General features: G+C 63.3%; 112 protein-coding genes and 1 tRNA gene (2 of these 113 cut by a window edge). 68 read left to right on the forward strand and 45 right to left on the reverse strand.

The features are described from left to right. Both LPB04_RS05790 and LPB04_RS05795 read left to right on the forward strand, forming a co-directional pair. On the forward strand, positions 1–535 hold the 3' portion of the coding sequence (locus tag LPB04_RS05790; protein WP_193687783.1) for a DUF808 domain-containing protein. Its footprint begins 413 nt before the window's first position; 535 of the gene's 948 nt are visible here — the last part of the coding sequence; its start codon lies beyond the left edge, outside the window; its stop codon occupies positions 533–535. 145 nt (positions 536–680) lie between these two features. Continuing rightward, positions 681–3,170 (forward strand): TonB-dependent receptor plug domain-containing protein, encoded by a 2,490-nt coding sequence (locus LPB04_RS05795; protein ID WP_193687784.1) that lies wholly within the window; start codon positions 681–683, stop codon positions 3,168–3,170. A gap of 54 nt (positions 3,171–3,224) precedes the next feature. Here the strand turns inward: LPB04_RS05795 and LPB04_RS05800 are convergent, their stop codons facing one another. Then, positions 3,225–3,461: a hypothetical protein gene (locus LPB04_RS05800; RefSeq protein WP_193687785.1), complete on the reverse strand. Its 237-nt coding sequence runs from the start codon at positions 3,459–3,461 to the stop codon at positions 3,225–3,227. Positions 3,462–3,585: 124 nt separating this feature from the next. Here LPB04_RS05800 and LPB04_RS05805 point away from each other — a divergent pair, with 124 nt between their 5' ends. Beyond that, positions 3,586–4,605: a zinc-dependent alcohol dehydrogenase family protein gene (locus LPB04_RS05805; protein ID WP_193687786.1), complete on the forward strand. Its 1,020-nt coding sequence runs from the start codon at positions 3,586–3,588 to the stop codon at positions 4,603–4,605. Between the two features lie 3 nt (positions 4,606–4,608). On the opposite strand, the gene LPB04_RS05810 is transcribed toward LPB04_RS05805, so the two are convergent. From LPB04_RS05810 to LPB04_RS05820, 3 genes are all read right to left on the reverse strand, one after another. Continuing rightward, the gene (locus LPB04_RS05810) at positions 4,609–5,400 is read right to left on the reverse strand and encodes a glutaminyl-peptide cyclotransferase (protein ID WP_193687787.1); all 792 of its coding nucleotides are present in this window, start codon (positions 5,398–5,400) and stop codon (positions 4,609–4,611) included. A gap of 62 nt (positions 5,401–5,462) precedes the next feature. After that, positions 5,463–5,951: a DUF6644 family protein gene (locus LPB04_RS05815; protein WP_193687788.1), complete on the reverse strand. Its 489-nt coding sequence runs from the start codon at positions 5,949–5,951 to the stop codon at positions 5,463–5,465. Continuing rightward, the gene (locus LPB04_RS05820; RefSeq protein WP_193687789.1) at positions 5,951–6,295 is read right to left on the reverse strand and encodes a DUF6152 family protein; all 345 of its coding nucleotides are present in this window, start codon (positions 6,293–6,295) and stop codon (positions 5,951–5,953) included. Before LPB04_RS05820 ends, LPB04_RS05815 begins: the two co-directional genes overlap by 1 nt. A gap of 339 nt (positions 6,296–6,634) precedes the next feature. On the opposite strand from LPB04_RS05820, the gene LPB04_RS24425 reads away from it, so the two are divergent. Continuing rightward, entirely contained in the window at positions 6,635–7,045 is a 411-nt protein-coding gene (locus LPB04_RS24425; RefSeq protein ID WP_407943880.1) for a DUF6624 domain-containing protein, read from the forward strand. A 126-nt stretch (positions 7,046–7,171) separates the two neighbouring features. Here the strand turns inward: LPB04_RS24425 and LPB04_RS05830 are convergent, their stop codons facing one another. Beyond that, entirely contained in the window at positions 7,172–8,191 is a 1,020-nt protein-coding gene (locus LPB04_RS05830; protein WP_193687791.1) for a zinc-binding alcohol dehydrogenase family protein, read from the reverse strand. A gap of 100 nt (positions 8,192–8,291) precedes the next feature. On the opposite strand from LPB04_RS05830, the gene LPB04_RS05835 reads away from it, so the two are divergent. The 5 genes from LPB04_RS05835 (at position 8,292) to LPB04_RS05855 (ending at position 13,941) form a co-directional block, all read left to right on the forward strand. Next, the gene (locus tag LPB04_RS05835) at positions 8,292–9,179 is read left to right on the forward strand and encodes a LysR family transcriptional regulator (RefSeq protein ID WP_193687792.1); all 888 of its coding nucleotides are present in this window, start codon (positions 8,292–8,294) and stop codon (positions 9,177–9,179) included. 164 nt (positions 9,180–9,343) lie between these two features. After that, positions 9,344–9,868, forward strand: a complete 525-nt coding sequence (locus tag LPB04_RS05840) for a (2Fe-2S)-binding protein (protein ID WP_193687793.1) — start codon at positions 9,344–9,346, stop codon at positions 9,866–9,868. Next, on the forward strand, positions 9,865–10,896 hold the full coding sequence (locus LPB04_RS05845) for an FAD binding domain-containing protein (RefSeq protein ID WP_193687794.1): 1,032 nt from the start codon (positions 9,865–9,867) through the stop codon (positions 10,894–10,896). Before LPB04_RS05840 ends, LPB04_RS05845 begins: the two co-directional genes overlap by 4 nt. Continuing rightward, complete coding sequence (locus LPB04_RS05850) at positions 10,889–13,177, forward strand: xanthine dehydrogenase family protein molybdopterin-binding subunit (RefSeq protein ID WP_193687795.1); 2,289 nt, start codon at positions 10,889–10,891, stop codon at positions 13,175–13,177. The genes LPB04_RS05845 and LPB04_RS05850 overlap by 8 nt, the downstream gene beginning before the upstream one ends. Before the next feature lie 17 nt (positions 13,178–13,194). Continuing rightward, complete coding sequence (locus LPB04_RS05855; RefSeq protein ID WP_193687796.1) at positions 13,195–13,941, forward strand: SDR family oxidoreductase; 747 nt, start codon at positions 13,195–13,197, stop codon at positions 13,939–13,941. Position 13,942: 1 nt separating this feature from the next. Here the strand turns inward: LPB04_RS05855 and tssG are convergent, their stop codons facing one another. From tssG to tssE, 3 genes are read right to left on the reverse strand one after another with little or no spacing between them, the layout of a single operon-like run. Next, a complete protein-coding gene (gene tssG, locus LPB04_RS05860; RefSeq protein WP_193687797.1) occupies positions 13,943–15,028 on the reverse strand; it encodes a type VI secretion system baseplate subunit TssG in 1,086 nt (361 codons plus the stop codon). Further along, on the reverse strand, positions 14,992–16,833 hold the full coding sequence (gene tssF, locus LPB04_RS05865) for a type VI secretion system baseplate subunit TssF (RefSeq protein ID WP_193687798.1): 1,842 nt from the start codon (positions 16,831–16,833) through the stop codon (positions 14,992–14,994). Before tssF ends, tssG begins: the two co-directional genes overlap by 37 nt. Before the next feature lie 4 nt (positions 16,834–16,837). Next, positions 16,838–17,338, reverse strand: coding sequence for a type VI secretion system baseplate subunit TssE (gene tssE / locus LPB04_RS05870; RefSeq protein ID WP_193687799.1), 501 nt, complete (start codon positions 17,336–17,338; stop codon positions 16,838–16,840). A 242-nt stretch (positions 17,339–17,580) separates the two neighbouring features. Between tssE and tssK the strand changes: the two genes are divergently transcribed. The 5 genes from tssK (at position 17,581) to LPB04_RS05895 (ending at position 23,907) form a co-directional block, all read left to right on the forward strand. Continuing rightward, the gene (tssK, locus tag LPB04_RS05875; RefSeq protein ID WP_193687800.1) at positions 17,581–18,921 is read left to right on the forward strand and encodes a type VI secretion system baseplate subunit TssK; all 1,341 of its coding nucleotides are present in this window, start codon (positions 17,581–17,583) and stop codon (positions 18,919–18,921) included. A 37-nt stretch (positions 18,922–18,958) separates the two neighbouring features. After that, a complete protein-coding gene (locus LPB04_RS05880; protein WP_193687801.1) occupies positions 18,959–19,222 on the forward strand; it encodes a PAAR domain-containing protein in 264 nt (87 codons plus the stop codon). Positions 19,223–19,230: 8 nt separating this feature from the next. Next, positions 19,231–20,643, forward strand: a complete 1,413-nt coding sequence (locus tag LPB04_RS05885) for a hypothetical protein (protein WP_193687802.1) — start codon at positions 19,231–19,233, stop codon at positions 20,641–20,643. 123 nt (positions 20,644–20,766) lie between these two features. Continuing rightward, entirely contained in the window at positions 20,767–21,207 is a 441-nt protein-coding gene (locus LPB04_RS05890) for a hypothetical protein (protein WP_193687803.1), read from the forward strand. A gap of 219 nt (positions 21,208–21,426) precedes the next feature. Continuing rightward, on the forward strand, positions 21,427–23,907 hold the full coding sequence (locus LPB04_RS05895) for a CehA/McbA family metallohydrolase (RefSeq protein ID WP_227496633.1): 2,481 nt from the start codon (positions 21,427–21,429) through the stop codon (positions 23,905–23,907). Between the two features lie 60 nt (positions 23,908–23,967). On the opposite strand, the gene LPB04_RS05900 is transcribed toward LPB04_RS05895, so the two are convergent. Further along, positions 23,968–25,587: a hypothetical protein gene (locus LPB04_RS05900; protein ID WP_193687804.1), complete on the reverse strand. Its 1,620-nt coding sequence runs from the start codon at positions 25,585–25,587 to the stop codon at positions 23,968–23,970. A 163-nt stretch (positions 25,588–25,750) separates the two neighbouring features. Further along, the gene (gene glmS / locus LPB04_RS05905) at positions 25,751–27,580 is read right to left on the reverse strand and encodes a glutamine--fructose-6-phosphate transaminase (isomerizing) (protein WP_193687805.1); all 1,830 of its coding nucleotides are present in this window, start codon (positions 27,578–27,580) and stop codon (positions 25,751–25,753) included. A 159-nt stretch (positions 27,581–27,739) separates the two neighbouring features. Here glmS and LPB04_RS05910 point away from each other — a divergent pair, with 159 nt between their 5' ends. Next, positions 27,740–28,210: an Lrp/AsnC family transcriptional regulator gene (locus tag LPB04_RS05910; protein ID WP_193687806.1), complete on the forward strand. Its 471-nt coding sequence runs from the start codon at positions 27,740–27,742 to the stop codon at positions 28,208–28,210. 176 nt (positions 28,211–28,386) lie between these two features. On the opposite strand, the gene glmU is transcribed toward LPB04_RS05910, so the two are convergent. Then, positions 28,387–29,763: a bifunctional UDP-N-acetylglucosamine diphosphorylase/glucosamine-1-phosphate N-acetyltransferase GlmU gene (gene glmU / locus LPB04_RS05915; protein WP_193687807.1), complete on the reverse strand. Its 1,377-nt coding sequence runs from the start codon at positions 29,761–29,763 to the stop codon at positions 28,387–28,389. Between glmU and LPB04_RS05920 the strand changes: the two genes are divergently transcribed. The 7 genes from LPB04_RS05920 (at position 29,665) to LPB04_RS05950 (ending at position 35,267) form a co-directional block, all read left to right on the forward strand. Then, the gene (locus LPB04_RS05920; RefSeq protein ID WP_227496634.1) at positions 29,665–30,687 is read left to right on the forward strand and encodes a DUF6279 family lipoprotein; all 1,023 of its coding nucleotides are present in this window, start codon (positions 29,665–29,667) and stop codon (positions 30,685–30,687) included. The two genes, glmU and LPB04_RS05920, sit on opposite strands and share 99 nt — an antisense overlap. Before the next feature lie 30 nt (positions 30,688–30,717). Continuing rightward, positions 30,718–31,386: a 16S rRNA (guanine(966)-N(2))-methyltransferase RsmD gene (rsmD, locus tag LPB04_RS05925; protein ID WP_193687809.1), complete on the forward strand. Its 669-nt coding sequence runs from the start codon at positions 30,718–30,720 to the stop codon at positions 31,384–31,386. A 112-nt stretch (positions 31,387–31,498) separates the two neighbouring features. Then, positions 31,499–31,996, forward strand: coding sequence for a pantetheine-phosphate adenylyltransferase (coaD, locus tag LPB04_RS05930; RefSeq protein WP_193687810.1), 498 nt, complete (start codon positions 31,499–31,501; stop codon positions 31,994–31,996). Positions 31,997–32,024: 28 nt separating this feature from the next. Further along, complete coding sequence (locus tag LPB04_RS05935) at positions 32,025–32,285, forward strand: YfhL family 4Fe-4S dicluster ferredoxin (RefSeq protein WP_193687811.1); 261 nt, start codon at positions 32,025–32,027, stop codon at positions 32,283–32,285. A gap of 66 nt (positions 32,286–32,351) precedes the next feature. Continuing rightward, positions 32,352–32,906, forward strand: coding sequence for a DUF1003 domain-containing protein (locus tag LPB04_RS05940; RefSeq protein WP_193687812.1), 555 nt, complete (start codon positions 32,352–32,354; stop codon positions 32,904–32,906). Positions 32,907–33,038: 132 nt separating this feature from the next. Then, positions 33,039–34,658, forward strand: coding sequence for a methyl-accepting chemotaxis protein (locus tag LPB04_RS24345; protein WP_193687813.1), 1,620 nt, complete (start codon positions 33,039–33,041; stop codon positions 34,656–34,658). A 24-nt stretch (positions 34,659–34,682) separates the two neighbouring features. Next, positions 34,683–35,267 carry a chalcone isomerase family protein gene (locus LPB04_RS05950; protein WP_193687814.1) on the forward strand — a complete coding sequence of 195 codons (585 nt, stop codon included), beginning with the start codon at positions 34,683–34,685 and terminating at the stop codon, positions 35,265–35,267. Between the two features lie 75 nt (positions 35,268–35,342). Here the strand turns inward: LPB04_RS05950 and LPB04_RS05955 are convergent, their stop codons facing one another. Beyond that, the gene (locus LPB04_RS05955) at positions 35,343–35,546 is read right to left on the reverse strand and encodes a hypothetical protein (protein ID WP_193687815.1); all 204 of its coding nucleotides are present in this window, start codon (positions 35,544–35,546) and stop codon (positions 35,343–35,345) included. A gap of 167 nt (positions 35,547–35,713) precedes the next feature. On the opposite strand from LPB04_RS05955, the gene LPB04_RS05960 reads away from it, so the two are divergent. After that, complete coding sequence (locus LPB04_RS05960; RefSeq protein WP_193687816.1) at positions 35,714–36,670, forward strand: LysR family transcriptional regulator; 957 nt, start codon at positions 35,714–35,716, stop codon at positions 36,668–36,670. 33 nt (positions 36,671–36,703) lie between these two features. Here LPB04_RS05960 and LPB04_RS05965 read toward each other — a convergent pair whose 3' ends face one another. Then, complete coding sequence (locus LPB04_RS05965) at positions 36,704–37,159, reverse strand: Lrp/AsnC ligand binding domain-containing protein (protein WP_056340766.1); 456 nt, start codon at positions 37,157–37,159, stop codon at positions 36,704–36,706. Between the two features lie 204 nt (positions 37,160–37,363). On the opposite strand from LPB04_RS05965, the gene putA reads away from it, so the two are divergent. Continuing rightward, a complete protein-coding gene (gene putA, locus LPB04_RS05970; protein WP_193688868.1) occupies positions 37,364–41,011 on the forward strand; it encodes a trifunctional transcriptional regulator/proline dehydrogenase/L-glutamate gamma-semialdehyde dehydrogenase in 3,648 nt (1,215 codons plus the stop codon). Positions 41,012–41,044: 33 nt separating this feature from the next. Beyond that, on the forward strand, positions 41,045–42,160 hold the full coding sequence (ald, locus tag LPB04_RS05975) for an alanine dehydrogenase (protein ID WP_193687817.1): 1,116 nt from the start codon (positions 41,045–41,047) through the stop codon (positions 42,158–42,160). On the opposite strand, the gene LPB04_RS05980 is transcribed toward ald, so the two are convergent. After that, positions 42,130–42,930, reverse strand: coding sequence for a 5'-methylthioadenosine/adenosylhomocysteine nucleosidase (locus LPB04_RS05980; RefSeq protein ID WP_193687818.1), 801 nt, complete (start codon positions 42,928–42,930; stop codon positions 42,130–42,132). The genes ald and LPB04_RS05980 overlap by 31 nt on opposite strands. A gap of 1,126 nt (positions 42,931–44,056) precedes the next feature. Further along, complete coding sequence (locus LPB04_RS05985; protein WP_193687819.1) at positions 44,057–44,335, reverse strand: hypothetical protein; 279 nt, start codon at positions 44,333–44,335, stop codon at positions 44,057–44,059. Here LPB04_RS05985 and LPB04_RS05990 point away from each other — a divergent pair. The 8 genes from LPB04_RS05990 to LPB04_RS06025 all read left to right on the forward strand — a co-directional run bounded on the left by LPB04_RS05990 (position 44,334) and on the right by LPB04_RS06025 (position 52,928). Continuing rightward, positions 44,334–45,365 carry an NAD(P)H-dependent flavin oxidoreductase gene (locus LPB04_RS05990; RefSeq protein ID WP_193687820.1) on the forward strand — a complete coding sequence of 344 codons (1,032 nt, stop codon included), beginning with the start codon at positions 44,334–44,336 and terminating at the stop codon, positions 45,363–45,365. The genes LPB04_RS05985 and LPB04_RS05990 overlap by 2 nt on opposite strands. 13 nt (positions 45,366–45,378) lie before the next feature. Continuing rightward, entirely contained in the window at positions 45,379–47,007 is a 1,629-nt protein-coding gene (locus LPB04_RS05995) for a GMC family oxidoreductase (RefSeq protein ID WP_193687821.1), read from the forward strand. A 197-nt stretch (positions 47,008–47,204) separates the two neighbouring features. Beyond that, positions 47,205–47,978, forward strand: coding sequence for an ABC transporter ATP-binding protein (locus tag LPB04_RS06000; protein WP_193687822.1), 774 nt, complete (start codon positions 47,205–47,207; stop codon positions 47,976–47,978). After that, positions 47,975–48,682 (forward strand): ABC transporter ATP-binding protein, encoded by a 708-nt coding sequence (locus tag LPB04_RS06005; RefSeq protein WP_193687823.1) that lies wholly within the window; start codon positions 47,975–47,977, stop codon positions 48,680–48,682. The genes LPB04_RS06000 and LPB04_RS06005 overlap by 4 nt, the downstream gene beginning before the upstream one ends. 47 nt (positions 48,683–48,729) lie before the next feature. Next, positions 48,730–49,935, forward strand: a complete 1,206-nt coding sequence (locus LPB04_RS06010) for an ABC transporter substrate-binding protein (RefSeq protein ID WP_193687824.1) — start codon at positions 48,730–48,732, stop codon at positions 49,933–49,935. A gap of 203 nt (positions 49,936–50,138) precedes the next feature. Then, complete coding sequence (locus tag LPB04_RS06015) at positions 50,139–51,023, forward strand: branched-chain amino acid ABC transporter permease (RefSeq protein ID WP_193687825.1); 885 nt, start codon at positions 50,139–50,141, stop codon at positions 51,021–51,023. Between the two features lie 3 nt (positions 51,024–51,026). Further along, the gene (locus LPB04_RS06020; RefSeq protein WP_193687826.1) at positions 51,027–52,049 is read left to right on the forward strand and encodes a branched-chain amino acid ABC transporter permease; all 1,023 of its coding nucleotides are present in this window, start codon (positions 51,027–51,029) and stop codon (positions 52,047–52,049) included. A 21-nt stretch (positions 52,050–52,070) separates the two neighbouring features. Beyond that, positions 52,071–52,928, forward strand: a complete 858-nt coding sequence (locus LPB04_RS06025; protein ID WP_193687827.1) for an alpha/beta fold hydrolase — start codon at positions 52,071–52,073, stop codon at positions 52,926–52,928. Positions 52,929–52,930: 2 nt separating this feature from the next. Here LPB04_RS06025 and LPB04_RS06030 read toward each other — a convergent pair whose 3' ends face one another. After that, on the reverse strand, positions 52,931–54,088 hold the full coding sequence (locus LPB04_RS06030) for an iron-containing alcohol dehydrogenase (RefSeq protein ID WP_193687828.1): 1,158 nt from the start codon (positions 54,086–54,088) through the stop codon (positions 52,931–52,933). Between the two features lie 115 nt (positions 54,089–54,203). Between LPB04_RS06030 and LPB04_RS06035 the strand changes: the two genes are divergently transcribed. The 14 genes from LPB04_RS06035 to LPB04_RS06100 all read left to right on the forward strand — a co-directional run bounded on the left by LPB04_RS06035 (position 54,204) and on the right by LPB04_RS06100 (position 67,197). After that, positions 54,204–54,974, forward strand: a complete 771-nt coding sequence (locus tag LPB04_RS06035) for a sulfite exporter TauE/SafE family protein (RefSeq protein ID WP_193687829.1) — start codon at positions 54,204–54,206, stop codon at positions 54,972–54,974. Positions 54,975–55,186: 212 nt separating this feature from the next. Continuing rightward, on the forward strand, positions 55,187–57,127 hold the full coding sequence (gene mnmG / locus LPB04_RS06040; protein WP_193687830.1) for a tRNA uridine-5-carboxymethylaminomethyl(34) synthesis enzyme MnmG: 1,941 nt from the start codon (positions 55,187–55,189) through the stop codon (positions 57,125–57,127). After that, positions 57,124–57,777, forward strand: coding sequence for a 16S rRNA (guanine(527)-N(7))-methyltransferase RsmG (rsmG, locus tag LPB04_RS06045; RefSeq protein WP_193687831.1), 654 nt, complete (start codon positions 57,124–57,126; stop codon positions 57,775–57,777). Before mnmG ends, rsmG begins: the two co-directional genes overlap by 4 nt. A 98-nt stretch (positions 57,778–57,875) precedes the next feature. After that, positions 57,876–58,646 carry a ParA family protein gene (locus tag LPB04_RS06050; RefSeq protein ID WP_193687832.1) on the forward strand — a complete coding sequence of 257 codons (771 nt, stop codon included), beginning with the start codon at positions 57,876–57,878 and terminating at the stop codon, positions 58,644–58,646. Positions 58,647–58,665: 19 nt separating this feature from the next. Further along, entirely contained in the window at positions 58,666–59,535 is an 870-nt protein-coding gene (locus LPB04_RS06055) for a ParB/RepB/Spo0J family partition protein (protein ID WP_193687833.1), read from the forward strand. A gap of 627 nt (positions 59,536–60,162) precedes the next feature. Beyond that, positions 60,163–60,498: an ATP synthase subunit I gene (locus LPB04_RS06060; protein ID WP_193687834.1), complete on the forward strand. Its 336-nt coding sequence runs from the start codon at positions 60,163–60,165 to the stop codon at positions 60,496–60,498. A gap of 1 nt (position 60,499) precedes the next feature. Then, entirely contained in the window at positions 60,500–61,330 is an 831-nt protein-coding gene (gene atpB / locus LPB04_RS06065; RefSeq protein ID WP_193687835.1) for a F0F1 ATP synthase subunit A, read from the forward strand. Positions 61,331–61,417: 87 nt separating this feature from the next. Continuing rightward, a complete protein-coding gene (gene atpE / locus LPB04_RS06070; protein WP_036253157.1) occupies positions 61,418–61,663 on the forward strand; it encodes a F0F1 ATP synthase subunit C in 246 nt (81 codons plus the stop codon). A 74-nt stretch (positions 61,664–61,737) separates the two neighbouring features. Then, positions 61,738–62,208 (forward strand): F0F1 ATP synthase subunit B, encoded by a 471-nt coding sequence (locus LPB04_RS06075; RefSeq protein ID WP_193687836.1) that lies wholly within the window; start codon positions 61,738–61,740, stop codon positions 62,206–62,208. Between the two features lie 2 nt (positions 62,209–62,210). Then, positions 62,211–62,744, forward strand: a complete 534-nt coding sequence (locus LPB04_RS06080) for a F0F1 ATP synthase subunit delta (protein WP_193687837.1) — start codon at positions 62,211–62,213, stop codon at positions 62,742–62,744. A 75-nt stretch (positions 62,745–62,819) separates the two neighbouring features. Next, positions 62,820–64,361: a F0F1 ATP synthase subunit alpha gene (atpA, locus tag LPB04_RS06085; RefSeq protein ID WP_193687838.1), complete on the forward strand. Its 1,542-nt coding sequence runs from the start codon at positions 62,820–62,822 to the stop codon at positions 64,359–64,361. A 69-nt stretch (positions 64,362–64,430) separates the two neighbouring features. Next, entirely contained in the window at positions 64,431–65,306 is an 876-nt protein-coding gene (atpG, locus tag LPB04_RS06090) for a F0F1 ATP synthase subunit gamma (RefSeq protein WP_193687839.1), read from the forward strand. A gap of 35 nt (positions 65,307–65,341) precedes the next feature. After that, positions 65,342–66,748, forward strand: coding sequence for a F0F1 ATP synthase subunit beta (atpD, locus tag LPB04_RS06095; RefSeq protein WP_193687840.1), 1,407 nt, complete (start codon positions 65,342–65,344; stop codon positions 66,746–66,748). A gap of 26 nt (positions 66,749–66,774) precedes the next feature. Then, positions 66,775–67,197 (forward strand): F0F1 ATP synthase subunit epsilon, encoded by a 423-nt coding sequence (locus LPB04_RS06100; protein WP_193687841.1) that lies wholly within the window; start codon positions 66,775–66,777, stop codon positions 67,195–67,197. Between the two features lie 145 nt (positions 67,198–67,342). On the opposite strand, the gene LPB04_RS06105 is transcribed toward LPB04_RS06100, so the two are convergent. From LPB04_RS06105 to LPB04_RS06115, 3 genes are all read right to left on the reverse strand, one after another. After that, positions 67,343–67,546 (reverse strand): hypothetical protein, encoded by a 204-nt coding sequence (locus LPB04_RS06105; RefSeq protein ID WP_193687842.1) that lies wholly within the window; start codon positions 67,544–67,546, stop codon positions 67,343–67,345. Between the two features lie 66 nt (positions 67,547–67,612). Then, entirely contained in the window at positions 67,613–67,759 is a 147-nt protein-coding gene (locus LPB04_RS06110) for a hypothetical protein (RefSeq protein WP_193687843.1), read from the reverse strand. Positions 67,760–68,356: 597 nt separating this feature from the next. Next, positions 68,357–68,959: a peptidoglycan recognition protein family protein gene (locus tag LPB04_RS06115; protein WP_193687844.1), complete on the reverse strand. Its 603-nt coding sequence runs from the start codon at positions 68,957–68,959 to the stop codon at positions 68,357–68,359. A gap of 118 nt (positions 68,960–69,077) precedes the next feature. Here LPB04_RS06115 and LPB04_RS06120 point away from each other — a divergent pair, with 118 nt between their 5' ends. Further along, positions 69,078–69,500, forward strand: coding sequence for a CoA-binding protein (locus LPB04_RS06120; RefSeq protein ID WP_193687845.1), 423 nt, complete (start codon positions 69,078–69,080; stop codon positions 69,498–69,500). A 17-nt stretch (positions 69,501–69,517) separates the two neighbouring features. Continuing rightward, entirely contained in the window at positions 69,518–70,108 is a 591-nt protein-coding gene (locus LPB04_RS06125; protein WP_193687846.1) for a glutathione peroxidase, read from the forward strand. A gap of 17 nt (positions 70,109–70,125) precedes the next feature. Here the strand turns inward: LPB04_RS06125 and pabB are convergent, their stop codons facing one another. From pabB to LPB04_RS06140, 3 genes are read right to left on the reverse strand one after another with little or no spacing between them, the layout of a single operon-like run. Then, the gene (gene pabB, locus LPB04_RS06130) at positions 70,126–71,955 is read right to left on the reverse strand and encodes an aminodeoxychorismate synthase component I (protein WP_193687847.1); all 1,830 of its coding nucleotides are present in this window, start codon (positions 71,953–71,955) and stop codon (positions 70,126–70,128) included. Positions 71,956–71,966: 11 nt separating this feature from the next. Next, the gene (gene slmA, locus LPB04_RS06135; RefSeq protein WP_193687848.1) at positions 71,967–72,545 is read right to left on the reverse strand and encodes a nucleoid occlusion factor SlmA; all 579 of its coding nucleotides are present in this window, start codon (positions 72,543–72,545) and stop codon (positions 71,967–71,969) included. Positions 72,546–72,573: 28 nt separating this feature from the next. After that, positions 72,574–73,305: a pyrimidine 5'-nucleotidase gene (locus LPB04_RS06140; RefSeq protein WP_193687849.1), complete on the reverse strand. Its 732-nt coding sequence runs from the start codon at positions 73,303–73,305 to the stop codon at positions 72,574–72,576. Between the two features lie 25 nt (positions 73,306–73,330). Here LPB04_RS06140 and LPB04_RS06145 point away from each other — a divergent pair, with 25 nt between their 5' ends. After that, on the forward strand, positions 73,331–74,215 hold the full coding sequence (locus LPB04_RS06145) for a TraB/GumN family protein (RefSeq protein ID WP_193687850.1): 885 nt from the start codon (positions 73,331–73,333) through the stop codon (positions 74,213–74,215). An 8-nt stretch (positions 74,216–74,223) separates the two neighbouring features. On the opposite strand, the gene LPB04_RS06150 is transcribed toward LPB04_RS06145, so the two are convergent. Both LPB04_RS06150 and argB read right to left on the reverse strand, forming a co-directional pair. Beyond that, positions 74,224–74,298: transfer RNA gene (locus tag LPB04_RS06150), tRNA-Thr, on the reverse strand. Positions 74,299–74,338: 40 nt separating this feature from the next. Then, on the reverse strand, positions 74,339–75,268 hold the full coding sequence (argB, locus tag LPB04_RS06155; protein WP_193687851.1) for an acetylglutamate kinase: 930 nt from the start codon (positions 75,266–75,268) through the stop codon (positions 74,339–74,341). Positions 75,269–75,438: 170 nt separating this feature from the next. Here argB and LPB04_RS06160 point away from each other — a divergent pair, with 170 nt between their 5' ends. Next, entirely contained in the window at positions 75,439–75,639 is a 201-nt protein-coding gene (locus tag LPB04_RS06160) for a cysteine-rich CWC family protein (protein ID WP_193687852.1), read from the forward strand. A 115-nt stretch (positions 75,640–75,754) separates the two neighbouring features. Here the strand turns inward: LPB04_RS06160 and LPB04_RS06165 are convergent, their stop codons facing one another. Both LPB04_RS06165 and LPB04_RS06170 read right to left on the reverse strand, forming a co-directional pair. Next, positions 75,755–76,882: an extracellular catalytic domain type 1 short-chain-length polyhydroxyalkanoate depolymerase gene (locus tag LPB04_RS06165; RefSeq protein WP_193687853.1), complete on the reverse strand. Its 1,128-nt coding sequence runs from the start codon at positions 76,880–76,882 to the stop codon at positions 75,755–75,757. Positions 76,883–76,903: 21 nt separating this feature from the next. Beyond that, positions 76,904–77,332, reverse strand: a complete 429-nt coding sequence (locus tag LPB04_RS06170) for a CopG family transcriptional regulator (RefSeq protein WP_407943881.1) — start codon at positions 77,330–77,332, stop codon at positions 76,904–76,906. 126 nt (positions 77,333–77,458) lie between these two features. Between LPB04_RS06170 and LPB04_RS06175 the strand changes: the two genes are divergently transcribed. The 4 genes from LPB04_RS06175 (at position 77,459) to LPB04_RS06190 (ending at position 80,195) form a co-directional block, all read left to right on the forward strand. Beyond that, positions 77,459–77,887, forward strand: a complete 429-nt coding sequence (locus LPB04_RS06175; protein ID WP_193687854.1) for a thioesterase family protein — start codon at positions 77,459–77,461, stop codon at positions 77,885–77,887. Further along, positions 77,884–78,093, forward strand: a complete 210-nt coding sequence (locus tag LPB04_RS06180) for a DUF1289 domain-containing protein (protein ID WP_193687855.1) — start codon at positions 77,884–77,886, stop codon at positions 78,091–78,093. Before LPB04_RS06175 ends, LPB04_RS06180 begins: the two co-directional genes overlap by 4 nt. Beyond that, positions 78,090–79,136 carry an MBL fold metallo-hydrolase gene (locus tag LPB04_RS06185; protein WP_193687856.1) on the forward strand — a complete coding sequence of 349 codons (1,047 nt, stop codon included), beginning with the start codon at positions 78,090–78,092 and terminating at the stop codon, positions 79,134–79,136. The genes LPB04_RS06180 and LPB04_RS06185 overlap by 4 nt, the downstream gene beginning before the upstream one ends. A 96-nt stretch (positions 79,137–79,232) precedes the next feature. Continuing rightward, positions 79,233–80,195, forward strand: a complete 963-nt coding sequence (locus LPB04_RS06190; RefSeq protein ID WP_193687857.1) for an NAD(P)H-dependent flavin oxidoreductase — start codon at positions 79,233–79,235, stop codon at positions 80,193–80,195. A 72-nt stretch (positions 80,196–80,267) separates the two neighbouring features. Here the strand turns inward: LPB04_RS06190 and LPB04_RS06195 are convergent, their stop codons facing one another. The 8 genes from LPB04_RS06195 to LPB04_RS06230 all read right to left on the reverse strand — a co-directional run bounded on the left by LPB04_RS06195 (position 80,268) and on the right by LPB04_RS06230 (position 89,280). Beyond that, positions 80,268–80,888, reverse strand: a complete 621-nt coding sequence (locus LPB04_RS06195) for a hypoxanthine-guanine phosphoribosyltransferase (RefSeq protein WP_193687858.1) — start codon at positions 80,886–80,888, stop codon at positions 80,268–80,270. Between the two features lie 151 nt (positions 80,889–81,039). After that, complete coding sequence (locus tag LPB04_RS06200; protein WP_193687859.1) at positions 81,040–82,293, reverse strand: phenylacetate--CoA ligase family protein; 1,254 nt, start codon at positions 82,291–82,293, stop codon at positions 81,040–81,042. Positions 82,294–82,321: 28 nt separating this feature from the next. Beyond that, positions 82,322–83,137, reverse strand: a complete 816-nt coding sequence (locus LPB04_RS06205; RefSeq protein ID WP_193687860.1) for an ABC transporter ATP-binding protein — start codon at positions 83,135–83,137, stop codon at positions 82,322–82,324. Positions 83,138–83,188: 51 nt separating this feature from the next. Next, the gene (locus tag LPB04_RS06210) at positions 83,189–84,490 is read right to left on the reverse strand and encodes an ABC transporter substrate-binding protein (RefSeq protein ID WP_193687861.1); all 1,302 of its coding nucleotides are present in this window, start codon (positions 84,488–84,490) and stop codon (positions 83,189–83,191) included. A gap of 49 nt (positions 84,491–84,539) precedes the next feature. Continuing rightward, complete coding sequence (locus LPB04_RS06215; protein WP_193687862.1) at positions 84,540–85,598, reverse strand: branched-chain amino acid ABC transporter permease; 1,059 nt, start codon at positions 85,596–85,598, stop codon at positions 84,540–84,542. Positions 85,599–85,601: 3 nt separating this feature from the next. After that, positions 85,602–86,498, reverse strand: coding sequence for a branched-chain amino acid ABC transporter permease (locus LPB04_RS06220; protein ID WP_193687863.1), 897 nt, complete (start codon positions 86,496–86,498; stop codon positions 85,602–85,604). Further along, the gene (locus tag LPB04_RS06225; RefSeq protein ID WP_193687864.1) at positions 86,495–87,325 is read right to left on the reverse strand and encodes an ABC transporter ATP-binding protein; all 831 of its coding nucleotides are present in this window, start codon (positions 87,323–87,325) and stop codon (positions 86,495–86,497) included. The genes LPB04_RS06220 and LPB04_RS06225 overlap by 4 nt, the downstream gene beginning before the upstream one ends. Next, positions 87,325–89,280, reverse strand: a complete 1,956-nt coding sequence (locus LPB04_RS06230) for an AMP-dependent synthetase/ligase (protein ID WP_193687865.1) — start codon at positions 89,278–89,280, stop codon at positions 87,325–87,327. The genes LPB04_RS06225 and LPB04_RS06230 overlap by 1 nt, the downstream gene beginning before the upstream one ends. A 132-nt stretch (positions 89,281–89,412) precedes the next feature. On the opposite strand from LPB04_RS06230, the gene LPB04_RS06235 reads away from it, so the two are divergent. From LPB04_RS06235 to LPB04_RS06270, 8 genes are all read left to right on the forward strand, one after another. Next, positions 89,413–90,099: a Crp/Fnr family transcriptional regulator gene (locus tag LPB04_RS06235; protein WP_407943882.1), complete on the forward strand. Its 687-nt coding sequence runs from the start codon at positions 89,413–89,415 to the stop codon at positions 90,097–90,099. A 57-nt stretch (positions 90,100–90,156) separates the two neighbouring features. Further along, on the forward strand, positions 90,157–91,986 hold the full coding sequence (locus tag LPB04_RS06240) for an aminopeptidase P family protein (RefSeq protein WP_193687866.1): 1,830 nt from the start codon (positions 90,157–90,159) through the stop codon (positions 91,984–91,986). Continuing rightward, a complete protein-coding gene (locus tag LPB04_RS06245; RefSeq protein WP_193687867.1) occupies positions 91,986–92,246 on the forward strand; it encodes a hypothetical protein in 261 nt (86 codons plus the stop codon). The genes LPB04_RS06240 and LPB04_RS06245 overlap by 1 nt, the downstream gene beginning before the upstream one ends. A gap of 28 nt (positions 92,247–92,274) precedes the next feature. Beyond that, a complete protein-coding gene (locus tag LPB04_RS06250) occupies positions 92,275–93,018 on the forward strand; it encodes an MgtC/SapB family protein (protein ID WP_193687868.1) in 744 nt (247 codons plus the stop codon). Between the two features lie 31 nt (positions 93,019–93,049). Next, positions 93,050–93,631, forward strand: a complete 582-nt coding sequence (locus LPB04_RS06255) for a DUF924 family protein (protein ID WP_193687869.1) — start codon at positions 93,050–93,052, stop codon at positions 93,629–93,631. Then, positions 93,631–94,464 (forward strand): Rossmann-like and DUF2520 domain-containing protein, encoded by an 834-nt coding sequence (locus LPB04_RS06260; protein ID WP_193687870.1) that lies wholly within the window; start codon positions 93,631–93,633, stop codon positions 94,462–94,464. Before LPB04_RS06255 ends, LPB04_RS06260 begins: the two co-directional genes overlap by 1 nt. A gap of 30 nt (positions 94,465–94,494) precedes the next feature. Next, on the forward strand, positions 94,495–94,872 hold the full coding sequence (locus tag LPB04_RS06265; RefSeq protein WP_193687871.1) for an MAPEG family protein: 378 nt from the start codon (positions 94,495–94,497) through the stop codon (positions 94,870–94,872). Positions 94,873–94,996: 124 nt separating this feature from the next. Then, positions 94,997–95,359, forward strand: a complete 363-nt coding sequence (locus tag LPB04_RS06270) for a hypothetical protein (protein WP_193687872.1) — start codon at positions 94,997–94,999, stop codon at positions 95,357–95,359. 89 nt (positions 95,360–95,448) lie between these two features. On the opposite strand, the gene LPB04_RS06275 is transcribed toward LPB04_RS06270, so the two are convergent. Further along, positions 95,449–96,027, reverse strand: coding sequence for a molybdopterin-dependent oxidoreductase (locus LPB04_RS06275; protein WP_193687873.1), 579 nt, complete (start codon positions 96,025–96,027; stop codon positions 95,449–95,451). Positions 96,028–96,078: 51 nt separating this feature from the next. Here LPB04_RS06275 and LPB04_RS06280 point away from each other — a divergent pair, with 51 nt between their 5' ends. Together LPB04_RS06280 and LPB04_RS06285 are read left to right on the forward strand one after the other, a co-directional pair. After that, the gene (locus LPB04_RS06280) at positions 96,079–96,675 is read left to right on the forward strand and encodes an alpha-ketoglutarate-dependent dioxygenase AlkB family protein (RefSeq protein ID WP_193687874.1); all 597 of its coding nucleotides are present in this window, start codon (positions 96,079–96,081) and stop codon (positions 96,673–96,675) included. A 182-nt stretch (positions 96,676–96,857) separates the two neighbouring features. Further along, positions 96,858–97,430 (forward strand): porin family protein, encoded by a 573-nt coding sequence (locus tag LPB04_RS06285; RefSeq protein WP_193687875.1) that lies wholly within the window; start codon positions 96,858–96,860, stop codon positions 97,428–97,430. An 82-nt stretch (positions 97,431–97,512) separates the two neighbouring features. Here LPB04_RS06285 and LPB04_RS06290 read toward each other — a convergent pair whose 3' ends face one another. The 3 genes from LPB04_RS06290 to rarD all read right to left on the reverse strand — a co-directional run bounded on the left by LPB04_RS06290 (position 97,513) and on the right by rarD (position 100,901). Next, positions 97,513–98,058 carry an REP-associated tyrosine transposase gene (locus LPB04_RS06290; protein ID WP_193687876.1) on the reverse strand — a complete coding sequence of 182 codons (546 nt, stop codon included), beginning with the start codon at positions 98,056–98,058 and terminating at the stop codon, positions 97,513–97,515. A gap of 219 nt (positions 98,059–98,277) precedes the next feature. Further along, entirely contained in the window at positions 98,278–99,945 is a 1,668-nt protein-coding gene (gene ettA / locus LPB04_RS06295) for an energy-dependent translational throttle protein EttA (protein WP_193687877.1), read from the reverse strand. A 65-nt stretch (positions 99,946–100,010) separates the two neighbouring features. After that, positions 100,011–100,901, reverse strand: a complete 891-nt coding sequence (gene rarD, locus LPB04_RS06300; RefSeq protein WP_193687878.1) for an EamA family transporter RarD — start codon at positions 100,899–100,901, stop codon at positions 100,011–100,013. A gap of 249 nt (positions 100,902–101,150) precedes the next feature. Here rarD and LPB04_RS06305 point away from each other — a divergent pair, with 249 nt between their 5' ends. The 3 genes from LPB04_RS06305 (at position 101,151) to LPB04_RS06315 (ending at position 105,045) form a co-directional block, all read left to right on the forward strand. Continuing rightward, positions 101,151–103,028: a potassium transporter Kup gene (locus tag LPB04_RS06305; RefSeq protein ID WP_193687879.1), complete on the forward strand. Its 1,878-nt coding sequence runs from the start codon at positions 101,151–101,153 to the stop codon at positions 103,026–103,028. A 98-nt stretch (positions 103,029–103,126) separates the two neighbouring features. After that, complete coding sequence (locus LPB04_RS06310) at positions 103,127–103,570, forward strand: FKBP-type peptidyl-prolyl cis-trans isomerase (protein ID WP_193687880.1); 444 nt, start codon at positions 103,127–103,129, stop codon at positions 103,568–103,570. Positions 103,571–103,746: 176 nt separating this feature from the next. Next, a complete protein-coding gene (locus tag LPB04_RS06315) occupies positions 103,747–105,045 on the forward strand; it encodes an MFS family transporter (RefSeq protein ID WP_193687881.1) in 1,299 nt (432 codons plus the stop codon). A 4-nt stretch (positions 105,046–105,049) separates the two neighbouring features. On the opposite strand, the gene LPB04_RS06320 is transcribed toward LPB04_RS06315, so the two are convergent. The 7 genes from LPB04_RS06320 to prfA all read right to left on the reverse strand — a co-directional run. Continuing rightward, positions 105,050–105,502 carry a GNAT family N-acetyltransferase gene (locus LPB04_RS06320; RefSeq protein ID WP_193687882.1) on the reverse strand — a complete coding sequence of 151 codons (453 nt, stop codon included), beginning with the start codon at positions 105,500–105,502 and terminating at the stop codon, positions 105,050–105,052. A gap of 16 nt (positions 105,503–105,518) precedes the next feature. Further along, positions 105,519–106,553, reverse strand: a complete 1,035-nt coding sequence (locus LPB04_RS06325; protein ID WP_193687883.1) for a histone deacetylase family protein — start codon at positions 106,551–106,553, stop codon at positions 105,519–105,521. Positions 106,554–106,569: 16 nt separating this feature from the next. Next, complete coding sequence (gene gshA, locus LPB04_RS06330; protein WP_193687884.1) at positions 106,570–108,168, reverse strand: glutamate--cysteine ligase; 1,599 nt, start codon at positions 108,166–108,168, stop codon at positions 106,570–106,572. 104 nt (positions 108,169–108,272) lie between these two features. Next, positions 108,273–110,213: a DUF885 domain-containing protein gene (locus LPB04_RS06335; RefSeq protein ID WP_193687885.1), complete on the reverse strand. Its 1,941-nt coding sequence runs from the start codon at positions 110,211–110,213 to the stop codon at positions 108,273–108,275. Between the two features lie 69 nt (positions 110,214–110,282). Further along, positions 110,283–111,104, reverse strand: a complete 822-nt coding sequence (prmC, locus tag LPB04_RS06340) for a peptide chain release factor N(5)-glutamine methyltransferase (protein ID WP_193687886.1) — start codon at positions 111,102–111,104, stop codon at positions 110,283–110,285. Continuing rightward, a complete protein-coding gene (locus LPB04_RS06345) occupies positions 111,101–111,577 on the reverse strand; it encodes a disulfide bond formation protein B (protein WP_193687887.1) in 477 nt (158 codons plus the stop codon). The genes prmC and LPB04_RS06345 overlap by 4 nt, the downstream gene beginning before the upstream one ends. Before the next feature lie 103 nt (positions 111,578–111,680). After that, positions 111,681–111,713, reverse strand: partial view of a peptide chain release factor 1 gene (prfA, locus tag LPB04_RS06350; protein ID WP_193687888.1) — the final stretch only. Its footprint extends 1,044 nt past the window's final position; 33 of the gene's 1,077 nt are visible here — the last part of the coding sequence; its start codon lies beyond the right edge, outside the window; the stop codon is at positions 111,681–111,683.

Consider the following 111,713-nt stretch of genomic DNA (forward strand, 5'->3'; position numbering starts at 1 on the left):
CGAGAAGGACAAGATCAAGGGCGCGGTGCGCACCGATTTCATTTTGTCGGCCGAAATCATCGTCATTTCGCTCGGCACCGTGTCCACCATGCCCTTCATGCAGCAGCTTGCGGTGCTGGTGATCATTGCGCTGGTGATGACGGTCGGCGTGTACGGCTTAGTCGCAGGCATCGTGAAAATCGACGACGCCGGCCTGTATTTGAGCCAAAAATCGGGCGGTTTTGCACGCAGTGTCGGCCGCATGCTGCTGGCCGCCGCGCCACGCCTGATGAAGCTGCTGACGATCGTCGGCACCGCCGCCATGTTCATGGTCGGCGGCGGCATCATCGGCCACAACTGGGCGCCGCTGCACCATTTCGCCGAAGGGGCCGCCGAGCGCATGGGGGAAGTCGCCGTCATCGGCGGTGTGCTGCACGCGATCACCCCGACCGTCATCGACGCCCTGGCCGGCGTGATCGTCGGCGCGCTGGTGCTGCTGGCGGTCACCATCGTGAACAAAGTCCGCGGCAAGAGGGCAACAGCGGACGCGCATTAAACACGGTTTCCCTTACGTCATCCTGACGTACTGACAACTGTTGCATTTGGTACTTACAGCACCCGTTGCAAATTGACATGCTCGGGTGCGCCCTCCAGACTGAGCCGGCAAGAGCCGTTCAGACTATCAATTTGAGGGAAGATCAATGCAAAGAACTATCAATAATAAAACGGTGCTGGCCCTGTCGATCGCCGCGATGTTCGCCAGCACGGCCCAGGCACAGGACAGCAGCGCCACCGAAGGCGGCACCGCGACCGTCGTCGTGACCGGCACCCGCGTGGCCAACCGCAGCGCGCTCGACACCGCTGCCGCAGTCGACATCATCTCGGCCGACACCCTGAAAAACACCGGCACCACCGAGATGAATCAGGCTTTGTCGGTCGCTTTGCCTTCCCTGAACTTCCCGCGCCCTTCGCTCACCGACGGTACCGATACGATCCGTCCGGCCACCCTGCGCGGCATGGCGCCTGACCAGACCCTGGTGCTGGTGAACTCGAAGCGCCGCCATTCGTCCGCCCTCGTCAACCTGAACGGTTCCGTCGGCCGCGGCTCGGCGGCGGTCGACATGAACACGATCCCGACCGCGATCGTGAAAAACATCGAGGTGCTGCGCGACGGCGCCGCCGCCCAGTACGGTTCCGATGCGATCGCCGGCGTGATCAACCTGCGCCTGCGCACCGACCGCAGCGGCGGAGAAGGCAGCGTGACGTATGGCGCGCGCATCACCGAATACGACCTGTGGAACGACGTGCCACCAAGCGGCGGCACCTGGAGCGGTCCCGCCTCGCGCGAGCGCACCGACGGCCAGAGCACCACGGTCAGCGCCTGGAAAGGTCTGCCATTGGGCGAGTCCGGCTACCTGACCATCGCCGCCGAATACAAGGACCAGGCGAAGACCGAACGCGGCGGCTACGACATGCGCCAGCAATACCCGAAACTGGCGAACGGCGCCTTCGATCCGCGCGAAAACACGATCAATCGTTTTAACGCCTGGTACGGCGACCCGGAAATGCAGCAGACGACCCTGTTCGCGAACGCCGGCAACGATCTCGGCAACGGGATGAAGGCCTATGGCTGGGCCAGCTACCAGAAACGCGAAGCGCGTTCGGCCGGCTACTTCCGCCCGGCCCAGGATGCGCGCAACATCCAGGCGATCTATCCGGACGGCTTCCTGCCGATCATCGCCCCGACCGTGGACGATTTTTCCATGACCGGCGGCCTCACCTGGTCGCTGGGCAGCTGGGACATCGACACCTCGCTCGGCTACGGCAAGAACAAGATGCGGTTCGAGATCCAGAACACGCTGAACCGTTCGATCGGCCCGTCGAGCAAGACCGAATTCGACGCCGGCGGCTTTTCGTATGACCAGCTGGTGTTCAACCTGACCGGCGTGCGCACGCTGGACGTGGCCGGCCTGTCGTCGCCGCTGAACATCGCGGTCGGCACCGAAGTGCGGCGCGAAGGCTATGAACTGTTCGCCGGCGAACCGGATTCCTACCGCTACGGCGGCCAGGTGCTGGCCAACGGCACCCCGGCCGCACCGGGCGCGCAGGTCTTCCCGGGCTTCCGTCCGGCCAACGAGATCGACACCCACCGCACCGCGGCCGGCGCCTTCGTCGACCTGGAAGCGAACATCACGCCGCAATTGCTGGCCTCGGTCGCCGTGCGCGCCGAACATTATTCCGACTTCGGCAACAGCCTGGCCGGCAAGCTGGCGGGACGCTACGATTTCAGTAAAATCTTCGCCCTGCGCGGTTCGGTCCAGAACGGCTTCCGCGCGCCGTCGCCGCAGCAGCAGAATTTCACGTCGACCTCGACCAATTTCATTAACGGCGTGCCGTTCGAGATCACGACCTTCAAACCGACCGACCCGGTCGCCGTCGCCCTCGGCGCCCAGCCGCTCGACGCCGAGAAATCGGTCAACGTGTCGCTCGGCGGCGTGCTGCGCTTCGACCGCATCAGCCTGACGGTCGATGCCTACCGGATCAAAATCCGCGACCGCATCGTGCTGTCGGAAAACCTGACGCAGGCGAACGTGCGCAACTACATCGCCTCGCAAGGTTTTGTCGGCGTGGGCGGCGGGCGCTTCTTCATCAACGGCGTCAACACCACCACCGACGGCGTCGACATCGTCATGAACTGGCCGGTGAATGCCGGCGCGGCAGGGCGCTTCGACACCACCCTGGCGGCCAATTTCAACAGCACGGAAGTGACCAAGACCCCGGTCACGGCCCAGCTGGCGGCATTGACCCCGGCGCCGGTGCTGTTCGACCGCGCCAACATCATCGCGATCGAGGAAGGCCAGCCGAAGAACAAGTTCAGCGCCAACGTGAACTGGAAGCTGGGCCAGTTCGGCGCCACCTTCCGCGCCACCCGCTACGGCAAGACGATGACGCCGGGTACCACCGCCGCCTTCGACTTCCCGCTGGCCGCACGCACCATCGTCGACCTCGAGGGCCGTTACGCCCTGACGCCGAAGCTGACGCTGGCGCTCGGCGCCGACAACCTGTTCGACCAGTATCCGGAAACGCTGCCGCCGGCGCTGAACACGACGGGCAACACGCCGTTCTCGAACTACTCGCCATTCGGCCGCTCCGGCCGTTTCGTGTACGCCCGCGCCAACTACGCGTTTTAAGTTGAAGCGAGGGTCCTGAAACGCGCCCGGGGCTCGGTCCCGGGCGCGTTTTTTTCATTGCCCCCCGGGTGCCGTGACGATCGCACCCAGCGCCAGGCCCACGGCGAAGGCGGCATACACACCGGCCAGGAACTTTTTCGACAGGCGCTTTTCGTAACCGGGTTTCAGGCGTTCGGGCGTAAGCTTGTAGTCGGCGAAGCAGGCAATGGCCGAGGCGGCGGCGGAGGCTGCCAGCGTCACCCGCAGGTCCTTGTGGTCGAGTTTTTCTCCGGCCAGCTTTTCGAACAGCACCGACCGGAAGGTGGCGCTGAGGTGAGCTTCTGGCTGATGGTGGCCAGGCCGATGTAGGGCCAAGCGGAACAGGCGCCCGTAACGACCGCAGTAGAATGGGCCGCAACCAGTCAAGGAGGAGACGATGCGGGCTTACCAGATTCTGCCGGGCGACAACATCGACGGCTTGCAGTGCGTGAATTTCCCCGAGCGAGAATTGGCGAATGGTGAAGTCCGGGTACGGGTGCACGCGGTCTCGCTGAATTACCGCGACCTCATGGTTGCCAGCGGCAATTATCTGGTGAATGTGGACGATCCCATCATTCCCTGCTCCGACGGCGCCGGCGAAGTGCTCGCCGTCGGGCATGGCGTCACCCGGCTGCAGGTGGGCGACCGCGTCGCCGCTTCCTTTTTTCCCTACTGGCAGGACGGGCGCACCTGCGCCACCAAAATCCGCCATGCGCTCGGCGGAGACATCGACGGCGTACTCGCCGAAGAAGTGGTATTGCACGAGGATGCCCTGGTCAAAATTCCGCCGCAACTGAGCTATGTGGACGCGTCGACCATGCCCTGCGCCGGCGTCACCGCCTGGAATGCGATGTTTGAATCGAGCAATGCCATCAAGCCGGGCGATACCGTGCTGCTGCTGGGCACCGGCGGCGTCTCGGTGCTGGGCCTGCAACTGGCGAAAGCGGCCGGACTGCGCACCATCATCACCTCGTCCAGCGACGACAAACTGCAGCGCGCGCGCGCACTGGGCGCTCACCACACGATCAATTACCGCAGCACGCCGGAGTGGCAGGAAGAGGTATTACGGGCGACCCATGGCATGGGGGCGGACGTGGTGCTGGAAGTGGGCGGGCAGGGCACCGTCAACCGCTCGGTGGCGTCCTGCGCCATGGGCGGCAGCGTCGCCATCATCGGCGGCGTCAGCGGCTTCGGCGGCGAAGTCAATCCGGCCACCCTGCTGGCCGGCGCCAAGCGCATGGTCGGCATCTTCGTCGGCAGCCGCAGGATGCTGGAGCAGGTGATGGGCTTTGCCGCCATCAGCGAAATAAAACCGGTGGTCGACCGGGTGTTCGGGTTCGACGAAGCGAAGGAAGCCTACCGTTACATGGAATCGGGCTCGCACTTCGGCAAGGTCGTGATCGCGGTGACTGCCTAGGCTTTATCGTCCCTCGAAGCGCACCAGCTCGATTTCGAACAGCTTCGGCCAGAATTTACCCGTCACATACAGCTTGCGGTGCTTGCCATCGTAGGCAATGCCGTTGAGTACGGCATCGACCGAGTTGGTGCCGCGTTTTTCGCGCGGCAGCAGATTGGTCAGGTCGATCCAGCCCGTCACCTTGCCGCTGGCGGGATCGATGCGGGCAATGACGTCGGTGCCCCAGACGTTCGCAAACAGTTCGCCGTCGACGATTTCCAGCTCGTTCAGGGAATCGATCGGCTTGCCCTCGGCCGTGACCTGCACCCGCCGCAGCTCTTTCAGGGTGCCCGGATCGAGCACGCGGATGCTGGCGCTGCCGTCGCTCATGTAGACGTTCTTCGCGTCGCTGGCCAGGCCCCAGCCTTCTCCCTCGTAGGGGAACTTCGCTTTCATCGCAAACGTTTTGGCGTCGAACACATAGCCCGTCTTCGATTGCCAGGTCAGGCCGAGGATGTTCTCGCCGACGGCCGTGGAACCCTCGCCGAACACCTCTTTCGGCAGCTCGGTCTTCTGTACCACTTTGCCGCTTTTCAGTTCGACGCGGCGCAGGGTCGAGCGGCCGATGATGCCGGTGGTCTCGTAGAGCTGGCCGTCGCGGAAGAACAAGCCCTGCGTGAACGCTTGCGGATCGTGCGGATAGGTGTTCTTGACGATGAAGCCGTAGACGGGAATGGCCGCCACGGCGGCGGTGCTGACGCAGCTTGCGAGGACAAGGGCAAGGATGGCAGAAGCAGTGGCAGTGGGTTTCAGCATGCTGGAACGAGAGATTGATAAGGGGAATGGTCACTGTAGCATGAGGCGGACCAGGCCGCAGCTCAGACATAGGCGAGCATGCGGCCGCAGCTGATGACGCCCAGCCAGAGCAGGATCGACAGGCCGGCGCCCAGCCGGGCCAGCAGCGGCGCGGCGCGCTCGCGGTCCCAGCCGGCCACGCTGCGATACGGCAGCAGGTGGAAGGCGAGGGCGTTGCAGCCGGCGAGGGCGATCAGGGTCAGTTTCAGCAAAAAAACGGGATTCGCCGCCAGCTCGCCCGGGTGCGCACTGAACAGCAGCAGTCCGGCCGGAATCACGAGGACCAGGCTCGCCAGCGCCCAGCGCAGCAGGTGCCGGCCGAGGGCGGCGAGCGGCAGGCTTGTCGCACAGCCCAGCACGCGCAGGTCGAACAGCACCACGCTGCCGACCAATACCGAAAAACCGGCGATGTGGACGATCTCGACGATCGGATACAGCCAGGCGCTTTCGCGCATCGCGCCAGCCAGGGGCGTGGCCGCCAGGGCGTCCAATACGCCGGCGCCCTGCGCCATCAGCGCAGCTCCGTGGTCTTGCCCTCGATCGTGATGTTTTCGGCGCGCATCTCGTCTGCCTTGCTGCGGTGCGGGTAGCCGTGCACGCTGGCGCGCTGGCCCGGCACCAGTTTCTCCTTCATCAGGCCGCGGTTTTCCATGCGCGAGGGCGGCGCCAGCACCACTAGCCAGGTTTTATCCGCGGTTTTCAGGCGCACGAAACCGTGCGGCTGCTCGTAGCCGGCCTGCTCGATGGTGCCCGTCAGGTCAAGCGGCTTGTCGGACTCGTATTCGCTCCAGCCGTGGTGGGCCAGGGTGCCGGCGCTGAAAACGAGCCCGGCGGCGAGCAGGATCAGGCGTTTCATGACGTGTCTCCCGGTATGCGGTGCGCCCGATTCTACGCCCGGCCTGTGCGGGGAGGCGCACCGCTTATGTTAGGCTTTATGCATTGATTTTATAGAGAACGCGATGATGGGAAGTCTGCAGATCCTGGCGCCGCTGCTGGCCGCGGCAGCTTTGAACGCACCGGCCCGCGCCGAACCGCAGTGCGCGGCCTATGCGGGGGAACTGACGGCCATGGTGGAAGCGGCCGAGGCCGTGCGGAGCCGGATCGATTACCTGGCGTCGCCCGGCGCTGCGGCGGCTGTGCAGGGGCGCACCGAGCTGGAGGCGGTCGAGCGCGGCAACGCCGAGCGCCTGGGCGCGTGGATGAACGCCTGTGGCTGGCCGCGCCGCAGCGTGGAAGGCGTACAGGCCGCGCGCGGCGCCTGGCTCGTGGCCCAGCAACGCAGTGGGGACCTGCCCTTCCAGCGCCAGGTGGTGCGCCAGCTGGAGCTGTCCGTGCTCGATGGCGAAGCGCCGCCCATGTACCTGGCCACGGCCTCCGACCGGCTGGCGGTCAGGGAGGCCGGCCGCAGCGCTATGGCACCCAGCTGCGCCAGGTCGACGCCTGCCGCTGGGATTATTACCTGCTGGACGATCCACAAAGGGTCGAGGCCCGCCGCAAGCGACTGGGCCTGCCGTCGCTCGAAGAACACATACGCGGCATCAACGATGCGGCCGCCAGCGAAAACTGCCCGGCAGCGCACCCGGTCGCGGCCTCACCTGTCCGCTAAAATATACCGTATAAATCGTTTATTTTGTATGAATCATATAAACGATACTACGGTTTATTTGACGGTTTTTCGAGCAGTTTTTTCTTGGCCTAAAAAATGCCGAGAGACAATAAAACCTCACTAAAACTAGTCTCCGAAACCCTCGAGTACCACTTTGCCGCTGGCCGCGCCGCTCTCGATAAAGGCATGGGCGCGGCGCAGGTTGGCAGCGTTGATCGGACCCATGTTCTGGGCCAGCGTGGTGCGGATACGGCCATCCTCGACCAGCTGCGCCACTTCGTTCAGCAGGCGGTGCTGGGCTTGCAGGTCGGGCGTGTTGAACAGGGACCGCGTAAACATCAGCTCCCAATGCAGGGAGATGCTCTTGCGTTTTAACAGGCGCACGTCGATCGGTTCCGGATCGTCGATCAGCGCCAGTTTTCCTTGCGGCTTGATCGCATTCACGAGCGCATTGAAATGTTTATCGGTGTGGGTCAGGCTGATCGCGTAGTCGACTTCACCCAGGCCGGCGCCGGTCAAGGCGGTGTCGAGCGGCGTGCCGTGGTCGATCACGTGATGGGCGCCGAAGATGCGCGCCCACTCGCGCGTTTCCGGGCGCGAGGCGGTGCCGATCACGGTGATGCCCGTCAGCTGGCGCGCCAGTTGGACCAGGATCGAGCCGACGCCGCCGGCGGCGCCGACCACCAGCAGCTTCTCTCCCTGATGGCCGCCGAACTGCAGGCCGAGGCGGTCGAACAGCAGTTCCCAGGCCGTGATCGCCGTCAGCGGCAGCGCCGCCGCTTCGGCAAAGCCGAGCTTGTTCGGCATGCGCCCGACGATGCGCTCGTCGACCAGCTGCAATTGGCTGTTGCTGCCCGGACGGTTAATGGCGCCGGCATACCAGACGCGGTCGCCGGGGCGGAACAGCGTCACCTCCGGGCCCACGGCGCGCACGATGCCGCTCGCATCCCAGCCGAGCACGCGTGGTTCAGCTTGCGCTTCGGCCGGCAAGCCACGGCGCACCTTGGTGTCGACCGGGTTTACGGAAACGGCATGCACCTCGACCAGGATGTCGTGGCCGGTGGCGACCGGATCGGGCAGCGTGATGTCCTGCAGGGATTGCTCGTCGGTGGCGGGGAGCGCGGCAAATGCGGCGATGGCTTTCATGGTCATTCCTTTTGTCAGTGTTAATTGGGTCCATCGTAGTCGGTTTCGATTACGCCGATTAGTCCTTATAATCCGGAAAGACTATCCAGCGGAGCGAACAATGAAACTCGATGCCATGGCCTTGTTCGCCCAGGTCGCGGCAAGCGGCAGCTTTACCGGGGCCGCCCTGGCCGCCGGCTTGCCGAAGTCGACCGTCAGCGCGCGGGTGGCGGAGCTCGAAAGTGCCCTCGGCGTGCGTCTGCTGCACCGGACCACGCGCCGCCTGAGCCTGACGGCCGCCGGCCAGGTGTATTTGATCCACTGCCAGGCGATGCTCGACGCCGCCAACGCGGCCGATGCGGCGATCTCCCGGCTGCGCGACGAACCGGCGGGTCACCTGCGCCTGACCGCGCCGGAAGCGTCGGGCATCCTGCTGCTGCCGCCGCTGCTGGCCGCTTTCCATGCACGCCATCCGGCCGTCACCGTCGAATGCGTGATCACCGATGCCCACCTCGACCTGGTGGCGGAGCGCATCGATCTTGCCCTGCGCACGGGCCAGCTCGGCGATTCTTCCTTCGTCTCGCGCCGCGTGGGGGCGGTGCGGCGCGTGCTGGTCGCCGCTCCCGCTTACCTGGCGGCGCATGGCGCGCCTCAGCACCCGGCCGACCTGTCGCGTCAACGCCTGCTGCTGCACGATGTGCTGCCGCAGTGGCCGCTGCACAGCGACGGTAAAGTCGTGCACGTCTCCGCCGCCGGCGCCCCACTGCGCGCCAACAATTTGAACACCCTGCGCGGGCTGACGCTGGCCGGCGCCGGCATCGCCTTGTTACCCTGGTTCATGGTGCGCGAGGCGCTGCTCGACGCCAGCCTGCAACTGGTGCTGCCCGAGCACCCGCCCACCGACAACACCTATTACGCCGTCTATCCCGGCCGCAGCCACCGTCCCGCCGCCCTCAGCGCCTTGCTCGAATTTATCGATCAATTCGGCCTGGCAAGTTACCTCGCCTGAGCCCCACAGGTCGGCATTCTCGTCGGCTAATTGTGCGCCGGTTACCTTGCGCTTGCTACTAAGATGGTCGTAACGGAATGACAACAGCGAATCACCGCTGCGGTCGGCGCCGCCTCCTGCGCGCCTCGAACAGCCCTGTCCGACCCATCCAGAAAGGATTCACCATGACCGCTCCCGAGCGCTATCCGCTCACCCTGCGCATCAACGGGCAAGACCACCAGATAGACACCGAAGCCTGGGTGACGCTGCTCGACCTGCTGCGCGAGCGCCTCGACCTGACGGGTTCGAAAAAAGGCTGCGACCACGGCCAGTGCGGCGCCTGTACCGTCCTCGTCGACGGCAGGCGCATCAACTCCTGCATGACCCTGGCCGTGATGCAGAACGGCCGCGAGATCACGACCATCGAGGGCCTGGCCAAGGAAAATGAACTGCATCCGTTGCAGCAGGCCTTCATCGACAACGACGCCTTCCAGTGCGGTTACTGCACGCCCGGCCAGATCTGCTCGGCGGTCGGCCTGATCAATGAGGGACAAGCGAAAACCGTGGCCGAGGTGCGCGAGCTGATGAGCGGGAACGTCTGCCGCTGCGGCGCCTATCCGGGCATCCGCAAGGCCGTCTGCCAGGTGGCCGGCATCAAGGATGGCGACAACGCCGTCCACGCCATCGTTCCCGCGACGGTGCCGGCATGAACCCGTTTACTTTTTCCCAGGCCGATAGCGCGCAGGCGGCGCTGGCCCAGGTCGCCGGCAATGCCAGCTTCGCCGGCGAAGCCGTGCGTTTCATCGCCGGCGGCACCAACCTGATCGACCTGATGAAAGAGGGCGTGATGGCCTCGAGCCGCCTGGTCGACATCAACCGCCTGCCGCTCGACCAGATCGAAGAGGACGGCGAGGGCCTGCGCCTCGGCGCCACCGCCCGCAATGCCGATACGGCTTACCACCCGCTGGTGCGCGAGCACTATCCGCTGTTGACGGCGGCGATCCTGGCCGGCGCTTCTCCCCAGCTGCGCAACATGGCCAGCAACGGGGGCAACCTGCTGCAGAGAACCCGCTGCTACTACTTTTACGATGTCGGCACGCCCTGCAACAAGAGGGAACCCGGCAGCGGCTGCTCGGCGATCGGCGGCATCACGAAACAGCATGCGATTCTAGGGGCCAGCGACCACTGCATCGCGACCCACCCGTCCGACATGTGCGTGGCGCTGGCCGCCCTGGAAGCGACCGTGCACGTCGAATCGGCGCGCGGCAAACGCGACATTCCGTTCGCCGAATTCCACCGGCTGCCGGACGACGCGCCGCAATACGACACCGTGCTCGAAGCGGACGAACTGATCACGCATATCACCTTGCCCGACGCGCGCCGCTATGCGCGCCACTCGGCCTACATCAAGGTGCGCGAGCGCCTCTCGTATGCGTTCGCGCTGGTCTCCGTCGCGGCGGCGCTGGATATCGGTTCGGACGGCATCATCCGCAGCGGGCGCATTGCGCTCGGCTCGGTCGCGCATAAACCGTGGCGCAAGCCCGAGGCGGAAGCCCTGCTGGAAGGGCAGCAGGCCGACCCGGCCCTGTTCGGGCAGGTGGCCGACGTCCTGTTGAAAGGCGCCGTGGGCCAGGGCCACAACGATTTCAAGATAGGGCTGGCGCGCAAGGCGATCGTGCGCGCGCTGCAGACCGCGGTGCAGGGCACCGTCACCAATACCGGAGAGCCGCATGACTGACCTGATCCAGGCATTACATACTCCCGTCGCCGAACCGGGCACCGGACAGGTCGTCACCGGCACGGCTGTCTCGCGCGTCGACGGCCGCGCCAAGGTCACGGGTGCGGCGCGCTATGCGGCCGAACACCCGGCCGAGCATCTGCTGTATGGCGTGGTCGTCAGCGGCACGATCGCGAAAGGGCGCATCCTCGACATCGATACGGCCGAGGCGATGCTGATCGAGGGCGTGGTCGAGGTGATGAGCCACATGAACCGGCCGAAGCTGCGTTCCTTCGATCTCGCCTACAAGGACATGACGGCGCCGGCAGGGTCTCCCTTCCGCCCCTTCTACGACGACCAGATTTTGTACAACGGCCAGCCGGTGGCGCTGGTGCTGGCCGAGACCTTCGAGGCGGCGCGGCGCGCGGCGGCCCTGGTGCGCATCCGCTACGAAGAGGAAGAACACGACACGCGCCTGACCGCGAACCTCGGGCGCGCCTACACGCCGCGCCCCTTGAAGGCGGGCTATGAGCCGCCGCCCCCGGAAAAAGGGAATGCCGAGAAGGCGTTCAAGGCAGCCCCTGTAAAAATCGAGGCGGAGTTTTACCACGGCGTCGAACACCATAACCCGCTGGAGCTGTTCGCCTCGACCGTGATTCGCGCGGAAGATGGCCACCTGACGATCTACGACAAGACGCAAAGCTCGCAGAACAGCCGCTGGTATGTCTCGCACGTGTTCGGCCTGTCAAAGGATAAAGTCACCGTGCGCAATCCGTATGTCGGCGGCGCCTTCGGTTCCGGCCTGCGTCCGCAATACCAGCTGACCCTGGCCGTGATGGCGTCCTTGCACCTTCAACGTTCGGTGCGGGTGCAGCTGACGCGCCAGCAGATGTTCAGCTTCGGCCACCGTCCGGAGACGGTGCAGTGGGTCAAACTGGCGGCCGATCGCGACGGCACGCTGACATCGATCCAGCACGAAGCGATCGCCGAAACCTCGCAGATCGAGGATTACGTGGAAGTCGTGGTGAACTGGTCCGGGCTGGTGTACACCTGCGACAACATCAAGCTCGGTTATAAACTGGTGAGCCTCGACCAGTACACGCCGATCGACATGCGCGCGCCCGGCGCGGCGCACGGCATGCATGCGCTGGAAGTGGCGATGGACGAACTGTCCTATGCCCTGAAAATGGACCCCTTGAGCCTGCGCCTGAAAAACTACGCCGACCGTGCTCCGATCGACGACAAGCCGTATTCGAGCAAGGAACTGCGCGCCTGCTATGAACAGGGGGCCGAAAAGTTCGGCTGGTCGCAGCGTCCGCTGGCGCCGCGTGCGCGCAAGGAAGGCAGCGAATGGGTCGGCTGGGGCATGGCGACCGGCGCCTGGGATGCACTGCAAATGTTCGCGCGCGCCAGCGCCGTGATGCATGCGGATGGCAGCCTCGTGGTGTCGAGCGCGGCCACCGACATCGGTACCGGCACCTATACGGTGATGGCGATGATCGCGGCCGAAGCCATGGGCCTGCCGCTCGAGCGCGTGACGTTTCAACTCGGCGACTCGACCTTGCCGGTGGCGCCGATCGAGGGCGGCTCGTCGCACGTGGCCACGGTCGGTTCGGCAGTGGCGGGCGTGTGCGACAAGCTGCGCCTGACCCTGCTGCGTTACGCGCAGGCGGACGCCGATTCTCCCTTCCGCGACAAACGATTAAAGGATGTGGAATTCGCGGGGGGCGTGCTGCGCCTGAAGAAGAACCCGGACACCTTCATTTCGCTCGGCACCATCGTCCGCAACACGGGGCGCGAGCGGCTCGAGGAAAAATACCTGATGCTGCCGCAGATGCTCAAGCAGCGCAAATTCCGGCGCATGGTGCATTCGGCCGTGTTTGTCGAAGTGCGGGTCGACGAGGAACTCGGCATCGTGCGCGTGACGCGCGTCGTCAGCGCGATCGCGGCAGGACGCATCATGAATACCAAGACCGCGGGCAGCCAGATCGTCGGCGGCGTGGTCTGGGGCATCAGCCAGGCGCTGCACGAGGAAAGCCATACCGACCACCGCTTCGGGCGCTTCATGAACCACAACCTGTCCGAATACCATGTGGCCGTGAACGCCGACATCCACGACATCGACGTCATTTTCGTGGAGGAGGACGACCGCATCGTCAGCCGCCTGGGAGCGAAGGGCGTGGGCGAAATCGGTCTGGTCAGCGTGGCGGCGGCGGTGAGCAACGCGATCTATCACGCGACCGGCAAACGGATTCGCAGTACGCCGATCACGCCCGATAAAGTGCTGGCCGGAGGGCCGTAAGGCTGGGGAGAACACGGATGGCAGAATCTGCAGTCAAAGCGGCGATCGTCACTGGCGCCTCGCGCGGCATCGGCCGCGCGATCGCGCTGCGCCTGGCGCAGGACGGGTATGCCGTCGCGGTCAACTACGCCAGCCGCGCGGTGGACGCCGACGACGTAGTGCGGGAAATCGAGGCGGCCGGCGGACGCGCGATTGCGCTGCAAGGCGATGTCGCCCTGGCCGCCGATTGCGCGCGCCTGTTCGACGAAACGGAAAAAGCCTTTGGCGCGGTCGATGTCGTCATCAACAACGCCGGCGTGATCCAGCCCGGCACGACGCTGCTGGCCGATACCGACGACGCCCTGTACGAGCGCATCATGTCGATCAACACGCGCGGCACGTTCAACATGCTGCGCCTGGCCGCGACGCGCCTGCGCAACGGCGGGCGCATCGTCAATTTTTCGACCAGCGCCATCGGCCTCACCATGCCGGGTTACGCCGTGTATGGCGCGGCCAAGGCGGCGGTCGAGACCATGACCAACATCTTTGCCAAGGAAATGCGCGGCAAGGGGATTTCGGTGAACGCCGTGGCGCCGGGGCCGACCGCGACCGACCTGTTTTTGGATGGCAAACCGGCCGAGCTGGTGGAACGCCTGGCGAAGGCCGCGCCGCTCGAGCGCCTCGGTACGCCGGAAGACATCGCGAACCTGGTCGCGTTTCTGGTCGGGCCGCAGGGGGAATGGGTGAATGGGCAGACGCTGCGGGTGAATGGCGGGATCGTGTAATTCAATTCATCCGGATGTCGTAATGCACATCGTTGCGGTCGCGCTGCTGGGGACCGGCGACCAGATAGGTATCCCAGCCGAGGCGGCCGAGCGGGCTGCCTTCGCGCATCGTGACCGGACGCACATCGGCCGCGCGCAGCACCAGTTCGACTTCGTATTCGAGGGACAAACCCGTAAACATCGTCAGCAGGCTGGTGAGCGCGCGCGCCGCCAGTCCACCCGGCAGGAAGGCCGTGAAACCGGCGTGATCGAGGGGACCGACCACCAGGCGCAGGCGCAGATCGCGCTGCCATACCCGTTCCCCGGCAATGGCGCGGCTGCCGAGGGTGGCGCTCTCGCAGCCCAGGGTGCTTTGCTGCGCGGGCGGCACCGCATACCAGGAACCGACGAATTGCTCGACCTCCACGGGTTGCGCGAAATATTCCGACAGCACGCGCGCCACCTGCACCGCGGAGATCGGCCGCTGGCGGATCGCGGCGGCGAAATAGCCGATCGACTCATCCAGCACGGCGCCATTGTCCTCACGCGCCAGGCGCTTGCGCAAGGACGGATTGCCCAAGCCGGCCAGACTCATCAACAACGGCAGGAAACTGTCCCTGCCGCCCAGTTCGTATTTGAGGTGCAGGCGGTACTTGCGCCAGGCCTCGTAGAACAGCGCCAGCGAGCGGTTCGAAAAGGTGTCGAGGAAAGCCCGCGCACCCTCGTCCTTGTCGTTGAACTGCTGTTCGGCCACGCGTTCCGTGTAATGCGGCGGCAGCACGCCGTTCACGCCCAACAGTCCCATGAAGGTCGGCGTGATGCGGATCCATTTCAGGGTGGCGGTCTGCAGCGCTTGGCCGAGGGAGGGCGCCGTCGGCTCGATCGTGCGCGGCTCGACGTGGAGCGCCTCGAGTTGGCTGGCCGGAAAACGCAGCGAGGTCGAATTCTGAAAGCGCAGGAAATTGGCGACGACACCGTGCTGGGGCGCGCCATGGCGGCGCAGCCAGAGTTCCAGCATGCGCACCGCCTGGAAATATTCGAAGCGGTAGGGTTCGCGGAACAGGCGCTCGATTACAGCAGGCTCAAATCGCCGCTTTTTGGTGTGCATGTCAATAGTTCTTCCCCGGTTTTTGCCGAAACGATGACCAGCTGCGTAAAACTGTTGGCGTGCACGTAGAGGGCGAGAAAACGTTCGACGATGTGGGTAAAGGCGTGGATGCCGCTGCCGATAAAGGCTTCTTCGTCGATGGCGAGGCGCACCTGCACCCCGCGCACGAGGCAATTAAAAGGGTTGCCGGCCAGCCAGGCGGTGGTGGCGCCCTGTTCGATGGCGGTAATGCCGCCGATCTGGCGCTGCGAGGAGGGAGAACGCGGCAAATCGTACAAAGCCAGCATCTCCCGGAAGGCTTCGACACCGCCGGCGCTGATCGACAGGTGGTTCAGGGACAAGTGCGAGATCAGGCGCCAGTGCGCGCTGCGCCCGCTGGGAAAACGCCAGGAGTGGGTCGGCTTGCGCAGAAAGTGGATCGTACGCACGCTGGAGCCGCCCTCGAGGAACAAATCGCCGCCGGCCTGACCATAGGGCAGCAAAGAGGGCAGGTCCCGGTTCGAGCAGGTCAGTTCCAAGTTCAAGGTATCGGTTTCGACCGCGGCCGGGTCGAAATCGATATCGACGATCGCGATTTGCGTTTCGAAGCCGGGGCTGCGCTCGGCCAGCGTCTCGTCGCGCCGCATCGCCCAGTAATGGCCGTTCTGCTCGGGCGTCTGCGCATGCTGCAGCGAGTAGAAGGGGCGAAACTGCACCACCGTCTCTCCCTGCGGGGTCTGGCGCACCAGGTTCACCGAATCGATAGCCTGCACCTCGAAGGCAAAGGCGCGCCGCGCATCGGCCAGCACCGGATAGCTGGCCGTGGTGTGGGTCAGCCGGATCGGTTCCCCGCGCTGGCGGAACAGATTCACGACGGGTGTGCAGCCGAGCAGGACGTTATTCGTCGACAGCGTGCCAAGCATGCGCGCCGTGTTCGAGTCGCTGCGAATGCCGGACAGGGCCAGGTGCAGGGTGATCGATTTGGCGCCGGGCAGGGCGGCGGACAGCTGCTGCAAGTCGATATCGAAAAAATTGAATTTCTCGGGAAAACAGAAATATTCGGTCAGCAGGCGGTAGGCGGCGTGCGAGCGGGCCGGGAAATCGATCAGCGATTCGGCGTCGTCGAAACCTGCCGGTTGGACGGGAATGGCGGGCAATTGAACCCAGCGTCCGTTGCCATCTCCTTCGGCATAGGCGGCCACCGTCCGCATGAACAGGGCGTCGCGCAGGGCGGCGCAGAACGAGGGTTCGCCGTCGATGAACACGCGCAGCCGGGGCAGGTCGAGTTGATTCACATCGACCTGCTCGGCGCTGCCGGCGATGCGCAAGCTGATGCTGGCCGTGGCGCCGGGCGGAGGCCGTACCGCATCGGGCGCGCGCAGGATGTCGGAAAAGCTGGCCGCGGCCAGCGCCAGCGGCGCCACCGCCACCGGGTACACGGTGCGGAACGTGCAGGCGGCGCCACGAACAGGGCGCGTCGTAAGCTGGGTGCCGCGCGGGATGGTGCCGGCCGTGGTCTGCTGCTTGGCCGCGCCGGTGAAATCGAGACGCGCGATCGAGCATGAGGGAAATGGCCGCAGGTAATGCGGGTACAGCACGTCGAACAGGGCTTCCGTGAATTCCGGATAGTCGTCGTCGAGCCGTTTGGCGATCCGGGCATTCAGCAGGGCAAACGATTCGATCATGCGTTCGGTGTGCGGGTCTTCGCACACTTCTCCGCTGATCAGGAGGCGTCCGGCGATTTTCGGGTAGCGCTCGGCAAATTCGCGCAGGTTGCGGCGCAGGTAGCCCAGCTCGCTCTCGTAATACGGCAGTAATTGTTCCACTTGATCAGGCTCCCGCCGGCGCGGCGCGGCCGGCCTTGCTGATGCTGTAGCTCAGGGTCGAGGGCTGGAGCACGGCATCGAAATTCACGGCTTCTTGCGAAGCGCTGGCGACCAGCACCCCGGTGATCGAAAAATCCAGGCGGTTGACGGCGCCTTCCCGCATTTCCAGTGCGGCCTTGACGTTGCGCAGGCGTGGCTCATGGCAGCCGATCGCCTCTTCGATGCAGGCGCAGATCAGGGCCCGGTCCGAGGGACTGGACAGGGACAGCTCGGCAAAATCCTTCATCCCATAGCTGACGATCGAGCGGCTGCACTCCGGGTAGGCCTTCAAAAAATCTTCCGGCAGCACGGCGCGGGTATTCAGCAGGGCTTCGAGGTCGCGCGCGACGGCATCCTTCATGTCCTCGACCGACAGGCGCGCGGCATTGCCGTTGCCACTGCCGTTGCTGCTGCGCAGTGGCGTCCCGAGCAGGCGGTCGAACAGGCCTGGCGTAAAACGGTTCATCGGTTTTCCTTGTCGAGCCTGGGTGAGGTCGGCGGGTGCACCGCTGCCGATCAGCTCCGTAGTGTTACCGCGCAGACTCCCCTCAACCTTGAAGAAGGATAAGGAAGCGGCATCGCCCGTGATGGCGTTGTGCAAACCCGACGTTTGCGCAAACGCAAGCTGCCACCGCCGAGGGCAGTGCTACTGTTTCCGTTGGCAAAGTTGCGCGCAACGAAAAATCACCGATAGGGATCACAGCGGACATGACCAGCAAAGTACTCTGGGGCGAGGGTTTATTGCTGCGCCCACAGCATTTCCAGCGCCAGGACGCATACCACGAGCATTGCCTGCAAAAAGGCATCAAGGCGGTGCATCCGTATGCCTGGGGAGTCGAGCGGCTGCAAGTCGACCGCGAAGCGCTGGCCAACAACACGCTGCGCATCCTCGACCTGGCGCTGCGCTTCCAGGATGGAGAGCTGGTCGACGCACCGAACGCCGATGCGCTCCCCGATACGGTCGACCTCAGCCTGCTGCAGCAATCCCAGCAAAGCGTGACGTATTACGCGGCCCTGCCAAGCCTGAAACCGTTCAGCGGCAATTTCGCCACGCCCGGCCAGGCCGCGCATACGGCCCGTTTTATCCAGACCAACCTCGAAACGGCCGATTTATATACGCAGGCCGCGCCGGTGCAGCTGGCCTATCTCAAGAAATCGGTACGTCTCGTCTCGGAATTCGAGCCGCGCGACGCCTATGTTCACTTCCCGTTGCTGCGCCTGCGCCGTGCGGCCGTCGGCGGTTTTGAAATCGACCCCGGTTTCGTGCCGCCCAGCCTCTCCATTGGCGCCGCCGCCCCGCTGTTCCAGCAATTGCGGCGCCTGCTCGACGCGCTGCAGGCCAAGGTCAGCGCCCTGTATGGCCATCACCGCGAGCCGAGCCGCAACGTGATCGAATTTCGCTCGGGCGACATGTCCTCGTTCTGGCTGCTGCACACGGCCAGTTCCGCCTACGCCACGCTGACCCACCATTTTCATCACCCCAGCCTGCATCCGGAACGGCTGTACGAACAATTGCTGGACGTCGCCGGCGGCCTGATGACCTTTTCAAAAAGCTGGACCCTGGCGGATTTGCCTCCCTACCAGCACGCCGACCCGGGCCCCCCTTTCACGAAACTGCACACGATCATCCGCGAACTGCTCGACACCGTCATTTCGTCGAAATATTTTGCGATTGCCCTCAGCGAAGTGCGGCCCTCCTATCATATCGGCGCCCTCGACTCGGGCAAGATCGACGACAAGACGACGTTTTATATTGCCGTCTCCGCGGATATTCCCGCCGTGCAGCTGGTCGACGTCGTGCCCCTGCGTTTCAAGGTCGGCGCGCCGGACGATGTCGAAAAATTCGTGCTCTCTGCGCTGCCCGGCGTGCGTCTGCAATACACGCCGCAGCCGCCGGCGGCGCTGGCGGTGCGCCCCGACACCTGCTACTTCATGCTCGAATCGAAAGGGCAGATGTACGAGCGCATGCTCAAGGCGCAATCGATCTCGATCTATGTGCCGGCGGGGATGAAGGAGTTGAAGCTCGAGTTGCTGGCCGTGGCGGCGTAAGACCCCGGTCACCTGCGACCACTCATCGGAGAAAACCATGTCCGGACCCTTGATTGTTCTCGGCGACAAAACCTCGCACGGCGGCGCCGTCATCGAAGCTTCAAACCAGAGCGACAGCGGCGGCGTCCCGATCGCGCGCATGGGCGATAAAACCGTTTGTCCGAAGCACGGGCCGAACCCGATCGTCAGCGGCGATTCGTCCCTGATCATCGACGGCAAACCGGCCGCCCGCCACGGCGACAAGACCGCCTGCGGCGCCTCCCTGATCGCCAGCCAGCAAGCCACGATCGACAAGCTCTGATTGACACCATGACTTCGACCACCGTTGCGCCGCCGCGCCTGGCGCCAAGCTGGATCAAAACAGCCCTGCTGGCCGCCGCCGTATTCGTGCTCTGCTGGGGCGGCGCCATCGCCTACTGGCGCTCGGCCGAGCACGGCCCGGCGACAGGCGACTTGCTGCTGGCGCTGCTGGCCGTGCCCCTCGGGGTGCTGGCTGCCGTCTGGCTCGGCAAGAAACTGGTCACCGCACGTCCCGCGGCCGCAGCGGCTGCCGGCACCGCGACTGCAGCCCAGCCGGCGCTCGCCCCCCCTGCGGCCCCACCACTCGCCGTCCTGGCCGCTGCCCTGCGCGCGCCGCACGGGGACTCGCCCGACGCGCTCGCGACTGCGATTGCCGGCAACCAGGCGCACCCCGACCTCGATCCCGAGCTGATCGACGACGATGGTTTTCCGCTCACGAGCGCCCGCAGCGACGCTGCCGTCGACGAGGCGCTGCAGGAAGAAGTCCACGAATGGCTCATCCTGAACGGCATGGCCGAGCTGCGTTTTGGTGCCGCGCAGTGGCGCGCGCTGACCCTGGGCACGGCCGTCGTGCGCGACCTGGCCAACGAGGCCGTCATGCAATTGATGCCGCCCGAAGGCGCGCCGCCGCCGCTGCGCTTGCTGCCGCTGTTTCCGCCAGGCTGGACGGTCGAGCAGCGCCACGCGGCGGGCCTGTGGTTCAGGCATACGGTGGCGCAATTCGGTTGGCCCGTGGACAGCCTGACCCGGATCGATGCCCCGCTGGATGCCGCTCCCACAACGATCCTCGGGCTATGTGCAGACGCGAGCGGAGCGCGCGCCCCGCAGCTTGCCACCATGCTGATCGCCTGCGCCTCGTCCATCGACCAGCAAATGGTGGATGGCTGGTCCGCAAACGGGTCGCTGCAGACGCCGGCCCGGGCCCAGGGGCGCATTCCGGGGGAAGGAGCGGCCGGCCTGCTGCTCACCAGCCTCGATGGGGCCAGCAAGACCGATGGTGCCGTGTTCGCGCAGTTGTACCCCATGGTCGAGGCGCGCAGGGAAGTCTCGGCCGGCAGCGCCAAACGCGCGGAAACAACACGCCTGACCGAGCTGGCGCAACGTGCCGTCCAGGCCGCCGGACTCGGATTGTCCGACCTCGCCTGCGTGGCCGCCGACACCGACCACCGCACCAGCCGCGGACTGGAACTGATGGGACTTGTCTCGTCCGCGCTGCCCGATCTCGACACGACGGCCGATGTCCTGCGTACGGGCGTGGCCACCGGCACCTGCGGCGCCGTGCCCTTCATGTGCGCCCTGGCGCTGGCGCGCCATGCTGCGCTGGCGGGCAATGCGCCGGCCCTGTTCGTCAGTCACGAGGATCCATTTACGTGCAGCATGGCGCTGGTCGCCCCTCCGCCTGCACCGGCACAGCCGGCGTGAGCGTCAGCCCTGATGAACACGCCGTGCGAAGCCGCCTACACGGCTTCAGCCCGCGCTCCTATTGGTGTACCTGAACAAACGGCTACCATCGATCCCATGGTTCATTACGCCAAGGAGATCGTCATGGCTGGAAACAAGCAATACGATGCAGGCGCCGGCAAGGCCGGTAGCCATCATCCAGATACGCGCGGACCGGATTCGTTGTCGGGCCGCTCCGACCCCGCCGACCCGGACACGGGCCAGCGCCAGCAGGCAGACAATGGCGGCTCGAATGCCGGCCATTACACCGGTGCTGGGGGAGCGAAAAGCGAACGCGAAGGCGGCATCGTCAGCGCGCCGCCGGAGAGCAATGTCGGGCCGGCAGGTGCACCGCAAAGCGACCGCGGCGCCCACGCCCACGCGGCCGGCATGACGGCGGCAGCGGCGGGCGGCAAGCCCGGTACCTCGGCGGCAGGTGAGGGGGAGGGCCAGGGACAATCGGTGGACGCCTCCGTGACCGGCACCGGCGTCGACGAGCTTGCCAAACAGACCCCGGACCGGCCGGGTGGCGCCGACTCGCGCTGATTCCCTTCCAAATCGGGAACGCCGCACGACAGGCTCATTCCTTACCCACATGCCGCTGGTGACAGCGGCTTTTTTTTGCTCCGCCCGTCCGCCATTGCCCCGACACTGTTGCAAAACCGAGCAGCTCATCAATTTCTGATAAAACCTGCTTGCTTGTAATCTTTGTGTCATGCATCGTTGTAAAAATTTGTACTTTTATAACGAGAGGGGTGAGGCCACATGCGTCGCGTTCATACCATGAAGTTGCTGCCATTGGTGTTGGCACTCGGTTTCAGTCAGGCAGGCCTGGCATCGGAAGCGGACCACCGCGAGTTCGAAGCGACCCTGCATGCGCCCTATAGCGCAGCCGCGGCCGCCCAGGAAGGGCGCACGTTTGCCTTGACCTTCAGCTACCCCTTCGTCGTGGAGGCGCAGGACATTGTCTGGCGGCTCGAACTGCTCGATCCGGCACAGCGCGTCATCGAGCGCTGGCAGGGTGTGCGGCGCCTGTCCGGCAAGCCGGTCGACGTCAAGGTCAACTGGCGCGGACGCGCCGGCGACCCGGCCCTGCGCGATGGCATCTACCAGGTGCGCATGGTCGCCGTGGCGCGCGCCGCCGAGGCAGGGCAAGCGCGGCCGCTGTCGGCCGCGGAGACGGACGCACTGCTCGAAGCGGAAGGCGGCCACCAGGTGGAACAGGCCTGGGACATCGCCGTCGGCGCGCCGGACACGGTCCCGATGCCGGCGTTTACGGCGCTGCCGACGACTGCCGGCGCCAGGGAAGCGGCAGCGCGCACGGGCGGCGGCATGGTGTCGCCCATGTCGGTCCCGGCCACCGCCGCGCTCCCCTACACCGTGTATTACGCCAACCTGCACAGCCAGACCAACCACAGCGACGGCGGCGGAGCCCTGTCCTCCTGCACCGGCGCCCAGAGTCCGCAAACCGGCGCCTCCGGTCCGGCGCAGGCCTTCGCCTATGCGAAAGGCAAGGGCCTGGATATCCTGATGGCGTCCGAGCACAACCACATGTACGACGGTTCGGACGGCACCAATGCCGCGGCCAGCCCGGCGACGGCCAAGGCCCTGTACCAGTCAGGCCTGAAGGCGGCGAGCGATTTCAATCTCGCCAACCCGAATTTCCTGGCCGTGTATGGTCTGGAGTGGGGCGTGATCAGCAACGGCGGCCACCTGAATATCCTCAACAGCAACGAATTGCTCGAGTGGGAATACAACGGCAGCAACCAGCTGATCGGCGACACGTATACCGCCAAAAACGATTACGCCTCGCTCTACACCCTGATGAAAAACCGCGGCTGGATCGGCCAGTTCAACCATCCGGATACGAGCGGCCAGTTCCTTGTCAACGGCCTGCCGCTCGGCTACACGGCCGACGGAGATAACGCGATGGTGTTGTGCGAAGTGCTGAACACCTCCGCGTTTTCGACCAATACGACCGAAACCGAAACCGGCCGCAGCACCTTCGAAGGCGCCTGCAAAAAGGCGCTCGAGGCCGGCTTCCACGTGGCGTTTTCCAGCAACCAGGACAACCATTGCGCGAACTGGGGCGCCTCGTACACCAACCGCACCGGCATCCTGATTCCGAATGGCACGGCACTGACGAACGCCAGTTTTGTCGCGGCATTGCAGGCGCGCCGCGTGTTCGCGACGATGGACAAGACCTCGCAACTGGTGCTGACCGCCAACGGCCACCTCATGGGCGAGCGCTTTGCCAATAGCGGCCCCCTGAACCTGGTCGCCAATTTCGCCAGCACCTCCGGCAAGACGGTGTCGTCGGTGGCGATCTTCGAGGGCGTGCCTGGCCGTAACGGCACGGTGACCCAGCTGTCCACCAGCGCCAGCACGACGATCACCCCAGCCACGGGCGAGCATTTTTATTATGCCAAGATCACGCAAAACGACGGCAATATCCTGTGGTCGGCACCGCTCTGGGTGACGCAATCGACCTCGTCGTCCGGCGACACGGTCGCCCCGACCGTGAGCGCCAGCGAAAGCGGCACGGCCGGCACCGTGACCCTGTCCGCCAGTGCGAGCGACAACGTCGGCGTCAGCAAGGTCGAGTTTTATGTCGACAGCGTCCTGAAAGGCAGCGACACCAGCTCGCCCTATTCGATGACGCTCGACTCGACCACCCTGGCCAACGGCAGCCACACGCTGACTGCGAAGGCCTATGATGCGGCCGGCAACGTCGGCAGCTCGGGCGCGACCAGCTTCAGCATCAGCAACGCCAGCGGCGGCACCCAGCTGCTGCTGAACCCCGGTTTCGAGTCGGGCGCCGTGTCCTGGAATGGAGGTAGCGGCATCATCAACAACGCGACGACGACCCCGGCCCATACCGGCAGCTGGAAGGCGAAACTGGCCGGCACCGGCGCCACCCGTACCGACAACCTGTACCAGCAGGTCGCCATTCCCTCGACCGCAGCAAGTGCAAGCTTATCGTTCTGGCTGCAGGTGCAGTCGGCGGAAACGACGACCACCAGTGCCTACGACACCCTCAAGGTGCAGGTAAGGAACAGCGGCGGCACGATTCTCGCCACGCCGGCGACCTATTCCAACCTGGACAAGGGAACGAGCTACACCCAAAAAAGCCTGGACCTGTCGGCCTATAAGGGGCAGACGGTGCAGGTGTTCTTTGTCGGCACCGAGGATTCCTCTTTGCAGACGACCTTCCTGGTCGACGACGTGGCGCTGACGGTGCAGTAAAGCGGCGTTCCATGCGCAAGACGTAACAGCCCGGGCTGCGCTGCCCCAGGCTTTTTTTTGTCATTCGCGCATTGGCACAGTGGCGCCGCGCGCAGACAGCTGGACCGACTGCGCCGCGCGTTTGCCCGATTGCGGCGGCAGCGCACCGGATCCGGTCAAGGTCGGCACCGACGGATCGGTGACGACGAGCCGGCGCTGCACCTGCGTGGCATTGCCGGCACGGTCCGTGACGGTGACCTTGACGACGAATGCGCCGGCCTGGCAGAAGGTATGGCGCAGGCTGACGTCGCCCACTCCGCGCTGCTCGCGCAAGCTGGGCGCCGCCTGCGCGCACGCATCGTTGACGCTCGCCACCGCCCGGTGCGACTCGGCCACGGCGCTGTCGACGAAGTTGACGCTGAAGTCGACTGTCTGTCCCAGCCTGACGCTACCGCCGGCGGCCCCGCCGGCGACCGCACCCAGCACCGGCGCGGCCGTTCCTTCGCGCCCCGGACGCAGCAGGACCAGTCCGGCGTTCGAATCGGCGACGATGGTACCGTTGTCGTTGATCTTGCTTGCCGAATACAGCACCAGCCCGGCAGGAGCCCGGTACAGACGGGTGTTCAGGTCGACCGGATTGGCGACGTCGTTCCAGAGGACGGCGCGCCGGCTGCCGGGGTCGTCGAGCGTGCGTTCGAGGTAGCCCACCATTTCGCGCCGGTTGTTCAGTGCGTTGACTCTCCCTTCCGCTGCACCGGCCAGCGGCAAGGGGCGCATGCCGCGCGCGGCCGACCAGACGAAGGGGGCGTACCGGTATTGCGGGTCGCTGTCCACGACCAGGTTGTTCCCTGTGACTTCTCCGTTCTCGTTGAGCGCGGTGACATACTGATCGCCCGTGTCCGGGCCGATCCGCACCATGCCGCGTTGCCGGCTCCAGAGGAAGCCGATGCCGCGTCCCTCCTTGTAATAGGTGCCCAGCACCTGGCCGGTCGCGTTGATGTGGGTGGCGGTCGATTGCGTGCCGCCGAAGAGGCCGAGGTCGGTGGCCGTGCCGGCCCGGTCCCAGACCATGGCGTGGCTGTCCTGATACTGAACCTCGGAATCGCCGACCGAGACGCCGCTGTCATTGATGGCGCGCGCCGCCGATAACCTGGCGGGCGGCGGACCGAGCGGAGTAAGGGTGCCGTCGGCATTCCAGCGGTTGGCGCGGGTATAAAACATCTGCCCCTCCGCCCGGACCGCACCCACCACCTGGTTGAGGTTATTGATGGCATGGGCGTCGGACAAGGTCGGCCCCGGCAAGGCGCGCATGCCGCGCGCGGCGGTCCAGGCAAAGGCGCGGTAGTCGAAGGCGGCGTCCTGGGACTGGCCGACCACGACACCCTGGTTGTTCAAGCCCTGCACGAAGGTATACGACCCGCCCAGCGAACCCAGGGTGTACACGCGCCTGCCGTCGAAGAACCCGTTGAATATCGGTTCAGGGTATGACCAGGTGGCAAAGGCGACCTGGTCGCGCGCATTCAGGAATGCCTGTCCGGTGTCCGGACCGAGATTGACGACGCTGTATTCGGCGACACGTGCACGCGCCGCCGCATCCACGGATGCGCCTGGCGCGGTCGGGGGAGCGGCGTGGGCGCAGAGCGCAGCGATGGCGGGGACGAGCAAGCCCGCCCATTGCAGGCGTGCTTTGTTGCTGAGCATGAAAGTCATAGGAGCCTTTGGTGAAGAACAGAAGAACTACAGATTCACTGTAGATCCCGCTTCAGACTCGAACATGACTTCGCTCTAACTCAGCATCGGAACTAAAACCTCACTCAGCGGTCGGCACGCATGTTGACAGTGCCGCCGCTTGCGTGGTTGTCGATTACTCGACCGTCACCGACTTCGCCAGGTTACGTGGTTTATCCACATCGGTACCGCGTGCCAGCGCCGTGTGATAGGCCAGCAGTTGCAGGGCGACCACGTGCAGGATCGGGGACAAATCGCCGTAGTGTTCCGGCAGGCGGATCACGTGCAGTCCCTCGCCCGAGGTGATACGCGAGTCGACGTCGGCGAACACGTACAGCTGGCCGCCACGGGCGCGCACTTCCTGCATGTTCGATTTCAGTTTTTCCAGCAGCGCGTCGTTCGGGGCGATGGTCACGACCGGCATTTCTTCGGTCACCAGCGCCAGCGGACCGTGTTTCAGTTCACCCGCGGGATAGGCCTCGGCATGGATGTACGAGATTTCCTTCAGTTTTAACGCACCCTCCAGGGCGATCGGGTAGTGCATGCCGCGGCCCAGGAACAGGGCGTTTTCTTTTCTCGCGAATTCTTCGGCCCAGGCGATGATCTGCGGCTCCAGCGCGAGCACGGCGGAGATGGCCACCGGCAGGTGACGCATCAACTTCAGCTGCGACGCCTCTTCTTCGTCCGTCAGGCGGCCGTTGACCTGCGCCAGCGTCAGGGTCAGCAGGAACAGGGCAGCCAGCTGGGTGGTGAACGCCTTGGTCGAGGCGACACCGACTTCGACGCCCGCGCGGGTGATGTAGGCCAGTTCGCATTCGCGCACCATGGCGCTGGTCGAGACGTTACAGATCGTCAGCGTGTACGGCATGCCGAGGCTGCGGGCATGTTTCAGGGCGGCCAGGGTGTCGGCCGTTTCACCCGACTGGGAGATGGTGACGACCAGGGTTTTCGGATGCGGGACGCTGTCGCGATAACGGTATTCGCTGGCGATTTCGACATTCACCGGCAGCTTGGCGATGCACTCGATCCAGTATTTCGCCGTCAGGCCGGCATAGTAACTGGTGCCGCAGGCCAGGATCAGCACGCGGTCGATGTCCTTGAAAATTTTATAGGCCTTATCGCCGAACAGTTCCGGCATGATGCCGGTGACGCCCTCGAGGGTGTCGCCGATCACGCGTGGCTGCTCGAAAATTTCCTTCTGCATGTAGTGGCGGTACGGGCCCAGCTCGGCCGCGCCAGTGTGCGCGTGCACGGTTTTCACTTCGCGCTCGACTGGTTTACCGTCGACGTCGACGATCCAGTAGCGCGACAGTTGCAGGTCGACGACGTCTCCCTCTTCCAGATAAATGATCTGGTTAGTCGTGCCGGCCAGCGCCATCGCGTCGGAGGCAACGAAGTTTTCTCCTTCGCCGACGCCCAGGATCAATGGGGAACCCTGGCGGGCGGCGACGACGCGGTGCGGTTCTTCGCGCGAGAACACGGCGATCGCATACGCGCCGTGCAGGCGCTTGACGGCCTGCTGCACCGTCTCGAACAGGTCGCCGTTGTACATGTGGTCGACCAGGTGGGCGATCACTTCGGTGTCGGTCTGGCTCTGGAACACGTAGCCGAGTTCGGTCAGTTCGCGGCGCAGCTCATCGTGGTTTTCGATGATGCCATTGTGCACCAGCGCGATGCGGGCGTTTTCTTCGTTCGGAGAGAAGTGCGGGTGCGCATTGTGCGAGGCCGGGGCGCCGTGGGTGGCCCAGCGGGTGTGGGCGATGCCCGTAAAACCTTGCAGGCCGGTACCGGCGATCTGCGTTTCCAGGTCGGCCACGCGCGAGGTGCTGCGCGAACGGGCCAGACGGCCTTCGACGTGCAGGGCGACGCCGCAGGAATCGTAGCCGCGGTATTCGAGGCGTTTCAGACCCTCGATCAGGATAGGGGTGATGTTACGTTGAGCAACTGCGCCGACGATACCGCACATGGACTTACCTCGTTATAAAAAAATTAGCAATAAGGGATATCGTATGGCAAGTCATCTGAAATATGCTTTCAGAGCGCACCATTTTTTGTTATAAAATTTCACGCATCACGGAAGATGAAATATTATTTCATCTGATACGGAAAATTTAGAGAGAATTTCATGCCGAATGAATCTGTCCTGGATGAACTTGATCGTCGCATCTTGAACGTGTTGCAAACTGATGCATCTCAGACCAATGCGGAGCTGGCTGGGCAAGTTCACGTCTCGCCGCCTACTTGCCTGCGCCGCGTCAAGCAGTTGACCCAGAATGGTGTTATCTCACGGCAAGTCGCGCTTGTCGACCCCGATAAGGTGGGCGCCCGCCTTACCGCCATTGTCGAGATCACGCTCGACGTCCAGGCGGCGGACCGGATGGCGCAGTTCGAGAAGCTCGCCGCCACCGAGGATGCAGTAATGCAGTGCTACCGCGTCGCACCGGGACCGGATTTCGTCCTGATCATCCAGGTCGCCGACATGCCTGCTTACCACGCGCTGGCGCACCGTTTATTTGCCACCCACACCAACGTGCGCAACGTCAAAGCGTATTTTTCCACGTTCAGAAGCAAGTTCGACACCCGCATCGCCGTGTAAGCGCCAAGAGCGCCTAACAAAAACGTCAGGGCAAGGCGCTGCAACGCGGCCATGGCGATTTTGTCAGGCGCTCCAGGGCTGTGGATAATCCTGTGCAGAAGGCTGTGCAATCAGCGTGGGTATCCACTGCATAAGCCGGTGGATACCCTGTGATTTTCCTGTCGATTTCCGGTGGATTACTTTGGCTTTTTCACCGGACGGCTCCAGCCGTCGATGGTGATCTGCTTGGGCCGCGAGATCGTCAGCTTGCCGGCCGGGGCATCTTTCGTCAGCGTGGTGCCGGCGCCGAGCGTTGCGCCCTTGCCGACCGTGACCGGGGCGACCAGCTGGCTGTCGCTGCCGATGAAGGCGTCGTCCTCGATCACCGTGCGGAATTTATTGGCGCCATCGTAATTGCACGTAATGGTGCCGGCGCCGATGTTGACCTTCGAGCCGACCGTCGCGTCGCCAATATAGGCCAGGTGATTCGCCTTGCTGTGCGCCGCCACCTGGCTGTTTTTGACTTCCACGAAATTGCCGATGTGAACATCCTGGCCCAGTTCGGTACCCGGGCGCAGGCGCGCGTACGGGCCGATCTGCGACTGGGCGCCGACGACGGCGTCCTCGATATGGCAGAAGGGCTTGATCTGGGCGCCGGCCGCGACCTTGGCATTGACCAGCACGCAATGCGGGCCGACCTTGACGCCATCGGCCAGTTCCACGCGACCCTCGAACACGCAGCCGACGTCGATGACGACATCGCGTCCGCAAATGAGTTCGCCGCGCACGTCGATGCGGGCCGGATCCATCAGGGTGACGCCCTTTTCCAGCAGAGCGTTGGCAATATTGAGCTGATGACGACGCTCGAGTTCGGCCAGTTGCACCTTGCTGTTCACGCCGGCCACTTCCCATTCGCCCGCCGGCGAAGCCGATACGACTTCCACGCCATCGGCAACGGCCTGCGCCACGATATCGGTGAGGTAATACTCGCCCTGTGCGTTGTTATTCGACAGCCCAGTCAACCAGCGCTTCAAATGACGGGTCGGCACCACCAGGATGCCGCTGTTGATTTCTTTGATCGCGCGTTCGGTTTCGCTGGCGTCCTTCTCTTCGACGATGCGCACGATGCGGCCGTTTTCACGCACGATGCGGCCCAGGCCGAAAGGATTGGCCTGCTCGACGGTGAGGATGCCGAGTTTATCGATACCGGCGGCCTCGACCAGGCGGCGCAACGAGTCACTTGTTGTCAGCGGGACGTCGCCGTACAGCACCAGGGTCGGCACGTTTTCGTCGAGTTGCGGCACGGCCTGCATCACGGCGTGGCCGGTGCCCAGCTGCGGCTGCTGCAGGGCGGTGTCGATCGGCGCCTCACCGTCGCTGGCGAGCCCGGCCACCATCTCCGGCACCGCTGCGCCCCCGTGTCCGTAAATCACGCATAATTTACTCGGCCGCAGCATGCGGGCGGTATCGATGACATGCTGCAGGAGCGGCTTCCCAGCCAGCGGATGCAACACTTTAGGCAGCGCGGACTGCATGCGCTTTCCCATGCCGGCGGCAAGGATGACAACGTTCATAAGCCGTATTCAATAAGAGTTAATAAGATGAAAAAGTTTATCACGCATGACCCCTTGTTCTCGCGCACGCGTGCGCTGTTCCTGATCGTTCTGCTGGCTTTATTGGGCGCCTGCAGCACGATCCGGTTCAGCTATAACCATGGCGACACCTTACTGTACTGGTGGTTGGATGCTTATGTCGACTTTGAAGGCGACCAGTCCGATTGGGTCAAACGCGACATCGGTGAACTGTTTCAATGGCACCGCAAAACCCAGTTGCACGACTACGCCGCCCTGCTCGCCACGTTCCAGCGCCAGCTGGCCGCCAATCCGACCCAGGCCGATTTACTGGCCGACTACCGCGAGCTCCGTACCCGGACCGAAACCCTGGCCATGAAGGCGGTGCCGGATATGGTCGACCTGGCGCGTTCGCTGACGCCGGACCAGATTGAGCAAATGGAAAAGCGTTTTAACAAGAAAAATGACGAATACCGCCGCAAGTTCGTCAGCGGCAGCGTCGAGAAACGCAATGAAGCGCGTTTCGACAAGTCGATGGACCAATTCAAGCTCTGGTTCGGCGCCTTCAGCAACGAGCAGGAAAAAGCGCTGCGCCGTGCTTCGGATGCGCGTCCGCTCGACAGCAATATCTGGCTGGAGGAGCGTATTTATCGGCAGCGCAAGATCCTGGCCCTGGCGCGCAAGATTCAGCAGGAAAAGCCGAACAAGGAACAGACCGGCACCATGATTACCTCGATGCTGCGCGAATTTTTCACGCGCATGGATACACCCGAACGCAAGGGTTTTTATGACAGCTATATCAATGCGACCTCGAATTTCATTCTGACGGCGATCCACATCGCCACGCCAGCCCAGAAAGCCCACGCCCAGAAGCGCATGCAGGGCTGGATCGAGGATTTCAATGCCCTGGCCAAGGAAGCAAAATAAGGGCCGATCGCCTCTGGTATAGTGCGCGCCATGCAAAGAAAGCCAGCCAATAAACCCCAAGCTAAATCCCAGGGCCAGCACGGCCGTCCGCGCCTCGCGCCCCAGCAGGTGCGCATCATCGGCGGAACATGGAAACGGCGCCTGCTGCCGGTGCTCGACGCGCTCGGCCTGCGCCCGACCCCGGACCGGGTGCGCGAGACCGTTTTTAACTGGATCCACCACCAGGTCGGCGGCGATTGGGCACAAGTCGATTGCCTCGACCTGTTCGCCGGCAGCGGCGCCCTCGGCTTCGAGGCGGCCAGCCGCGGCGCCCGTTCGGTGACGATGCTCGATTTTCACGCGCCCGCCGCGCGCCAGCTCGAAGCGAACAAGGAAATGCTGAAAGCGGAGAACGTCAGCATCCTGCGCGCTGACGCCTTTACGGTCGCGCGCGACCTGGCCGCACGCGGCCAGCGCTACGATGTCATCTTCCTCGATCCGCCGTATCAGCAGGATTTCATTGCGAAAGCGCTGCCGCTGTGCATCGACCTGCTCAAGGAGGACGGCATGGTCTACGTGGAAGCCGAATACGCCCTGCCGCAGGGAGGAGAAACGCCGGACTGGCTGGCCCCGTGGGAACAGGTGCGCGCCGACAAGGCCGGCATGGTTTTTTATCATCTGCTCAAGCTGAACGACAACTTGCACGAAAACAAGGCTTAATTACCTGAAGTTTGCTCATTTTCCGGGCAAGGAAGGCGCCATACTGGGGCAGCTGCCGGATTTTCAGGCATAATGCGCGTTCCAACACAGGTCTTTCTTCATGGGAGCGACAATGGTAGTAGCCGTTTATCCAGGTACCTTCGATCCGCTCACCCGCGGCCATGAGGATCTGGTCCGCCGTGCATCGGGCCTCTTCGACACGCTCGTCGTCGGTGTCGCCGACAGCAAGAACAAGAAGCCGTTCTTCTCGCTCGAGGAGCGCCTGGAGATCGCGAACGAGGTGCTGGGCCATTACCCGAACGTGAAGGTCGAGAGTTTTTCCGGCTTACTTAAAGATTTCGTGCGCCAGCATGATGCGCGCGTGATCGTGCGCGGCCTGCGCGCCGTGTCCGACTTCGAGTACGAGTTCCAGATGGCCGGCATGAACCGCTACCTGCTGCCCGACGTCGAGACCCTGTTCCTGACCCCGTCCGACCAGTACCAGTTCATTTCCGGCACCATCGTGCGCGAAATCGCGATGCTCGGCGGCGACGTGTCCAAATTCGTCTTCCCTTCGGTAGATCGCTGGCTGCAAAAGAAGATCGCATCCATGACCGCGCCGAAAGCCTGACCAGGCATTCCTCTTTAGAAGCAGCATCATGGCCTTACTGATTACCGACGAATGCATCAATTGCGACGTGTGCGAGCCCGAGTGCCCGAACGACGCCATTTCGATGGGCGAAGAGATCTACGAGATCGACCCGCACAAGTGCACGGAATGCGTCGGCCACTTCGACGAACCGCAGTGCCAGGCACTCTGTCCGGTCGCCTGCATCCCGTTCAACCCGGCCTGGCGCGAAACGCGCGAAGAACTCATGGCCAAGTACGAACGCCTGACGGCCGCCAAGAACACCGGCTGATGCCGGACGCCGGCAGCCGCCGCGTACGCGCGTCGCCCGCTGTGGACAGCATGCTATGCTCGTTCCATGGGCGAACACGACGACGACCTCACATCGCGGCTGCCACAGTCGGTTAACGAAAACCTCGACACCATCGCCGAGTATTACGCTCGCCACGAAGAAAAGGTAACGCGGGCCCAGGCCTTCGTCGAGAAAATGAGCGTGTTTCTCGGCAGTCCCGGTTATGTCGCCACCAGCGTGGGCGTGATCGTCGTCTGGATCGCCTGGAACCTGGGCGCATTCGAGCTCCACCTGCAACCCTTCGATCCGCCGCCGTTTTCCTTCCTGCAGGGTTTTATCACCCTGAACGCCTTCATCATTTCCACGACGGTGCTGATTCGCCAGAACCGCATGTCGAAGCTGGCCGAGCGTAACGCCCACCTCGATTTACAGATCAGCCTGCTGTCCGAAGAAAAGATCAGCAAGATCATTGCCATGCTCGAAGAGATCCGGCGCGATTCGCCCACGCTCCCCGACAAGATCGACGAAGAAGCCGACGAACTGGCCGAGTCGGCCGACACTAGTACCGTACTGGAAGCGATCGAACGCGACCAGGAACAGGACGGAGCCCGTCCTTCCTAAAACTTTCCCGTTGTATTGTGCCGTTGCAGCATTGAAATAGTCATTTTGTCTTGATTTACATCAAGATTTAGGTGCTATATTGACATTGCTGTTTTAGCACGATCAGACTTTTTCGACGAGACGGGGAGTTCGGTGAACATCAATAACTTGCGCATCGGCCAGCGCCTGGCGATCGGCTTCGGGGTCGTCATTTCCTTGCTGGTGTTATTGGCGGGCCTGTCGTACACGCGCCTGGCCAGCCTGGATCATGAAATGAGCGCACTGATCCACCTGCGCTATGCGAATACCGTCAGCGCCAACGCCATCAAAGCCGACGTCAACGAAGCCACGCGCGGTATGCTCAGCGTCTTGGTGATGAGCGATCCGGCACAGATCCGCAAGGAACTCGAGAGCGCCGCCGGGAAAAGCGCGAATGCCAGCGCCGCCGTCGCCGCCCTGGCCGGCACCACCAGCGAAGCAGAAGGCGCGCGCATCCTGGCCACCCTGAGCGCGATCCAGGCCAAATTCCTGCCGGGCGAGCAAGCATTTGCGAAACTGGTACTGGACGACCGCAAGGACGAAGCGATGGCGAAATTCATGTACGTCCTGCGGCCCCAGCAAACCCAGTATTTCGAACAGCTCGACCGTTTTATTGCTTACCAGAACGCCGCGATGACGGCCGCCGCCGACGCCGCTGCCGCCGTCACCCGCCGCACCCAGCTGCTGGTACTGATCCTGGCCGTGGCCGCCGCCGCCATCTCGCTGGGCGTGGCCTGGCTGTCCACGCGCAGTATCGTGCGACCGTTGCGCCACGTGGTCAAGGTTGCGCGCCGCGTCGCCGATGGCGACCTGACCAGCGAGATCCGGGTCGAGACGCGCGACGAAACCGGGCAGATGATGGGCGCCCTGCGCCACATGAACGACAGCCTGCAGCGCATCGTCGCCGACGTGCGCGTCAGCACCGAAGCGATGGCGGCCAGCTCGAGCCAGATCGCCAGCGGCAACATCGACCTCTCGGTGCGCACCGAACAGCAGGCTGCTTCGCTCGGCCACACGGCCGACGCGATGCGCGAACTGACCGACACCGTCCAGCAGAATGCCGACAACGCGCGCCAGGCGAACGCCCTCGCGGCCCAGGCCTCGACCGTGGCCGCGCGCGGCGGCGCGGTGGTCGAGCAGGTGGTCGACACCATGGGCTCGATCACGAAGTCCTCGCAGCGCATCGTCGACATCATCGGCGTCATCGATTCGATTGCCTTCCAGACAAATATCCTGGCCCTGAATGCGGCGGTCGAGGCGGCGCGCGCGGGCGAGCAGGGACGCGGCTTCGCAGTCGTCGCTTCGGAAGTACGCAGCCTGGCCCAGCGCTCGGCGGCCGCCGCCAGGGAAATCAAGCTGCTGATCGGCGATTCCAGCGACAAGGTCAAGGAGGGCAGCCTGCTGGTCGAGCAGGCCGGCGCGACCATGCGCGAGGTCGTCGACAGCGTGCGCCGCGTCACCGACATCATGGCCGAGATCACGGCCGCCAGCGTCGAGCAGAGCGCGGGCATCGCCCAGGTCAGCCGGAACGTGGTCGACATGGACCAGGGCACCCAGGAAAACGCGGCCCTGGTCGAGGAAGCGGCCGCCGCCGCGGCCTCGATGCAGGAGCAGGCGGCGCAGCTGGCCCGCGCCGTCAGCATTTTTAAGTTGACGGCGCCGGCTGAACTACCTGCGCTGGGCGCAGCAAGCACGCCGCGCCGCCTGCCGGCGCCAGCCGCAGCAAACGAATAACAAGTATGACCAACAGGAGACTGCATGACCCTTATCAAGACCACTATCCTTGCCTGCGCCGCCCTGACACTTGCCTGCAGCGCCCAGGCCGCCATCGACGTCAACGGCATCAAGTTCGAGGATCTCGCTAAAGTCGGCGGCAAGGAGCTGAAACTGAACGGCGCCGGCATGCGCACCAAGCTCGTCATCAAGGTCTATGCGGCCGGGCTGTATCTGCCGGAAAAGAAAACGGCTGTGGCCGACATCTTGAAAATGGACGGTCCGCGCCGCGTGACCCTGGTGATGGCGCGCGACATCGCTTCGGAAGACCTCGGCAAAGCCTTCATGGACGGCATCAACGAAAACCTGGACAAGGCGGAGAAGGCGAAGATCGTCAACCAGATCTTAAAATTCGGCGAAATGTTCGCTGCGGTCGACGACATCAAAAAGGGCGATGTCCTGCACATGGACTGGATCCCGGGCACGGGTACGGTCTGCGAGCTGAACGGCAAACGTATCGGCGACACGGTGTCGGATGTGAATTTCTATAATGCCGTGCTGCGCATCTGGCTGGGAGACAAACCGGTCGACCGTTCGCTGAAACCGGCATTGCTGGGCGACGCGCGCTAAAGCAGCGTCGATGAAATAAAAACGCGGCGCCGGGTAACCGGAGGCCGCGTTTTTTTATTGGGCAGGGTGTTTATTTCAAGCGCCGACGCCGGCGGAAGGCTGACGGCGTGGGGTGCGCGGGCGAACGGTCAGCACCAGGGCACGCAGCAGGCCGGAAAGCAGGGGACGGAAAAACATCAGCAGGCTGGCCAGCAAAGACAGCACCAATGCGGCGCGCACGAGTTCGGCAACCGGCAGCATCGGCAGAGACAAGTGAGTAAGAGCGTCGACAAACGGCATGGACTGGCTTTATTTTTAACTACAAGATGTTGTTTTTAAGAACTATACTGCATTGCAACATATAAATCTAATTCCGTTTACTGATGTGCCTTATATTGATTGTGAATGAAATCGGGTACACTTTGACGCAGACCAATAGCAACCCGATAGACGCCAACGAGACCGCCATGAGCTTCCTGACCCTGGATCTGAACCTGCTGCGCGTGTTCGACGCAGTCATGACCGAACAAAATTTAACGCGCGCTGCCGGCCATCTCGCCATGACGCAGCCGGCGGTATCGAACGCGATCAAACGCCTGCGCGAGAGCCTGGGCGACGAACTCCTGATCCGCACCGCCTATGGCGTGAAACCGACGCCGCGCGCGGAAGCGCTGTGGCCATCCGTGCGCGCGGCCCTGGCCTCGCTGGAAGCGGCGGTGATGCCGGAAACCTTCGACGTCTCGAAAGCGCAAGCGACCTTCAGGATGGCAATGGCCGACGCCACCGCCGCCTATTGGTTGCCGTCGCTCATGCGTTCGATCGAAAGCGAGGCGCCGGGGGTGAACATCCGCATGGTGCCGCTGACGACGCGCGAACCGCGTCCGATGCTGCTGCGCGGCGATATCGACCTCGCCGTCGGCTTTTTCCCGGGCGTGGCGGCGCAGCTGTCGTATGAGACCGGGTCGCCGATTCACCACGAGCGCCTGTATTCCGGCCAATATGTGTGCGTGATGCGCAAGAACCACCCGCTCGCCGGCAACAAGCTCGACCTCGACACCTATTGCAAGGCGAACCATTTACTCGTGAGTTTCTCCGGCCGCGCGCACGGCCTGGTCGACGAAGCGCTGGCGCAAATCGGCCGCGAGCGCCGCATTTTACTGACCGTGAACCAGTTTTTTACCGCGGGACGGGTGGTGGCGAATTCGGATTTGATTACCGTGCTGCCGAAGCACCTGATGGTCTCGACCGGCATGACGGAATCGCTGGTCTGGCGCGAACTGCCGTTCGCCCTGCCGGCCGTGCACCTGGACATGCTCTGGCACGAACGCGACGGCCGCAGCCCGGCGCACCGCTGGTTGCGGAATAACCTGGAATCGACGGCGGCGCAGGCGACGGCGCCGAAGGGCGAGCGCGTCGCCGCCTGATCGAGGGCGGCAAGCTTGACTGAAGCGACGAAGTCAGCGGATCGGCAGCTTCGTCGTATTTTTCACTTCTTCCATCACCGCATAGGTGTGCGTCTCGCGCACGCCCTTCTGCAACAAGGTTTTTCCCAGGAATTCGCGGTAGGCCGCCATGTCCTTGACGCGCGCTTTCACGAGATAGTCGAAGCCGCCGGCCACCATATGGCATTCCAGCACTTCCGGGATCAGCTGCACGCTCTGTTTAAACGCATCGAACACTTCCGGCGTGGTGCGGTCGAGCACAACTTCAATAAAAACCAGCAGTGACACATCCAGCAGTTGCGGATTCAACTGGGCCGTGTATCCCATGATGTAGCCGGACTCGTGCAGTTTGCGCACGCGCTCGAGGCAGGCTGCCGGCGACAGGTTCACCCGGGTGGCGAGCTCGACATTGCTGATGCGGCCGTCGTTCTGCAACTCGGCGAGAATTTTTTTCGATATCTTGTCCAGCATGCCGTCTCTCCTGGGCGTAAATATTATTTGGTCGAATTCTCGCACCAAAAACTATCTATTGCTAGTGCCCCGTAAAAACAGAATTAATCCAGAAGAAATCCTTCTACAATCAAACGATTGAAGCACGTACCAAAACGCGCCGGCTGCCCCTGCAGACTGGCGCGTTTTGCTGTGCGCCCCTTGACCTACCCTGATAAGACCACCATGCAGATCGCCGCCAATTCGGCCACCACCTTCGTTCCGTTCGACGCGTTTCAGGCCGAAATCAAGCCGGACCAATCTCCCTTGCGTGCCGCCATCACGGCCGCCTACCGGCGCGACGAAAACGAAGCCGTCAACTGGCTGCTGGCGCAAGGCGCGCGGCCGAGTGCGGACGCGAAACCGCTGGCGCACCGACTGGTCTCCGCCGTGCGCGCCAAACGCACGCGCGCTTCCGGCGTCGATGCCCTGATGCACGAATTCTCGCTATCGTCGGAAGAGGGCGTTGCCCTGATGTGCCTGGCCGAAGCGCTGCTGCGTATTCCCGACAGCGCCACCGCCGACCGCCTGATCGCCGATAAAATCAGCCGCGGCGACTGGCGCAGCCACCTGGGCGAATCGCCCTCCCTGTTCGTGAACGCCGCGACCTGGGGCCTGCTCATTACCGGCAAGCTGGTCTCGAGCAACAGCGAACGCGGCCTCGGTTCGGCCATGACGCGCTTGATCGCCAAGGGCGGCGAACCGCTGATCCGCAAGGGCGTCGACCTCGCCATGCGTATGCTCGGCAACCAGTTCGTAACCGGCCAGACGATCGACGAAGCCCTCAAAAACAGCCAGCCCAACGAGGCACGCGGTTATCAATACTCGTACGACATGCTGGGCGAAGCGGCGCTGACGGAAGCAGACGCGCAAAGCTATTACGCCTCGTATGAAAAGGCGATCCATGCGATCGGCAAGGCCTCGAATGGGCGCGGCATCAAGGACGGTCCCGGCATTTCCATTAAACTGTCGGCCCTGCACCCGCGCTACAGCCGCGCCCAGCATGCGCGCGTGATGAGCGAACTGCTGCCGCGCGTGCGCAGCCTGGTCTTGCTCGCGAAGGGCTACGACATCGGCATCAATATCGATGCGGAAGAAGCGGACCGCCTCGAGATCTCGCTCGACATGCTGGAAGCCCTCGCTTTCGACGCCGAGCTGGCCGGTTTCGAAGGCATCGGCCTGGTGGTGCAGGGTTATCAAAAACGCTGCCCCTTCGTGATCGACTACGTGATCGATCTGGCGAAACGCAGTGGCCGCAAGTTCATGGTGCGTTTAGTAAAGGGGGCGTATTGGGATGCCGAGATCAAGCGCGCGCAAGTGGACGGCATGCCGGGCTATCCGGTGTACACGAGAAAGGTGTACACGGACGTGTCCTATTTGACTTGCGCTCGTAAACTGCTGGGCGCAACAGACCTGATCTACGCCCAGTTCGCGACCCACAATGCCCATACCTTGTCCGTGATCTACACCTGGGCCAAGGAAAGCGGCGTCGAGAACTATGAATTCCAGTGCCTGCACGGCATGGGAGAAACCCTGTACGACCAGGTCGTCGGCAAGGAAAATTTGAATAAGACCTGCCGCATCTATGCGCCGGTCGGTTCGCACGAAACCCTGCTCGCCTACCTCGTGCGCCGCCTGCTGGAAAATGGCGCGAATTCTTCGTTCGTGAACCAGATCGTCGACGAAAAGGTCGCGATCGAAACCCTGTTAAACGATCCGTTCGAGGTGGCGCGCGCCAGCGGCGGCCTGCCGCACACGGGCATTGCCCTGCCGCGCGCGCTGTTCGGCGGCGAACGTCACAATTCGGCCGGCATCGACCTGACGAATGAGGATGCGTTGCGCGTCCTCGGTACCGAACTGTCGCGCCAGCGTGTTTATGAAGCGGCGCCGCTGATCGCCGGCAAGGTCGACGGGGCGGACACGCTGCCGGTGCGCAACCCGGCCCAAAACGCCGACCTCGTCGGCCAAGTGCAGGAAGCCTCGACAAGCGACGTCGAAACGGCGCTGGCCGCCGCTACCGCTTTTACGAGCGAGTGGAACAGCAGCGCCAACCGCGAGCGCGCGGCAATGCTCGACCGCGTGGCCGACTTGTTCGAAGCCAATTGCGCCGAGCTGATGGCCCTGGCCGTGCGCGAAGCGGGCAAATCGCTGCCGAATGCGATCGCCGAAATCCGCGAAGCCGTCGACTTTTTGCGCTATTACGGTGCCCAGATCAAGGACGTGCCGGCTGCCGAGGCGCTGGGCCCGGTCACCTGCATCAGCCCCTGGAACTTCCCGCTTGCGATTTTCACGGGCCAGGTCGCCGCGGCGCTGGCCGCCGGTAACGTCGTGCTGGCGAAACCGGCGGAACAGACGCCCCTGATCGCGCACCGCGCCGTCGAACTGTTTTACCAAGCAGGCATTCCGCGCGCCGCGCTGCAATTGCTGCCGGGCCGCGGCGAAGTCGTCGGCGCCGCCCTCACGGCGGATCCGCGTATAAAAGGCGTGATTTTTACGGGGTCGACCGAAGTCGCCCAGCTGATCAACCGCACGCTGGCCAAACGCGGAGAGAACGAGGGCATCGACATCCCGCTGGTGGCGGAAACCGGCGGCCAGAACGCCTTGATCGTCGACTCTTCGGCCTTGCCCGAGCAGGTCGTGCAGGACGTGTTGAGCTCGGCTTTCGATTCCGCCGGCCAGCGCTGCTCGGCGCTGCGCGTCCTGTTCCTGCAGGAACACATTGCCGACAAGACGATCCGGATGCTGAAAGGTGCCTTGCAGGAGTTGCGCGTCGGTAGCCCGGACCGCCTGGCGACCGACATCGGTCCGGTGATCGACCAGGAGGCCCAGCGCAACCTGCTGGCCCACATCGAGCGTACCAAAGCCACCGCGAAACAGCATTTCGCGCTCGACTTGCCGGCCTCCGTTACTTCGCAAGGCACCTTCGTGCCGCCGACCGTGCTGGAAATCGGTTCGCTGGCGGAACTGAAGCACGAAGTCTTCGGTCCGGTGCTGCACATCGTGCGTTACCGCCGCGCCGACCTGAATCAGGTCGTCGATGCGATCAATGCCACCGGGTACGGCCTGACCCTGGGCGTGCACTCGCGCATCGACGAGACCATCGATTTCATCAGGGGCCGCGCCCACGTCGGCAACATCTACGTGAACCGGAATATCGTCGGCGCCGTCGTCGGCGTGCAGCCCTTCGGTGGCGAGGGCAAATCCGGCACCGGCCCGAAGGCGGGCGGTCCGCTCTACATCAAGCGCCTGCAGCGCCAGGCGGCGCCCTTGCCGGTGCACGGCACGGCGGCGTATGCGGCCCTCGCGGCGCTGCAAGTCTGGGCGCGTGCCAATGGCCACGAGGACATCGTTGCCCTGGGCGATATCTATGCCCGCAGCCAGCTGAACGGCACCACGCTCGCCTTGCCGGGTCCGACCGGAGAGAAAAACAGCTTGTCCTTCCATGCACGGGGCGTCGTCCTGTGTGCGGCGCGCTCCACGAAGGGCATGCTGAACCAGCTGGCCGCCACCATGGCGACGGGCAATCGCGCCTTCGTGCTGGCGGGCAGCCAGGTTGCGATGCCCGAAGAACTGCCGCCGGAAGTCAAGGACCGCATCCGTTTTATTGGCGCGGCGGAAGTGGACAACTGTGCATTCGAGATCGCGCTGGTGGAAAGCGGCCTGCAGGGCAGCCTGCGCTCGCAGCTGGCGGCACGTCCGGGCGCGATCGTCGGCATCGTCGATACCGATGCAGTATCTGCCGTTCCCGTGTGGCGCCTGGTGGCGGAACGCGCACTGTGCGTCAACACGACTGCGGCTGGCGGCAACGCAAGCCTCATGACCCTGGGGCTGTAATCATGTAGTGAGCTTTTTCAACTGGAGGAAGACATGTTAGTTGGCGTTCCAAAAGAGATCAAAAACCACGAGTACCGGGTCGGCCTGACCCCGCCTTCCGTGCACGAGCTGGTCGCACGGGGGCATCAAGTGATTGTCCAGAAGAACGCCGGTACCGAGATCGGCCTCCTTGACGAGCAATACGTGGCGGCCGGCGCCACCATCGTCGACACGGCCCAGGAGATCTTTGCCCGTGCCGAGATGATCGTCAAGGTCAAGGAACCGCAACCGGGCGAATGCGCGATGCTGCGCGAAGGGCAGATCCTGTACACCTATCTGCACCTGGCGCCGGATCCGGAGCAGACGGCGGCCCTGGTGCGATCGAAGGCGGTCTGCATTGCCTACGAGACGATCACTGGTCCCGGCGGCGGCTTGCCGCTGCTGGCGCCGATGAGCGAAGTGGCGGGGCGGATGTCGATCCAGGCCGGCGCGGCCCATCTGGAAAAATCGAAGGGCGGCATGGGCCTGCTGCTGGGCGGCGTACCGGGCGTGGCGCCGGGTCACATCGTGATCATCGGCGCCGGCGTGGTCGGCACCAATGCGCTGCAGATGGCGGTCGGCACCGGTGCCCGCGTTACCGTGCTCGATAAAAACATCGAGCGCCTGCGCCAGCTGGACCTGGTGTACGGCAACCGCATCGCCACCGTGTATTCGACGGGACACGCGATCGAGGAAGCGGTGCTGGCGGCCGATCTCGTGATCGGCGGTGTGCTGGTACCGGGTGCGGCCGCGCCGAAGCTGGTCACGCGCAGCATGATTTCAAAAATGAAAAAGGGGGCAGTCGTGGTCGATGTGGCGATCGACCAGGGCGGCTGCTTCGAGACCTCGCATGCGACGACCCACGCCGACCCGACTTTCGTCGTCGACGGTGTAATCCACTACTGCGTGGCGAACATGCCGGGCGCCGTGGCCCGTACCTCGACTTTCGCACTGAACAACGCGACGATCGGCCATGCGCTGGCGCTGGCCAGTAAAGGCTGGCGCCGCGCCTTGCTGGACGACGCCCACCTGCGCCAGGGTTTAAATGTCTGCCAGGGCAAGGTCACCTATGAAGCCGTGGCCAAGACCCTGGGCTACGATTACGTGCCCGCCGATTCCCTGCTGGCCTGATCGCTTATTTTCACATCCTGCGCCTGCAGGCAAAAGCGCCTGACGATGTAACAGGCATATACCGCGGCCACCGATTTTACGAAACGTAAAAAATCGGTGGCCGCGTTTTCATTGGCGTTGTCCGAAATCGTCCGGATCACGGCGCAAGGCACGTCAAGCTCATGGCAGACCTGGGCCACTGCCGCCCCTTCCATTTCCACCGCCACCAGCCCGGGTAAAGCGGCATTCAAGCCGTTGATGTGCTCGCGGTCATCAATAAACTGGTCGCCGCTGGCGATCAGGCCGCGGTGAATCCTCGGCCGGGTCAGCCTGAACACCGCTTTTTCATCCGCTGCGATCGCTTCCATGAAATCTTCGTCGAGGAAAGAGGAGGCGGCGTCAAACAGGCGCGAGGCCAGCTGGTGGTCGGCGGGGAAATGCGTCAAGCCGAGCAAGGGGACTTCGAAGCGTGGAAACAGGGGACTGGCATCCATGTCGTGCTGGACCAGCGATTCGGCCACCACGATGTCGCCCACGTTCACCGTTTTGTCGCCGCTACCTGCCACACCCGTAAACAGGATGTGGGTAACTCCGAACTTCTCCACAAGCGTGGTGGTCGTCACCGCGGCGGCAACCTTGCCTATACGCGACAGAACGCACACAGCGTCGATTTCCCACAGCTGTCCGACCCAGTACTCGCGTTGACCATGGATGAGCTTGTAGGGGCTCTGCATGGCTTCCACGAGCCCCTGCTGTTCTTCGGACAGCGCGCTGATGATCCCGAGACGCATTTTTTGACGGTTTTCCAAGCTGGTGAAAGTGAAAAAAGGCGTTTTTCAGCCGTGGATCAGGGTAAACACCGCTTGTCCACGCTGTTCGCGCTTTTCTCTGTTTACAGTAATAAAGGTATGTATACAGATTGGTAGTGATAGTAAACGCCTGTTTTTCTGTGGATAAGACGGGTTTACTCCACAAGATCAGCAGTTTAGGTCGACCTAAACGAGCTGGACAAGGATTGTATCGAGCCTGCACCGATGTTGGAAAAAAAACGTCGGCTTGTCAGTAAACGGTGTTCTGCACATCGGGTCCTGTGGATATGCAAGGGCTTGTCCACAGCCGGGATAGCTTTCACCGCGCTTTTAGCCTGGATACGGTCTGGACAGGGATACGGCCAACCGGTTTTGAGGAAAACGGGGTCCTCATGATCCTTGACGCGATCGTTTTCGCCATCGCCATCGGCATGTTGCTTTCTGCCAAACCATTGAGCAGCCGAACAGCGGCAGCTTGGCGTTCAGTCCGGAACGCATGCGAACCGATTTTTTTTCCAAGCGCTTGTAAGTCGAAGTCTTGTCTTCAGAGAAACCGGTCGCGTTTTTTTTCCTGCCAAACCTTTCAGTTGTCGATAGCAGATGGCTCGTCTCCTGGCCAGGAGCCGGCGCGAGCCGGTTTTCACACACGCTTCGCTTCATCTATTTAATTAAATAAGGATGTATACAAATTGGTAGTAGTAGTAAACGAGGCGGTTTACTGTGGATAAGCCGGCTTTTCTCCACAGTCTCAAGGGTTTACGCGCGTTTCGATGTCCTGAACAAGCCCTGTATCGCGCTTGCACCGAAGGTGTACAGATTTTGCGGCGTGCGGATTCGCACTGCTTCTGCACATTCGCTCCTGTGGATATACATGGGTTTGTCCACAGCCGCCTGGCCATGCAGGAAGGGGTTTCCTCGAGTGCAGGGACTGGCAGGCAGGAGAGGCGGGTCAAGGCAGGGGCGGTTTCGTAAAACTTGTCGTGCCAGGATGGATCTGATGCAAGGGGCCAACAGTTCGGGCAGGGAACAAAAAAAATTTTTTGCGAACCCGCGGCCTGCGCGTTCTCAGGTTTACAACCAAAATAGGTATACAAGGATAGTAGTAGTGTTAACAACTGGCGTTTTCTGTGGATAAGCCGGTTAACGGATGAGAAATCATCGGTTTACGCGCGGTATAAGCCTGTGATGGCGGCTGTATCGTTGCGGTGACAAATCTGGACAAGATTTTGGCGTCCACAAAAAAACGGGTTTCTGCACAATCCGTTCCTGTGGATATCAAGAAGCTTATCCACAGATGCGCCTCTGGCTTTACGGTGACGATCTGGTAAGCTTGCCTTGGTGAATTGAAAACCGCATTGAAAACCCACTCGACAATGGAGGCGGACATGGGAATCGACGACTTGTTCCAGATACCGGTCATCCAGGGCCCGATGGCGGGCGGCGCTTGCACGCCGGAGCTGGTGGCCGCCGTGTCGAATGCCGGCGCGCTCGGCGCCTTGCCCTGCTCGCTGCTGTCTCCGGCGACGATCGAGGAGCAGGTGGCGCGCATCCGCACACTCACCAGCCGCCCCATCATGCTGAATTTCTTCGTGCAGGGCAAACCGGCCCCGAGCGAAGAAGAAGTCGGCAAGGCCGTCGAACTGCTGCGCCCGGTCTGGGAAAGCCTGGGCTGGAACACGCTGCCGCTGCCAACCAAATGGTGCGAGGATTTCGAGGCCCAGTTCGAGTGCTTGTTGACATTACGTCCGCCGGCCGTCAGTTTCACTTTCGGCATCCTGGAAGCCGTCCAGGTCGAGCGCCTGCATGGGGCCGGCATCCGCGTGATCGGCACCGTGACCACGGTCGAGGAAGCGCTGGCCTGGCAAGCGATCGGCGCCGATGCGGTGGTCGCGTCCGGAATCGAGGCAGGCGGACACCGCGGCACGTTTTTGGGACCCCAGCAAGATGCGACCTTGCCGGCGGCCGAACTCTGGCCGGCCGTCGTCGCGGCCGTTCAGATCCCGGTGATTGCCGCCGGCGGCATCATGACGGGAACGGACATCAAGCGGGCCCTTCAACTGGGCGCGCGCGCCGTGCAGATGGGCACTGCCTTCCTCGTGACCGACGAAGCCGCGCTGCATCCTGCCTACAAGGCGCGCCTGCTCTCCGGCGAAGGGACGACAAAGCTGACGCGCAGTTTTTCGGGGCGCTACGCACGCGGCATCGAGAACGGCTTCATGCGGCAGATGGCAAGTGTAGAGCCGCTCGTTCCCCCGTATCCGATCCAGAATGCGCTGACCGGCAGCATTCGCGCCGCGGCAGCCAAAAGCGGCGACACGGAACTCATGTCGATGTGGTGCGGCACCGAATTTGCCCGGGCGCGGCCCATGCCGGCTCGTCAATTGATCGAATTGCTGGCATCCGAATTGCAGTCCTGAGGAGACGACAAGCGTGGAATCGGCTGGAGAATACGACTACATCATCGTTGGGGCCGGTACCGCGGGCTGCGTCCTGGCGAATCGCCTGACCCAGGACAAGCAGATCGAGGTCCTGCTGATCGAAGCAGGGGCACGGGACGACTATTTGTGGATCCACATTCCCGTCGGCTACCTGCACTGCATCGGCAATCCACGCACCGACTGGCTGTTCAATACCGAACCGGATCCCGGCCTGAATGGCCGCGCACTGATCTACCCGCGCGGTAAAGTGCTGGGCGGGAGCTCCTCGATCAACGGCATGATCTATATGCGCGGCCAACAGCAGGATTACGAGCGTTGGGCGGACAGTTGCGGCGACGATTCCTGGCGCTGGAACCACGTGCTGCCGCTGTTTAAAAAAAGCGAAGACCATCATCGGGGCGCCAGCGACGTCCACGGCGCCGGCGGAGAATGGCGTGTTGAAAAACAGCGGCTGTCCTGGAAAATCCTGGATGCGTTTCGCGATGCCGCAGCCGAGGTCGGCATCGAAAAGGTCGACGATTTCAATACCGGCGACAATGCCGGCAGCTCCTATTTCGAGGTCAACCAGCGCCGCGGCATCCGCCTGAATACCGCGAAGGCCTTTCTGAAACCGGCGGCCCAGCGGCCGAATCTGACCATCATGACGGGCTGCCACGTCGAGCGCCTGCTGCTGGAGACGACGGACGCCGGACCTGTCTGCCGCGGCGTGCAATTTAGCGGCGGCGGCAAAGCGCACACGGCAAAGGCGCGCCGCGAAACGCTGCTGGCGGCCGGCGCGATCGGCTCGCCCCACATCCTGCAACTGTCCGGCATCGGCGACGGCGCCCACCTGCAGCGCCATGGCGTCACACCCCTCGTCGAGCTGCCCGGCGTGGGCGAAAATTTGCAGGACCACCTGCAACTGCGTATGGTCTATAAAGTGCAGGGCGTAAAAACCCTGAATACCAGCGCTGCCTCCTGGTTCGGGAAGATGAAGATCGGCCTCGAATACGCTTTTTTACGCAGCGGACCGATGTCGATGGCGCCGTCGCAGCTGGGCGCCTTTGCGAAATCGCACCCGCAGCAGGCGACGCCGAACCTGCAATACCACGTGCAGCCGCTGTCGCTCGAAAAATTCGGCGACCCGCTGCACGGTTTCCCGGCATTTACGGCCAGCGTCTGCAACCTGCGCCCGACCGCGCGTGGGCACGTGCGCCTGGCCACGCACGACAGCTACGCGCCGCCGAAAATCACGCCGAATTACCTCAGTACCGTGGAAGACCGGCAGACGGCGGCGGCGGCGCTGGCGCTGACGCGCCGGATCGTCGCTTCTCCTTCCCTGGCACGCTACCAGCCCGAGGAATTCAAGCCGGGCATTCACTATCGCACCGAGGAAGAGCTGGCCGAAGCCGCCGGCCTGATCGGCACCACGATTTTTCATCCCGTCGGCACCTGCAAGATGGGCAAGGCCGACGATCCGGAGGCCGTGGTCGACAGCCAGCTGCGGGTGCGCGGGGTAGGGGGCCTGCGCGTGGTCGACGCCTCGATCATGCCGTTTATCACCTCGGGGAACACGAATTCACCGACCCTCATGATTGCCGAGAAAGCGGCCAGCATGATCAAGGCCGCACACCCACGCTAGTCACCTGTTCATTTATGCACAACGGGTCTGCGCTGGCAGCCCAGTTGTGCGCTGCTGCACAGGTTCCCCTTGTATTGTATAAAGAACTGATCTGTGTAATATTTGCCAAGATCCTATTCGGATAGGCGCGCCAGCAGCGCGCCGGACTCAGCCGGACAGGATCAGAGTTCCCGACGCATCCACGCACTGGAGACACGATGGCAGACGTCATTCTTGAAACAAAGAACTTGACCAAAGAGTTCAAGGGTTTTACTGCAGTCAATGATGTCGACCTGCGCGTTCAGCGCGGCCACATCCACGCCTTGATCGGCCCGAACGGCGCCGGCAAGACCACCTGTTTTAATTTGCTGACCAAATTCCTGGTGCCGACCTCAGGCCAGATCCTCTTCAATGGGCGCGACATCACGCGCGACAAGCCGGCGCAGATCGCACGCCAGGGCATTATTCGGTCCTTCCAGATTTCGGCCGTGTTCCCCCACCTGACGGTGCTGCAGAACGTGAGAATTGGGCTGCAGCGCGAGCTGGGCACCAGTTTCCACTTCTGGCGCAGCGAGGGGTCGCTGTCGTCGCTGGACGAGCGCGCCATGGCGCTGCTCGACGAAGTCGATTTGAGCAGCTTCGCCGACACCGTCACGGCGGACCTGCCCTACGGCCGCAAGCGCGCGCTCGAGATCGCGACGACCCTGGCGATGGAGCCGGAGCTGATGCTGCTCGACGAGCCGACCCAGGGCATGGGCCACGAGGACGTGCACCGCGTCACGGCCCTGATTAAAAAAGTGTCACAAGGACGCACGATTTTGATGGTCGAACACAATATGAACGTCGTTTCCGGCATCTGCGACCGCATTTCCGTCCTCCAGCGCGGCGCCATGCTGGCTGAAGGGACCTATGCCGAAGTCTCGAAAAATCCGCAAGTGATGCAGGCCTATATGGGCACCGCCGACGGCGAGCTCGAAGCGGGGCATGCATGACCGCGGCCCTGGAAATCAGCGACCTGCAAGCCTGGTACGGCGAATCGCACATCCTGCACGGCATCAGCCTGTCGGTGGCGCCCGGCGAAGTCGTCACCTTGTTAGGTCGAAATGGCGCCGGCCGCACGACCACGCTGCGCGCGATCATGGGGCTGACGGGCCGCCGTACGGGCTCGATCCGCATCAACGGCGTCGAGGCGGTCGGTTTGCCGACCCACCGCATCGCCCACCTGGGTGTCGGTTATTGCCCGGAAGAGCGCGGCATTTTCTCCTCGCTGTCGACCGAAGAAAACCTGCTCTTGCCGCCTGCCTTGAAAGTGGGCGGGACGGCGATGTCGATCGACGAAATTTACGAGATGTTCCCGAATCTGAAAGAGCGCCGCCACAGCCAGGGCACGCGCCTGTCGGGCGGGGAGCAGCAGATGCTGGCGGTGGCGCGCATCCTGCGCACCGGCGCGCGCCTGCTGCTGCTCGACGAGATCTCCGAGGGCCTGGCGCCGGTCATCGTGCAGGGTCTGGCCCGCATGATCACCATGCTCAAGGCGAAGGGCTACACGATCATCATGGTCGAGCAGAACTTCCGCTTCGCCGCGCCCCTGGCGGACCGGTTCCACGTTGTCGAACATGGGCAAATTGTCGAGACCATCGAGGCGCGCGACCTCGAGGCGCGCATGCCTGTACTGACCGAGCTACTCGGCGTGTAGTAAAGCAATTCATAAGCAGTATCAACCACAAGAACGGAGACAAAACAATGAAACGTACCGCCCTCGCCCTCGCCGCCAGCGCCGCCTTCCTCGGCTTCATGGCACCTGCTTCAGCCCAGATCAGCGGCGACACCATCAAGATCGGCCTGCTCACCGACCTGTCCGGCGTCTATTCCGACGTCGACGGCAACGGTGGCGCCGAAGCCGTCCGCATGGCGATCGCCGATATGGGCGGCGCCGTGAACGGTAAAAAAATCGAATTCATGGTCGCCGACCACCAGAACAAACCGGACATCGCCGCCTCCAAGGCGCGCGAATGGTTCGACCAGCAAGGCGTCGACATGCTGATCGGCGGCACCAACTCCGGCGCCAACCTGGCCATGGCCAAGGTCGCAGGCGAGAAGAAGAAACTCTTCATTTCGATCGGCGCCGGCACCGCCCAGCTGACCAATGAGCAGTGCTCGCCCTACACTGTGCACTACGCCTACGACACCGTGGCGCTGGCACGCGGCACCGGCTCGGCCGTGATCAAACAGGGCGGCAAGAGCTGGTATTTCCTGACCGCCGACTATGCCTTCGGCCAGTCGCTGGAACGCGACACGACCGAGGTGCTGAAAGCCAATGGCGGCACCGTGCTGGGCAGCGTCAAGCATCCGCTGTCGGCCTCGGACTTCTCGTCCTTCCTGCTGCAGGCGCAATCGTCGAAGGCGCAGGTGCTGGGCCTGGCGAATGCCGGCGGCGACACGATCAATTCGATCAAGGCGGCCAAGGAATTCGGTCTGACCAAGAACATGAAGATCGCCGGCTTGCTGGTGTTCATCAACGACATCCACACCCTGGGCCTGGACGCAACCCAGGGCATGTACCTGACCGACGGCTGGTACTGGGACATGAACGCCGACACCCGCAACTGGTCGAAGCGCTATTTCGCCAAGATGAAGAAGGAACCGTCGATGCTGCAGGCGGCCGACTACTCGGCGACGATGAATTACCTGAACGCGGTGAAAAAGATCGGCACCGACGACTCGACCAAGGTCATGGCGCAGTTGAAGGCGACCAAGATCAACGACATGTTCACCAAGAACGGCGTCATTCGTGACGACGGCCGCATGGTGCACGACATGTACCTGATGCAGGTGAAGTCGAAGGCCGAGTCGAAGTACCCATGGGATTACTACAAGCTGGTCGCCACCATCCCGGGCGACCAGGCGTACACCAAGAAGTCGGAAACGAAGTGCGCCGCCTGGAAGTAATCTAAAGATAAAACGCCGCGGTAACGCAGGCGTGGTTTGAACGCGTGGGCGGGAAGACCCGCTCTCCGTAGGGTGGGCGGGTCCCGCCCACGCGTTTAACCACCGCCTGCACATCGCGCCGCACGTTTCGATGTTGTTTGTTCCCCTTGGCCGGTCCGGCCGCCCCGGCTGACCGCCATCCCGACTTTTTGCTTTGGGTACCTATGGAAATTTTTGGCGTCCCCCTCCAAGCCATGATGAGCCAGCTGCTGCTGGGCTTAGTGAATGGTTCTTTTTACGCGATGCTCTCGCTCGGCCTGGCCGTGATTTTCGGTCTGCTGAACGTCATCAATTTTTCCCACGGTGCGCTGTACATGATGGGGGCGTTCATCGCCTACATCGGCGTCACCTCGTACGGCCTGAATTACTGGATGATGCTGGTGCTGGCGCCCTTCGCCGTCGGCCTGTTCGGTATCGCCGTCGAAAAGACGATGCTGCGCTGGCTGTATAAACTCGATCATTTATATGGCCTGCTGCTGACCTTTGGCATCACTCTGCTGCTGGAGGGCGTGTTCCGCTCCTTCTTCGGCGTCTCGGGCCAGACCCTGGAGGTACCGGAAGCCCTGACCGGCGCGACCGACCTCGGCTTCATGATGCTGCCGAACTACCGCGCCTGGGTCGTCGTCTCCTCCCTCGTCGTCTGCCTCGGCACCTGGTTCGTGATCGAAAAAACGCGACTTGGCGCCTACCTGCGCGCCGGTACCGAAAACCCGAAACTGGTCGAGGCCTTCGGCATCAACGTGCCGCGCATGGTGACCTTGACCTATGGCTTCGGCGTCGCCCTGGCGGGCCTGGCCGGGGTGCTGGCCGCGCCCGTGATCAACGTCACGCCGCTGATGGGCTCGAACCTCATCATCGTCGTGTTCGCCGTCGTCGTGATCGGCGGCATGGGTTCCATCCTCGGTTCCATCATCACCGGCTTGCTGCTGGGCGTGATCGAGGGTTTAACACGGGTGTTCTATCCCGAAGGCTCCGAGGTCGTCGTATTCGTCGTCATGGTCATCGTGCTGCTGCTGCGCCCGGCCGGTCTGTTCGGTAAGGAGAAATAAGCGATGAACAAGAAAATTTTCTATACGCTGGCCCTGGTCGCCGCGCTGGCGGCGCCTTTTGTCGGCTATCCCGTCTTCCTGATGAAGCTGCTGTGCTTCGCGCTGTTCGCCTGCGCTTTTAATCTTCTGATCGGTTTTACGGGACTGCTCTCCTTTGGCCACGCCGCCTTCTTCGGCAGCGCCGGCTACATGACCGGGTATCTGTTATCCACAGTTGGCCTGCCGACCGAACTCGGCATTCTGGCCGGCGTCGCCACCAGCGCCGTGCTCGGCCTCGTGATCGGCTCGCTGGCGATCCGCCGCCAGGGCATTTATTTTTCGATGATCACGCTCGCCCTGGCGCAGATGGTGTATTTTGCCGCCCTGCGCAGCCCGTTTACGCACGGCGAAGACGGCCTGCAGGGCGTGCCCCGCGGGAAGCTGCTCGGCGTGCTCGACCTGGGCAACGACTTGACCCTGTACTACGTGGTGCTGGCCATCTGCGTCGCCGGTTTTGCCCTGATCGTGCGCACCGTTCATTCCCCGTTCGGCCAGGTGCTGAAGGCGATCAAGGAAAACGAGCCCAGGGCCATTTCCCTTGGCTATGACGCGGACAAGTACAAGCTGCTCGCGTTCGTGCTCTCAGCGGCCCTTACAGGCCTTGCAGGGTCCACCAAAACCCTGGTGCTCGGCTTCGAGACCCTGACCGACGTCCACTGGACCATGTCGGGCCTGGTTGTCCTGATGACCCTGGTCGGCGGCATGGGCACGATGGTGGGCCCGATCATCGGCGCTTTTATTATTGTCGCGCTGGAAAACAAGCTGGGAGAGCTTGGCAACTTCCTGGCCAACAGCACCGGTATTTCCTGGTTCTCGTCCCTGGGGGAATCGGTCGGCATGGTCACCGGCCTGATCTTCATCGTCTGCGTGCTGCTGTTCCGCCGCGGTATCGTCGGAGAAATCGGCGCCCTGTTCGAGCGCATCGGCAAGAAGCGCCCGGCAGCGTCCACCCGCGTGGCAGCGGCCGCCGACCGCGAAGCAGCCTGACCGACACGCTGAGGAGGCAGCATGAAACAGGAGACCCTGGTCCTGACCGTGAATGGCTTGCGCATGCAGGTGCAGAGCGCAGGGGAGGGTCCCGCTGTCGTGCTGCTGCACGGCTTTCCCGACACCCATATCGTATGGCGCAAGCAGATCGCGCCGCTGATGGCGGCCGGTTACCGGGTGCTGGCGCCCGACCTGCGCGGTTATGGCGGCAGCGATGCACCACGTGAAGTTTCTGCCTACCGCTTGCAGCACATCGCCGCCGACGTGCTGGCCATGCTCGACCAGCTCGGCATTGCCCGGGCGCGCGTGGTCGGGCACGACTGGGGCGCCGCGATCGGCTGGATGCTGTGCATGAGGGCGCCGGAGCGCATCGAGCAATATGTGGCGCTGTCGGTCGGCCATCCGCTTGCCTTCGCCAAGGCCGGCCCGATGCAAATGCTGCGCTCGAGCTACATGATGTGGTTCCTGGTACCGGGCCTGGCCGAGAAATCGCTGACGGCCGGCGATTTTTATCTGCTGAACCGGTTTACAAGGGACCGCGCCCAGGTCGGCCACTGGAAGAAGAACCTGCGGGAGCCGGGCCGCATGACGGCCGCCCTGAATTACTATCGGGCAAACGTGCCACACGGGATAGCCATCGCCGCCAGAGCTGAGCCGGTGCGGGTGCCGGTGATGGGCGTCTGGAGCAGCGGCGACCAGGCGCTGGGCGAAACGCAAATGCGCGACTCGACTGCCTATGTGGCCGAGTATTTCCGGTATGAGCGCATCGAGGGCGCCGATCACTGGCTGCAGGTCACGGCCAGCGAGCAAGTAAATGCTTTACTGCTCGATTTCTTTGCCAACGGGCCGCATTCTGCGGCCCCTGCCACGTCCGCCTGATCCTATAAGGCGGCGGCGTAGATCGCGCGTGCGTCGGCACGCGTCAATTCTCTCGGATTGTTCCCCAGCAGGCGCGTCTGCAACATGGCGTCGTCCGCCAGCCGGTCCAGGTCGGCCTCCGCAATGCCTACATCCGCCAACCTGGTCTGGATCCCGGTGCGTAGCGCGATCTGTTGCATCGCAGCAATCAAGCCTTCGGTGCGTGCGGCGTGGCTGCCGCTGGCGCCCGGCACCACGATATCGGCCAGCTCGGCGTACAGGGGCGCCGCATGGGATGCATTAAAACGCAGCACATGCGGCAGGACGAGCGAATTCGACAGCCCGTGCGGCACATGGAAAATGCCGCCGATCGGGTAGGCGAGGGCGTGCACGGCGGCGACCGGCGCATTCGAGAAGGCCTGGCCGGCGAGGCAGGCGCCGAGCAGCATCGCCTGGCGCGCTTCCAGATTGCTGCCGGTTTCGACCGCCGTCATCAGGTTACTCGACAGCAGGCCGAGCGCCTGGCGCGCCAGGTTGTCGGACAATGGATTTTTCTTGTGCTTGCTCGTATAGGCCTCGATCGCATGCACCATCGCATCGATGCCGGTGGCGGCCGTCACCAGCGGCGGCAGGCCCAGCGTCAGCTCGGCATCGAGCAGGGCGAGGTCGGCATACAGCTGGGGAGCGACGACGCCCATCTTCGTCGTTTCTCCGGTCGTGACGATGGCGATATTGGTGACCTCGGAACCGGTGCCGGCCGTGGTCGGCACCTGGATCAATGGCAGCCGCTGACCCTTGACGTTGCCGATCCCGTAGATCTGGTGTAAAGGCTGGTCGCTGCCGGCCAGCACCGCCACCAGTTTCGCCACATCCATCGAGCTGCCGCCGCCGAAGCCGATGACGAGGTCGGTCTCGTGCTCGCGGGCAGAGGCTACCGCGGCGAGGACGATCTGTTCGGGCGGGTCGGCGACGACGTCGGAAAAAATGCGTACCGCGAGTCCCTGCGCTTCCAGGCTGGCGCGCGCGGGCTCGAGCAGGCCGGTGCGCAGGAAGCCGGCGTCGGTCACGATCAGGACGCGGCGGGTGCCTGGTAAACGTTCGGCGACGAGCTGGCCGAGGCGGGCGCAAACGCCCGGTTCCGAAACGATGCTGGCGACGGTGTTGAAGGCAAAGGCGGTCATGGTCGATCCCGAGTCGTGGAGCAAATAGCTTACACCAGAAACGGAACGCCGAGCCGCCAGGGCGCTGCCGAGTTGCCGTACAATTTCGCCTCCTTTAAAAAGTCGAAAAGCAGTCATGATGGATTTTATGTGGCTCGGCGGCGCCGCCTTTCTTGCCGGGCTGGTGGACGCCGTCGTCGGCGGTGGCGGCCTGGTCCAGGTACCCGCCATCTTTTCCTTCCTCCCGCGGGAAGCGCCGGCGACCCTCCTCGGCACGAACAAGCTGGCCAGTATTTGTGGCACGGGTGCGGCGGCGTTTAACTATTCGCGCCGCGTGCGCGTCGCCTGGAGCGCGGCGGCGCCGGCGGCGCTGGCCGCCTTTGCCTTGTCCTTTGTCGGCGCCTGGACCGTGACGCGGGTGCCGGGCGATTTCGTGCGCAGCCTGCTGCCCTTTATTTTGCTGGCGGTCGCGCTATATACCTTCCGCAAGAAGGACCTGGGGTCGGTGCACGCGCCGGTACACAGCGGCGCAGCGGAGCGCTGGTGGGCGGTCGGCATCGGCGCCGCCATCGGTTTCTATGACGGCTTCTTCGGCCCCGGCACGGGCAGCTTTTTGATTTTCCTGTTCGTGCGCTTTTTCGGTTTCGATTTCCTCAGCGCCTCGGCGGCAGCAAAGATCGTGAATGTCGCCTGCAACCTGTCGGCCCTGCTGTGGTTCGGCTACAGCGGTCACCTGCTGTGGCAGCTGGGACTGCTGATGGCGGTCTGCCAGATCGGCGGCTCGCTGGTCGGTACGCGGCTGGCGATCAAGCATGGCAGTGTCTTCGTGCGCAAATTGTTCCTGGTCGTGGTGTCGACCCTGATCGTCAAGACCGGCTTCGATGCCGTCGTACGTCTGGCCAGCTGAGTTGTTTCACGTGGAACAAAGCCGGGAAGCGCTCCGCGCCCCGGCTTTTTTTACGTCCGGCGCCGGGATTGTTCCACGTGAAACACAACTCGACAGCCACCCGACTGTGTTCCACGTGAAACAACATCCCCTGTGTTTTTTAGCCGCGCTGAGTTTGGGAACCCAAAAGATTCTATAATCGCGAATTAGACTCCTCGCCTCACACCTCCATCATGCTATTTCCAACTGAATTTGACGTGATCGTCGTCGGCGGCGGCCATGCCGGCACCGAGGCCGCGCTCGCGTCCGCACGCATGGGGCAGAAGACCCTGCTCCTTACCCACAACATCGAAACCCTGGGCCAGATGTCCTGCAATCCGTCGATCGGCGGCATCGGCAAGGGCCATCTGGTCAAGGAAGTGGACGCTTTAGGCGGCGCGATGGCGATCGCCACCGACGAATCCGGCATCCAGTTCCGCATCCTGAACTCCTCGAAAGGTCCGGCAGTGCGCGCCACCCGGGCCCAGGCCGACCGCATCCTGTATAAGGCGGCGATCCGCTCGCGTCTGGAAAACCAGCCGAATTTGTGGCTGTTCCAGCAGGCGGTCGACGACCTGATGGTCGAGGGCGACCGCGTCGTCGGCGCCGTCACCCAGATCGGCCTGCAGTTCCGCGCCCGTGCCGTGGTGCTGACGGCCGGTACTTTCCTCGACGGTAAAATCCATGTCGGCTTGCAGAACTACACGGCGGGCCGTGCGGGCGACCCGGCGGCCGTCTCGCTGTCGAGCCGTTTAAAGGAACTCAAACTGCCGCAGGGCCGCCTGAAAACCGGCACGCCGCCGCGCATCGACGGCCGCAGCATCGATTATTCGGTGCTGGCCGAACAGCCGGGCGACCTCGATCCGGTGCCCGTGTTTTCGTATATGGGCAATGCCGCGATGCACCCGAAACAGGTGCCGTGCTGGGTCACGCACACGAATGCGCAGACCCACGACATCATCCGCAACGGCCTCGACCGCAGCCCGATGTACACCGGCGTCATCGAAGGCGTCGGCCCGCGTTACTGCCCCTCGATCGAAGACAAGATCCAACGCTTCGCGTCGAAGGAATCGCACCAGATCTTCCTCGAGCCGGAGGGTTTGACGACGCACGAAATCTACCCGAACGGGATCTCGACCAGCCTGCCGTTCGACGTGCAGCTCGCCTTGGTACGCTCGATGAAGGGCATGGAAAACGCCTTTATTTTGCGCCCCGGCTACGCCATCGAATACGATTACTATGACCCGCGCGGCCTGAAATCGTCGCTCGAAACCAGGGCGATCAAGGGCCTGTTCTTCGCCGGCCAGATCAACGGCACCACCGGCTACGAGGAAGCGGCGGCCCAAGGGCTGTTGGCCGGCATGAATGCGGCCCTGCAAACGAAAGGCGAACCAGCCTGGACCCCGGGCCGTTCGGAAGCCTATCTGGGCGTGCTGGTCGACGACCTCACGACCCAGGGCGTGGCGGAACCGTACCGCATGTTCACCAGCCGCGCCGAATACCGTTTATCCCTGCGCGAAGACAATGCGGACATGCGCTTGACCGAAATGGGCCGCAAACTGGGCGTCGTCGGCGATGCGCAGTGGGCCGCGTTCGAGACCAAACGCGAAGCGGTGGCGCGCGAACTGGAGCGCCTGCGTTCGACCTGGGTCAACCCGCGCATCCTTGCGGCGGCCGAGTCGGAACGCGTCGTCGGCCAGGCGCTGGAACGCGAGTACAACCTGGCCGATCTGCTGCGCCGTCCGGGGGTCGAATACGCCACCCTGATGACGATGACCGGTGTCGAAGGCCAGCCGCTGGCCGGGCCCGGCGTTGCCGATCCTGCCGTGAAAGAGCAGGTCGAAATCCAGCTGAAATACGCCGGTTATATCGACCGCCAGGCGAAGGAAGTCGAGCGTCACGACCACTACGAAAACCTGAAATTGCCGGACAACCTGGACTACCTGGACATTGCCGCTCTGTCCTTCGAGGTGCGCCAGAAGCTCGATAAACAGCGTCCGGAAACCCTGGGCCAGGCTTCGCGCATCTCCGGCGTGACGCCGGCGGCCATTTCCCTGCTGCTGGTGCACCTGAAAAAACGCGGCGCCAAGGGGTTTACGAGTATCCCGGCAATCAATGAGGAGGCAGCACAGTGAGGGGTTTTGACCGCGAAAAATTGATGACGGTACTGAGCGACGGCATCGACGCCATGGATTTGCCGCTGTGGGCCGCCCAGCGCGAGCAGTTGATGGACTATCTCGCCTTGATGGCCAAGTGGAACGGCGTCTATAACCTGACTTCGCTGCGCGACCCGCTGCAGATGGTCACCCATCATTTACTGGATTCCCTGGCGGCGGTCCCAGCATTCAAGGATGCGAAAAACGTGCTCGACGTCGGCGCCGGCGGCGGCCTGCCCGGGCTGGTACTGGCGATCGCGCGGCCGGACATGAAAGTATCGCTGATCGACACCGTCCACAAGAAAACAGCCTTCCTGACGCAGGTAAAAGCGGAGCTGGGCTTGTCGAATGTCACCGTCTACACGATGAAAGTGCAGGACTTAAAAGCGGGACCTTTCGACGTCATCACCTCGCGTGCTTTTGCCGACCTCTCCGATTTCGTCAACTGGTCCGGGCACCTGCTGGCCGAGGGCGGGCAATTCATTGCCTTGAAAGGTACGGCGCCGGCCGAGGAGCAGGAAAGGCTGCCGCTGGAGTGGAGGGTGCGCGAACTACGCCCAATCAAGGTGGCGAAACTGGAGGCGGAACGGCACCTGGTTTTCATCGAAAAAGCAGCACAAACAACCTAACAATATAAATCGTTTATACCGTTTATATTTGATAAACCGAACCAACAGTTTATTTGATAAAAACGGTATGAACTGAAATGTCTCGTCCGAAGGAACAGATGGCAAAGATATTTTGTGTTGCAAACCAAAAGGGCGGCGTCGGCAAGACGACCACCAGCGTCAACCTGGCCGCCGGCCTGGCCAAGCTCGAGCAGCGCGTGCTGCTGGTCGACCTCGACCCCCAGGGCAATGCGACGATGGGCGCCGGCATCAACAAGGCCGACCTGGAAGCGTCCACCTACCAGGTGCTGCTGGGCGAGGCGGAAGTGACGGAGGCGCGCCAGCGTTCGGAAGCAGGGCGCTTCGATGTCCTGCCGGCAAACCGCGAGCTGGCCGGCGCCGAAGTCGAGATGGTGGAACTCGACAACCGCGAGCGCAGGCTGAAACACGCGCTGGCGAAGGTCGACGCCGACTACGATTTCATTCTGGTCGACTGCCCGCCGGCCCTCTCCATGCTGACCCTGAACGGCCTGTGCGCCGCGCATGGCGTGATCATCCCGATGCAGTGCGAGTACTACGCCCTCGAGGGATTGTCGGACCTGGTCAACACGATCAAGAAGGTGCATGCGAACCTGAACACGGATTTGAAGATCATCGGCCTCTTGCGCGTGATGTTCGATCCGCGCATGACCTTGTCCCAGCAAGTCTCGGCCCAGCTCGAGCAGCATTTCGGCGGCAAGGTCTTTAAAACGATCATTCCCCGCAACGTGCGCCTGGCGGAAGCGCCCTCGTATGGCGTGCCGGGCGTGACCTTCGATCCGTCCTCGAAGGGCGCGCAGGCGTATATCGCGTTCGGGGCCGAAATGGTCGAGCGCATCAAGACAATGTAATCTGAAAGAGTGATCCACAATGGCGACAAAAAAACTCAAGGGCCTCGGCCGCGGCCTGGATGCTTTGCTCGGCGGAGACATGGATGACGCACCGGCACCCGCCGGCGCGCCGTCCTCTTTATCCATCTCCCAGCTGCAGGCCGGCAAATACCAGCCGCGCACCCGGATGGACGAGGGCGCATTGAACGAACTGGCCGCCTCCATCAAAACCCAGGGGATCATGCAGCCGGTGCTGGTGCGTCCCGTGGATGGCGGGCGCTACGAGATCATCGCCGGCGAGCGCCGCTTCCGCGCGGCCCAGCTGGCCGGACTCGAGGAGATCCCGGTACTGGTGCGCGAGGTCGACGACCAGGCCGCCGCCGCGATGGCCCTGATCGAGAACATCCAGCGCGAGGACCTCAATCCCCTGGAAGAAGCGCAGGGCATCGCACGCCTGATTTCCGATTTCGATTTCACCCACGAGCAGGCGGCGAGCGCCGTCGGCCGCTCGCGCAGCGCCGTCTCGAATCTGCTGCGCCTGGTGAACCTGGCGCAGCCGGTGCAGACCATGCTGATGGCGGGCGATATCGACATGGGCCATGCGCGCGCTTTGTTGTCGGTGGACAACGCCAGCCAGATCGCCCTGGCCAGCCACGTCGTCGCGAAACGGCTGTCGGTGCGCGAAACGGAAAAGCTTGTGGCACGCGCACTGGAGGAGCAGGCGAGCTCGGCCACGCAACCGCGTCTGAAAGAAAAGTCGGGAGACATCGTCCGCCTGGAAGAAGAACTGTCGGACAAGCTGGCCACCCCGGTCGTCTTCAAGATGGGACCGAAGGGCAAAGGCCAGATGATCATTGATTTTGCCGACCTCGACATTCTCGAAGGGGTACTGGCGCGCCTGCGGGCCTGAGCATCATCGGCGCGCTTGTGGATAAACCTGTCGACAAGCGCGTGAACAAGGCTGTGTACGGTTGTGGAAAACCGGCGGACAAGCAGTGCATGACTGCAGGATAACTTTTTTACTTCACCGTACACCGCCGCAAGCCACGCCGTCCAAGTTACCTGCATGCAAGATAACGCAGTCGCGGCCGGGAAAGGTTCCACGCCGCGCTGTGGATAAGCCTGTACACAAGCTTGTCGACAGCTTGTGCATAGCCGGTGAGCAACCTAAACTCCCTTGGGCGAGGAGGGCGACGCACCAGAGCGGTGCGCCCGCTCCAGCCGCTGAGCAGCCTTCCTGTCGGCTTTCGATCTTCCCTGTCCGTACCCTTCCGACAACGCGGCCCGCTACCGCAAAACTACGGTAACGCGTCCTTCAGGTCGTCACATTCCTTCCGCCGTCCCTGCGTTTCCTGCTGCGAACTACCGCGAAAAACCCCGATTCGAGCAATATTTGTGTGACATTTTCACGTCTCGCGAAACGGCCGAACACAGCCGGAATCGTTTGACTCGCAAGCACGAAGGAACTTATAATCCCGCTGATTCATGTAATTACCACACCGTAACTCGGTTCCAACGGCCAGGGCAAAGAATAAAAATGTTACGCCTGGTCTCCCTGCAATTGATCGCAACGATAGTCGCCGGCGTCCTCGCTGCACTATTGGGGGGAAGGGCTGCGATGTTTTCGGCGGTGCTTGGCGGACTTTGCTGTGTCGTGCCGAATGCAATCATGGCGCTACGCTTGTTCGCCTCTACGAAAGCGGGCGGGGCCAACCCCTTCTCGTTTTTCATCTGGGAATTTATAAAGATCGGTTTAACGCTTGCCCTGCTGGGTGCAACTGCGTACTTGTACCGTGACCTGAACTGGCTGGCGCTACTCGCCGGGTTCATCGTGGCACTGAAAAGTTACATATTCTTATTATTTAGGCACTGATATGACGACAACCGTAGAAGGCGCAGCAAACCACGCGCCCACCGCATCAGAGTACATCCGGCACCACCTCGGCCACCTGTCGAATACGCACCAGAACGGTCCGGTCGACTTTTCCGTCATTCACTACGATACCCTGTTCTGGTCGATCGCCATGGGCGTCCTCGGCTGCCTGATCATGTGGATGGCGGCCCGCAAGGCGACCGCCGGCGTGCCGGGCCGCTTCCAGGCTGCCGTCGAAATGCTGGTCGAAATGGTCGAGAACCAATCGAAAACCATCGTCCACGGCGACCGCAGCTTCATCGCTCCTGCTGCCCTGACCGTGTTCGTCTGGGTCGCCCTGATGAACTCGCTGGACTTCCTGCCGGTCGACCTGTTCGCGGCTGCCTTCCGGGCGCTCGGCTTCGGCGAACCGCACCACCGCGTGGTCCCGACCGCCGACCTGAACGGCACCATCGGCATTTCGCTGGGCGTGCTGATCCTGATGCTGTACTACGGCATCAAGATCAAGGGCTTCGGCGGCTGGCTCCACGAACTCTTCGCAGCACCGTTCGGCATCTACATGGCGCCGTTCAACCTGCTGCTGAACATCATCGAATACGCAGCAAAAATGGTGTCGCTCGGTATGCGACTGTTCGGCAACATGTTTGCCGGTGAGCTGCTGTTCCTCTTGATCGCTTTGCTTGGTTCCACCGCTACCGTGTTCGGTTTCGCTGGCCAGGTGATTGCCGGCTCGATCTGGGCGATCTTCCACATCCTGATCGTGTTCCTGCAGGCATTCATTTTCATGATGCTGACGCTGGTGTACCTCGGTCAGGCCCACGAAGGCCACTGATCGGCGCCGCAAGCATCGAACAAGATAGTGGTTGTAACGAAGTTGTAGTTTTTAATCTAGTTTTTAAATTAACTTTTTGGAGTAATCATGACTGACGTTTCTTTTGTTGCACTGGCTTGCGGTTTGATCATCGGCCTCGGCGCTATCGGCGCATGTATCGGTATCGCTATCATGGGCGGTAAATACCTGGAAGCCTCGGCACGTCAGCCTGAACTGATGAACACCCTGCAGACCAAGATGTTCCTGCTGGCTGGTCTGATCGATGCGGCATTCCTGATCGGCGTTGGTATCGCCATGCTGTTCGCTTTCGCAAATCCGTTCACCCCGACCTAATCGGTCCGGAAGTCTGGTTTTGAAGGGCCGAACCATCGCGGTTCGGCATCCGTTTTTGTGAGAAGGGAAAAACCGTGAACCTCAACGCAACTCTGTTTGCACAGCTCGCCGTCTTCCTCGTCCTGGCGTTCTTCACGATGAAATTCGTGTGGCCGCCGCTGATGAAGGCACTCGACGAGCGCGCCGAGCGGATCGCCAATGGGCTGGCCGCCGCCGACCGTGGCAAGGCTGACCTGGCCGCTGCCGAAAAGCGCGTGCAGGCCGAACTGGCAACTGCCCGTGACGAAGGCCAGGCGCGCATCGCCGACGCCGAAAAGCGCGCCGCGATGATCATCGACGACGCCAAGAAGACCGCTGCTGAAGAAGCCGCCCGTATCGTCGCCAGCGCTCGCGCCGACGCCGAACAGCAAGTGACCCGCGTGCGCGAAGAACTGCGTGGCCAAGTCGCTGCCCTGGCAGTGCAAGGCGCCGAGCAGATCCTCAAGCGTGAAGTGAATGCAGAAGCGCACGCCGCCCTGCTGACGCAACTGTCGACCGAGCTGTAATCATGGCCGAACTCGCAACCGTCGCCCGTCCCTACGCCGAAGCGCTGTTCCGTGTCGCCCAAACCGGCGACATGGCAGCCTGGTCCGAACTGGTGTCGCAGCTGGCACAAGTCGGCGCCAACCCTGATGTGCAGGCGTTTGCCGCCAACCCGAAACTGACGTCCGCCGACCTCGTCGCAGCCTTGAGCTCGCTGGTCAAGGCCCCGGTCACCCCGGAGGCCACGAACTTCCTGACGATGCTGGCCGAAAACGGCCGCGTCAGCCTGCTGCCGGAAATCGGCGCGCAGTTCCAGGTGCTCAAAAATGCCCAGGCCGGCGCCGCCGACGCGGAAATCGCCAGCGCCTTCGCGCTGTCCGATGCCCAGGTGGCCGAGCTGGTCGCCGCGCTGGAAAAGAAATTTGGTCGCAAGCTCAACCCAACCGTTACGGTGGACCCGTCGCTGATCGGTGGTGTGCGCGTGCTGGTCGGTGATGAAGTGCTCGATACCTCGGTACGCGCCAAGCTGCAGCAAATGCATGCTGCGCTGACTGCGTAAGCGGAACTTCGCACTCTTTGCCGGCATCTCACGTCCTTGCCCTACGCATCAAGAAACTATTAGGAGTTAGCACTCATGCAACTTAATTCATCTGAAATCAGCGAACTGATCAAGAGCCGGATCCAGGGTCTGGAAGCGTCCGCTGACGTTCGCAATCAAGGCACGGTGATCTCCGTCGCCGACGGTATCTGCCGTATTCACGGTCTGTCGGACGTGATGCAGGGCGAGATGCTGGAATTCCCCGGCAACACCTTCGGCCTGGCGATGAACCTCGAGCGCGACTCGGTCGGTTCGGTCATCCTGGGTGCGTACGAGCACATCTCGGAAGGCGACACCGTCAAGACGACCGGCCGCATCCTGGAAGTGCCGATCGGTCCAGAACTGCGTGGCCGCGTGGTCAACGCACTGGGCCAGCCGATCGACGGCAAGGGTCCGATCAACACGACGCTGACCGCCCCGATCGAAAAGATCGCGCCAGGCGTCATCGCCCGTGAATCCGTCTCGCAGCCGATGCAGACCGGTATCAAGTCGATCGACGCGATGGTGCCGATCGGCCGCGGCCAGCGCGAGCTGATCATCGGCGACCGCCAGACCGGTAAATCGGCTGTCGCAGTCGACGCGATCATCAACCAGCGCGGCCAGAACGTCACCTGCGTGTATGTCGCAATCGGCCAGAAGGCATCGACCATCAAGAACATCGTGCGCTCGCTCGAGCAGCACGGCGCGATGGAGTACACGATCGTCGTCGCCGCTTCGGCGTCGGAATCGGCCGCCATGCAGTACATCTCGGCCTATTCCGGCTGCGCGATGGGCGAATACTTCCGCGACCGCGGCGAAGACGCGCTGATCGTGTATGACGATCTGTCGAAGCAAGCCGTGGCTTACCGTCAGATTTCCCTGCTGCTGCGCCGCCCACCAGGCCGCGAAGCGTATCCAGGCGACGTGTTCTACCTGCACAGCCGCCTGCTCGAGCGCGCAGCCCGCGTGAACGCCGACTACGTCGAGAAGTTCACCAACGGCGCCGTCACCGGCAAGACCGGTTCGCTGACCGCCCTGCCGATCATCGAAACGCAAGCGGGCGACGTCTCGGCCTTCGTGCCGACCAACGTGATTTCGATTACCGACGGCCAGATCTTCCTGGAGACCTCGCTGTTCAACGCCGGTATCCGTCCTGCGATCAACGCCGGTATTTCGGTCTCGCGCGTCGGTGGCGCTGCCCAGACCAAGGTCATCAAAAACCTGTCGGGCGGTATCCGTACCGACCTGGCGCAGTACCGTGAGCTCGCTGCGTTCGCGCAGTTCGCATCGGACCTGGACGAATCGACCCGCAAGCAGCTGGACCGTGGTGCGCGCGTGACCGAGCTGCTCAAGCAGCCGCAGTACTCGCCGCTGCCGATCTCGCTGATGGCCGCATCGCTGTTCGCCGTCAACAAGGGCTACTTCGACGACATCGAAGTCAAGCAAGTGCTGTCCTTCGAGAACGGCCTGCACGGCTACCTGAAGACCAAGCAGGCTGCGCTCCTGTCGAAGATCGAAGAAACCAAGCAACTGGACAAGGACAGCGAAGCAGCACTCGCCGCCGCCATTGCTGATTTCAAAAAATCCGGCGCATTTTAATTCATGAAATGAAGGATCCGGCATCGCCTGTTCACAGGCGATGCCGGTGACCGGAAGGAGTAAGGACTCATGGCAGTAGGCAAAGAGATTCGTGGCAAGATCAAGAGCGTAGAGAATACGAAGAAGATCACCAAGGCGATGGAAATGGTCGCCGCATCGAAAATGCGCAAGGCGCAGGATCGCATGCGCGCCGCCCGTCCCTACAGTGAAAAAGTTCGGAACATCACCGCCAATCTGGCCGGCGCAAATCCGGAGTACACGCACGTCTTCATGGCGCAAGCCAAGCACGTGCAGGCAAAAGCTGTCGGCTTCATCGTCGTCACGACCGACAAGGGTCTGTGCGGCGGCATGAACACCAACATCCTGCGCCAGGTGACGCTCAAGTCGAAGGAACTGGAAGCGGCGGGCAGCCGTGTCGAGGCAGTCGCCATCGGCAACAAGGGCCTGGGCTTCCTGAACCGCGTCGGCGTCCCGATCGTGTCGCATGCGACGCAGATCGGCGACACCCCGCACCTGGAAAAGCTGATCGGCCCGATCAAGGTCATGCTCGACGCATACCAGGATGGCCAGCTGGACGCGGTCTACCTGTGCTACACCAAGTTCATCAACACGATGAAGCAGGAACCGATCGTCGAGCAGCTGCTCCCGTTGCCAGCGAAACACCTGGAACAGGAGAAGGGCGCCATCTCGTGGGATTACATCTACGAGCCGGAAGCGCAAGTCGTGATCGACGAACTGCTGGTGCGGTATGTCGAGGCCCTGGTCTACCAGGCCGTCGCGGAAAACCTGGCGTCCGAGCAGTCGGCACGCATGGTCGCGATGAAGGCGGCAAGCGACAACGCAGGTAGCGTCATCGGCGAACTGAAGCTGGTCTATAACAAGACCCGTCAGGCAGCGATTACCAAAGAACTCTCCGAGATCGTCGCCGGTGCGGCAGCGGTCTAAACGACAAGAATTTAACTATATCTGAAGGAACGAACATGGCTGATGGCAAAATCGTTCAGTGTATCGGCGCAGTGGTTGACGTGGAATTCCCGCGTAATGCCATGCCGAAAGTGTACGACGCACTGAAAATGGAAGGCTCCGCACTGACCCTGGAAGTGCAGCAACAGCTGGGTGACGGCATCGTCCGTACCATTGCGCTGGGCAGCTCGGAAGGCCTGCGTCGCGGCATGATCATCCAGAACACCGGCGCACCGATCATGGTCCCGGTTGGCGTCGCCACCCTGGGTCGCATCATGGACGTGCTGGGTAACCCGATCGACGAATGCGGTCCGGTCAGCAACGAGCGCACCGCCTCGATCCACCGCGCGGCACCTGTCTACGACGAACTGTCGCCATCGCAAGACCTGCTGGAAACCGGCATCAAGGTCATCGACCTGGTCTGCCCGTTCGCCAAGGGCGGTAAGGTCGGCCTGTTCGGCGGCGCCGGCGTGGGCAAGACCGTCAACATGATGGAACTGATCAACAACATCGCCAAAGCGCACTCGGGTCTGTCCGTGTTCGCCGGCGTCGGTGAGCGTACCCGCGAAGGTAACGACTTCTACCACGAGATGGCCGATGCCAAGGTCGTCGACCTGGAAAATCCGGAAAACTCGAAGGTCGCGATGGTCTACGGCCAGATGAACGAACCACCAGGCAACCGTCTGCGCGTCGCGCTGACCGGCCTGACGATGGCCGAAGCCTTCCGTGACGAAGGTAAAGACGTTCTGTTCTTCGTCGACAACATCTACCGCTACACCCTGGCCGGTACCGAAGTCTCGGCACTGCTGGGCCGTATGCCGTCGGCGGTGGGTTATCAGCCTACCCTGGCCGAAGAGATGGGCCGCCTGCAAGAGCGCATCACCTCGACCAAGACCGGTTCGATCACCTCGATCCAGGCCGTCTACGTCCCTGCGGATGACTTGACCGACCCGTCGCCTGCCACTACCTTCGCCCACCTGGATTCGACCGTCGTTCTGTCGCGTGACATCGCCTCGCTGGGTATCTACCCTGCGGTCGATCCACTGGACTCGACCTCGCGCCAGCTGGACCCGCTCGTCGTCGGCCAGGAACACTACGAGACGGCCCGCGCCGTCCAGGGTACCCTGCAGCGCTACAAGGAACTGCGCGACATCATCGCGATTCTGGGCATGGACGAACTGGCTCCGGAAGACAAGCTGGTGGTGGCACGCGCGCGCAAGATGCAGCGTTTCCTGTCGCAGCCGTTCCACGTCGCTGAAGTCTTTACTGGCGCCCCAGGCAAGTACGTTTCGCTGAAAGACACGATCAAGGGCTTCAAGATGATCGCATCGGGCGAACTGGACCACATGCCGGAGCAGGCGTTCTACATGGTCGGCACCATCGAAGAGGCGATCGAAAAAGCCAAGAAGCTGGCTGCAGGCTGATCGCGTCTTCCACCTGAAGGACACACATGGCAAACACAATTCACGTTGACGTGGTCTCGGCCGAAGCGCAGATCTTCTCCGGCGAAGCGACCTTCGTCGCGTTGCCGGGTGAAGCGGGCGAGCTGGGTATCTACCCGAAGCACACCCCGCTGATCACGCGGATCCGCCCGGGCGCGGTGCGCATCGAGAAGGCTGATGGCGGTGAAGAGTTCGTCTTCGTCGCCGGCGGTATCCTCGAGGTGCAGCCGAACGGCGTGACGGTCCTGGCCGACACCGCGATCCGCGGCGCCGACCTGGACGAGGCAAAGGCGCAAGCGGCCAAGCAGGCCGCCGAAGAGCTGATGCAGTCGCAGGACTCGCAGATCGACTACGCGAAAGCGCAAGCCGAACTGGCGTCTGCCATCGCCCAGCTGGCGGCAATCGCCCGCCTGCGGTCGAAAGGCCGCTAAGTCTTCAAGTCGTTCGCAACACAGCAAAAAGGCAGAGCTTCGGCTCTGCCTTTTTTTTATTCGCCGGCTCCCGTCCGGAAACCGGTATGCGATTCAGGTGTCCCGGAGTGCGGCCTCGGCAACCGCACGGCGCGCGCCGACTGCGCTAATGCGTCGCCTTGTATAACATCCCACCCAGTTTATAGCCGAGGTCGAGCGCCGCGCCCCCCAGTGCGACGACGGCGGCGGCTGCGGCGACGGCGGGATTTCCGCCTGAAACATCCTCGATTTCAAGATCGTTCAATTCGACCATCGCCATCGGATAAGCCGGCTGTAATGCGGCGGGCTGTAGTTCGGTTCGCGTATTCATTGTTATATTCCTTTCGTGTGGGCGAAGAGGCCTGGCGCGCCAGCGCGTCATGCCGTAAAACCGGTTTTATTTCTGCTGCTTCTTCTTGGATTCGTCCATCCATCCCGCCGCCGCGCCGATCACGATCAGCACCACGACGACCACTACCACTGCCGCTGCTCCGGCACCGCCACCGGCAACCTCATCAATTTCGTAATTAGTCAGCTCTTGCATGTTCCGTTCCTTTCGTCGATTAGATCAGTGCAGCATGCGATAACAAAGGGCGCCCAGTTGTCTACCGAAATCCAGGGCCTGATTCAAGGTAAAAAGGCAAACAAAAGAAATGATGATGACCCGGACATAGGAAGGTAGAGAATTGGCCAAACCATGGACTTCCTGAATTAAATTACTCATGCGGACTTCGATCCGTTAAGTTGAAATTCCGGCGCTTTATGCGTAGTCGATCGGATGCGGGTGTAAAGCGCTCGGGCCATGACACGGCGCGGCGACCACGCCTTCCCGGACAAACAGCGCAGGATGGGCGGCATCTGGGCCGTGACGTACAAATGAAGGCGTCTCATCTGTATGAATGGCCAGAATAGGGGAGTGTCAAAGTTTTAACTTGGTCGCGCTCAAGCCGGTCACAGCGCAGGCGGGGCGCCGACCTGAAGCGAAGTCGGGCTATGGAATTGTCAAGCTTTGTGCTTGATCAGGCTCGTATTCACGGGTAGGAAGGCAGAAACGATCAGGCAATTAAATGACAAGCATAAAGAGTGAAATGCGCTTGCGTTTTCGCTTCATAAAAATGTGAATATACGCGCCGGAATACCGTCAGCGCGGCGAATGCAGGCGCTGCGCGACCCGCTCTTTAAAATACCCGCCCTGCACATAATGGTATAAATGCGCGCCCGGGCAGACGGTCTTGTCCGAATAATCGCGGTGGCTGGCGATGTTCTCGACCGGCACCTTGTACTTCTGCGCCAGCATCGCCATCACATTCACCACCGCATCGAGTTGCGCCTGGTTCGGTTCGACTTCCTCGAAATTGCCGACCACCTCAATCAAGGCGTGGCCGCTCGGGTCGTACTCGGTATTCGTGTCGCCCGCATAGGCGATGTCGCGCCCCGCATAGACCCGTCCTTCGAGGTCGATGATGTAATGGTAGGGAATATCCAGCCAGCCTTTGCTGTTGCGCGACCAGGCCTGCAGCTTGCGCAGGTACTGGCGCGGGTCGGTCCCTGGTGTGAACGGTTCGCCCTGGTGGTGCAGGGTGATGTGGGTGATCGTGTGGCGCCGCGCTTGCGCCGGATCGGCCGGGGTGCCTCCCCAGTCGGCCACCGTCACGACTACTGGATCGTTCGACGCCGGCCTGGTGGCGCAGCCGCTGGAGGCCAGCGCCAGGAAGAGGGCGGCAACAAGAGAAGAGGTTTTCATGGACGAATCCGGCTTTAGGAAGCCGCCATCTTTTCACAGCGGCAGGCTGCATGCAAACACGCGGCGCACGATGCAAACCTGTTAAGCTAACGTCGATCCCTGACTACCGATTACGCCCATGAGAACGATCGCCCAAATCCTCAACGACAGCAAGACCATCGCCATTGTCGGCCTCTCGAACAAACCCGATCGTGCCAGCTTCGGCGTGGCCGAATACCTGCAAGGGCAGGGCTACCGCATCATTCCCGTCAACCCGGCGTATGCGGGCGAGGAGATCCTGGGCGAGAAAGTGTATGCCAGCCTGCAGGAAGCGGCCGACGCGCTGGCGCCGAGCGGCACCCGGATCGACATCGTCGACTGCTTCCGCAAGCCGGAAGACATCCCGCCGCTGGCGCGCGACGCGATCGCAATCCGCGCCGGCTGCCTGTGGATGCAGCTCGAGATCGAGAACCAGGCTGCGGCCGACCTGGCGCGCGCCGCCGGCCTCGATGTCGTCATGAACCACTGCCTGAAAATCGAACACCGCAAGCTCAACGCCTGATTTTAAATGGACCGACCATGCTGAAAACTGCCCTGACCCTTTCTCTGCTGGCTGCCGCGGCAACGAGCAGCGCCCAACAACCCACAGGCGTCGTCAATCCCCGTCCGCTCGTCGCAGCCACGCCGGCGCCGGCCAGCTGCCCGGCCCTGCTGAAACAGAGTTTTAAACGCCTGCAGGACGAAGCGCCGCAGGACCTGTGCCAGTACGCCGGTAAAGTGGTGCTGGTGGTGAACACGGCCAGTTATTGCGGCTACACCAAGCAGTACGAGGGCCTGGAAAAGTTATACGCGAAATACAGCCCGCGCGGGCTGGTGGTGCTCGGCTTCCCGTCCAACGATTTCAAGCAGGAAGCGGCCAGCACCAAGGAAATCGCCGACCTCTGCTACAACACGTATGGCGTGAAATTCCCGATGTTTGCCCCGACCGTCGTGAGCGGCGCCAACGCCAATCCGCTGCACGCGGCGCTGGCGAAACAGACCGGCAAGGAACCGAAATGGAATTTCACGAAATACCTGATCGGCCGTGACGGCAACGTGATCGCGCACTACCCGAGCAAGGTGACGCCGGACGATCCGGACCTGCTGAAACAGATCGAAGGCGCCCTGTAAGCGCCGGCGGCGGCGTCTCAGGCGCCGTCGCGCCGCTCGAGTTGCGCCAGCAGCGGGCCGCGCAGCGCATTGCAGACCACGATCCCTTCCGCCTTCTCGAGCATCTCGCGCGTGATGACGCGCTCGCGCGCAGCCCAGGCGGGCGCGCCCAGCATGATCGTGCGCATCACGCCCGGCAGCAGGCCGCAGGACAGGGGCGGCGTGTACCAGCGGCCGTCCAGGCGCACGAACACATTGCTGCGCCCTCCCTCCGTCAATTCCCCGCGCTCGTTGAAGAACAGGGCGTCGAAGGCGCCTTGCGCCTCGGCGGCGCGCCAGGCGGCGTCGTAGCGGCTGCGCACCGAGGTTTTATGGCGCAGGAAGACGTCGCTTGACTGCGTGGTCGACTCGGCCAGCACGACGCGCACCGGCTCGGTGAGCGGAGAAAGCGGAGCCGACGCAAGCGCGAGTGCGCCCTGGGCATCAAGCGACAGGCGCAGGCGGTGGATGCCGCCCTCTGGCGGCAAGCCGAGGCAGGCGTCGACCACGAGGGTATGCGCCGCCCTCGCATCGAAGGCCAGGCCGAAATAGGCGGCCGAGGCGCCGATTCTCGCCAGGTGCAGGTCGAGGTGGCGCGGGCCGTCCTGCCACGACGCCTTGATGGTCTCGAACAGCTCGAATTTGTTCGCCAGCCCGGTCAGGAAGCGCGCTTTTAATTTGCACTCGGCATACTCTGCTTGCGGATCGCTGTCGAACACGATACCGGCGCCGACGCCAAGTTCTCCGCGCCGCACGCCTTCTCCGGGCCCGAGCGCCAGCGTGCGGATCGGTACCGACAAACAAAAGTCGCCGAAGGGACGCGTGTCCTGTGGCGGATCGAACCAGCCGATCGCGCCCGTATAGATTCCTCTCGGGTCGGCTTCGAGTTCATCGATGATTTCCATCGTCCGGCGCTTGGGGGCGCCCGTGATCGAGCCGCAGGGGTACAGGGCGGCGAACAGCTCGTTCAATGTCAGGTCCTCGCGCAAGCGCGCCTGCACGGTGGAGGTCATTTGCAGCACGGCGCCGAAGCGCGTCACCTCGAACAGTTTGGGGACGGCCACGCTGCCGGTGCGCGCCACGCGTCCGAGGTCGTTGCGCAGCAGGTCGACGATCATGAGGTTTTCGGCGCGGTTCTTCGGGTCGAGCGCGAGCGCGGCGGCGCGTTGCGCATTCGTCGTCTCGTCCCCGGCGGCCGGCGCCGTGCCCTTCATCGGGCGCGCCAGCAGCGTCTCTCCCGTGCAGCGCACGAACAGCTCGGGCGAGAACGACAGCACGGCGCCGCCGTCGGGCAATCCGATCATGGCGCCGTAGGGCACCGGCTGGCGCGCGCGCAGGCGCTGGTACAGGGAGAACATGGAACCGAAGGCGTCGAAGCGCAGGCGGTAGGTGTAATTCACCTGGTAGGTGTCGCCGGCGGCGATGTAGTCGCGGATACGCTCGATGGCCTCCGTAAAACGCGCTTCGTCGACATTCGCTTCGATCGCGGCGACGCCGGCCGGGGTGTCGCCCGCGGCGCGGGTCGTGATCCAGGCCTGCGCTGCGGCCGCCGTCAGGTGCTCGCAGCGCTCGAACAGCAGCACCTGGGCCAGCGCACCCGGGAGGGGTTTGCAAGGAATGCCGAGCAAGTGCGCGCCCAGTTCATAGCTGAGCAGGGGCACGGCATACAGGCCGCGCGCCAGGGCCGCCTGCAGCTCGTCCAGCACGCCGTTCCAGCCAGCCGCATCTTTGCAGCTCAGGGTGCCGGCGTGGCCCGTGTACAGGCGCGAGCGCGCCTGCGCATGCCCCTCCGCGCTCGCATCGTCGAGCAATGCAAAGACCGTGTCCATGACCGCCTGCGTCAGGCTGCCAACAGGAGCGACAATTGTACGTCCGTCCCCTCGGCCGGGTTCTGGCGGAAGCCGCTCTTGGCGTAGCGGTGCCAGCGCCCGGTCACATAGCTTACCAGCAGGCTGGCGCGGGCCGCGACGTCGTCCTCGACGCCGTGGCCCTGGGTGACGGCCAGGCGCAGGGCGCCCTTGCAGGCCAGCTCGATCCGGTCATAAAAGCCGTTCATGCGTGCCTGCAGGCGTTCGTCTTCGCCGACCAGGGCGTCGCCGATCAGGAGCCGCGTCATGCCCGGATTGTTCGCGGCAAAGGCGAGCAGCATTTGCAGCATCGCGTGCAGCTGGTCGACGCCCCGCTCTTCCTTCTCCGTGATCTGGTTGATCACGCCGAACACGCTGGACTCGATGAACTCAATCAGCCCCTCGAACATTTGCGCCTTGCTGGCGAAGTGGCGGTACAGCGCCGCTTCCGATACCGATAGCCGCGCCGCCAGCGCCGCGGTGGTGATTTTTTCACCTTTCGGCTGCTCGAGCATGGCCGCCAGGGCCTGGAGGATTTGCAGTTTACGCTGGCCTGGCCTGGTGCTTGCCATGGGATCCCGAAAGAGTAATTGGATAAATTTAGCGGAGCCGCTGCAGGCGCTTCGGCAGCTGGCGCACGGATTTTACTTTGACATCGACGTAGTTTGGGAGAATCAATCGGCGGGGCCGCATTTGCGCCAGCGTGCTGGCCTCGTTCCGGCGCAGGTATTGGGTCACCCATACCGTGCGCAGGCCCAGCTGTTTGGCGCTTTTCAGGTTCACCAGCGTGTCTTCGACCAGGATGCAGTCGCGCGCCGCCACGCCATGCCTGCGCAGCAGGCGCGACAACATCAGCTTCGACGGTTTCGGTCGCAGCTGGCGGTGCACGTGCATCTGCTCGATCGCGATGTGATGCGCGAAATGGCGCTGCAGGCGCAAATGGCGCATCACGTGCGTCGAATAATCGCGCGGCGCATTCGTCAGCAGGATTTTACGGCCGGGCAGGCGCTGCAGCAGGCGGCCCAGGCCCGTCTCCGAGCGCATCATCGCGCGCAGATCGTGCAGATCGTGGGTCTGGCTCAGGAAGTCGGCGGCGCAAACGCCATGGTGGCGCATCATGCCGAGCAGGGTGGCGCCATATCGCTTCCAGTAGCCGAGGCGCGCGGCATCGACCCGTGCCTGCGTCACCGGCGTGACGCCGTCCTCGAGCACGCGCGCGATATACGTGTTCATGTTGGCGCTGATGGCCGGGAAGATCGCGTGTGAAGCGTCGTGCAGGGTATTGTCCAGATCGAATAGCCAGACGGGGGAGGCGGGGATATGATTCGGCACGTTGAACGATGACAGGAGAAGTAAATTGCGACGTCCGATTATAGTGGCCTTCCTCGGCTTGTTCCTGATGGCGTGTCAAGCGCTGGCCGCCGAGCGCGGCGCGCTGTTCAAGGTGAGCGCGAAGGGCCATAGCTTGTACCTGTACGGGACCATCCATGCGGGCAAGCCCGGCTACTATCCGCTCGAGCCGCGCATTCGACAAGCGCTGGCGGGCGCGCCCACGCTGGCGCTGGAAGTGGACACGATGCGCGATCCTGGCGCCGTGGACGCGGCGTTTCGCGAGCATGGCTTGTTTACGGCCGACAGCGCCGGCTATGCGGGTCTGGCGCCGGAACGGCGAAAGCGTATCGAAACGGCCTTGACGCAGCAAGGCATCAATCCGGCGGGCGTGGCGCAATTCAAGCCCTGGATGCTGGCGGCGGTGCTCGCGCTGGCGGACCTGGCGAAGCTGGGCTACGACCCGGAACTGGGCGTGGACGCGCACCTGGCCACACTCGCGCGCGGCAAGACGCGTATCGTCGAACTCGAGTCAGTGCAATACCAGGCGGCGCTGCTGGACCGGCTGCCGATCGAGGCGCAGTGGAGCTTGCTCGAAGAAACGCTGGCCTACATGGCGTCGGGGCGCTTGTTGCGCGAGACGCGCGACCTGTTCGACGCCTACGAGCGTGCCGACCAAAAAGCACTCGACGATATTGCCCATCGCATCGAGACCGACGACAGCCTGAACGGCAAGTTCATCCGGGAGGTGGTGCTGGCGGAACGCAACGGACCGATGGCCGATAAACTGGCGGCGCTGCTGGCGCGCGAAAACAATGCGGTGGCCGCGGTCGGTTTATTGCACCTGCTGGGGAAACGGGGCGTACCGGAGCTGTTGCGCCAGCGCGGTTTAAGGGTGGAACGGGTGTACTGAGGGGGAGGTGGTGCCCTTTACGTGGATTGAACACGTGGCCTCTCCCTTACCAAGGGAGTGCTCTACCACTGAGCTAAAAGGGCGGTACTGATATGGCGGCATGGACGCCGCCACAAGATTTTTTTAGTGCGAGCGGATCATAGTGCCAAAAGCCTGTTCGGTCAAGACTTCCAGCAACAAAGAGTGCTCGATGCGGCCATCGATGATGTGCACGGTGTTCACGCCGGACTTGGCGGCATCGAGTGCCGACGAGATTTTCGGCAGCATGCCGCCCGAGATCGTGCCGTCTTCGAACATCTCGTCGATTTCGCGCGCCGACAGGTCGGTGACCAGCTTGCCTTCCTTGTCCTGCACGCCGGCGATGTTGGTCATCATGATCAGCTTTTCGGCTTTTAGAATTTCCGCAATCTTGCCGGCGACGACGTCGGCATTGATGTTGTAGGCCTGCCCGTCCTGGCCGAAGCCGATCGGCGAGATGATCGGAATAAAAGCGTCGTCCTGCAGCGCTTTCACGACGGCCGGATTGATCGCCTCGATCTCGCCGACAAAGCCGATGTCGAGGAACTCGCCCGGCTTGTCGCGGTCGGGCATCGACATTTTGCGAGCACGGATCAGGCCGCCATCCTTGCCGGTCAGGCCGACTGCCTGGCCGCCGTAGTGGTTGATCAGCATGACGATGTCCTGCTGCACTTCGCCGCCCAGCACCCACTCGACCACTTCCATGGTCTCTTCGTCGGTAATGCGCATGCCTTGCACGAAGGTGCCTTGCTTGCCGATTTTTTTCAGGGCGTTGTCGATCTGCGGACCGCCGCCGTGCACCACCACCGGGTTCATGCCCACCAGTTTCAGCAGGATGACGTCGCGTGCGAAGCCGTGCTTCAGGCGTTCGTCGGTCATGGCATTGCCGCCGTATTTGATGACAATGGTCTTGCCGTGGAAGTTGCGAATATAGGGAAGCGCCTCGGCCAGGATCTGTGCCTTGATCTGCGGCGACACCGCGGTCAGGTCACTCGATGGGTCCTCGGTCTTCAGGCTGGTCACGTGAGCGTTCATGGGGAGTCCGAAATGAATGTGGCGGAGATTTTACAGGCAACACGGGCGCCCTTGTGGGCATTCTATGGCGCTTTTGTTGTATTTTATGGTGTAACAGGGTCGGGATCGCTGCCGATGAATGCTTCTACGATATTACACATGACGAATAATTCCTGTCGCAAGGCTGCGCCATGAGCGACTGTACCCGTTGCGGCGCCGCCTTCGGCTGCGCCATGGCCGATGGGGGTGATGCGCCCTGCTGGTGCACGACGCTGCCGCCGGTGGTGCCGGTACCCGGCATCGACGCCGGCTGCTGGTGCCCGGCCTGCCTGCGTGCGCACATCGCCGAGACGGCGCGACCGGCCTCCGAAAAGTTCCCGGCCGCCGATTGAGGCGCACCGGTCGCGTGCGGTGCGTGCAGGCGCATCATCTGCCTGTCGAGCCGACCTTTGAATCATACGCCGGCGCCGGGCCGCATGAAGCGGCCGGCATGCCATGCCGTCAGTCTCAACGGTGGGTACTGAAGAAACGCATCATTTCGCGGCTGGCGTCCGGCCCCTTGCCGTCGGTATAGCTGCCGCGGGCGCTGCCGCCCGACCAGGCATGGCCGGCGCCGTGGATGACCCAGTGTTCGCCGTGGACCTTGCCGTCGGCGCGCTTGTGCATGGTGCGGGTAAAGGCGTGGCCGTCCGGTACCTGGCCCGGCTCGACCGCCATGCCGGCAGCGGCGTCGCGCGCGTGCACCATGAGCTCGTCGCCATTGGTCGGGTGCACGGTATGGTCCTGGTCGCCGTGGAAGACGATGATCGGGATCGCGCGCGGCGGCCGCTTGCCGTCGGCGCGCTGGCGCTGGAGTTGACCTTGCATCGCGGCCAGGGCCGACGGCAAATCCTTGGCCGAGGCGAAGGGCAGGCCGGAGTGCACGCCGACGGCTGCGTACAGGTCGGGGTACAAGGTGCCCATGATGGTGGCCATGGCGCCGCCGGCGGACAGGCCGGCCACGTACACCTGGGCCGGGTCGATGCGGTATTTGTTCATGATCTCGCGGGTGATGCCGGCGATGATCGAGGGTTCGCCCTGGTCGCGCTTCTGGTCGACGTCGTTGAACCAGTTCCAGCAGCGCGAGGAATTGGCCTGGCGCGATTGCGCCGGATAGACGACCAGGCAACCGGTTTCTTCGGCCAGCGCGTTCATTTGCGTGCCGAGGGCGAAGTCGTCCGGATCCTGGGTGCAGCCGTGCAGCATCACGACGAGCGAGGCCGGCTTGTCCGCGGTGTCCGTGTAACTGCTCGGCACGTACAGTTTATAACTGCGGGTGCCGGCGGCATTCGTGAAACTGCCTTCGCTGAAGGTGCCGGGCAAGGCTTCTGCCGGTTCGTTGGCGGCGGCGGCGCCCCCGCCGAAGGTGCGGCTCAGTTCGGCGAGCATGTCCGGCACGTCGGACGGGGTGCGCAAGTGGGCCATGCCGTTCGCCTGCGACAGTCCCTGCATCTGCGCCTGGGCCGCCTGGGTCATGGCCGAGGCGTTTTTCAGCGCGTCCTGGATCACCTTATTGGTATCGATCTGGGGCTTCTTGATCAGGTTACGGGTGGCGGCACGCATTTGCGTGAGCAATTTATTATTCATGAGTTTCATTTGGCTTTCCTTGTATGCGCTTTAAAGTATGCGCTCTGCCAATGCGGCCTTGATGGCGCTGCTTGCATGCAGTGCTCCCAGGACCGAAATCGATTCAATGGTGGCCAGGGCCAGTTCGACCGTGACGTCGCTGGCGATGCTGGCCATGCCGAGCACCTGGATCTGCAGCCGGATACCGGCCTGTTGCGCCGCTTCCAGGTCGGCGCGCGAATAGTGGTGCATCCCGAGCACGAGACTGCGGCGCGCCACGGTTTGCCGGACCACGTCCGCATGGGTATTCAATTGGTTGCGAATGGCTGTGCGGATCAGGTCGGTCCGGTTGCTGTAAAAGCCTTCACTCACCAGCAAGTCGATCTGGCCCAGGTCGATCATGCCGAGGTTGATCGTGATCTTTTCCGAGTCGACCAGCTTCGGTTTCGCTTCATTCGTCGTCATCAGTTCACCGCGCATGCCTTACACCCTCCTTACAAACCATCTGGATACCATCCACATGGATGGTGAAATCAGGTGCCAAGTCTACGCGACTGAAGCTTGAGGTCAAGCGCAATTCGATTGAATCGGGTACTCTATTTCTCCATGAGTCCAGAATTACAACCCGGCCTGCGCTTCGCATGGCAGTACACGGTGTCGCCGCGCGCGACCGTCCCGCAGCTGTATCACGACACCCCGTTCTGTCTCGACATGCCGGACGTGCTCGCCACCGGCTACATGGTCGGCATGATGGAACTGGCCTGCGTCCACGGCATGCTGCCCTTCCTCGACTGGCCACGTGAACAGAGCTTGGGGACCATGGTCAATTTTCAACATCTGGCGCCGACGCCGCCCGGCATGACCCTGCGCATCGAAGGCGAAGTCATTCAAGTCGACGGCCCGCGCGTACGTTTTAAAGTGCAGGCCTGGGACGAGCAGGAGCGTATCTGCGAAGGCACGCACGAGCGTTGCGTCATCGATCGGGACCGTTTTAATGGACGCGTCGCGAAAAAGCGGAGGACTGCAATCGTATGAGCCCGCTCTCGTCTCCCGAACTGCAGACCCCGGTTCCCTCCCCCTGCATCAGCCTGTGCGAGATGGACGGGCAGAGCGGCCTGTGCCGAGGCTGCCTGCGCACGATCGATGAGATCGTTGCCTGGGGCAGCGCCAGCGACGAGGTCAAACGCGCAGTCTGGATGGAGATCCGGCGCCGCGAAGCAGACCTGGATTTCGGCGCATGACCCGTTCCCTGCCTGCCACGATGCGCGTCTTCGAGCGCGGCTGGCTGTCGTCGAACAATGTGTTGTTTATCGGCGAAGAGACGGCGCTGGTCGATAGCGGCTATGTGACCCACGCGCCGCAGACGCTGGCGCTGGTACGCCATGCGCTGGGCGGGCGGCCCTTGCACCGCCTGTTGAACACCCATCTGCATTCCGATCACTGCGGCGGCAATGCCGCGCTGCAGGCGGCGTATGGCTGCCACACGGCGATTCCCGCCGCCGAAGGCGTCAAAGTCGCCGCCTGGGACGAGGATGCGCTGAGTTTCCGGGCCACCGGACAGCAATGCGCGCGGTTTACGTTCGACGCGCTGCTGGCGCCGGGGCAAAGCCTGGAACTGGGCGATATGGACTGGGAAGTGCTGGGCGCGCCCGGCCACGATCCGCATGCATTATTACTGTTCTGCGCGCAGGAGGGGATCCTGATCGCGGGCGACGCGCTGTGGGAAAACGGCTTCGGGGTGATTTTTCCGGAACTGGCAGGCGAACCGGGATTTAATGAAACCCGCGCGACGCTGGACCTGATCGCCACGCTCGACGCGCGCATCGTCATTCCCGGCCATGGCCGCATGTTTGCGGATGTGGCCGGCGCACTGCAACGCGCCTGGTCTCGGCTCGATTATTTATCGAGCGCGCCGCAGCGCAATGCCGAGAATGCGATCAAGGTGCTCGTCAAATTCCTGCTGCTCGAGCGGCAGCGGGTGGCGCTGGCGGACCTGCCGGGGCTGCTGGCGTCGATTCCGATGGTCGGGAGTGCGCTGCGGCAGATGGATCTTGCCTCCCTCGCGGCTGATCAGACGCTGCTTGAACGCGTGGGCAGCGACGCTGCCCGCCCTGCGGCGCTTGCGCAGAGCGGCAGGGTGGGCGGGTCCCCCGCCCACGCGTTCAACGAACGCTTGCCTGCCACGTCATTCGAGCCCTACCTGAGGCTGGCCAACTGGGCCATTTCCTCCCTGCTGCGCGCGCAAGCCGCCCGCATCGATGGCAATTTCCTGGTCGACGCCTGATTTAGAGCCGCCGATCTAGCACGATCGTGCTTTTATTCCCCGATAGACCCTATAATCAGTCAGTCACGCTCCATTACACCACGCCGAAAGTTGCCCATGACGCTGCCAACCGTACTGCAAAACCTCTCCTTACCCGTCATCGCCTCGCCGATGTTCATCGCCAGCGGTCCCGCCCTGGTCGCGGCGCAGTGCAAGGCGGGGATCGTCGGTTCCTTCCCGGCCCTGAACGCCCGTCCGGCCGAGCTGCTCGACACCTGGCTGACCGATTTACAGAAAGAGCTGGCCGACTACCAGGCCGCCCATCCGGATCGTAAAGTCGGCCCGATCGCCGTCAACCAGATCGTCCACGCCTCCAACGCCCGCCTCGAGCACGATGTCGAAGTCTGTGTCAAACACCAGGTGCCGATCATCATCTCGTCCCTGCGCGCGCCGCCGAAAGAGATGCTCGATGCCGTACACAGCTATGGCGGCATCGTGCTGCATGACGTGGTCTCGATCCGCCATGCGCAGAAGGCGCTCGAAGCCGGTGTCGACGGCCTGATCCTGGTCGCGGCCGGCGCCGGCGGCCATGCGGGCGCGCTGTCGCCGTTCGCGCTGGTGGGAGAAGTGCGTAAATTCTTCGACGGCCCCCTGGCCCTGTCCGGCTCGATCGCCACCGGCGACGCCATCCTGGCGGCGCAGGCGATGGGCGCCGATTTCGCGTATATCGGCTCGCGCTGGCTGGCAACCAAGGAATCGAACGTCAGCGACGACTACCGCGACGCCATCGTCGAATCGAGCGCGGCCGACGTGGTGTACACGAATTTGTTCACTGGCGTGCACGGCAATTACCTGAAAAAATCGATCGTCAATGCCGGGCTCGATCCAGACGCGCTGCCGGAATCGGACAAGAGCAAGATGAGCTTTGGCGACGGCAGCTCGAAAGCGAAAGCCTGGCGCGACATCTGGGGCGCCGGACAAGGCGTCGGCCTGATGAACGACGTGCCGACGGTGGCCGAGATGGTTGAGCGGCTGACACGCGAATACAACGCGGCGCGCGCGCGCCTGGCGCTGCGCTGATCGCTGGACGGGACACGTTCAAAAAACAAAAGGCCTCCATGCAGGAGGCCTTTTTTTGCGGATGATGTCGGTTCAGGACGCTTTCGCATCCGGCACCGGATACTCCAGCTCCGGCTCCGCCGGTTTCAAATCCTGTGGCGAAATGGCCCACAGCCCGGGCAGGTTGCGCCAGTAACCGTAGACGTCCATGCCGAAACCGACCACGAAGGCGTTCGGCAGCGTCAGGCCGACAATATCGGCCACGATCGGTTTATTGCGTCCGATGTCCTTGTCCGCGAACACGGCGATGATGACCTCGGCCGCGCCCATGTCGAGCAGGCGCTGTTTGACGTGCGCCAGCGTCTCTCCTTCGTCCAGGATGTCGTCGAGCACGACGATCGTGCGTCCGGCCACGTTCTGGCGCGGGATCACTTTCCACACCACTTGTCCGCCGCGGTCGTCGTCGCCGTAGCGGCTGACGTGGATGTAGTCGAATTCGAGCGGGAAGTCGAGCTGGGGCAGCAGGGTGCCCGTGAACACGACGGCGCCGCCCATTACCCCCAGCACCAGCGGGAAGCCGGCACCTGGCGCTTTAAAACGCTCGTTGAGCACGTCGGCCACCTGGCCGACCGCAGCCTGCACCTGGCTCGGGGTAACGATCTCTTGCGCATGTTCAAGCAGGGCTTGGGCGCGTGTAACATGAAAATCTTGCATGAGTATTGACGGTAAGGGGGCAATGCGCCAATTATCGCGAATATTTCCGATGACGGGCGGACATTTGGCAGGGGTCCGTTCCTGCCCTCCTTGTCTTCCTTGCCATGATGGTTTCCTTGCCCATCCCCGAGGGCGAAACAGGCACGGCCGCCTAGCTGTAGTCGCGCGCATCCTCGATCAGCTTGCCGTCCTCCGGCAGCGCGCCCGGCGCAACAAAGGCAACTTCGCCGCGCAGCTTGGTGACTTCGCGTATCGAGGCGCCGATGGCCGCGGCCAGCGCGGGATCGGGCCGCCTCTCCACTTCGCACTGCAGCGTCATCACATCGTTGGCCATCTGCCCCGACACCACCAGCCGCGCCTTCAGAATGGCGGGATGGCGGCGCACGATATTCTGCACCTGCGAGGCGTGCACGAACATGGCACGGACCTTGGTGGTCTGGTCCGCGCGGCCGAGCCAGCCGCGGATGCGGCTGTTGGTGCGTACGCCGCGCCTCTCTTCCACCAGCAGTGCCGACAAATCGCCGGTGGCGAAACGGATCAGCGGATAGTCGGGATTGAACAGGGTGACGACGACTTCGCCGATGTCGCCGGGCGCCACCGGCTCGCCGCTGCCGGGCCGCACGATTTCCAGCAGCACCTCTTCGTCGAGCACCATGCCCGGATCGAGCACGCCGTCGGTGGCGGTTTCATAGGCGATGCTGCCGATGTCGGCCGAGGCATAGGTCTGGAACACGTGCGGCACGCCCTGTTCGCGGAACCAGCTGCGCAGGGACTCCGGCAGCGCCTCGGCGCCGAGCAGAGCGTGCCGCACGCTGCCGATGTCGGCGCCGGTTTCGCGCGCCTTTTCGATGATGATGCGCAAAAACGAGGGGGTGCCGACATAGGTATCCGGGCGCAATGCCGCCATCGCCTGCACCTGCATTTCGGTCTGTCCGGTACCGGCCGGGATCACGCTGCAGCCGATGCGGGAAGCGCCGCTTTCGACCATGAAGGCGGCCGGCGTGAAGTGGTAACTGAAACAGTTCTGCAGCAGCCCGCCGGCGCGCACGCCGGCCGCAAACAGGGGCCGCGCGAAGCGCCACCAGTCCTGGCCGCGCCCTTCGGGGTCGAAGATCGGGCCGGGCGACATGAACACGTGCGCCAGTTCGGCCGTCGGCGTCGCGGCCAGGCCACCGAAAGGCGGCCTCTCCTCCTGCAGCGCCTTTAAATCGGATTTGCGCGTCACCGGCAGCGCCGCCAGCGCCGCGCGGCTGGTGATGGCGCCGGGGTCGACGCCGTCCAGGATCCTGGCCCAGCCCGGGGCCTGTTGCGCGCGCGCGATCAGGCCTGGCAGGCGCGCCAGCAGCGCACGTTCGCGTTCTTCGGGCGCGCGCGTTTCCAGCGCATCGAGAGGGTTGCTCGTCATGGTGCTCTCCGTGAGAGGGAGGCTGGATTCAGGCCAGCCAGCGTTTGCGGCGTCGGTAAAACTTCATGTCCCTGAAACTTTTACGGCCGGCGCCGGACACGCCCAGATAAAATTCCTTGACGTCCTCGTTGTTGGCCAGGTCCTGCGCCGCGCCTTCCATCACCACGCGCCCGTTCTCGAGGATGTAGCCGAAATCGGCGTAGCGCAGGGCGACGTTGGTGTTCTGCTCGGCCAGCAGGAAGGAGACGCCTTCCTTTTCATTTAAATCTTTCACGATGCCGAAGATCTCGTCGACGATCTGCGGCGCGATGCCCATCGACGGTTCGTCGAGCAGGATCATCGAGGGGTTCGCCATCAAGGCGCGCCCGATCGCGCACATCTGCTGCTCGCCGCCCGAGGTATACCCGGCCTGGCTGCTCCGTCTTTCTTTCAAACGCGGAAAATAGTGGTACACCGATTCGAGCGCGGCTTTCAGTTCGCCGCGCCCGATGTTCCGGGTATAGGCGCCCGTCAGTAAATTTTCTTCGATCGTGAGGTGGCCGAAGCAGTGACGTCCCTCCATCACCTGCGACAGGCCGCGCCTGACTAACTCGTTCGGCGTCAATTGGTCGATGCGCTCGCCCTGGAAGCGCACCTCTCCCTTGGTGACGTCGCCGCGCTCGCCGCGCAGCAGGGTCGAGATGGTTTTCAGGGTGGTCGACTTGCCGGCGCCGTTCGCGCCCAGCAGGGCCACGATCTTCCCCTTCGGGACCTGCAGCGACACCCCCTTCAAAACCAGGATCACGTGGTCGTAAATGACTTCGATGTTGTTGACGGACAGGTAGGGCGCGCTGGTGCTGGTCATGGTTATTTTTTCCGAAAACGCCCCCGCCAGGCGGCGGGGGCGGTTCATCGATTACTGCATGCAGGCAGGCGTGATGTTCTTTTCCTTGGCATAGGCCAGCGACGACTCTTCCAGCAGTTTGCGGGTCAACGCCTTGTCGCCGACCACCCAGTTCGGCGTGATCGCGACCCACTTCTTGCCATCCCACTGCTGGACTTTCACAGCCCCGGAACCCTCGTGGTCCTCGCAGCTGGTCTTCACGGTCGGGAACATGCCGAAGGCGCCGAGGGCTTTCTGGCGTGCCGCATCGACGTTCAGGTTTTCCAGGCCCCAGCGCACCTGCTCGCCGGTCATGGTTTTACCCTTGCCGAATTTCTCCTGCGCGGTGCGGATCGCCTCGACCCAGAGCACGCCCAGGGTCACGCCGCGCATGTGATAGACGGAGCCGATGCGGCCCTGGTCGGCCAGGTTGCCCTTGCCGGCGGCGTAGACTTTCTTGCGGATCTCGTCGATCAGCGGGTAATTGCCCGGCGTATTAAACGTCATCGAGGTATAGCCCTTGGCCGCTTCGCCCGACGGGATCGTGTCTTCTTCCGAACCGGCCCACCAGACGCCGAGGATTTTCTCGCGCGGGAAGCCGTTCCTCTGTGCGGTTTTGATCGCCACCGAATTCATCACGCCCCAGCCCCACAGGATCACATGGTCCGGTTTCGCCTGGCGGATCTGCAGCCATTGCGATTGCTGCTCGCTGCCCGGCGGCGCCACCGCAATTTTGATCAACTCGAACCCGTATTGCGCAGCCTGGGCATCGAGCACCGGCATCGCTTCCTTGCCGAAAGCCGAGTCGTGGTACAGGTAGACGATCTTTTTGCCTTTCAGCTTGGGATAGCCGCCGTTCTTGTCGGCCAGGTACTTGATCATCGCGGCGGCCTGGTTCCAGTAGCTGGTGATCAAGGGGAACACGTACGGAAAAACTTTGCCGTTGGCCGCGTCCGAGCGGCCGTAGCCGAGCATGGTCATCGGGATTTTATCGGTCGCGACGCGGTCGACGATGCCGTAGGCGATGCCGGTCGAGAGCGGGTCGACCAGGGTGGCGCCGCCGTTCTTCGTTTTCATGCGCTCGTAGCACTCGACGCCGCGCGAGGCGTTGTATTCGGTCTCGCACTCTTCCCAGGTCATCTTGACGCCGTTGATGCCGCCGTTCGCATTGACCAAATTAAAATAGTCGATCATGCCGCCGTAGAAGCCGGAACCGCCGGCACCGTAAGGGCCGACGCGATACGAGGGCAGGGCGACGAACTGGTCGGCCGCCAGCACCTGGCCGCCCGCGCCCATCAGGGCTGCGGCGAACACGATCGATTTCATGAGTTTCATGGGTGTCTCCTCTTTATTAACGACGTTTGAATAGCGGATAAAAACCAACTCAATGCGGGAAGGGCCACAAGCGTAATTTCTCTTTGCCGATCTGCCACAGGCGCGCCAGCCCATGCGGTTCGACGATCAGGAAGAAGATGATCAATCCGCCGAACACCATCAGCTCGAGGTTCGAGGCGTAATTCGTCGCCAGTCCCAGCGCGTGCGCCAGCATGTTCAGGAAAATCGGCAGCAGGACAATAAAAGCGGCGCCGAGGAAGGAACCGAGAATGGAACCGACGCCGCCGATGATCACCATGAACAGGATCCGGAACGACAGGTCCAGGCTGTAGGCTTCCGGTTCCACCGTGCCGAGATAGGCAAACGCGTACAGGGCGCCGGCCACGCCGCAATAAAACGAGCTGACGGCAAACGCGAGCAGCTTGGTGCGCAGCGGCCGGAAACCGATCACTTCGGCCGCCATGTCCATGTCGCGGATCGCCATCCACGAGCGTCCCACGTTCGAGCGGATCATGTTCTTGGCCAGCAGCGCCATCAGGGAAACGATTCCCAGCACCAGCAGGTATTTCGCTTGCGGCGACACGAAGCGGTAGCCGAAGATCTGCATCGTCTGCACCGTCACCACGCCCGATGAACTGTAGTTGGTCAGGTACGGGATCTTGGTCAGGCACCAGATGACAAAGAACTGGGTGGCGAGGGTCGCCGCCGCCAGATAAAAGCCGCGGATGCGCAGCGAGGGCAGGCCGAAGGCGATGCCGACCAGGGCAGCGCACAGGCCGCCCAGGATAAAAGCGAGCAGCAGCGGCATGCCGGGAATGCGCGCCACGAAATTGAACGAGGCATAGGCGCCGACCGCCATGAAGGCGGCGGTGCCCAACGACAGCTGGCCGGCGTAGCCCGTCAACATGTTCAAGCCGAGCGCGGCCAGCGCAAAAATCAGGAACGGAATCAGGATGGCGGAGAGCAGGTAAGGGGAGGCCAGCAGCGGCACCGCCGCCAGGGCGACCGCCAGCAGCGCGCACAGGGCGACGCGGTCCTGGCGGATCGGCAGGATCTGGCCGTCGGCGACATAGCTCGTTTTGAACTGTCCGGCTTCGCGATAGAGCATGGTTTAAATTCTCCGGATGATTTTTTCGCCGAACAGCCCTTCGGGGCGCACCAGCAGGAACAGCAAGGCCAGCACATACGGGAACCAGCCTTCGATGCCGCCGCCCACCATCGGCCCGATATAGACTTCGGCCAGCTTTTCGCTGGCGCCGATGATCAGGCCACCGACGATCGCACCCGGTACCGAAGTGAACCCGCCCAGGATCAGCACCGGCAGCGCTTTCAGGGCGATGAAGGTCAATGCGAACTGCACGCCATTGCGCGCGCCCCAGAGCAGGCCGGCGACGAGCGCCACCAGTCCCGCGACCGACCAGACGACGACCCAGATTCTCTGCAGCGGAATGCCGACGGCCAGCGCCGCCTGGTGGTCGTCTGCCACCGCGCGCAGGGCGCGCCCGACCCGCGTTTTCGTGAACAGCAGCGCCAGGGCGACCACCAGCACCGCGCACACCACGGCCGCCGTCATGTCGAACTGCGATACCAGGATATTGAAATGCTCCATCAGGTATTCGTTTGGCACGTCCTCGATCGGCAGCTCGAGTTTACGGACCTGCGAACCCCAGAGCAGCTGGGCCAGGCCCTCGATAAAAAACGCCAGGCCGATCGTGGCCATGAACAGCGTGATTTCCGGCTGGTTCACCAGGGGCCGCAGCACGACCCGTTCGATGGCCAGCGCCAGCGCGATCATCACCAGGATCGTCAAGGGAATGGCGAGCCAGAGCGAGACGCCGAATTTGTCGACCATGCCGACGCAGGTCAGCGCCGCGAAGAAGACCATGGCGCCTTGCGCGAAATTGAAGACGCCCGAGGCTTTATAGATCAGGACAAAGCCGATGGCGACCAGCGCGTACATCACCCCCGACAGCAGGCCGCCGAGCAGCACTTCGATGAAAAAGCTCATGCCGCGCTCCCTTCGTGCGCCTGGCCGAGGTAGGCCTTGATCACGTTCTCATTGGTCCGCACCTCGTCCGGGGTGCCGTCGCCGATCTTCTTGCCGTAGTCGAGCACGACGACGCGGTCGGAGATGTCCATCACCACGCCCATGTCGTGCTCGATCAGGACGATGGTCGTGCCGAACTGGTCGTTCACGTCGAGGATGAAGCGGCACATGTCCTGCTTTTCCTCGACGTTCATGCCGGCCATCGGTTCGTCCAGCAGCAGGATCTCGGGTTCGGCCGCCAGCGCGCGCCCAAGTTCGACCCGCTTTTGCAGGCCGTAGGGCAGGCGCCCCACCGGCGTCTTGCGGATCGCCTGGATCTCGAGGAAATCGATGATCGCCTCGGCCTGTTCGCGGTGCGCGATTTCTTCCCTTCTGGCCGCGCCCAGGTAAAACGCCTGCTGCAAAAAATTCGTTTTCATTTTGAGGTTCCGGCCGGTCATGATGTTGTCCAGCACCGTCATCCCTTTAAAGAGCGCGATATTTTGAAAAGTGCGGGCGATGCCCGCTTTCGCCGCGCCGTAGCAGTCCATGTTCGTGCGGTGCACGCCGCGCAGCACGATTTCTCCCTGCTGCGGGCGGTACACGCCGTTGATCACGTTCAGCATCGAGCTTTTGCCGGCGCCGTTCGGCCCGATAATGGCGCGGATCTCGTGTTGCTTCACGTCGAAGGAAATGTCGGTCAGCGCTTTCACCCCGCCGAAGGAGAGCGAAATGTTTTTCAGGTCGAGGATCACGTCGCCGATCCGGCGCTCGGTGCCCGGCTGGCCTGGGGGCTGGGTCATTTCCATCACGCCGCCTCCTGCAGCACGGGATAGGTAGCGGCATCGACGATGCGCAGCTCGGCGCTGACGACACCGCTGCGCCCGTCCTCGAATTTGACCTGCGTGCTGATGAACTGCGAAGTCTTGCCCGTGTACAGCGCCTCGATCAGCACGGCGTATTTTTGGGCGACGAATTTTCTCCTCACCTTGCGCGTGCGGGTCAGCTCGTCGTCGTCCGGATCGAGTTCCTTGTGCAACACTAAAAAACGGTGGATCTGCGTTTGTCCCATCAGCGCTTCATTCGCGAGATCGGCATTCACTTTCTGTACGCAGTCGCGCATCAGTTCCAGCACCTGCGGATTGGCCGCCAGATCCGTGTAGCCGGAATAGGCGAGGTTGCGCCGCTCGGCCCAGTTGCCGACCGCTTCCATGTCGATATTCAGGAAAGCACAGACCTGGTCGCGCCCATTGCCGAAGGCGACCGCCTCCTTGATGAACGGGAAGAACTTCAGTTTATTTTCGATGTAGTTGGGCGCGAAGATGGCGCCGCCGTTCATCCTGCCGACATCGGCCGCGCGGTCGATGATTTTCAGATGCCCATCGCTGTCGAACATGCCGGCGTCCCCGGTGTGAAAATAACCGTCGCTGTCGATCACTTCGGCCGTCGCGTCCGGCCTTTTAAAATAGCCATCCATGTTCGACACGCCTTTTACCAGTACTTCGCCGTTCTCGGCGAGGCGCACCTCGACCCCGGGCGCGGGAATACCGACGCTGTCGAACTTGATGTTCCCGTCCGGCTGCAGGCAGACATAGGCGCAGGTTTCGGTCGAGCCATACAGCTGCTTTAAATTGATCCCGATCGAGCGATAGAAACGGAACAGGTCGGGACCGATGGCCGCGCCCGCGGTGTAGGCGATGCGCACGCGCGACAGGCCCAGCACGTTTTTCAGCGGCTCGTAGACGAACAGCCGGCCCAGCGCATAGTTAAGCCGTTCCAGGGCGCCGACCGGCTTGCCGTCCAGGATGGCGGCGCCGCTGCGGCGCGCCACGGCCATGAAATAGTCGAACATGCGGCGTTTGATGGCGCCCGCGTCTTCCATCCGGATCATGACGGTGGTGAGCATGTTCTCGAACACGCGAGGTGGGGCAAAATAATAGGTCGGGCCGATTTCACGCAGGTCGGTCAGCACCGTGTCGCTCGACTCCGGGCAGTTCACCGTAAAACCGGCGACCATCGCCTGCGCCAGCGAAAACAGGCAATCGCCGACCCAGGCCATCGGCAGGTAGGAAAGGATGTCCTCGCGTTCGGTCAGCTTGTCGAAGCCGACCCCGCCTTCGCCCGCCGCGATCAGGGCCGCGTGCGACTGCATCACGCCCTTCGGCTTGCCGGTGGTGCCCGAGGTGTAGAGGATGATGGCGGTGTCGCTGCCTTGGCCGCTTTGAACCGCGGCGTCGAAGGCGCCGGGGTGGGCCGCATCCCAGGCGCGTCCCATTTCCTGGAGGGCGGCAAACGACAGCAGGCCGGCGTGCCGATAATGGCGCATGCCGCGTTCGTCCTCGAACACGATGCGGCGCACGCGCGGGCACAGGGCCTGCAGTTCGAGCAGTTTATCGACCTGCTCCTGGTCTTCGACCACAGCGAACTCGATATCGGCGTCGTTCAGCACATGCGCCATGTCGGCCGCCGGCGCATCCTGGTAGAGCGGGACCGGCACGCCGCCCAGGCACTGGGCCGCCAACATCGCCCAGTACAGGCGCGGCCGATTGTCGCCGATGATGGCCAGGTTCATGCCGCGTTCGAAACCGAGCGCGGCCAGCCCGCAGGCGAGAGATCTCACCTCGGCATTGACCTGCAGCCAGGACCATTCCTGCCAGATGCCCAGGTATTTCTCGCGAAACGCCGGGCGTGCGCCGCGCTGTTGCCCGTGGGCGAGCAGGCGCCGCGGGAAAGTCTGCAAGGGCACGCTCTCCGATGTCTCCATCGCTGTCTCCTGGTGTGGTTCCGCACGAAATCTTTGGCCGGCGAAATTTTTATGTGAAGATAGTACTTGGCGTTCGTTTAATAAGTTGTCATCTGAATGACAATTGGCCGACTTTCGATGACGCGTTGCACAATGAAAATGCCGACACAGACCCTGCTGGAACACCTGCGCGCCACGATCTGGGGACGCGTGCTGACGCCTGTCGAAATGGCGCGGGTCGAGGCCGACTGTTTCGAGCAGTTCGTCCCGAAAGGCGGTTTTGTCTGCCGCAAGGGAGAAGCGCTGGAAAACTGGGTCGGCATCATCGACGGCCTCGTTAAGATCAATAATTTTTCGCCGTCCGGAAAAAGCGTGACGTTTACCGGGGTGACCGCCGGCGGCTGGTTCGGCGAGGGATCCTTGCTGAAGGACGAATTCAGGAAATACGACGTCATGGCGCTGCGCGACACCCGCGTTGCCCGCATGCCGCGCGCCACCTTCGAGTGGCTGCTCGAGATCAGCCTGCCGTTCAACCGGTTCTTGCTCATGCAGCTCAACGAGCGCCTGGGCCAGTTCATCGGCCAGGTCGAGACCGACCGCATGCTCGACGTCGATACGCGCGTCGCGCGCTGCCTGGCGGCGATGTTCAACGCCCACCTGTATCCGGGCGTGGAACCGCTGGTGCAGCTCTCGCAGGAAGAGATCGGCTACCTGTCGGGCGCCTCGCGCCAACGCGTCAACGTCGCCTTGCAGCTGCTCGAGAAGGCGGGGGTGGTACGGCTCGATTACGGCGGGATCCGGGTGCTCGATCTCGAGGGACTGCGCGCCTTCCAGGCGTAGGATGCACGGCCACGATTGCCTGCGCCATCTCCTATGGTTGGAGGTATGATAGGAGGCATGTCTACTCCAACGCATACCTCTTCCCCTGCGGCGCGTGTAAAACTGCTGCGCGCCGCGATGGCCCGCCACGGCATCGATGCGTATATCGTCCCGTCGAGCGATCCCCACCTGTCCGAATACCTGCCGCGCCGCTGGCAGGGCCGCGAATGGCTGTCCGGTTTTACGGGTTCGGTCGGCACCTTGATCGCGACCGCCGATTTCGCCGGCGTCTGGACCGATGGCCGCTACTGGACCCAGGCCGAGACCGAGCTGGCCGGCAGCGGGATCGCGCTGATGAAGATTCCGTCGGGCGCCAGCCTGCTGCACATCGACTGGTTGGCAAAGACCATGCAGCCCGGCCAGACGGTGGCGGTCGACGCGCGCGTACTCGGCCTGGCCGTGGCGCGCCTGTTGAAGGACGCCTTGCAAGCGCGCGACGTCAAACTGCGCACCGACATCGACCTGCTCGACCAGATCTGGAGCGAGCGCCCGGGACTGCCGACCGAAGCGCTGTACGAACACGCGGCGCCGCACGCGACCTTAGCGCGCGCCGACAAACTGGCCGCGACCCGCGCGGCGATGGCGCAACTGGGCGCCGAGCGCCATTTCATGTCGACGCTCGACGACATCGCCTACCTGCTCAACCTGCGCGGCGCCGACGTCCCTTTCAATCCGGTGTTCGTCGCCCACGCGCTGATCGAACAGGACGGCGCGACGCTGTTTGTCGCCGAAAATAAGGCAGCGCCTGAACTGCGGGCACGGCTGCTGGAAGACGGCGTGCGCCTGGCGCCGTATGCGCAGGCCGCCGCAGCCTTGTCGGCCCTGCCGGCGGGTTCCACACTGCTGGTCGACCCGAGACGTATCACGGCCGGCATGCGTGAAGCCGTGGCCGGCGGCGTCAACGTGGTCGAGGCGATCAACCCGACCACCTTCGCCAAATCGCGCAAGACGGAAAGCGAAGCCGCCAACGTGCGCGCGACCATGGAGCAGGACGGCGCGGCCCTGTGCGAATTCTTCGCCTGGCTGGAAGCGACCCTGGCCGACCCGCAGCGCGCGCCGCTGACCGAACTGACGATCGACGAACGGATCACGGCCGCGCGTGCGCGCCGCCCGGGTTTTGTCAGCCCGAGTTTCGGCACGATCGCCGGCTTCAATGCCAACGGCGCAATCATGCACTATCGCGCCTCGCAGGCTTCCCACGCCGTGATCGAAGGCGATGGCCTGCTCTTGATCGATTCGGGCGGCCAGTACCTGGGCGGCACCACGGATATTACGCGCGTGGTCCCGGTCGGGAACATCACCGACGCCCACCGGCGCGACTTTACCCTGGTGCTGAAGGGGATGATGGCCTTGTCGAGCGCCTGTTTCCCGCGCGGGACCAAAGGTCCGATGCTCGACGCCATCGCACGCGCCCCGATCTGGGCGGCGGGCGTCGACTACGGCCACGGCACCGGCCACGGCGTCGGGTATTTCATGAACGTGCACGAAGGCCCGCAGGTCATCTCCCCATCGGCAGCGCCCGACCCGCACACGGCGATGGAGCCGGGCATGATCACCTCGATCGAGCCGGGCATCTATAAACCGGGACGCTGGGGTATCCGCATCGAGAACCTGGTGCTGAACGTCCCCGCGAAGGAGGAAGGAAATGCGGGCGAGTTCGGAGAATTCCTGCGCTTCGAGACGCTGACCCTGTGCCCGATCGACACGCGCTGCCTCGACTTGTCGCTGCTGCAGCCGCACGAGAAAGCCTGGCTGAACGACTACCATGTGCAGGTGCGCGAGCGCCTGCTGCCGCATGTGGCGGGCAGCGCGCGCGAATGGCTCGAACTGCGCACGGAGGCGATCTGATGGTCTCCGCCCGCTCCACCCGCGCCAGTTCCGCCATCGAGCGTTTAAAACGCCGCACCGGCCACACCGGCTATTCGATGGCCCGCACCGCCAGCGGCGGCTTTTATTTGTCCGAGATGCCGGGCTCTCCCCCGCTGTGCGAGCCGCTCGAACTGGACGACTTCGTCCGTTTCGTGAACGGCCTCGGGCCGCAGGAAGTCAAGCGCATGACCAAGAACGACATCGCGTTCGAGAAGCAGCTGGTCAAGAAAAAACCGTGAGGCGTCCCGTGGTCCCGACAAGCGCGCCATGACGAACGCCCAATACCTGCTGCCCTACTGGTCGCCGAACGAGATCGCCACCAATGCGGTGATCCTGCTGCACCTGGCCGGGGCGCTTTTTCTCGGCCTGCTGGTCGGCTACGAACGCTCCTATCACGGACGCGCGGCCGGCATGCGCACCTATGGCCTGGTGTGCATGGCCTCGTGCGCGCTGACCATCATCAGCGGCTATCCGGAGATGTGGTTCGGCGGCCAGATGGGGGCGATCGGCACGGTCGACCCGACCCGCGTGATGCAGGGCGTGGTAACCGGCATCGGTTTTCTCGGCGCCGGCGTCATCATGCGCGAGGGTTTCAATATCAGCGGCTTGACGACCGCCGCCTCGATCTGGAGTTCGTCGGTGATCGGTATCCTGGTCGGCGTCGGCTTTTATTTGTCCGCGATGGGACTAGCCTTCTTCTCGGCCATGATCATGATCTACCTGACGCGCGTGGAAGCGTTTCTGCCGTCGCGGCGCGCGGTGGCGGTGACGCTGCGTTTTCGCGAAGCCTTCCTGCCGCGCGAGGACGCATTGCGCGAAGCGGCCCTCGAACGCGGCTACCAGATCGCCAACAGCTCGCTGACGATCTCCAGCAACAACGGACGCCAGGAGTGGCGTTTCGTCGCGATCGCGATGTCGCGCCACAACCGTGCCACGCTCACCGAACTGGCCGCCGAACTGGCGGCCTCCGAAGGCGTCGAAGGTTTTCAGCTCTCGCACGCACGTAATTAAATAAAATGAAAACAAGACTGGGGTAATACGGATGAATGCTCAAGACGTTCTCGATTTCTGGTTCCTGCCTGCCGGCGATCCCGGCCATGGCAAGGCGCGGCCCGAATGGTTCCGCAAGGATCCGGCCTTCGACACGCAGATCCGCGAACGCTTCGGCAGCCTGATCGCCCAGGCGATCGCCGGCGGCCTGCGCGAATGGGACCTCGAACAGGGCGCGCAAGGCACGCTGGCGCGCATCCTGGTACTCGACCAGTTCACCCGCAATGCGTATCGCGAGACGCCGGAATCGTTTGCCGGTGACACGCTGGCGCTCGCCGCCGCCCAATCCCTGGTCGAAAGCGGCGGCGACCGCGCATTGGCGCCCTTCCAGCGCGCCTTTGCCTACATGCCCTACGAGCACGCGGAAGACGCGCGCATGCAGCAGTGCGCGGTCGACCTGTTCGCCCGCCTGGCGGGCGAACACGAGGGGTTTACGGAGATGCTCGACTACGCGCACCGCCACCGCGGCGTGATCGCGCGCTTCGGCCGCTTCCCACACCGCAATCCGATCCTCGGACGGGCCTCGAGCGCCGACGAATTGCAGTACCTGAGCCAGCCGGGCGCCGGATTCTGATGCCTGCAACGCTCAATATCGTCGGCGCCGGCCATGTCGGGCGCACGCTGGGCCGCCTGTTTCATGAGCACGGCGTGTTCGCCGTCCAGGACGTGCTGACGCGTTCGCAGGCCAGTGCCGCGGATGCCGTCGCGTTCATTGGCGCCGGCCGCGCGCTGGCGCAGGTGGCGCCATTGCGTCCCGCATCGGTCTGGATGCTGGCCGTCGGCGACGACCAGATCGCGCCCACCTGCGCGGCGCTGGCGGCAGCTGGACTACTGAACGGCGCCACCGTCTTCCACTGCAGCGGCGCCAAGGCCTCCGGTGAACTGCAAGCGGCAAGCCAGGCCGGTGCGCAGGTCGCCAGCATCCACCCGGTGCGCAGTTTCGCCGACCCCGATTCGGTCGCTGCCCATTTTGCAGGCACCTGGTGCGGCGTCGAGGGAGATGCGGACGCGCTGGCGTGCTTGTCTCCCGCCTTCGAGGCGATCGGTGCGCGCCTGGTCGCCATCGATGCTGCCGCCAAGACGGTCTATCACGCGGCCTCGGTATTCGCCTCGAACTACCTGGTGACGGTGCTCGACGCCGCACTGCGCGCCTATGCCGCCGCCGGCGTGCCACCGCACATTGCACGCGAACTGGCCCAGCCGCTGGCGAGCGAAACCCTCGCCAATGTGTTCCGCCTGGGCGCTCCCGCGGCGCTCAGCGGACCGGTCGCGCGCGGCGACATGGCGACCGTGGCACGCCAGCAGGCGGCGCTGCAGGACTGGGATGCACCCACGGCCACGCTGTATGCGGCCCTGGTCGAGGCCACCACGGCGCTGGCCGGGCGCAAGCGCCGCGGCGAGGCCTGACCCCTTCATTACATTCACTGAGGAATATCGATGCTGTTGACCGCCTGGGCCACGCTGGCCGTTCTCGGGGTGTATTTCTGGACCGGCGTCATGGCCGGCTATGCGCGCGTGAAATACAAGGTAGCGGCGCCGTCGATGGACGGGCCCGCCGCCTTCCAGAGCGCCCAGCGGGTGCAGGCGAATACGCTCGAGCAGCTGCCGATCGTCCTGGTCCCCCTGTGGCTGTGCGCTGTGTATTTGAGCGACACCTGGGCCGCGGCCGGTGGCTTGCTCTGGTGCGCGGGACGTATCGCGTATGCGCTGGGTTATTACCGCGACCCGGCCAAGCGCGAAATCGGTTTTGTGCTTGGCATGGTGGCAAGTGGCGCCCTCGTTTGCGGGGCGGCCGTTGGTTTATTGATGCACTAGAGCAAAAAATCTGCATCCAGTAATCGACAAAGTTCCCAAACGGCAATAAGCTTTGCTGTTGAATCCGTCATGTCGGTGACTGGTGCGCGTCGCGCCCGGGCCGGTTCGATGCGTAGGAGGCACCATGTTGTTTTTGAAAAGTACCGCGGCCATGAAGGCACCGGGCATTTATGAAGTCGATGTCGCCGCCAAGCCGCCCGGTAAAACCTTCGGCGTCTACCTGGCAACCGATCCCGACAATCCGCCCCAGGGCGTGCTTGCGGCGCTGGCCGAGCTCGGTTTCAAAAGCACCTACCAGAAGAACTACACCCACCGCGACGGCGGCCGCGTGCTCGACCTGCATTTCGAAAAGGATGGCACCGACCTGTTCAAGGGCTGGAAGGCCGAGGAATGCAGCGCCAACCTGGCCGCCATCAACAGCCTGTTCGGCGATCTCGGCGTGACGGTCACGACCCGCGTGATGAGCATGGCCGAAGCCTACGCCTGATGCCTGCCGGGAGTGCCGCCACCGGTGCTCCGGAGTTCCCCGCTACCTGTTCACGCACGAGCCCGCTTTGCGGCCTCGTGCGTTTGGCATTAAGCCTGCACGGCGATGTGGTACAAGGCCCAGGGGCAGGCGCCGAAACGGGCCGCCAGCGGCTGCGCCGCCATCTCCGGCACCCGGTCGGCATCGTAGACGGCCCACAGCGGTCCCAGGCCCCCGAGCGCCATCGGCCGTCCGTCGAGGTGGGTGGCCAGGATAAAACCCTGGGCCCGCGCCTGGCGCAGGGTGATACCGGCAGCGTAACCGTCGACCGCGCGCAGGGTGATGCGGGTGTCATTTGCCCCCGGCGCGCCGGCCAGGGCCAGCACGTCGGACAACGAGGGGCCGTGCAGGGCATGCGCCTTGCCGTCATACTCGAGCGTAGGGTGGATGGTGCGTGCCGGCAGCCGCGCCAGCGCCGTGAAGTCGAGCGCATGGGCCTGCGTAAAGCTGAGCTTGTGCCTGGCCATCATCTGGTCGAGCGCCGGATCGAGCGCGCCGCGGTTCGGGCGCCGGATATCTCCGCTGATCGTCAGCAGCACCGGGCCGGCCGGCGCAGCGCCGGCCGCGCCGGCCAGGCCGGGCAGGGCGCTCGCGGCGAGGGTCGCGCCGAAGAACTCACGTTTGTTCATGCGACAATTCTCCATCTGGGGATACGCCCATGATAATCGTTCAATGAGTCCATGGATCTGTTCGACACCCCCGGCACACTGTTGCCGATTCCCATCGAAGACGGACAACTGGCGCTGCTGAGCCAGCTGCCGCTGCCCTGGCCGAACGCCGAGGTGTTACAGCGCCTGCTGGACGAGACGCCGTGGCGCCAGGAAAGCGTGGTCGTCTACGGCAAGCGCCATCCCCAGCCGCGCCTGACGGCCTGGTATGGCGAGGCCAGCTATACCTATTCGGGCCTGAAACTGGAACCCTTGCCGTGGACGCCACTGCTGCTGGCGATCCGCGCGGCGGTCGAGGCGGCCTGCGGCGCGCGGTTTAACAGCGTGCTCCTGAACCGCTACCGCGACGGCCAGGACAGCATGGGCATGCACAGCGACGACGAGCCGGAACTGGGCCCGGAACCCATCATCGCCTCGCTCAGCTACGGCACGACCCGTCCCTTTATTTTGCGGCATAAACGCAACAAACAGACCATCCGCATCGCGCTGGAGGAGGGCAGCCTTTTATTGATGAGTGGGCAATTGCAGAAACACTGGCTCCACGGCATCAATAAATCGGCTCGTTCCCTAGGAGAACGGATTAATCTAACCTTCAGGTACGTCGTTTAATCTGCACGTATTCGGCGGCATTTCGCACGCAAAATAACTGAACTTTAGGTCAGTTATCTTACATTTGCTTACAGTTCTTACTGGATTTGGACTGTGTGCACCCTTTTCATGATGCTATCTTGGACACATCGCGATTCACGATGAATTGCGAGCCAGACAACAAACGTGAAAAGGATTTACGTATGAAAAAGCTCATCTTTGCACTGATCGCAGGCTCCGCACTCATGACCGCCGCCCAGGCCCAGACCATCACCCCACATCCGTATGTCGGCGTCGGCGCCTCGGGTGCCGATCGCGAATACAAGGTGAACGGCGCGACCATGAACGACAATGACGGCTACAAGTTTTCGGGCAAAGTGTTCGGCGGCGTCGAACTGACCGATAAATTCGGCGTCGAAGCCGGTTATACCGACTTCCGCAAGGCCGGCGGCAACTACACCCTGAACGGTGCCAACGTTAATACCGAGACCGATGGCTACGGCGCCTATGTCGCCGGCAAGGCCTCCATGCCCCTGAACGACAAGTTCTCGGTCTTCGGCAAGCTGGGCGTGGCCCACACCAAGGCCGAAATGGAATCGGCTACCGCAGGCCTGAACCGCAAGGTCAGCGATAACGGTGGCTACGGCGCCCTGGGCATGCAGTACAACGTGACCCCGCAAGTCGCGCTGACCGCCGAGTACGAGCGCTACGGCAAGAAACAAGACTTCGGTCCAAAGCCGGACGTCTTCACCATCGGCGCGAAGTACCAGTTTTAATGCGTCGCTGAGGTAACAAAGTAAAAGGGCCTGCGGGCCCTTTTTCTATTGGTAGTAGCGCTTGGCGCGCTGCGCTTCCGACTCACAAAGCGGGTGCGGCCCCGATCCCTCCGCCGTTTCGCATGGCCCAGGGCGGCAGAACGGGCGGCGTTTCCAGTTGCGGCGCCAATAAACCCTCGGCAATAAAACGGTGGACCGAGGACCAGGGCCAGTCGTGGGCGCAGGTACACAGGCCATGGCGCACCGGATTGGTGTGCATGTAGTCGATCAGGGAGGCGTATTCGGCTTCGTCGGACACCCGGAATTCCTGGTACTGGCGCGCCCAGATTGCGCCGTCGGCGCTGGCGGCGGCCAGCGATTTGCGCAGCGCCTTGGAAAACGCGATTTTCACGGCGCGCCAGCGGCTGGAACAGTCGTGGTCGCCGGGCGGCAGGGTCCACATCGCGTGGGCATGGTCGGGCAGGACCACCCAGCCGTCGACGTGGAAGGGCTTGCGGACGCGCGCCTGGCGGATGGCGTCGCCAAAAGCGGCGATATGGTCCGTCAGCAGGGTACTGCCACGGTCCAGCAGGCGCACCGTGAAGAAAAAGGTCCCACCGGGGACCCGGTTGTCGCGGTAGTCTGTCATGAGCAAAGTGTGCCAATCGATGGTGATCGCCATGTCGATTGGCGCAAATGGGAGGCGGGAACTGGGATAGGTTCCAAGAGCCTCATCAATGATCGATTCTACACACGGCTTTTCAGGAACCGCGTTTCATTTCCGCGCGAAAATCATCTATCAAAACAAACGCCCGGCAGTGCCGGGCGTCGTGCTCGCAGGAGCCTGTTTCGATGACGATTCGGGGAATCAGGTCGTCAGCGGCTTGTAGCGGATCCGCTTCGGCTTCGCGCCTTCTTCGCCCAGGCGCTTCTTCTTGTCCGCTTCGTATTCCTGGTAGTTACCGTCGAAGAAAGTGACTTGCGAATTGCCTTCGAAGGCCAGGATGTGCGTCGCGATGCGGTCCAGGAACCAGCGATCGTGCGAGATCACCATCACGCTGCCGGCAAATTCCAGCAGCGCATCTTCCAGGGCGCGCAGGGTTTCCACGTCGAGGTCGTTCGACGGTTCGTCCAGCAGCAGGACGTTGCCGCCTTGCAGCAGGGTTTTCGCCAGGTGCAGGCGGCCGCGTTCGCCACCGGACAGGTTGCCGACGATCTTCTGCTGGTCCGAGCCTTTGAAGTTGAAGCGGCCGAGGTAGGCGCGCGACGGCATCTCGAAGCGGCCGACGCTGAGCATGTCGGCGCCGGCGGTGACGTCCTCGAACACGGATTTGTTGTTCGCCAGTTCGTCGCGGTGCTGGTCGACGAGCGAGATGCGCGCCGTCTTGCCGATCACGACTTCGCCGCTGTCCGGCTGCTCTTTACCCGCAATCATTTTAAAGAGGGTCGATTTACCGGCGCCGTTCGGGCCGATGATGCCTACGATCGCGCCTGGCGGTACCGTAAACGACACGTTGTCGAGCAGCAGGCGGTCGCCAAAGGCTTTCGAGACGTTCTTGAACTCGATGACTTCGTTGCCGAGGCGCTCGGCGACAGGAATAAAGATTTCCTGGGTTTCGTTGCGCTTCTGGTATTCGAATTCGGACAGTTCATTGAAGCGCGCCAGGCGTGCCTTCGACTTGGCTTGACGGGCCTTCGGATTCTGGCGCGACCATTCGAGTTCCTTCTGCAGCGCCTTCTGGCGTGCCGATTCGGTCGACTCCTCCTGTTTTAAACGCGCCTGCTTCTGGTCGAGCCAGGAACTGTAATTGCCCTTCCACGGGATGCCCGAACCGCGGTCCAGTTCCAGGATCCATTCGGCGGCGTTATCCAGGAAGTAGCGGTCGTGGGTGATGCCGACCACGGTGCCCGGGAAGCGCAGCAGGAACTGTTCCAGCCATTCCACGGACTCCGCGTCCAGGTGGTTGGTCGGTTCGTCGAGCAGCAGCATGTCCGGCTTGCTCAGCAGCAGTTTACAAAGCGCCACGCGGCGCTTCTCTCCGCCCGACAGGACGCCGATTTTCGCGTCCCACGGCGGCAGGCGCAGCGCATCGGCCGCCATTTCCATTTGCAGGTTCAGGTTGCCGCCGTCGGCCGCGGAGATGATCGCTTCCAGGCGTTCCTGTTCCTTGGCCAGCGCATCGAAATCCGCGTCTTCGTCGGCATAGGCGGCATACACCGCTTCCAGCTTGGCTTGCGCCTCGAAGGCTTCGCCCAGGCCCGATTCGACTTCCTGGCGTACGGTTTTTTCCGGATCGAGCTGCGGCTCCTGCGGCAGGTAGCCGATGTTCAGGCCCGGCATCGGGCGCGCTTCGCCCTGGATGTCGGTGTCGATGCCGGCCATGATTTTTAACAGGGTCGATTTGCCGGAGCCGTTCAGGCCCAGCACGCCGATCTTCGCACCGGGGAAGAAGGACAGCGAGATGTCCTTCAAAATCTGCCGTTTCGGTGGGACGATTTTGCCCACGCGGTTCATCGTATAGACGTAATTAGCCATTATTCAATTCTGTAGAAATGCAAGGTGCAAAGGATACGATAGAAGCGCCCGGTCGGGCACCCCCGTCACGAAACTTTCGGCGCCGGGGCGGCGCGCCCGCGCTGCAGCAGTCCTTCTCCGGCGAACAGGGCCAGCGCCGCCCAGATCAGGACAAAACCGACCAGCCGGTCAGCCGTGAACGCTTCCTTGAACAGCAGCACGCCGAGTAAAAACTGGATGGTCGGCGCCAGGTATTGCAGCAGGCCGAGGATCGACAGCGGAATCTTACGGGCGCCGCTGGCGAACAGCAGCAGCGGGACGGCCGTGATCGGGCCGGACGCGACCAGCAGCCAGCGCGTCGTGTCGGACGGCGTGTTGATGAACGCATTCTCGCCATGCAGCGTCAGCCAGGCAACATAGGCGGCCGCCAGCGGGAACAGCACCATCGTTTCGAAGGACAAGCCCTCCAAAGCGCCGAGGGCGGCCGTCTTGCGTAATAAACCGTAGCCGCCGAAGGTGGCGGCCAGCAGCAGGGCGATCCAGGGCACGCTGCCGGACTGCACCGTGAGCCAGGCCACGCCGAGGGCGGCGATCGCGATGACGGCCCACTGCAAGCGGCGCAGGCGTTCTTTTAATAACAAAAACCCGAACATGATGTTCACCAGTGGCGTAATGAAATAACCGAGGCTCGCTTCGATCACGTGGCCGTTGTTGACCGCCCAGATATACAGCAGCCAGTTGCCGGCCAACAGGACGGCCGAGGCGACGAAACTCCAGAACACGCGCGGCTGGCGTACCTGCTCCAGCCAGCGCCATTGTCTGCGCAGCGCCAGCACGATCAACAGGAAGGCGAGCGACCACAGCATGCGGTTGGCGAGGATCTGCAGCGCCGGCACTTCGCCGATGGCGTGGAAATACAAAGGGAACAGGCCCCAGCACAGGAAGGCCAGGGCGGCGGAAACGATGCCGGTACGCATGAAGGAAGAGGGGATGAGTTGCCAGTCGAGTATTATCGGCGAATTGGCGCGGGTTTGCCGGAGGCAGCATTTTTGTTCACTACCCCGTAAAGGCGCGCTAACGCGCGACCAGCCGAGCCGTATTCGGGCAAACTTGCAACACTACCCAGCGTGCGTATCCTCTGGCCAAGACAGCCATCGAATAGTTCTTGCAATTTTCTTGTCGTTATTTTATGGTGCGCCGCACCAGAACAACAATATGGTGCAATCTTGACGTCGCAAAATAATAAAAGCGGCCTGGCGGCAATGACGCTGGCTGCGGTGGGTATCGTCTACGGCGATATCGGTACCAGTCCGCTATACACCCTCAAGACCATCTTCGACCCGGAACACGGCCTCGCGCTGAACACCCCCAACCTGCTCGGCATCGTCTCCCTGATCTTCTGGGGGCTGACCCTGATCGTCTCGCTGAAATACGTGACCCTGGTGCTGCGCGCCGACAACCGCGGCGAGGGCGGCATCATGGCGCTGATGGCGCTGGTGCTGAACTCCGTCACGAAATCCTCGCGCTGGTACCATCCGCTGATGATGATCGGCGTGTTCGGCGCCACCATGTTTTATGGCGACAGCGTGATCACCCCGGCGATCTCCGTGCTGGGCGCAATCGAGGGCCTGGAAGTGGCGACCCCGGCACTGTCGCACTATGTCGTGCCGCTGGCGGTAGTCGTGCTGGTCGGCCTGTACAGCCTGCAGCGCCACGGCACGGCCGGTATCGGCCGCTGGTTCGGTCCGGTGATGATCGTCTGGTTCCTCGCGCTGGCGGTCATGGGCGTGATCAACATCGCGAAAGCGCCGGTCATCCTCGAAGCCCTGAATCCCTGGCATGCGGCGCGCTTCATGGCGGAAAACAAGTTCATCGCCTTCGTCGCCCTGGGCGCGGTGGTGCTGGCCCTGACCGGCGCCGAGGCCCTGTATGCCGACATGGGCCACTTCGGCAAGAAGCCGATCCGCTTTGCCTGGTTTTTAATCGTGTTCCCGGCCCTGGCACTGAACTACCTGGGCCAGGGCGGCCTGTTGATCACCGATCCGACGGCCATCGAAAATCCCTTCTTCCGCCAGCTTGGCAGCTGGAGCGTGTATCCGCTGGTCGTGCTGTCGACGATGGCGGCGGTGATCGCTTCGCAGGCGACGATTTCCGGCACCTATTCGATGACGAAACAGGCGATCATGCTCGGCCTGCTGCCGCGCATGCGCGTCCTGCACACCTCGGAAAGCGAGATCGGCCAGATCTATATCCCGGCCGTGAACTGGATCCAGCTGGCCGTGGTCCTGATCGCGGTGACCGGCTTCGGTTCCTCGGACCGCCTGGCCGGCGCCTACGGCATCGCCGTCACCGCCACCATGCTGGCCACGACGATATTGACCTTCTTTGTGACGCGCTATCGCTGGAAGCTGCCGCTGGCCGTCTGCATCGGCGCCACCGGCTTCTTCATGCTGATGGACATCGCCCTGTTCTCGGCCAGTACCCTGAAACTGCTGCACGGCGGCTGGTTCCCATTGCTGCTGGGCGCCATCCTGCTGACCGGCATGCTGACCTGGAATCGCGGACGGGAACTGGTCTTCGAAAACCTGGAAGCGCACGCCATTCCTCTCGACGCCTTTTTGCAGTCGCTGTTCGTCGGGCCGCCGACGCGCGTGCCCGGCACCGCGATCTTCCTGCGCGGCGAAACCGACGGCGTGCCGCATGCGCTGCTGCACAACCTGTCGCACAACAAGGTGCTGCATGAGCGCGTCGTCTTTCTCACTGTCCACATCCGGGAAGAACCCTGGGTCCCGGCGGCCGAGCAGGTCCAGGTGGTGGAACTCGGGCATAACTGCTTCCAGTTGAACGTGCATTACGGTTTCAAGGATGAACCGCACATCCCGGGCGTGATGAAGCATTGCGCCACGCTGGGGCTGCCGTTCGAGATGATGGAAACCTCGTTCTTCATCGCGCGCCAGACCGTGATCTCGACCCCGGGAAAGGGCATGGCGCCTTGGCGCGAGCACCTGTTCGCCGCCATGTCGCGCAATGCGCGCGCCGCGGCCGATTATTACCAGATCCCGCCGAACCGCGTCATCGAGCTCGGCACGCAAGTCGAGATCTGATACATAAGCCGTACAAAAAGCGGACAGTCTGGAGGTAGGGGCTCGGGTAAGGTGCAGTGTTTCTCCTGTTAAACACCTACACCTTACGCGAGTCCTCGATGCACCTCCGATCTTCCCTTATCTGCGCCTGCTGCTGCGCCGTCCTGAGCCTGAGCGCCTGCGGCGGCGGCAGCGACAGTGACGGCAGCGCTCCTGCCATTGTCGTTGCCAACCCGGCTACGCTGATCGTGACCGACAGCGTGGTCGGCACCGGCGCCGTCGCCACCGCCGGCAAGAAACTCACGGTCAATTACACCGGCTGGTATTACAGCGCCGGCGCGCCTGACCACAAGGGTGCCCAGTTCGAAAGCGGCAGCTTTGCCTTTACGCTTGGCACCGGCATGGTCATCGCCGGCTGGGACCAGGGCCTGGTCGGCATGAAGGTGGGCGGCAAGCGCAGCCTGTCGATCCCCTCCAACCTCGCCTATGGCAGCAGCGGCCGCGGTCCGATTCCGCCGAACGCGGGCCTGCTGTTCGAGGTCGAGCTGACCAAGGTCGAGTAATCGGCCTGCGAAGCGTGCTGCGCCGGCGCCCCACACGCCGCTCCCGGCAAGCGCGCGCTACCGGCCCGCACACCCCTGTCCGCCAGGGCGCGCCATCGTTCTACCTGCTCTGGAGTACGATACGCCTTCGGCGACCTCAACAGGTCGCCGATTGTGCAATTACCGGAGCATTTAGCATGGCAGAAACACTTACCCCCACCGACATCCAGGAACTGACACCGCGCCAGCGCGTCTTTGCGATTGTCGGCGCCTCCTCGGGCAACCTGGTCGAATGGTTCGACTTTTATATTTATTCGTTCTGCGCCCTGTATTTTTCCTCGGCCTTTTTCCCATCGGGTAATCCCACCACCCAGCTGCTGCAAACGGCCGGCATTTTTGCCGCCGGTTTCCTGATGCGGCCGGTCGGCGGCTGGCTGTTCGGCCACGTGGCCGACCGCTATGGCCGCAAGAATTCGATGATGATCTCGGTGCTCATGATGTGCGGCGGCTCGCTGATGATCGCGGTCTTGCCGACCTATGCCCAGATCGGCACGGCGGCGCCGGCCTTGCTGCTGCTGGCGCGCCTGTTCCAGGGTTTGTCCGTGGGCGGAGAATACGGCACCAGCGCCACCTACATGAGCGAAGTGGCGCTGCCCGGGCGGCGCGGCTTCTTCGCCTCGTTTCAATATGTCACCCTGATCGGCGGCCAGTTGCTGGCGCTGCTGGTGCTGGTGGTCTTGCAGCAACTCTTGAGCGAGGCGGAGCTGAAAGCCTGGGGCTGGCGTATCCCGTTCGTGTGCGGTGCCGCCGCCGCGCTGGTGTCGCTGTACCTGCGCCGTTCGCTGGCCGAAACCACCACCGCTTCGGACCGCAACAGCAAGGAAGCGGGCAGCCTGGGCAGCCTGTTGAAGCACAAGCGTGCGTTCATTACGGTGCTCGGCTTTACCGCCGGCGGCTCGCTGATTTTTTATACGTTTACGACCTATATGCAGAAATACCTGGTCAACACGGCCGGGATGAGCGCCAAGACCGCCAGCGCCGTGATGACGGTCGCGTTGTTGATCTACATGGGCCTGCAGCCGGTGTTCGGCGCCATGTCCGACCGCATCGGCCGGCGCACCGCGATGATCTGGTTCGGCGGCCTGGCGACCCTGTGCACGGTGCCGATCATGTCGGCCCTGCACGGCGTCACCAATCCCTGGGTGGCGGGTGTGTTGATCGTCGGCGCGCTGGCGATCATCAGCCTGTACACCTCGATCAGCGGCCTGATCAAGGCGGAAATGTTCCCGGTCGAGGTACGCGCGCTCGGCGTCGGCCTGTCCTACGCGGTCGCCAACGCGCTCTTCGGCGGCTCGGCCGAATACGTCGCCCTGTGGTTCAAGCAGGCCGGCATGGAGCAGAATTTTTACTGGTATGTCAGCGGCATGTGCGCGCTCGCCTTCATCGTCGCCCTGAGGATGCCGGATCCGAGCAAATCCGGCCTGCTCAAAGGCTGATTCGTCAGCGCAGCATGTCGATGTGCATGATGCCGTCTTCGTCGTAAGGAGCGGAGACGGTTTCAAAACCGAAGTCCTGGTAAAACTTTTCCAGGCGGTGCTGGGCGCCGATGCGGATGCGGTGACCGGGATGCAGCTGCTCGGCATACTGGATGCCGTGCGCGACCAGTTCGCGCCCGGCGCCACTGCCGCGCACGTCGTTGGTGGTCAATATGCGGCCGAGCGACATCTCGGCGTATTTCGCCCCCGGCGCCAGGCAGCGCAGGTAGGCGACCAGCATCTTCCTGCCGCCGATGTCGCGCCAGCCGAGCAGGTGGTGGGCGTCGAGGTCGTAGCCGTCGATGTCCGGATACAGGCAGGTCTGTTCGAGAATAAAAACCTGCTGGCGCTGCGCCAGGACTTCATACAGCTGGGCGCCGGAAAGGTCGGCGAAGCTGCTCCATTGCCATTCGATCATGTGTGAATCCGTGAAATTATAAATAGGCTGCGCTCTCGAAACCTTCGAGCACGTTGACCGTGTGGATGCCGGTCTCGGCCCCTTGCCCGCCCTCGAACACGAAGGCGGTCGGCAGGCCGAGCCAGGCGATGCGTTCGCCGCTGCGCAGGTAATCGGCGCCGGAGAGCGCAAACTGCGCGCTGGCGTCCGCCTCGCCCATGGCCTTGCCCACGCCGAGCGCGACCACCAGCGCCTCGGGCGCGAACGTTCCGACTTTCAGGCAGGCCGTCTCCAGCGCTGCCAGCCAGTGCGCGCCGGTCGCGCCGCGCGCGAGCGGCAGGTTCATGTTGCAGCCGGCGCCGTCGCCGCTGCCCGTTTCGCCGGCGTGGCCGAGGTAATACGGAAAATCGGAGCGCGGGTCGGCATGGATGGAAACGGTCAGCACGTCGCTGCGCGCATAAAAAATGCCCTGCGTGCCGCTGCCGTGGTGGTAGCCGATGTCGAGGATGGCCACGCGTTTGAGCCCATCGTCGAGCAGGTGCTGGGCGGCCAGCGCCGCATTGTTGAGAAAACAGCCGCCGCCGAAATGGTCGGCGCCGGCGTGCTGGCCGGGCGGACGGGTCAGTGCGAAGCTGCCGCGCCGGCCCAGGCGCAGCGCGTGCGCCGCATTGATGGCGCAGTCGGCGCCGGTTTTACAGGCATTCCAGGTGCCGGCCGTCAAAGGCGTGGCGTCCATCGAATACAGGCCGAGGCGTCCCGTAAAACTGTCGGGTTCGATGTCGCTGCGCGTGCCGCGGATCGGCCAGTTCGACGCCTGCGCAGCGTGCCCGCTATTGGCGGGGTCGAGCGCCAGCCACTCGCTCCAGGCGCTGCGCAGAAAGTGGATATAACGCGGGCTGTGGATGCGTTCGAGCGAGACCAGCGGCGCGCGGTGCGGGGTGACGATCTCGCCCAGCCCGCGCCGCTGCAGCTCCGTTAACACCAGTTCGACTTGCCCTGGCTTTTCAAACGCGGTCGGTACCTGCGCCAACGCGCGGTGCTGGGCATGGTGTTCGTTATAAAAAGTGAGCAAAGAAGCCCCGTGCGGATCAGCTGTGATTACCGCACAGTGTACTGGTATTGTAGGCGGCGACGAAATCGTCGAAGCTGCCGGTATCGGTCTGCTCGACGATCGCCTGCTCGGCCAGCGAGGCGGCGGCCATCTCGGAAAATTCCGCTTCCTCGGCCGGCATCAAGGGGCTTTCGCGGAAATAGGCCGCGTGCAGGCGGCTCTGCTGCAGGCCGAAGGCGGACGCCGAACCGAGCTTGCGCACTTCCGCCAGCACGCGCGCCGACGGCGTTTTTTCCGGATCGGCGACCTTCGCCTTTTGCTGCGCCAGTGAAGCTTCGTGCACGCCGCTCTCGTTGTGCTCTTCATCGAGCAGGCGCGCCAGCGGGCGGATGCGTTCGAGCAGTTCGTCGGCCCAGGTCGACAGCAGCACTTCTTCGCCGTCGCGTGTCAGGGTCAGGTCCGGACGGCGGCCTTCCTTCACCGTGCGCGCGAAGTTGCGGGCGTGGACCTGCCCCTCGGCGGCGCTGATCATCGGGCTTTCTTCCAGCGTACAGAACAGTAAGAAGGCGTCGAGGAAGCGGCCGGTCTCGATGGCGATGCCGATCGGCTCGAACGGATCGACGTCCAGGCAGCGCACCTCGATGTACTGCACGCCGCGGTTGCACAAGGCCTGTACCGGACGTTCGCCGGTGCGGATCACGCGCTTCGGGCGGATCGTCGAATAGTATTCGTTCTCGATCTGCAGCACGTTGGTCGACAATTGAATCCACTCGCCGTCTTTTTTCGTGCCGAGTTGCGCATACGGCGCATACGGGCGGTTGACCGCATCCATCAGGCTCGTGACATAGCTCTCCAGACTGTTTTCGTGCGGACGCAGGCCGGACTGGGCGTCGTTCTGGTAGCCCAGGTCGCTCATGCGCAGGCTGGTCGCATACGGCAGATACAGGGTGTCGTCGGACAGGGTCTCGAGCGAGTGTTGGCGCCCGCGCAAAAAACTTTTGGTCAGCGCCGGCGAGGCGCCGAACAGGTACATCAGCAGCCAGCTGTAGCGGCGGAAGTTGCGGATGGTGGCGATATAGCTTTCCGACTGAAAATCGCGCAGCGCATTACGGCGTTCTTCCGGAATGCCTTCGCTGGCCAGGATCAGCTGCCACAGCTGCTCCGGCAGCGAATAGTTGTAGTGAATGCCGGCGATGCACTGCATCGCCTTACCGTAGCGCAGCGCCAGGCCGCGGCGGTAGACGTGTTTCAACATGCCGATGTTCGACTTGCCGTACCAGCCGATCTCGATGTCTTCTTCGGCCGGCAGTTCGCCCGGCATCGACGAGCTCCACAGCATCTCGTCGCCCAGCTTCGAATAGGCGAAGCGGTGGATCGCGTCGAGCCGGTGCAGCGCCAGGCCGATGTCGTGCTCGGCCGGGGTGATGAATTCGAGCAGCGCTTCGGCGTAGTCGGTCGTGATTTGCGGGTTGGTCAGGGCCGAGCCGAGCTGGACCGGATGAGGCGTGCGCGCGAGCTGGCCTTGCGGGTCGATACGCAAGGTTTCGCGTTCGATGCCGCGCAAGCCCTGGCCGAGCAGGCCACGGTGCGCATCGTCATCCAGCAAGGCCAGGCGGCGGGTCAGTTGGTTCGACACGGGTGTTTCCTTTCTTATACTACTGCTATAGCGATTGGTGCAGAGAGTAACCGAAATTCGGACTGCACGTCGGCGGCTGGTCCATTTCTGACCAGCGTCCGGATTCAGTCCTGAGTAGGCGTCGGCGGGGCGGGTTCGACCGGCGGCTTGCCCTTGGCCGGCGCGGGATTTGCAGGAGCGGGCGGGGCCGCTGTGGCAGGCGTGCCGTCGGCGGCGGGGGCCTTGTTGACGGCGGCTGCAGGCGGGGAGACGGCCGCTGCCGGTGCCGCCGTCTCGGCAGGCGGCCTGGCGGCTGGCGGCGCCTCCGGCCCGCCCAGCTGCCCCTTCAGCCATTTTCCCATCTCGCGCTCGAGCAAGGGCAGCGGCAGCACCCCATTGCCCAGCAGGGCATCGTGAAAACGGCGCAGGTCGAAACGCGGACCGAGGGCCAGCTGCGCCTTCGCGCGCAAGGCGGTGAAGCGCAGCTGGCCCGCCTTGTAGCTCAGCGCCTGGGCAGGTTGGGCGATGTAGCGGTCGACCTCGACTTCGTTGTCCTGGGCTGCGTTCGCCGTGTTCGCGTTCAGGTAATCGAGCGCCTGCTGGCGCGACCAGCCGAGCGCGTGGATGCCGGTGTCGACTACCAGGCGGGCGGCGCGGAACATGTCGTCGTTCAGGTAGCCGAAGCGGGAGAAGGGATCGCGAAAGAAGCCCAGTTCCGGCCCCAGGCTCTCGGCATAGGTGGCCCAGCCCTCGCCGTACGCATCGTCCCAGCCTTTACGCCGGAACGCCGGCAGTTCGCGCAGCGAGCGGGCGCGCGCCACCTGCAGGTGGTGGCCGGGTACGGCTTCGTGGAGCGCCAGGGTGTCGACTTCCCACAGCGGCTGGCTGCCCAGGCGCTCGGTATTCACGACCAGGGCCGCACTGCGCTCGCGCGTGCCGGCTTCGTAATAGGCCGCCACCTGGCCGGCGCCGCCCGCGAGCCCCAGGCGCTTGACGCCAATCTCGTCCTCGGGAATCGCGCCGAACAGGGCCGGAAGACGCGAGGTCGCGCGCTCGATCACGCGGCGGTAGCGCGCCAGCAGCGCCTCCGCGTCGCGCGCGAACAGGCGTGGATCCGAGCGCGCAAAACTCAGGAACTGGGGCAGCGTGCCGCGAAAGCCGGTGCGCCGCACGGTGTCGAGCATCGCCAGGCGGATGCGCGCCACCTCCTTCAGACCGAGTGCGTGCAGTTCGAGCGGGGTCAGGTCGCCGCCGGTCGCATTCCGGGCCAGAAAGGCGTAGTAGCCGGGCCCGCCCGGCAGGCTGGAGGCGGCGAGGGTGTCGCGCGCGGCCGGCAGGTACTCGGTCCTCATGAAATCTTCCAGGCGGCGCAGGGCGGGTGCGGCGCTGTCGGCCAGGGCGCCGGTACCGGCCGCCAGCAGTTCCTCGCGCATTTTGATGTCGATGGTGGCGGGAATGCGGCGCAAGGGCGCGCCGAGCGGACCGTCGACCAGGCGTTCGCGCAGCACTTTTAGCTGGTCGGGCACGGCGCGCACGCTGGCCCTGGACGCGGTCCAGCCGCTGCGCACGCCTTCGCGCAGTTGCTCGATCAGGCCGTCGACGTGGTCCGGCAAGGCGTTCAGGCGCGCGATGTAGTTGCGGTAGTCTTCCTCGCTGGCGAAGGGCGTCTGCGCGACGAGGCGCGGCAGGCGTACCTGCAGGCCGTCCCAGCTTGTCAGCAGCTGCGGGTCGACCGGAGAGAAGGCGAGCGTGGCGAGCTGGCGCTCCTGGTCGAAAATCAACAGGTCGAGCGAAAGGCGCTCCTGGGCGCCCAGGCCCGTGCGGTCGATGGCGCGCGCTTCCTCGAGCACCGTGCGCAGGTGTTCGCGCCTGGCTTTTACGGCCGCCAGCGACAGGTCGGACAGGCGGTCGTTGTAGCGCCGCTCGCCGATGATGGTCGCGTATTCGGGCTGGTGTTCCAGCCGCCATTGCCAGTCGCGCTCGAACAAGGCCGCCGCCGGGCCGGGCGCGCTGAGCGCGATGCCATGGGCGGTGAACAGGACGAGGGCGGTCAATAGGCGGCGCATCGGGAAACCAGGGTGGCGGTGTGAGCATTGTAGCAACGCCCGCCGAAGGGGCGCGCACCGCGCAGTCGGCTACCCGCGCCGGCCGCCGCTGACCCGTTCGATCCCGCCCAGGTCGCGCCAGCTCTGGACCTCACCATAGCCGGCCTCCAGCAGCAGCGCCCGCACCGCCTCGGCCTGGTCATAGCCGTGTTCCAGCAGCAGCCAGCCGCCCGCCACCAGATGGGCCGGCGCGCCCTGGATGATCGTGCGCAGTGCCGACAAACCGTCGGCGAAGTCGGTCAGTGCCCCGCTCGGCTCGAACCGTAAATCTCCCTGCGCCAGGTGGACGTCGCCGCCGGCGATGTAGGGCGGATTCGAGGCGATCAGGTCGAATGTCTCGCTCCCCAGGGCAGCGAACCAGTCGCTGCGCAGGAAGCGGACATCGGCCTTGTTCGCATGCGCATTCGCCGCGGCGACGGCGAGTGCTTCGGCGCTGACATCGAGCGCCGTCACGGCGGCGTCGGGCCGCGTATGCGCCACCGACACGGCAATCGCGCCGCTGCCGGTACCCATGTCGAGCAGGCGCGCGCGCGGCGCCAGGCGCTCGAGTGTCAATTCGACGATCAACTCGGTATCCGGACGCGGGATCAGCACGGCCGGGGTGACGTGAAAGGGCAAGCCGAAGAATTCGCGCTGCCCGACGATGTAGGCGATCGGCTCACCGGCCTGGCGCCGCGCCACCAGCGCGCTGAGACGCGCCGCCTCGTCCGCGTTCAGCACGCGTTCGGAATTGGTGATCAGCCCGACGCGCGTGAGGTCCAGCGCGTAACAGAGCAGGATGCGGTTTTCCAGCGGGTCGAGCGGCAGGCCCGCCTGCAGCGCGGCGACCGTGGTGCCGGCGGCAATGTTCATCGCGCGCGGCGGCCGGAGACCAGCACCCAGGCCAGGGGAATGGTCAGCAGCACGAACCAGACGGCCGACCATTGCGGGATCGACAGGCCGAACAGCGCATCGGTGGCGTTCTCGCATAGCCCCTCGGCCTTGAACAGCCAAGGCAGCAAGGTCGCCGTCGGGATTTTGTTCAGCATCGTTTCCATCGGATCGATACCGCAGGAAAAGCCGGGGTGCGCCAGCACATACAAGTGTTTGCCCACAGTGCCCAGCCCGCCCAGCGCCGCCAGCAGCGCGACGCCGGCGCCGCCCCGGATTTTATTGCCCAGCGCGCCGACCAGACTGGCCACGCCGATGCCAAGGAAGGCATAGCGCTGGATCACGCACAGCGGGCAGGGCAGCATGTCGTGCGCGTGCTGCAGGTACAGGGCGGCGCCGACCAGCGCGAAACTGATGAAGGAAGTAATGAGCAAAACGGAGCGGAAACGTGGCATCGCGTATGAACTTTCGGGGTCAGGAGAGTGGCGCGATTCTCGCATACGGAAGGATCGCTGCCGCATTTTCACATTGGCAAGATCTTTTTGCCTTAACGTGAACTTAATCGCCCAGCGCCGCCAGCAATTCCGCCTG

The sequence above is a fragment of the Massilia litorea genome (genome assembly GCF_015101885.1).
Classification (GTDB): domain Bacteria; phylum Pseudomonadota; class Gammaproteobacteria; order Burkholderiales; family Burkholderiaceae_D; genus Telluria; species Telluria litorea.

What these genes read in the sequence shown, in the direction of transcription:
- LPB04_RS05795 (WP_193687784.1), top strand. Translation starts at nt 681, where the DNA reads ATGCAAAGAACTATCAATAATAAAACGGTGCTGGCCCTGTCGATCGCC.
- LPB04_RS05805 (WP_193687786.1), top strand. Translation starts at nt 3,586, where the DNA reads ATGCGGGCTTACCAGATTCTGCCGGGCGACAACATCGACGGCTTGCAG.
- LPB04_RS05810 (WP_193687787.1), bottom strand. Translation starts at nt 5,400, where the DNA reads ATGCTGAAACCCACTGCCACTGCTTCTGCCATCCTTGCCCTTGTCCTC.
- LPB04_RS05815 (WP_193687788.1), bottom strand. Translation starts at nt 5,951, where the DNA reads ATGGCGCAGGGCGCCGGCGTATTGGACGCCCTGGCGGCCACGCCCCTG.
- LPB04_RS05820 (WP_193687789.1), bottom strand. Translation starts at nt 6,295, where the DNA reads ATGAAACGCCTGATCCTGCTCGCCGCCGGGCTCGTTTTCAGCGCCGGC.
- LPB04_RS05830 (WP_193687791.1), bottom strand. Translation starts at nt 8,191, where the DNA reads ATGAAAGCCATCGCCGCATTTGCCGCGCTCCCCGCCACCGACGAGCAA.
- LPB04_RS05835 (WP_193687792.1), top strand. Translation starts at nt 8,292, where the DNA reads ATGAAACTCGATGCCATGGCCTTGTTCGCCCAGGTCGCGGCAAGCGGC.
- LPB04_RS05840 (WP_193687793.1), top strand. Translation starts at nt 9,344, where the DNA reads ATGACCGCTCCCGAGCGCTATCCGCTCACCCTGCGCATCAACGGGCAA.
- LPB04_RS05845 (WP_193687794.1), top strand. Translation starts at nt 9,865, where the DNA reads ATGAACCCGTTTACTTTTTCCCAGGCCGATAGCGCGCAGGCGGCGCTG.
- LPB04_RS05850 (WP_193687795.1), top strand. Translation starts at nt 10,889, where the DNA reads ATGACTGACCTGATCCAGGCATTACATACTCCCGTCGCCGAACCGGGC.
- LPB04_RS05855 (WP_193687796.1), top strand. Translation starts at nt 13,195, where the DNA reads ATGGCAGAATCTGCAGTCAAAGCGGCGATCGTCACTGGCGCCTCGCGC.
- tssG (WP_193687797.1), bottom strand. Translation starts at nt 15,028, where the DNA reads ATGCACACCAAAAAGCGGCGATTTGAGCCTGCTGTAATCGAGCGCCTG.
- tssE (WP_193687799.1), bottom strand. Translation starts at nt 17,338, where the DNA reads ATGAACCGTTTTACGCCAGGCCTGTTCGACCGCCTGCTCGGGACGCCA.
- tssK (WP_193687800.1), top strand. Translation starts at nt 17,581, where the DNA reads ATGACCAGCAAAGTACTCTGGGGCGAGGGTTTATTGCTGCGCCCACAG.
- LPB04_RS05880 (WP_193687801.1), top strand. Translation starts at nt 18,959, where the DNA reads ATGTCCGGACCCTTGATTGTTCTCGGCGACAAAACCTCGCACGGCGGC.
- LPB04_RS05885 (WP_193687802.1), top strand. Translation starts at nt 19,231, where the DNA reads ATGACTTCGACCACCGTTGCGCCGCCGCGCCTGGCGCCAAGCTGGATC.
- LPB04_RS05890 (WP_193687803.1), top strand. Translation starts at nt 20,767, where the DNA reads ATGGCTGGAAACAAGCAATACGATGCAGGCGCCGGCAAGGCCGGTAGC.
- LPB04_RS05895 (WP_227496633.1), top strand. Translation starts at nt 21,427, where the DNA reads ATGCGTCGCGTTCATACCATGAAGTTGCTGCCATTGGTGTTGGCACTC.
- LPB04_RS05900 (WP_193687804.1), bottom strand. Translation starts at nt 25,587, where the DNA reads ATGCTCAGCAACAAAGCACGCCTGCAATGGGCGGGCTTGCTCGTCCCC.
- glmS (WP_193687805.1), bottom strand. Translation starts at nt 27,580, where the DNA reads ATGTGCGGTATCGTCGGCGCAGTTGCTCAACGTAACATCACCCCTATC.
- LPB04_RS05910 (WP_193687806.1), top strand. Translation starts at nt 27,740, where the DNA reads ATGCCGAATGAATCTGTCCTGGATGAACTTGATCGTCGCATCTTGAAC.
- LPB04_RS05920 (WP_227496634.1), top strand. Translation starts at nt 29,665, where the DNA reads ATGCTGCAGGAGCGGCTTCCCAGCCAGCGGATGCAACACTTTAGGCAG.
- glmU (WP_193687807.1), bottom strand. Translation starts at nt 29,763, where the DNA reads ATGAACGTTGTCATCCTTGCCGCCGGCATGGGAAAGCGCATGCAGTCC.
- rsmD (WP_193687809.1), top strand. Translation starts at nt 30,718, where the DNA reads ATGCAAAGAAAGCCAGCCAATAAACCCCAAGCTAAATCCCAGGGCCAG.
- coaD (WP_193687810.1), top strand. Translation starts at nt 31,499, where the DNA reads ATGGTAGTAGCCGTTTATCCAGGTACCTTCGATCCGCTCACCCGCGGC.
- LPB04_RS05935 (WP_193687811.1), top strand. Translation starts at nt 32,025, where the DNA reads ATGGCCTTACTGATTACCGACGAATGCATCAATTGCGACGTGTGCGAG.
- LPB04_RS05940 (WP_193687812.1), top strand. Translation starts at nt 32,352, where the DNA reads ATGGGCGAACACGACGACGACCTCACATCGCGGCTGCCACAGTCGGTT.
- LPB04_RS05950 (WP_193687814.1), top strand. Translation starts at nt 34,683, where the DNA reads ATGACCCTTATCAAGACCACTATCCTTGCCTGCGCCGCCCTGACACTT.
- LPB04_RS05955 (WP_193687815.1), bottom strand. Translation starts at nt 35,546, where the DNA reads ATGCCGTTTGTCGACGCTCTTACTCACTTGTCTCTGCCGATGCTGCCG.
- LPB04_RS05960 (WP_193687816.1), top strand. Translation starts at nt 35,714, where the DNA reads ATGAGCTTCCTGACCCTGGATCTGAACCTGCTGCGCGTGTTCGACGCA.
- LPB04_RS05965 (WP_056340766.1), bottom strand. Translation starts at nt 37,159, where the DNA reads ATGCTGGACAAGATATCGAAAAAAATTCTCGCCGAGTTGCAGAACGAC.
- putA (WP_193688868.1), top strand. Translation starts at nt 37,364, where the DNA reads ATGCAGATCGCCGCCAATTCGGCCACCACCTTCGTTCCGTTCGACGCG.
- ald (WP_193687817.1), top strand. Translation starts at nt 41,045, where the DNA reads ATGTTAGTTGGCGTTCCAAAAGAGATCAAAAACCACGAGTACCGGGTC.
- LPB04_RS05980 (WP_193687818.1), bottom strand. Translation starts at nt 42,930, where the DNA reads ATGCGTCTCGGGATCATCAGCGCGCTGTCCGAAGAACAGCAGGGGCTC.
- LPB04_RS05990 (WP_193687820.1), top strand. Translation starts at nt 44,334, where the DNA reads ATGGGAATCGACGACTTGTTCCAGATACCGGTCATCCAGGGCCCGATG.
- LPB04_RS05985 (WP_193687819.1), bottom strand. Translation starts at nt 44,335, where the DNA reads ATGTCCGCCTCCATTGTCGAGTGGGTTTTCAATGCGGTTTTCAATTCA.
- LPB04_RS06000 (WP_193687822.1), top strand. Translation starts at nt 47,205, where the DNA reads ATGGCAGACGTCATTCTTGAAACAAAGAACTTGACCAAAGAGTTCAAG.
- LPB04_RS06005 (WP_193687823.1), top strand. Translation starts at nt 47,975, where the DNA reads ATGACCGCGGCCCTGGAAATCAGCGACCTGCAAGCCTGGTACGGCGAA.
- LPB04_RS06010 (WP_193687824.1), top strand. Translation starts at nt 48,730, where the DNA reads ATGAAACGTACCGCCCTCGCCCTCGCCGCCAGCGCCGCCTTCCTCGGC.
- LPB04_RS06015 (WP_193687825.1), top strand. Translation starts at nt 50,139, where the DNA reads ATGGAAATTTTTGGCGTCCCCCTCCAAGCCATGATGAGCCAGCTGCTG.
- LPB04_RS06020 (WP_193687826.1), top strand. Translation starts at nt 51,027, where the DNA reads ATGAACAAGAAAATTTTCTATACGCTGGCCCTGGTCGCCGCGCTGGCG.
- LPB04_RS06025 (WP_193687827.1), top strand. Translation starts at nt 52,071, where the DNA reads ATGAAACAGGAGACCCTGGTCCTGACCGTGAATGGCTTGCGCATGCAG.
- LPB04_RS06030 (WP_193687828.1), bottom strand. Translation starts at nt 54,088, where the DNA reads ATGACCGCCTTTGCCTTCAACACCGTCGCCAGCATCGTTTCGGAACCG.
- LPB04_RS06035 (WP_193687829.1), top strand. Translation starts at nt 54,204, where the DNA reads ATGATGGATTTTATGTGGCTCGGCGGCGCCGCCTTTCTTGCCGGGCTG.
- mnmG (WP_193687830.1), top strand. Translation starts at nt 55,187, where the DNA reads ATGCTATTTCCAACTGAATTTGACGTGATCGTCGTCGGCGGCGGCCAT.
- LPB04_RS06050 (WP_193687832.1), top strand. Translation starts at nt 57,876, where the DNA reads ATGGCAAAGATATTTTGTGTTGCAAACCAAAAGGGCGGCGTCGGCAAG.
- LPB04_RS06055 (WP_193687833.1), top strand. Translation starts at nt 58,666, where the DNA reads ATGGCGACAAAAAAACTCAAGGGCCTCGGCCGCGGCCTGGATGCTTTG.
- LPB04_RS06060 (WP_193687834.1), top strand. Translation starts at nt 60,163, where the DNA reads ATGTTACGCCTGGTCTCCCTGCAATTGATCGCAACGATAGTCGCCGGC.
- atpB (WP_193687835.1), top strand. Translation starts at nt 60,500, where the DNA reads ATGACGACAACCGTAGAAGGCGCAGCAAACCACGCGCCCACCGCATCA.
- atpE (WP_036253157.1), top strand. Translation starts at nt 61,418, where the DNA reads ATGACTGACGTTTCTTTTGTTGCACTGGCTTGCGGTTTGATCATCGGC.
- LPB04_RS06080 (WP_193687837.1), top strand. Translation starts at nt 62,211, where the DNA reads ATGGCCGAACTCGCAACCGTCGCCCGTCCCTACGCCGAAGCGCTGTTC.
- atpA (WP_193687838.1), top strand. Translation starts at nt 62,820, where the DNA reads ATGCAACTTAATTCATCTGAAATCAGCGAACTGATCAAGAGCCGGATC.
- atpG (WP_193687839.1), top strand. Translation starts at nt 64,431, where the DNA reads ATGGCAGTAGGCAAAGAGATTCGTGGCAAGATCAAGAGCGTAGAGAAT.
- atpD (WP_193687840.1), top strand. Translation starts at nt 65,342, where the DNA reads ATGGCTGATGGCAAAATCGTTCAGTGTATCGGCGCAGTGGTTGACGTG.
- LPB04_RS06100 (WP_193687841.1), top strand. Translation starts at nt 66,775, where the DNA reads ATGGCAAACACAATTCACGTTGACGTGGTCTCGGCCGAAGCGCAGATC.
- LPB04_RS06105 (WP_193687842.1), bottom strand. Translation starts at nt 67,546, where the DNA reads ATGAATACGCGAACCGAACTACAGCCCGCCGCATTACAGCCGGCTTAT.
- LPB04_RS06110 (WP_193687843.1), bottom strand. Translation starts at nt 67,759, where the DNA reads ATGCAAGAGCTGACTAATTACGAAATTGATGAGGTTGCCGGTGGCGGT.
- LPB04_RS06115 (WP_193687844.1), bottom strand. Translation starts at nt 68,959, where the DNA reads ATGAAAACCTCTTCTCTTGTTGCCGCCCTCTTCCTGGCGCTGGCCTCC.
- LPB04_RS06120 (WP_193687845.1), top strand. Translation starts at nt 69,078, where the DNA reads ATGAGAACGATCGCCCAAATCCTCAACGACAGCAAGACCATCGCCATT.
- LPB04_RS06125 (WP_193687846.1), top strand. Translation starts at nt 69,518, where the DNA reads ATGCTGAAAACTGCCCTGACCCTTTCTCTGCTGGCTGCCGCGGCAACG.
- pabB (WP_193687847.1), bottom strand. Translation starts at nt 71,955, where the DNA reads ATGGACACGGTCTTTGCATTGCTCGACGATGCGAGCGCGGAGGGGCAT.
- slmA (WP_193687848.1), bottom strand. Translation starts at nt 72,545, where the DNA reads ATGGCAAGCACCAGGCCAGGCCAGCGTAAACTGCAAATCCTCCAGGCC.
- argB (WP_193687851.1), bottom strand. Translation starts at nt 75,268, where the DNA reads ATGAACGCTCACGTGACCAGCCTGAAGACCGAGGACCCATCGAGTGAC.
- LPB04_RS06160 (WP_193687852.1), top strand. Translation starts at nt 75,439, where the DNA reads ATGAGCGACTGTACCCGTTGCGGCGCCGCCTTCGGCTGCGCCATGGCC.
- LPB04_RS06165 (WP_193687853.1), bottom strand. Translation starts at nt 76,882, where the DNA reads ATGAAACTCATGAATAATAAATTGCTCACGCAAATGCGTGCCGCCACC.
- LPB04_RS06170 (WP_407943881.1), bottom strand. Translation starts at nt 77,332, where the DNA reads ATGCGCGGTGAACTGATGACGACGAATGAAGCGAAACCGAAGCTGGTC.
- LPB04_RS06175 (WP_193687854.1), top strand. Translation starts at nt 77,459, where the DNA reads ATGAGTCCAGAATTACAACCCGGCCTGCGCTTCGCATGGCAGTACACG.
- LPB04_RS06180 (WP_193687855.1), top strand. Translation starts at nt 77,884, where the DNA reads ATGAGCCCGCTCTCGTCTCCCGAACTGCAGACCCCGGTTCCCTCCCCC.
- LPB04_RS06185 (WP_193687856.1), top strand. Translation starts at nt 78,090, where the DNA reads ATGACCCGTTCCCTGCCTGCCACGATGCGCGTCTTCGAGCGCGGCTGG.
- LPB04_RS06190 (WP_193687857.1), top strand. Translation starts at nt 79,233, where the DNA reads ATGACGCTGCCAACCGTACTGCAAAACCTCTCCTTACCCGTCATCGCC.
- LPB04_RS06195 (WP_193687858.1), bottom strand. Translation starts at nt 80,888, where the DNA reads ATGCAAGATTTTCATGTTACACGCGCCCAAGCCCTGCTTGAACATGCG.
- LPB04_RS06200 (WP_193687859.1), bottom strand. Translation starts at nt 82,293, where the DNA reads ATGACGAGCAACCCTCTCGATGCGCTGGAAACGCGCGCGCCCGAAGAA.
- LPB04_RS06205 (WP_193687860.1), bottom strand. Translation starts at nt 83,137, where the DNA reads ATGACCAGCACCAGCGCGCCCTACCTGTCCGTCAACAACATCGAAGTC.
- LPB04_RS06210 (WP_193687861.1), bottom strand. Translation starts at nt 84,490, where the DNA reads ATGAAACTCATGAAATCGATCGTGTTCGCCGCAGCCCTGATGGGCGCG.
- LPB04_RS06215 (WP_193687862.1), bottom strand. Translation starts at nt 85,598, where the DNA reads ATGCTCTATCGCGAAGCCGGACAGTTCAAAACGAGCTATGTCGCCGAC.
- LPB04_RS06220 (WP_193687863.1), bottom strand. Translation starts at nt 86,498, where the DNA reads ATGAGCTTTTTCATCGAAGTGCTGCTCGGCGGCCTGCTGTCGGGGGTG.
- LPB04_RS06225 (WP_193687864.1), bottom strand. Translation starts at nt 87,325, where the DNA reads ATGGAAATGACCCAGCCCCCAGGCCAGCCGGGCACCGAGCGCCGGATC.
- LPB04_RS06230 (WP_193687865.1), bottom strand. Translation starts at nt 89,280, where the DNA reads ATGGAGACATCGGAGAGCGTGCCCTTGCAGACTTTCCCGCGGCGCCTG.
- LPB04_RS06235 (WP_407943882.1), top strand. Translation starts at nt 89,413, where the DNA reads ATGAAAATGCCGACACAGACCCTGCTGGAACACCTGCGCGCCACGATC.
- LPB04_RS06240 (WP_193687866.1), top strand. Translation starts at nt 90,157, where the DNA reads ATGTCTACTCCAACGCATACCTCTTCCCCTGCGGCGCGTGTAAAACTG.
- LPB04_RS06245 (WP_193687867.1), top strand. Translation starts at nt 91,986, where the DNA reads ATGGTCTCCGCCCGCTCCACCCGCGCCAGTTCCGCCATCGAGCGTTTA.
- LPB04_RS06250 (WP_193687868.1), top strand. Translation starts at nt 92,275, where the DNA reads ATGACGAACGCCCAATACCTGCTGCCCTACTGGTCGCCGAACGAGATC.
- LPB04_RS06255 (WP_193687869.1), top strand. Translation starts at nt 93,050, where the DNA reads ATGAATGCTCAAGACGTTCTCGATTTCTGGTTCCTGCCTGCCGGCGAT.
- LPB04_RS06260 (WP_193687870.1), top strand. Translation starts at nt 93,631, where the DNA reads ATGCCTGCAACGCTCAATATCGTCGGCGCCGGCCATGTCGGGCGCACG.
- LPB04_RS06265 (WP_193687871.1), top strand. Translation starts at nt 94,495, where the DNA reads ATGCTGTTGACCGCCTGGGCCACGCTGGCCGTTCTCGGGGTGTATTTC.
- LPB04_RS06270 (WP_193687872.1), top strand. Translation starts at nt 94,997, where the DNA reads ATGTTGTTTTTGAAAAGTACCGCGGCCATGAAGGCACCGGGCATTTAT.
- LPB04_RS06275 (WP_193687873.1), bottom strand. Translation starts at nt 96,027, where the DNA reads ATGAACAAACGTGAGTTCTTCGGCGCGACCCTCGCCGCGAGCGCCCTG.
- LPB04_RS06280 (WP_193687874.1), top strand. Translation starts at nt 96,079, where the DNA reads ATGGATCTGTTCGACACCCCCGGCACACTGTTGCCGATTCCCATCGAA.
- LPB04_RS06285 (WP_193687875.1), top strand. Translation starts at nt 96,858, where the DNA reads ATGAAAAAGCTCATCTTTGCACTGATCGCAGGCTCCGCACTCATGACC.
- LPB04_RS06290 (WP_193687876.1), bottom strand. Translation starts at nt 98,058, where the DNA reads ATGACAGACTACCGCGACAACCGGGTCCCCGGTGGGACCTTTTTCTTC.
- ettA (WP_193687877.1), bottom strand. Translation starts at nt 99,945, where the DNA reads ATGGCTAATTACGTCTATACGATGAACCGCGTGGGCAAAATCGTCCCA.
- rarD (WP_193687878.1), bottom strand. Translation starts at nt 100,901, where the DNA reads ATGCGTACCGGCATCGTTTCCGCCGCCCTGGCCTTCCTGTGCTGGGGC.
- LPB04_RS06310 (WP_193687880.1), top strand. Translation starts at nt 103,127, where the DNA reads ATGCACCTCCGATCTTCCCTTATCTGCGCCTGCTGCTGCGCCGTCCTG.
- LPB04_RS06315 (WP_193687881.1), top strand. Translation starts at nt 103,747, where the DNA reads ATGGCAGAAACACTTACCCCCACCGACATCCAGGAACTGACACCGCGC.
- LPB04_RS06320 (WP_193687882.1), bottom strand. Translation starts at nt 105,502, where the DNA reads ATGATCGAATGGCAATGGAGCAGCTTCGCCGACCTTTCCGGCGCCCAG.
- LPB04_RS06335 (WP_193687885.1), bottom strand. Translation starts at nt 110,213, where the DNA reads ATGCGCCGCCTATTGACCGCCCTCGTCCTGTTCACCGCCCATGGCATC.
- prmC (WP_193687886.1), bottom strand. Translation starts at nt 111,104, where the DNA reads ATGAACATTGCCGCCGGCACCACGGTCGCCGCGCTGCAGGCGGGCCTG.
- LPB04_RS06345 (WP_193687887.1), bottom strand. Translation starts at nt 111,577, where the DNA reads ATGCCACGTTTCCGCTCCGTTTTGCTCATTACTTCCTTCATCAGTTTC.